We start from the raw sequence: 110,711 nt of genomic DNA on the forward strand, positions 1-110,711 counted from the left end.
GTCTGTTGCCCACCGCGCCCTTGCGTCGCTCCGAAATTCACCTGAGCCGCCAGATCTTCAACGGTCTGACCCGGCGAAACGAGGAAAATGGGGAAATCGAGGGGGATCTCGCCCATCACTGGGAGTGTCTGGCCCCCTGTCACTGGCGCTTCTATCTGCGCCCCGTGGTGCGCTTTCACCATGGCCGCGAACTGGTGGTGGAGGATGTGATGGAGAGCCTGCAGGCCTTGCGGGATCGCCCGCTTTTCGCTCATCTGGCACGGCTGGAGAGCCGCTGGCCGCGTACCCTGGACATCCATCTCGACAGCCCGGACCCTCTGCTGCCGCACCTGCTGGCCGAGCCGGTGGCGGCCATCCTGCCGCGGGAGCTCAAGGGGGAGGCGAATTTCGCCCTGCAGCCGGTGGGCACCGGCCCCTATCGGGTGAGCGCCAATGATCCCCTGCACCTGTGCCTCGAAGCATTCGACGACTACTTCGGGCTGCGGGCCCTGCTCGACGAGATCGACATCTGGATGCTGCCGGAGCTGGCGGAACGACTGGAGAGCCACGTCAGGCTGGGCAGCGACACCCCGGAGCTTGGCTCCATGCGCGGTGAGTCCGAACTGGAATCCGGTTGCTACTTCCTGCTGCAGGACGACAGATCGGCCCCCCTGCAGGACCCGGCCCTGCGCCAGTGGCTGAACCGGCTGCTCAACCCCATCGCCCTGATGGCCCGGGTGGCCCCCGAGCTGCAGCGGGGCTGGACCAGCGCATTGGGCCTCCTGCCCCACTGGCGCGAGAGCCTGCCTCTTCCCGAGCCCGGCCCGGTCAGCCTGCCAGCGCGGCTGGTACTGGCCTGCTTCAACCAGCATCTGGAGTTCAACGAGTGCGCCAGCGCCATGAGCAGCCTGCTGGCAGAGCAGGGGATCCAGCTCGAGGTGCGTACCCTGGACTACGGGCGCTGGGTGAGCGGGGAGGATGAAGATGTGGATCTCTGGTTCGGCACCCTCAACCTGGAGCATGAGCACGCCTTCGCCCCTTACGCCTGGCTTCAGGGCACCCCCTTGCTGCGCCGGGTGTGGGGCGGCCAGCAGGCCCTGTGGCAGGGATTGACGCAGTGGCGCGCCCATGGTGAAGAGCCCGGCCCCCGCGCCCTGCTGGCCGAGGTTCAGCGCCAGAGCTGGTTTGTGCCGCTGTTTCACCACTGGCTGGAGCTGGAGAGCCGGGTCGGCGTGCACGGCGTGCGCATGACGGCCCTCGGCTGGTTCGATTTTCGCTGCGCCTGGTTAAAGCCCGAGCAGGTGGCGCAGGAGCCGGAAACCGGCGGTGGCTCTCACCCCCAGGCAGGGACGCTTGAGTCGGGCGGGTTGGCGCGCTAGCCTGTGCGCGGTCCTACGACAAGGAGTCGACATCCATGCTGGAAATGCAGATCCAACCCCGTTTTCAAGAGACGGACGCCCTCGGCCACATCAACAACACGGTGCCGGCGGTCTGGTTTGAATCGGCCCGTGATCCCCTGTTTCGCCTCTTCTCGCCCGAGCTGGATGTGCATGACTGGCATCTGATCATCGCGGGCTACACGGTGCAATTCAAACGGGAGCTGTTCTATGGCCAGATGGTGTCGATCAAGACCGGCGTGCGGCGTATCGGCACCAGCTCCTTCACGCTCTGGCAGGAAGCCTGGCAGGGCGGCGAGCTGGCGGTGACCGCCGAGACGACCCTGATCCATTTTGACTACCGGACCCGGCAGTCCATCCCTTTGAGCGAGGCTCACCGGGAGGGACTGAGGGTCTGGCTGGTAGAGAGTTAATCCGGCCTTCGGGCCCACCACAGGACACTTATGCGCACAACCGCGATCGCCCTGAGCCTCGGCTTGGGACTGGGACTCTGCTCCCTGCCTTCATTTGCCGCCTCCCTGGCCGAGCAGTTCACCCTGATGGAGAAGGGGGCTGACAGCGCCCTCGATACCCGCTTGTTCAGCCACGATGGCGTTGACATCAAGGCCTGGGTCGACGGCACGCCCGTCATCATCGCCGTGTCCATCCTGAACGAGCAGGGCAAACAGGAAGGGGAGAGCCGTTACTACTTCAAGGGCGGCAAGCTGTTCGGGGTGAAGGAGCCCGCCGCTCAGTTCGCCTTCGATGACAGTGGCAAGCTGACCCAATGGCTGGACGACAAGGGGCAGCCTGCGGAGTTTGTCAGCAAGATGAGCATGCAGCAGCGGGAAGCCTGGCTGACCAGACGGGCGGCCGAGCTGGGCGGGTTGTTTGCACCGAGCACCGCCGAGGAGAAGGCTGACAAGGGGGGCGTCAAGCTCAAGGGGGCCGAGCTCGCCCAGTGGCTCTGCAATGGCAAGCTGATGGCGCTTGCCGGAGGTGACAAGGTGACCTTCGAGCCGGCCAAACTCAAGAGGAGTGCAGAGGGCATCAAGGGAGAAGTTTCCCTGCGCCAGGAGAAGGGGTGGCAGGATCTCTGCCTCACCTGCGAGGTGCAGGGCAACCGGGTGACTCGCCTCACCTGGCAGCCGCTGCCGGGGGCCAACAAGCCGCAGTAAGGGCGGCAGCGTCAAAGAATGGGGGCCCACTTGCGGGCCCCTTTTTCATGCCGGTTACTGCTCGCCCAGGGTGAGCCGGGTGAGGGCCTCCACCCGTCGCCACTGACCGGGCTCGAACCAGCGTGCCAGGATCTCCGGCTGCTGGCTGGCACGGGCCTCGGCAGGCAGGGGCCTGATCTCGGCCAGATAGCCGGCCAACTGCTGCTCGAACCCCTGCTGGCTCTCTGCCAGCTGGTGCAACCGGTCTGCCGCCTCCGGTCCCAACTGTTCGCGCAGTGCGGCGTCACGCCCTACTGCGGGGAGTTGCTCCAGAGCCTGCAGATCGCCGAGCAGGCGGCTGTTGGCCTCCGCCTCCCGAAACCACTGGGGCTGCTCCGCCAGCCAGAGCTCCAGCTCGCTCGCCAGCAGCGGCTTGTCGGCATCGCTGGACTCCGCCAGCGCCTTGCGGCGCAGGGTCCACTGCTCCATCAGCCTGTCCTCGGCAAACAGCTGCTCCTGCTCGACCGGGGTGAAACGCTGCCTGCGCAACTGTTCGCGCTCGTCGAACAGCTTCTGCAAGCTGGCGAGGCCCGGATCCGCCGGCACCGTCAGGCTGCCCTCGGCCCCGAGAAAGGCTTCATGGCGGGCCTGCAGCGAGGACTTATCCGACGGCGGTGCGGCCTGCCTGACCAGAGGGGAAGCGGGCCCTGCATGTTGCGGCGAAGGGGCGGTTGCGTCAGCGGAGGTCCAATACTGCCAGCCCCCCAGCAGCAGGGCCGCCCCCAGCGGAGCAGCCATCAGCCATGCCCTGTTCATAGTCCCAGCCTCTGCAAGCGGTTGGCGTGCTGGCGATAGAGGTTGACCGGGTCGGTCTCGAACAGGTGGCGAATGCCGAACGACTGGTTCACCTCGTCCAGATGGTTCATGCGGTAGTGGGTGCCGATCACCTTGCCGAGGTGGCTGCTGCATACTCCGACCAGGCCATCGTTGGGCTCCTTGAAGAAGCTGCCGGTCAGCGCCAGCGCCGGATCCACCGGATCCAGGATGTTGGTCATGGTGCCGCGTCCGCTCCAGGAGAAGTAGTAGACCCCGTTGGCGGCCTGCATGGGCCCTTCACCGCAATGCTGGCTCGGCAGCCCTTCCGGATAGCGCTGGTTGAAGCGCTGGGCGCCGGTGCTGGTGAGGGCGTCGAGGGCTGCGAGGGGATCCTGCGGCAGCTGGCTGCCCCCGGAGAGCAGCGAGATGACCCCGGACAGGGCCGAGGCGGCGGCCACCGCCAGACCTTCGGCCGCCGAGCCCGGCGTCACCTTGGCCCGCACCAGGTCGGCGATCTCCGAGCCATGGTTGACCCCGCCCACGCTGGTGGCGGAAGCGACCAACTCGGGGGCGACCGAAGCGACGTAGCGAATGGTGGGGCCACCGTGAGAGTGGCCGATGAGGTTCACCTTCTCCGCCCCCGTGATGGCGAGCACCTGCTGCACCTGCTTGAGCAGCTGTTCACCGCGCAGCTCCGAGCTCTGGGTGGCGGAGACCTGGGCCACGTAAACCTTGGCGCCATCCCGGGTCAGGGCCTGGGGGATGCCGTAGAAGTAATCGACTCCGAGCAGCTTGTCGAAACCGAACAGACCGTGCACCAGCACTATGGGGTAGCGGGTCTGGGTATAACCGGCCCCCTGACCCAGCATGGGCAGGGCGCACAACAGCATCAATAGCCATCTTTTCATCTTCACCGTCCTTGTGAAAAAACCGGCTGCACTCTGGTCGTCACCGGGGGTCGTCACCGGGCAGCCACCGGCCTCATGCCAGTACCGGCAGCATGGTGGCTGAACTCAAATGTATCTGTGGATGGGATCACTAAACCGGGGATTGCAGAAAAACCCTACCCATATGGGCAAAAAAGGCGGCACCAACTATTCCTTGTGTCTGCTCATCAAATAAGTTAAATAATAATTATTATCATTTGAGTGGTCGAGTCATGACGGGAACCTGGGTGAAGGGGTGGGTCGGTACCACCGGAGCGGACAGCAGCATGGCGCACTGGAAGGCGCAGACCCTGAGTGGCAACCGCCATTTCGATGCGGGGGAGTACGCCAGGGCGCTCGACTGCTATCAGCAGGCGCTGTGGCTTGCCCGCCAGCAGTTTGCCGAGTGGCACGATGCCGACGAAGCGGTGGCGGCCCTGGTGGTGGCCCATCACAACCTGGCGGATCTGCTGGTGGCCATGACCCTGCCGGATCGGGCCGCCGACCTGCTGTGTCACATCCATGATTGCCTGCTGGCCACCAGCCAGTCCCCCACCAGTTCCGCTGCCCTGCGGGAGGCGGCTGTTCGCCATGCCCGCAGCACCCGTACCGAGCTGCTCGCCTTTCTGGGCAAACACGGTCATCACGACGGCATCCAGCGCAGCCTGGGTCAATGTCTGTGTCAGACCGGCTCTGCCCATCAACTGCATTGAGCCCAACAGGAGAGACAATGAACATGAGCCATACCCTGCCAGCCCTTCCTTACGCTTATGACGCGCTGGAACCCCATATCGATGCAAAGACCATGGAGATCCATCACAGCCGTCACCATCAGACCTACATCAACAACCTCAATGCCGCCCTGGCCGATCTGCCGGAGCTGGCTGCCCTGCCGCTGGAGGCATTGCTTGCCCGTATCGACAGCCTGCCGGCCCAGGTGCAGGGGGCGGTGCGCAATCACGGCGGCGGTCACGCCAACCACAGCCTGTTCTGGCAGGTGATGAGTCCGCAGGGCGGCGGCGAGCCGGACGGCGAGCTGGCCGCAGCGATCGAGCGGGATCTGGGTGGGCTGGAATCCTTCAGACAGGCCTTTACCCAGGCGGCGTTGAGCCGTTTTGGCAGCGGCTGGGCCTGGCTGGTGGTCGATGGGCGCGGCAAGTTGCAGGTGGTGAGCAGCGCGAACCAGGACAGCCCCCTGATGGAGGGGCTCACCCCCATACTCGGGCTGGATGTGTGGGAGCATGCCTACTACCTCAAGTACCAGAACAAGCGTCCCGACTACATAGCCGCGTTTTACAACGTGATCGACTGGGACGAGGTGGCACGGCGTTACGTGGCGGCGCTGGCCTGACGCCCCATTTCACCTGATGAAAGAGACCCGCCTGTTGGCGGGTCTCTGCTATTGAGGGGTCGGCGCGCTGCTGGCAGCCGGATTATCCACGGGTGTTGCTTCGCTCGGCACGGCTGCGCTGGTGGCTGGTGCACCGCTGGTTGCAGCCGCCGCACTGGTGGCTGTTGCAGCGCTCACGGCCGTTGCCTGCTTGGCCTTCGGCTGATGAGGGGGCGGTGCAATGGGCAGGCAGGGCTGGCTCGCCCCTATGGTGCTCAACGCCTGGCAGGGGACCGGGCCGCCGATGACGATGGGCTCGCCGAGGAACTTGGGCCCCTTGTCCAGCACGTAGAGGTCCAGCAGCCCCATCAGGCGGGCGAACACCTCGCGCACCCGGGTCTTGATGCCCTGATAGGCGCTGGGATCCACGGCGTTGAAGCCGACCGCCTCGATGCCGAAATGGCGGGCGATGAAGATGGCGCGCTCGTTGTGAAAGGCCTGGGAGACCACGGTGAAGTGGGCCTGACCGAACACCTCCTTGGCACGCACGATGGAATCCAGGGTCCGAAACCCTGCGTAGTCGCTGTAGATGGCGCTGGCCGGGATGCCGGCCTGGATCAGGGCCCGCCGCATCTGGCGCGGTTCGTTGTACTGCACGGTGGCGTTGTCGCCGGAGACCAGGATGTAGTCCACCTTGCCGTTGTTGTAGAGCTCGGCGGCGGCCTTGATCCGGTATTTGAAGTAGTGGTTCGGGCTGCCGCCAATCAGGTATTTGGAGGTGCCGAGCACCAGGGCGACCCGGTTGTAGGGCACCGCATTGACGTCGTCGTAGGTGTAGTGACGGGCGTCCGAGACGGTCCACTCGCTGTAGCCAAGCAGGGCGGCGATGGAGGCCAGCAACAGGCAGAGGCAGGCGAGCAGGATCTTGGCAAACTTCTTCATGCGCGGTGCGGTTCGGGTCTGAAGTAAGAGAAGACAGGGGGCCATTCTATTACAAGTTGTTGTGGCGCGTCAGGTTTGATGGCGGCGCAGGGTCTCACTCGGGCAGAGGTTGTCGCAGCGCGCGCCAGGATCCCGGGCTTATCAAACGGCGCCATAAACAAGGGGCGACCATGGCCGCCCCTTGTCATAGCCGTCTCGTCCTCAGTGGGAGGAGTCGTTGGCCTTGCACTCGTCGGAGTCCTTGTTGGCTTCCCACCAGGGCAGCAGCTCGCGGCCGAGCCACTGCTGGTAGGCCTCGCTGTCATTGGCAATCAGCTGGTCCAGCTCGGCTTCGAAGGCGCTCATGGCCTGCTCTCGATCCGGGCCTCGCAGGGCCTGGGCCATGGCCAGCCAGCTGGCGCCGCGACCGGTCTCGTTCAGGAAGCGGTGTACCGTGTAGGACCAGGAGTAGACCATCTCGCCGCCCTTGTCGTAATCCAGGTGCAGGATGTCGGCCAGGGCCGGACGATCGCTGGCCGGACGGCCGGCGACGTTGTCCAGACCGCGGGCGAAGCACTGGCCGTGGGCGACGAACTCCGCCAGCCCTTCCGACCACCAGGTGGTGCGGTTGAGCGGGTAGTGGCCGAAGCTGCCGTACTGATTGAAGCGGCCGTCCAGGTAGTGCACATACTCGTGGCGCAGGTTCCACACCTGGAATGCAGGGCGCTTCCACTCCGCCTCATAGGCGAAGAAGCGGGCCTGGTTGCCGGGGCGAGCCGGATCCCCTTCGAGGTAGATGCCGCCGTTGTCGGTGGAGACGCCGCCAAACAGAGCACTGCCGTAGCGTTTCCAGTCGGCAGAGGAGTTGAAGACCACCAGTTCCAGCGCCTCGTTGTGATCATCCGCCACCGGCTGCCAGCCGGTCTCCATCTGCTGGTGGAACTGCTGCTCTTCGGCACCCAGTTCACGGCAGATCCCCTCGGCCTGGCTCATGGTCAGGTCCTGGGCCCGCAGGCGCAGGGTCGGTGAGCAGGTGTGCTCGAACGGCAGCACGTCCTCCACCAGGACAGGGGTGCAGAGCCCGGCGAAGTCACCGCTGATGCAGGCTTCGCTGGTGCGGTCCGTGTAGGTCAGGTAGTAGGTGGAGAGGGTCAGCGACATGTCTTCCAGCAGATCCTGGCTCTGCTGGCCACCGGGGATCAGGTCGTGGTGGCGAACCAGTGCGATGACGGAGTCATCCAGCAGGGTGCGATAGCCGTCGAGCTCGTCCTGTCGGGTGTAGCGGGCGACCCGGTAGAGGCGGGTGTAGGCATCCAGCACGTTGTTGAGCAGGAACAGATCGGCGCCATCCCTTCCTTGCCACAACGCGAGCTCGCTCATGCCGAGGGCGTGCAGCTGCTTGCGCAGCTCGCCATCCTGCTGGCGGAAGTCGTTGGCGAAGGGGTCGCTGTAGTCGCTGGCGAAGTCGAGGAAGTTGAGCAGATCGAACAGACCGGTTGCCCAGGCGTGCTGACCGTTGATCTCGCTGGCATGGCGGGTGCTGTAGGCCAGCATCTGGTTGAACTCGCCGAGCAGGGTGCCAAAACGGCTCTGCAATGCCGGGCTCTTGAACTGACCGTGCAGAGCGATGCTCCAGGCACTCATGACGGCGCCTACTTCGTCGCTGGCCTGCTCTGGGAAGAGCAGCGGATGGGCACCGAGTGCCGTCAATGCCTCAGCCAGCGCCTCGGCGGCGGCCGGGCCGTCTTCCTTGTGCTTGCCGTAGTTGTGGTAGTTGTGGGCACGCACGTATTCCAGCAGCAGCTTCATGGCCGGATGAGCCGGCTGATTGGCTGCCAGCAGGCGCTGGATGCCGCGCGACACGGCCAGCAGCTTGGTGTCATCGTGACCATAGTTCTCCTGCCAGACCGGGGCGGGCTGGCCACTGGCGTCCTGCACTATCTTGGCTGCGTCGGCGTCCAGCAGCTCGGTGCCCGGCAGATCCGGCTCGGAGCAGGCGCGGCCGTCGGCACGGCGACAGTCGAGCAGCTCTTCCTTGCTGGCCAGCACGATGGGGCGGTTGAGCACCCGGCTCTCCTGCCACTCGGTTGTCTCCGGCAGGGTCTGCCATTCGCTGCCCCCCACCGGGTATTGATAGCCGGTGTCCTTCAAGACCACCTGCACTTCGCTGCCAGCGGGCAGGGTTTGACGGCACACCCGGTAGCTGATGGTCTTGTCCCCTTCCTGACGCGTCTGGGGTTCATCGCACTCCTGCTGGGCCTTGATCTCGTCCAGCAACCAGGTGTACTGGCGCCAGACGTGCAGCTCGCTCACCTGCTTGGCGGCCTGGCTGCCCGCGATGGGCTGCAGGCGGAAGAAGATCTGCTCGAGGCGACCATCCCGTTCATTGGGGGTCTCTTCCAGCACCTTCAATTGCTGCCAGTTTTGCGGCTGGTACTGCCATGCCTGCTCGGCGCAGCGACCTTCGGCGTTGAGCTCACAGCGATCCAGCTCCTGCTCGCTGTGACCCAGGATGACCCGCTCAGCCAACGGCAGACGATCCTGACGCGGCGCGGTCGGGGTGCCCGCCAGCGGCTCCCAGCGGCCCTGCTTCATGCCGTAGCCATAGTCATAGCTGCTGGCCGGGACGGCCTTGCCGGCCGGTACCACCTCTTCACAGCTGAGGTAGCGGATCTGCCAGCCCTGCTCGATCTTGAGCTGCGGCTCGCCGCACAGCTGCTCGGCCAGGGCCGCCAGGTTGGCGTCGCGCCAGTCGAAGCGGCGATACACCCTCAGCTGCTGATAGGGGGCGCCGGCGTCGCGGGCGCTCAGCTCGTAGGTCACTTCGGTGAGGCGATCCCCCAGCTGGCGGCTGGCTTCGCCGTTGAGTTGATACTGTTGCCAGTCGGAGGGGGAGTAGTTGGCCAGCGCCGAAGTGGCGAGCAGGCCTGGGGCTGCCAGGAGCAGCAGCCGGGTACAGAGGTGCTTCATCATGATCCCTTTGGTGGATGGAGAGGCGTGGGGACCAGAGAGGTTATTGGGCTCCAAAGGAATATCAATTGGCCAGATGGCGCAGCGAAATGATGCATTCGGGAGCAAACAACATAAAAACAGCCCCAAAGGGGGCTGTATTGATAGCAAGGACTCCGCCCCATATGGGGGAGGCGTCACTCCTTTTGTCGCAAGCTGCGGGCGAGCAGGGTGCGGGAGGGTTTCAGATTACCGCCGAGATCCGGCCAGGGATGCCACTGGTCCGGCACCATGAAGCCGGGTAACGACAGCCTGATCCAGGCGGCCAGCTCGGCAGATGGTGCCGGTTCGCCGTGCCAGTCGATGAAGGCGGCGGGCCTATGCCCCCACTCGTCGCTTGGCACCGGCACCACCAGGGCCTGGGCCACGGCGGGGTGATCCACCAGCCGCTGCTCTATGATCTCGGGCTGGATGTTCTCCCCTCCCGAGATGAAGAGGTTGTCGAGCCGCCCCTCCACCACCAGATCGCCCCCCGGAGTGAGGCGGCCCTTGTCCCGGGTGTGGAACCAGCCCTCTTCATCGAGGGGGCGCACCAGCTCGCCCTCCCTGAAATAGCCGGCAAACAGGGTCTCACCGCGCACGCAGATCTCCCCCTGGCGGATGCAGACCTCCCGCCCCGACAGCGGGCGACCCACCACGCCGGCGGCGCAGGGTTGCCCGGTACAGACCTGGCTGCCCATCTCGGAGAGGCCATAGCTCACCTTGGGCTCCAGCCCCAGAGCGGTCAGCCGGTTGACCAGGGGCGCCGGGATGGCGGCGCCCCCGAGCAGCAGCTCTCGCACCCGGGTGCGGGATGGGTCGAACCCCTGTGCCAGCAGGCGCCAGAGCTGGGTCGGCACCAGCGAGAGGTGGGTGATGGGCTGATCCTCGAGCCGCGCCTTGAGGGGCCGGGTGCGATCGTCCAGCACCAGGGCGGCTCCCGCCAGGAAGACCCGAAACAGGATGGCGTAACCGCCGACGTGAAACAGTGGCAGGGAGAGCAGCCAGCCGCAGGCTTCGTCCAGGGGGATCAGGGTGGCGGAACCCCGGGCGGAGGCGAGGTGGTTGGCGAGGCGGTGGACCACCGCCTTGGGGGTACCGCTGGATCCCGAGGTGAGGATCATGTTGTTCGGCTGGTCGGGTACCAGCGGGGACTCCCCATCTGCGGCCAGCTCGCCCGTGAAGTCGAGGCTGAGGGCTTGCCAGTCGCCCGCCGGGATCTCGCCTGCCGACCAGAATGCCCGGGCCTCGAGCTGGCTCGCCAGTTCGCTGTGTCTGGTTGCCGGAAAGGCGGGATTGAGGGGGCAGAAGACGATGCCGCTGCGCACGCAGGCCCAGGCCAGCAACACATCCTCCAGAGCACCGCGCACCACGGCGGCGAGATGATCTCCCCGTTCCAGCCCGGCCCGGGCGAGCTGATTGCACAGGCTGTTGAGGCGCAGGTCGAGGCGCTGGTAGCTAAGAGGCTCCCCGCTGTGGATGGCAATGCGATGAGGGGCCAGTGTCGCCCAGCGTCGTACCGGGCAGGTTTCCTGCCGTGGGATCTGACGGGTCACCATGGGTCAGTCACGGTGAAACAGGGGGTCCATCCTGCCCGGATCGGGTTGCCCCTGCTTGTCCAGCAGATCCCTGGCCAGCCAGCGGCGGGTATCGAGGCCAGGGGCCTGATCCGGCGCCCACTCCCCTGCGAGGCGGGCGAGCTGGCCGAGGCCGAGACCGGACTCGAAACAGGAGGAGACGATCACCTTGAGTTTCAGTTCGCGAGCGCGGGCCACCAGGGCCTCGCTGTTGGCCAGGGCGCCGAGCAGGGTGGGCTTGAGCACCAGGGCGCGCAGTTGCGGGATGGGCTCCCAGGGCTTGCCCTGGGCCAGCAATTCGTCCAGCGCCACCGGCATGCCGGTGCGGCTGGCGACGAAGGCGATGTCCTCGAAGTCGGCGCACAGATCTTCGAGGTATTCGATGCGATTCGGATCCAGGTGGCCGCAGAAGGCCCAGGCCTCCTCGCGGGTCCAGCCCTGGTTGGCGTCCAGGACCAGTTTGAGATTGGGGCGCCGATCGAGCAGCAGCCGGATCAGCGCCAGCTCGTCGCGCATGGGGTAGCGGGCTACCTTCAGCTTGGCCTTGAGGGGGGTCTCGTGCAGCCACTGCTTCCAGTTCTTGAGCAGCTCCTGGGGGGAGCCCTGGATCAGCGGATAGGGCTCGGGCAGGGGGGCACCCTGCTCGGGCCAGCTACGACGGGCGCAGTCGAGCCCGAACTGCACCGAGGGCAGCTGTGGCGTCGGGGTCTGTCCCCGCGCCAGCTGCGCCAGACAGTCGAGGGCCTCGGCCTGGGCGTCGGCAAGGGTCTCTTTGGAAAATCCTGGCAGGGGGGCTATTTCCCCCCAGCCATCGTCGATGCGTACCAGCAGGCCCTCGCGCGCTACCTGCAACTGACCGTGAAAGGCCAGGGGCTGGGTAAAGGGCAGTTGGTAGCGGTAGAGGGCGAGTGTCATCAGGGATTCCGCTTGTATTTGGAGAAGTCGGGACGGCGTTTTTCGTTGAATGCGTTGCGCCCTTCCTGACCCTCTTCGGTCATGTAGAACAGCATGGTGGCATTGCCTGCCAGCTCCTGCAAACCGGCCTGGCCGTCGCAGTCGGCGTTGAGGGCCGCCTTCAGGCAGCGCAGGGCCATGGGGCTGTGTTGCAGCATCTCGCGGCACCAGCGCACGGTTTCACGCTCCAGCTCGGCCAGGGGCACGACGGTGTTGACCAGCCCCATGTCGAGGGCCTGTTTGGCGTCGTAGAGGCGGCAGAGGAACCAGATCTCCCGAGCCTTCTTCTGGCCGACGATGCGGGCCATGTAGGAGGCGCCCCAGCCGCCGTCGAAGGAGCCCACCTTGGGGCCGGTCTGGCCGAACTGGGCGTTGTCGGCGGCGATGGTCAGGTCGCACATCATGTGCAGCACGTGGCCGCCACCGACGGCGTAGCCAGCCACCATGGCCACCACGGGTTTGGGGCAGGTACGGATGTCACGCTGGAAGTCGAGCACGTTGAGGTGATGGGTGCCTTCATCGTCCTTGTAGCCACCGTAGTCGCCGCGGATCTTCTGGTCGCCGCCGGCGCAGAAGGCCTTCTCGCCGAAGCCGGTGAGGATGATGGAGCCGACCTTGTCGTCGTAGCGGGCATCGGCCAGGGCTTGCAGCATCTCTTTCACGGTACGGGGGCGGAAGGCGTTGCGCACCTGGGGACGGTTGATGGTGATCTTGGCAATGCCCTCTGGGGACTTGTGATAGAGGATGTCCTCGTAACCGGCGGAGCAGTCGTGCCACTCGACAGGGGCATAGAGCTCGGCTTCCGTCATCGCTTCAATCATGGATCTTCTCTTCTGGTTGGTGAGCCCACTCCCGCAGGAGCCGGGCAAAGGTATCGGGCTGGCTTGTGTGCAGATTGTGTCCGCCATCCAGAGCCAAGTGTTTGATATTGCAGCCTTGCTTTACCAACTGGCAAGCGAGGGCATGGAATTTGTGATCCCGGTTGCCGGAGACCCACTGCACCGGCAGCCGGGTATCCCGAAGCCAGGGGGCGAGATCCGGCTGCCGCCCCAGGGACGTGGCCCTCAGCATGGCGGCCACGGCCTTGCCGTCGTTGCCAAGGCGGCGTGCGGCCTGGCGGATGCGGGCATCGTCGTCCAGGTCGGCGAAGACGCCCTGGCGGTACCAGTCGGCAAGCACCCGGGTCAGGGGCTCGCACTCGAAACGCCGGGCCCAGGCTTCATCGTGAGCGATGCGGGCCGGACGCTCACCGGCAGGCAGCCCGGGGTGGCAGTTCTCCAGCAGCAGGGCCTGCAACCCCGCCGGGGTGTGGCTGGCGTGATGAAGCGCGAGCCGCCCCCCCAGCGAATACCCCACCAGCCGGTAGTGGGCGATATCCCGTGCGGCCAGCTCGTCGCAGAGCCAGCGATGGGCCTCGTCAAAGCCGCTCACCCGCAGTGCCCGGTTGCGGCCGTGGCCCGGCAGATCCAGGGCATGGCACGGGACGCCGGGCAGGGTCTGGATGACAGGTCGCCAGTCGTCGGCGTCCCCCAGCAGGCCGTGCAGCAGCACCAGCGGCGCGGCGGGATCAGAGACCACGGATAGCGGCTCCCAGTGCCTTGAGATCCTCGGCGACTTCACTGCTCGGTACCTTGATTTCAATCAGGGTTACCCCGTTTTTCAGGGCTGCGGCATAGTCCTGCTCAAATGCGTCGAGGGTGGTGGGGGCCCGGTAGTGCAGGCCGAACATGGCGGCGGCGTGCTCGAAGTGCAGGCCGTGGGGCAGGCAGTAGTAGGTCTCCAGCAGGGCGTCCTGGGTGGGCACAGGCAGCATGCGGAAGATGCTGCCGCCGTCGTTGTTGAGCAGGATCACCACCAGGGGGCGGCTCCCCTTGCCGAGCAGCGCCAGGCTGTTGAGATCGTGCAGGGCGCTGAGATCCCCGAGCAGCAGGGTGGTGGGCTCGCGACTGTCAGGCGGGACCGACTGTGCGAAGCCGTATGCGGTGGCGATAAGGCCATCGATGCCGGAGGCGCCGCGGTTGGTCATCACCCGGCTGGGGCCCTTGCCCACCTCGCCCAGCATGTCCATCAGCCGGGCCGGCATGCTGTTGCCGACGAACAACTGACCCTGGATGAGCTGATTCAGGCGATGGCACACCCCGAGCTCCGAGAAGCGATCACAGGCGGTGCGGATCTGCTGGCTGATGGCCTGCTGGCGCGCGGCCAACTGGTGCCAGGGCTGCTGCGAATGGGGGATTGGATGGGCGGCCGCAAAGGCGGCGGGGTCGCACACCAGGCGACGGCGCAGCCGGTAGTCGGGGTCGAGGCGTGCCGGCTGCGGGTCCACCAGCCAGTAATCTTGCCAGGGGTGTTGTTTGATGAACTGGCCGAGGCGCTTGGAGATGAGGCGGGCGCCGAATTGCAGCACTACCTCGGCGCGGGCCAGCTCGGCCACGAAGTCGCTGTGTTGCAGGGCGAGATCCGTGTGGACGAGGTTGCGATCATCGAAGCGGATCTGGCTTTGCAGATCCGCCAGCAGGGGCCAGCCGAGGCGGTCTGCCAGCTCGGCCACCGCTTTGCCTTGCACCGGATCCTGGATGAGCCCGGCGACGATGACACCGCGCTTGCCCTTCAGCTCCTCCCAGTCCGGCTGGGCGGGGCAGCCCGGCTCGCCCACCAGCCAGGGGCTCCAGGGCTTGGCCGAGTGCAGCCAGTCGCCGAGGGGCGCCAGGTAATCGGAAAAGTCCAGATAGTGGTCGCCGGGGTAGAGGGGCTCGGGGTACATGCAGTTGAAGTGCACCGGCCCCGGGGTGTGCGCCTGTCGGGCTAGGGCCTGATCCACCGAGCTCAACACGAAGGCCGCCGGAATGGTGGGAGTGGGGCTCGGCAGATTTTGCTGATAGACGGGGTAGCGACCGAAGATCCCCGGCTGATCGATGGCCTGGTTGGCCCCGTTGTCGATGAGCTCGGGTGGCCTGTCGGCAGAGAGAATGATGAGCGGGACCCCGGTGAGCTGGGCTTCCGCCACCGCGGGCCAGAGGTTGGCCACCGCGGTGCCCGAGGTCATGATCACCGCCACCGGGCGGCCGCTCCCCTTGGCCAGCCCCAACGCCATGAAGCCCAGACCCCGCTCGTCGAAGTGCAGATGGCGGCGAAAGCCCGGGTGGGCTGCGGCGGCCATGGTGAGCGGCGCCGAGCGGGAGCCGGAGGCCAGGGCGATGTCGCGTACGCCGAGGCGAAAGAGCTCTTCCAGCAAGAGGGAGGACCAGACATGGTTGAAGGTGGCGTGATGGCTGGCAAAGGCGTGATGCGCGGACACGTGGCTGGCGGACATGAAGCTCTCGCAGTGAGGAGTCGGTGAGAAACGCTATCCCAGCAGGGAGAGCACGTTGGCGATCTTGTTGTCGAGTTCGGCCCACTCGGCGGCGGGCTCCGATCCCGCCACTATGCCGGCACCGGCGAACAGGCTGATGCGTTGGCCCCTGATCCGGGCGCTGCGAATGGCGACGGAGAACTCCGAGGTCTCCCGGCTCAGCATGCCGCAGGCACCGGCATACCAGCCGCGATCATGGGGCTCGCATTCACGGATGAAGGCGAGCGCTGCCTCGCGGGGGGCGCCCCCCACGGCGGGAGTGGGGTGCAGGGCAGCCAGCAGTTGCCAGTCGCAGACGCCGGGTTTGAGCTCTGCCTCGATGTCGCACTTGAGGTGTTGCAGCAGCCGCAATTTCAGAATGCGCGGCTCGGTCAGGGTGGCATCGGTCGTGAGGGGGGCCAGGCGGCTGAGAATGTCGGCGTGAACCAGCCGGTTCTCCAGCCGGTTCTTGCTGTCGGCCAGCAGCTCGGCGGCCAGGACCGCGTCGGTTGTCTCATCCCCGGAACGGCGAATGGTGCCTGCCAGCGCCTCGGTAAAGAGGTGGCCCTTCTCCCGGCGGTAGAGGCGCTCGGGGGAGCAGGAGATGAAGCTCTGCTCGGGGGAGAATTGGAAGCCGAAGTGGAAGCACTCCTGGGCGTGGCGGGCCCACTGTGTCAGCAGGGACCAGGGGCAGAGGGGTGCATCGTGCGCCTCGCTCTGGAGCAGGCTCTCCCGGGACAGCACCACCTTGGGGGTGCGGGCCTGGAAGTCGGGGGCCGTGACCTGCTCCACCAGGGTCCGCCATTGGGCAGGGCCCGGCAGGTCCTGGCGCTGCCATGGCCGCTTTTGCAGGGCGGGCAGGGGGGCTTCGGGTTGCAGGGCATCGAGCGCCGCCTCGGCGGCGCAGAGTTCGGCTTCGAATGCGTGACCCTCTTCCCGAGCGGGCAGCCAGAGATTAAGGCAGAGGCTGGTGCACTCCCCCCGGCGTACCAGCTCGATACGGGGCAGCACGAAGCGGCAGGGGCCAAAACCCTGCCAGCCGGGCAGATCCGGGTCGAACGCCAGACCGCCGTAGTAGCGAGGGCTGTCTTCACTGGCCGTGCTGGCAAGGTCGCAGACCCGCTGGATATCCTCCGGCCGCGTCAGCTCGTGGATGGCGCCAAGCGCCACGTACTCCGGGCTCTGTTGCCCTCTGGCGTGCCAATAGATGCGGGGGTAGAGCGTCTGGGCCGCCAACCAGCCGGGAAAGACGTCGACGTGAGCGGCCACGCGCAGTCGCACGAAACCGCTGACAGTGCTGTGACGCAGGGCGTCCAGTTGTTGCTTGAGGTGGGTCTGAGCCAACATGGATGTCTAGTCTGAGCCGGATAATCGCGATCGCTCCGGGGGAGGATGGCGCAGGTTGATGCCAAAGGGCGACGATTTCCTATATATTATCTGCCCATTCGTCCATGTAAATTGCCCGGGGGAGCCGACGCCCCCGCGCAGCCAAGTATACCTAAATCCGGTTCGATAACCCTTAACACGATCAATATCTGATTGTTTGGCCATCACAATATGACAAATACCTTCTCTGTTTGGTTGCTGGCGGCGCGTTTGCGAACACTGCCCCTGGCGTGCTCCTCCATCTTGCTGGGCTCGGGGCTGGCAGCCAGCCGGGGAGCGTTCGACGGCACCATCATGGGACTCTCCCTGCTGACCGCCATCCTGCTGCAAATTCTCTCCAATCTGGCCAACGACTATGGCGATGCGGTCTCCGGTGCCGACAACGGGGAGCGGATCGGTCCCCAGCGCGCCGTGGTTTCCGGCCTCATCACCCGGCACCAGATGTGTGTGGCCATGGGGCTGACCGCCCTGGCGGCCGTGGTGAGCGGCCTCTCCCTGCTGGTCTGCGCCTTCGGGGAGGCGTGGCAGCAGATCCTGACGTTCATCCTGCTGGGGGGAGCGGCCATCGTCGCGGCCATCACCTACACGGTGGGCAAGAGCCCCTACGGCTATCGCGGCTTCGGGGACATCTCGGTATTCCTGTTCTTCGGCCTGCTGGGGGTGCTCGGTTCCTACTACCTCTTCACCCATCGCCTGGAGTGGGACCTGTTGCTGCCCGCCACCGCCTGCGGCCTGCTGGCGACTGCGGTGCTCAACATCAACAACGTGCGGGACATCGAGACCGATGCCGCCAGCGGCAAGATCACCCTGGCGGTGCGCCTTGGCCGCAACCGGGCCATCGCCTATCACTGGGTCTTGCTGGGGGCGGCGCTGCTGGCGACCATCGCCTTCCTGCTGACCCAGCCTGCGAGCCTCTGGCCCTGGATCTTCCTGCCCGCCATGAAGCCCCTCACCGATGCCGCCCGCACCCTGCGAGAGAGTTTCGATGGCGAGGTGCTGACCGGCGCCCTCAAGAAGACTGCCATCAGCGCATTTCTGTTCAGCCTGCTGCTCTCCGCCGGGTTGGCGCTCACCTGAGGCCGACGTGTTTGGCAATGAAAAGGGCTCCCGAACGGGAGCCCTTTTTGCTGATGTGTCGATGCGCTGTTGTTTCATCAGACCGATGTGATGATCGCCAGGGGAGGAGCATGCCGCCAGGCCAAGGATGATGCCAGGTGATGCAGACGACGAGGGCCCCCGACAGGGAGCCCTCGTGTGCATGAGGTGGGCTTGCCCCTGGGTCAGCTTGCCTGGGCCACGGCCGTGCGGCGAGAGAAGAAGAGACTGTCCAGCAGCCAGATGGCAACCATGGAGGCCCCCACCAGCGGGAAGCAGATCCCGAGCACGACCAGCACCGCGATGGCACCGCCCATGGGAGGCAACTTGGCGGGCAGGGGCGGGGCGGCGAGGCGACCACTGGGACGGCGGCTCCACCAGATCCAGAGCCCGCTCACCGAGCTTGCCAGAATCATCAGGCAGATGAGCAGCATGACGAGCTGGTGCGGCCAGCCGTAGAGCTTGCCCATGTGCAGCATGACGCCGGTTTCCACCGTCTTGGCGACCGGGCCGTAATCCTGCCAGCGCACGTCGACCAGCACCTTGCCGCTGTATTGGTCGATGTGCAGGGTGGCGTCGTTGCGGGGATCATCGGCAAAGATGGCGATGGTATAGACGCCGGTTTCACCGACCGGGGGGGTGATGCTGTAACCCGGGCTGACCCCCCGCTCGCTGGCGATGTCGACCACCTGTTGCAGCGGAATGCGATGGCTGGCCATGACCATGCCCTCGTGTCCGCCGCCATGGGTCATGGCGCTGTGATCATGGCTCTCTGCCGTGGGTTGGGAGCTCGGCATGGGCAGGGTCTCGGCCCCCCAGGAGACGGTCTGTTCGTGAGCCTGGTTGAGGCTGCGGGTGAGGGGGGCCGACTTGGGCACCTCGTTCCACATGGCCGCAGGGAAGCGGTTCCAGACGTCGGCGAACTGGCCGCCCCAGAAACCGGTCCAGGTCATGCCCGTCAGCAGCAGCAGCAGGAAACCTGCGCCCCAGAAGCCGACCACGGCGTGCAGATCACGCCACCAGAGACGGCCGCGCTGGTGCATTCTCGGCCAGAGGATGCCTCCCACACCCGGTCCCTTGCGGGGCCACCAGAGATAGAGTCCGCTGACGAGGAGCACGATTCCCCAGCCTGCGGCCAGCTCGATCAGGCGATCACCCGTGGTGCCAAGCATCAGCTCCGCATGGAGAGCACGCGCCACCGCCTGCAGGTTCCACTTGTTGTCCATGGTACCGAGCAGGGCGCCGTTCGCGGGATCCATGAAGAGGGTCAGCTCCTGCCCTTCACGCATCACGACTATCTGGGCGCTCGCGTCCGCTGCCACCGGGGGCAGGTATTTGCGCAGGCTGGCGTCCGGCATGGCGATGGTTGCCTTGGCCAGCAGCTGGTCGGCACTCAGGGTCTGGGTGGCGGGCGTCACCTTCATCAGCTGGGGGTAGAGCAGGTTGTCCAGCTGCGGCTTGAACAGGTAGACGATGCCGGTGAGGGAGAGCAGGATCAGGAAGGGGGCGACGAAGAGACCAGCATAGAAATGCCAGCGCCAGATCCGTTGGTAATAACTTGCGTCTTGTTGCTTCATCGTTGTTCCCTGGGTGAACGCCAAAAGGTTTCAGTAGGTGGAATGTTTTGAGTGGCGCGGATAATAGCAGCAACGTTTTGTTAACTGCAACAGAACATGTCGAAGAAATGTACATTCCGCCACCGGGGTAAAAACGGGGGTTGAATGGAGCTTTCCGTTCACAATGCGGGGAGCTTCATGGACTTTTCGGGGATAAATTCTTACTTTGTGGCAACACAGGGCATATCAGCCGCAGCGAAGGACTCAAGGCAGGAGGTGAACGTGCAAGCACACGGCCATTTTGAGATGCAGCGACAAGGGCAACTGCTGATCTGTCGGCCGAGCGGCCCTTTCAACCTGGCAGGCGCCATGGCCTATGAGGGCAAGTTCAGCCAGCAGATAAGCCGTTTGCAGGGAGCCCCCTGGGGCATCGTCGAGGTCGCGACCGAGTTCGAGGCCGCCGGCCCCGAGGTGTTGGCCCGTTTTCGTCGCCAGTTCAACTGGTGCGCCACCCATGGCTGTGCCTTTCTGGCAGTGGTCATGATCGGGGATTTCAAACGTTATCTGGCGGATCACGTCTTCAGCGAGCTTCCCTTTCAGGAGGTGCGCTATTTCGAGGAGGAAGCGCAGGCCATCCACTGGCTGACACAGCGCCTCGAGGGGCTGCAAGGCAAGGAGAACTACGTCAGCACGGGTTGAACTTCCCGTTCATTCCAGCCTGATGAACCACTTGTCCCGCTCGTCGAGGCAGTCGGGCTCCCCCATCTCGAATTCACGGCAGATAAGCGGCCGCACCTCGTAGATGCGACACATCATGGTGTTGCGGTCGAGGGCGGCGCACCAGCCATCTTCCAGTCTGTGCATCACGGGCACTTCTCCTTCCCGTTCCTCGATATAGCGGTCCGGCACGCCGGTGTCGGTGAAGAGCATCACCTCGAGGCGGCAGCAGCAGGCTTCGCAGTTCTGGCAGCTCACATCGCTCTGGATTGCTTGGGTCATGTCACCTGTCTTGCCGCATGGCGGCGAATGATATGAAACAGGCGCCTGTCAGGCGCCTGTGGTCTGGCTGGGGCGTGTGAAATACCTTAGCCCAGTTTGCGGGCACGGTAGCTGCGCCCCTTGATCTTGCCTTCCTGCAACCTCTTGAGGGCGGCGCTCGCCACCTGGCGCTTCACCGCCACGTAGGAGTACTGCTCGGAAATCTGGATTTTGCCCACATCGGCCCCGGCAATGCCGCCTTCGCCGGTCAGGGCGCCGAGGATGTCACCGGCACGCACCTTGCTCTTGCGGCCCGCATCGATGGAGAGGGTCACCATCTGCGGCGCGATCGGCTTGATGTCGCGGCCGATCCCGGCCAGGTCGCCCTGGGGAATGGGGGCCTGCTGGTACTCCTCGATGAAGTTGACGCGCTGGGCCTCGTTCGGCTGGTAGAGGCTCAGGGCCAGGCCCTGCTGGCCGGCGCGGCCGGTACGGCCGATGCGGTGCACATGCACCTCGGGGTCGTAGGTGAGCTCGTAGTTGATGACGGCGCCCAGCTCCTTGATGTCGAGGCCGCGGGCCGCCACGTCGGTGGCGACCAGTATGGTGGCGCTGCCGTTGGCGAAGCGCACCAGCACCTGATCCCGCTCACGCTGTTCCAGGTCACCGTTCAGCGCCAGCGCCGAGAAGCCCTTGGCGGCCAGGTGATCGGCCACGTCGTTGCAGGCGCGCTTGGTGTTGCAGAACACCACGCAGGAGCCCGGTTGGTAGTGGCTGAGCAGCCAGGTGAGGGCATCGAGGCGCTGGCCGGCCGGCACTTCATACAACTTCTGTTCGATGGCGCTCTCTTCGTGCAGGGACTCCACGCTCACCTCCACCGGGTTGCGTTGCACGCCGCGGCTCATCTGGGCGATCCCTTCCGGATAGGTGGCGGAGAACAGCAGGGTCTGGCGATCCCGCGGGGCATGGCTGATGACGCGGTTGATGTCTTCGCCAAAGCCCATGTCCAGCATGCGATCCGCTTCGTCCAGCACCAGCGTCTTGAGGTCGTCGAGCTCAAGGGTGCCCTGCTCCAGGTGTTTGAGGATCCGGCCCGGGGTGCCGACGGCGATGTGGGCGCCAAAGCCCAGGGTGGCGGATTGCGGTGCGGTCGGGGTGCCGCCGCACAGGGTCACCAGCTTGACGTTGGGCAGGGTGCGGGCAAGACGGCGGATCTCGGTGGCCACCTGATCCGCCAGCTCGCGGGTCGGACAGAGCACCAGCGCCTGCACGGCCAGCCGGTTGACGTCCAGCTTGGCCAGCAGACCCAGGCCGAAGGCCGCGGTCTTGCCGCTGCCGGTTTTCGCCTTGGCGATCAAATCTTTGCCGTCGAGCACCAGGGGCAGGCTCTGGGCCTGGATCGGGGTCATCTGCAGATAGCCCAGGCTGGCGAGGTTGTCCTGCAGGGCGGAGGAGAGGTTCAGGCTGCTAAATTCGCTGTTGTTCACAAAAGGACTCTATGTCGGAAAACCAGAAATGGGGGTGCGCGATGCGCAAGGGGGCGCATCATACCAGAATGTGCCGCCGGATGCGGTGAATATTTGAACGGTTGGTGTCATGGGTTGCCGATGGAGGCTTCTGTCTGCGTTGGCGGGCTTGCGGTATGTAAAAAGAGCACAATGGAACAGGGTGGTCATGGCCAGATCATGATGAATGGCGAGAAAACGTTTTTAATTAAACATGTCCTGGTGAAGATGAGTCATCGGAGGATGCCATATGGGGTATGGCCGTTATGAAATATATATACGAATGAGGAGTAAAATTAACGAAAGAGCATAACTTATTGTTTTTGATTTATTTTTAAACTTTCTCGGTGACGATTGATAATCGTGTGTCTTGGCAATTAATTTAAAAACGTTTGTATTATTTCGCATGCATATTTTTACCGCGGATTGTGATGATTCTCTGATTTTTAAATATGCAGTTCTTTATGATGGCGCCGGTCAAAAATAACAATTCAATGGGTGCTACTGGTATGGAATACGTTCATTTCGTGCTCGGACTCGTGATGGTCCTGGCATTGGCGTTGCTGGCAAACCGCCGCAACTGGAAACAGATCAAGCTGCGTTACATCGGCCAGCTGCTGGTGGTCGAGCTGGCGCTCGCCTGGTTCATGCTCAACTCCGAAGTGGGTCTGGCGGTGGTGGGTGGCTTTGCCGCCGGCTTCACCAAGCTGATGGAGTTTGCCAAGCAGGGGACCGACTTCGTGTTCGGCGGTCTGGTCAACGAAGGGGCCTTCTCCTTCTTCCTGATGGTGCTGATGCCCATCGTCTTCATCTCCGTGTTGATCGGCATTTTGCAGTACATCCGTCTGCTGCCCATCGTCATTCGTGGTATCGGCACCGTGCTGGCCAGGATCAACGGCATGGGCAAGCTGGAGTCCTTCAACGCCATCAGCTCCATGATCGTCGGTCAGTCCGAGAACTTCATCGCCCTCAAGAACATACTGCCGCACCTGAACGAGAAGCAGATGTACACCCTGGCGGCGACGGCCATGTCCACCGTCTCCATGTCCATCGTCGGTGCCTACATGCAGCTGATCGAGCCGCGCTACGTGGTGGCCGCGCTGGTACTCAACATGTTCAGCACCTTCGTGGTGCTCTCCCTCATCAACCCCTACGAGCCCGACAACACCGTGACCGATGCCAAGGCGCTGGCCGAGGGTGACGAGCACCACACGCCGAAGAAGGAGAACTTCTTCGAGATGCTGGGGGAGTACATCATGGCCGGTTTCACCGTGGCGGTGATCGTCGGTGCCATGCTGGTGGGCTTCATCGCCCTGATCGCCCTCATCAACTACCTGTTCGAGGCGGCGTTCGGCGTCAACTTCCAGCACGTCATGGGCTACATCTTCTATCCCGTTGCCTGGATCCTGGGCATCCCGGGCAGTGAAGCGCTGCAGGCCGGCTCCATCATGGCGACCAAGCTGGTGACCAACGAGTTCGTGGCTATGATGGATCTGGGCAAGATTGCCGCCGAGCTCTCCCCGCGCACCGTCGGCATCCTCTCCATCTTCATGGTGTCGTTCGCCAACTTCAGCTCCATCGGCATCATTGCCGGTGCGGTGAAGGCGCTCAACGAAGAGAAGGGCAACATGGTTTCCCGCTTCGGTTTGAAGCTGGTCTATGGATCCACCCTGGTGAGCCTGCTCTCCGCCGTTATCGCCGGTGTGATGATCTAGGTCTTCCCCCCGCGCTGATCATGACGACCCCCTGCCTTGGCAGGGGGTCTTTTTTTGGGCAGATGAGCGGGTGAACAGAGGAGGGGACTGGTCGGCAGCCCGGCCATCAAGCGCGGGGGTCTTCCACCTTGATGTTGGCGGGGACCCGCTTTTTGCCCAGCACCATGGCGCGGACCAAATCGCTGCGGGTGAGGCGATCGGTCAGGAGTACCACGGCCGCATGGATGCTAACGGCGGCCATCAGGGTGTTGGCGATGATGCCGTGCAGCTCCTCCAGCCACTCCTCGCCCCAGAAGGCATCCCAGGTGGTGAGCCAGCCGGTGACGACGGTCCCGACCAGGGACAGCAGCAGCAACCAGATCATCAGGGAGCCGACCGGATTGTGGCCGAGGTAGTAGGGGTGGCGCCCCTGGGCGAGCTGGCGCAGGTAGTAGCGGACCCGGGCAGGGGTTGGCCACCACTGGCCGAAGCGGGCGTAATGGGGGCCGACCAGTCCCCACAGCAGGCGGATGATGAGCAGGATGCCCACCGCGTAGCCAGCATATCTGTGGGGTTTGCTGCCCTCTTCCAGCACGAAGAAGTTGAGCAGGCAGAGGGTGACGGTCGCCCAGTGAAATACCCGGATGAGGGGATCCCAGACTTTCACTTCAGAGGCAGGTGTCATGGCAAGGCTCCATGGTGGGGGCCGGGGGAAGACCGGCCCGGGGCGGCGTTACTCGTCGATCTCTTCTTTCACCTTTTTCAGGTCAGTCGGGTCGAAGTAGATCTCAACCTTGCGCTTCTCCTTGTCCCAGCCGTAGATCTCGTAGCAGCCGGTCTTGGTGGCCTTGAACTTCTTGATGTCGTAGCCCATCGCCTTGATCTGCTGCTGGGCGTCGGCTTCGCTCATCCACTTGCTCTTGTCGGCCTGGGTGCATTGGGGGTCGGCCAGGGCTGCGCCGCTCAACAGGGGGATCAGTAACAACAGGGGGGTCAGTTTCATTGCTTGCTCCTTGCGGGTGGTTGGGTCAACAGTCGCAAGGCTAATCAAGGAGCATTAAGGAAGAATTAAGGGAAAAGGGAAATGAATGGCTCTCCCCGGCAGGGGGCCGGGGAGAGGGTGATCAGCTCAGCTTGCCCCTGACCAGCCACTTGTCCAGCGCATTGGCGAAGCGCTGCTTGTCGGCGGCGTTGAAGGGCGCAGGGCCACCGGTCTGGACGCCGGCAGAGCGCAGCTCCTCCATGAAGTTGCGCATCCCGAGCCGTGCCTGGATGGTCTCCCGGGTGTAGATCTCGCCCCGGGGATTGAGCGCCTCGCCCCCGGCGTCGATGACCCAGGAGGCGAGGGGAATGTCGCCGGTGATCACCAGGTCGCCGGGCTTGACCTGCTGGGCGATGACATGATCTGCCACATCGAAGCCCTTCTCCACCTGCTGGGTCTTGATGAAGGGGGAGGGGGGGACTCTGAGCCCCTGGTTGGCCACTAGCGTGGTCACCACCTGGGCGCGGTGAGCGGCGCGGTAGAGGATCTCCTTGACCGGGATGGGGCAGGCATCGGCATCAACCCAGATGGGCATGGCATGGCTTCCTGTGTCTGGAACGGGTGGCGCATCTTAGCATGGCTGGCGCGGGGCGGCTGCCCCGGGGCTGAGTCGTCCCCGCCTTTGGTGTAAGCTGGGGCCTGCACATGAAACGAGAAGGAGACGAGATGGATCGGGTGCCCGGTGACGTGATTTATGGCCTGACCCTGGACGGCAAGGGGGGCATGACCCCGCTGGCCGAAGGTAGCGAGATCCCCTGTGCCCAGCCCGGCTGGCTGCATCTGGACTACGGCAACCCGGAGTCGGCGCGCTGGCTGCTGCAGACGCCGCTGCTGGGGGAGGCGGCCCGGGAGGCCCTGCTCGGCCAGAGCAATCGTCCCAAGCTGGTGCGGATGGGAGAGACGGTGCTGCTGATCCTGCGCGGCATCAACCACAACAAGGATCACAGGCCTGAAGAAATGGTGGCCCTGCGGATCTTCATCACGCCGGATCTCATCATCAGTAGCCGACGTCGTCCGCTGCTCTCCGAGAAAGATGTGTTCGAGCAGCTGTCGTTGGGGGGCGGTGCCGACACACCCGCCGACTGGCTGGTGGAGATATGCGACGCCCTGACCGACCGGGCCGGGGAGTTCGTCGAGGAGCTGCACGACCAGATCCTGGATCTGGAGGAGATGGTGCTGATGCGCGACCTGCCCGCCAACGGTCGGCTTGCGCGCATCCGCAAGCAGCTCATCATGATCCGTCGCTACCTCTCCCCTCAGCGGGATCTGGTGGCGCGCCTGGCCAACGAGAAGATCAGCTGGCTGGACGAAGATGACAGGCGACGCCTGCTCGACATCGCCGACCGCTTGCGGCGCTGGCTCGACGATCTGGATGCCGGGGTGGCGCGCACCGCCGTGCTGGCGGACGAGATCAACAACCTGATGGCGGAGGCGACCAACCGCCGTGCCTACCAGATGTCGGTGATGGCGCTGCTGTTCCTGCCCGCCAGCTTCCTGACCGGCCTGTTCGGCATCAACCTGGGGGGGATCCCCGGGGCCGAGAGTCCGACCGCCTTCTGGGTGTTCTGTGGCTTCCTGCTGGTGCTGGCGACCGGACTGGCGGTCTGGCTCAAGCACAGGCGCTGGTGGTAAGGAGTGAACATGACGACATGGGAATCTTTTGGCGTGACCCTGCTGCTGTTGCTGGGGCACACCCTGGTGCGCGGCCTCATTCACAAGAGCCTGATGGCCCTTGGCCAGAGCCGGCAGGTGAGCGAGAACCGGGTACTCTACGTGGAGCACGTATTCCACTTCCTGCTGGGCTGCGCCACCCTGCTGATCCTGGCCGGGGTCTGGGGGCTCGACTTCTCCCGGCTGGTGGTGCTCGCCTCCTCCTTCTTCGCGGTACTGGGGGTCGCCATGGTGGCCCAGTGGTCGATCCTCTCCAACATCACCGCCAGCATTACCATCTTCTTCGCCTTCCCCTACAAGATTGGCGATCGCATCCGCATCCTCGACAAGGATGACTCCGTCACCGGCATCATCACCGAGATCGGCCTCTTCTACGTGCGGGTGCGGGATGACAACGGCGATCTGGTCACCTATCCGGCGAACCTTATTCTGCAAAAGCCGGTGAGGAGGCTGGAGGGAAAGGAGGCTGAGTCCACGCAGCCGGAATGAGAAAAGGCTCCCTCGGGAGCCTTTTTCGATGGGGGCTCAGCGTTCGAAGAAGCGGTAGAGGTGCTCGACCTGGACGGGGCAGTCGACCACCAGGTGGATGTGGTCCCGTGCCTCCTCGGTGGACGAGAAGCTCATGGGGCACCCCAGGGTGTCCGTCATCACGTAGAGGTGGCCGTCCTGCCCCCTGAACTCCACGATCCAGCCGGGGGAGACGATGTCGTGCATGATCTCCGCCTCCTTGAACCTGTGCTGCTGGTGAAGCGCGCGCAATTCACTGACTGTCATGACATCCTCCTATGACTCATGGCGCCACCCTCAAGTCTAGTTCTCCTTCCCGTTGGCGCCCGTCATCGGATCAGGGCGCCGTCGCCCCCTCACGGGGCGGTTGCAGGGCGATCAGCAGCTCCCCAGGCAGCGGCGTGACAGGGCCGGTGACCACCCTGGGTCTGGCCTTGGCATCCAGCACGAACAGAGGAATGGCGCCGGGATTGGCCTCCTGATACTGGTCCCAGTCGAAGGTGTCGCTCAGGCGGGTCGCCTTGATCTGCCCGCCCCGGCTCAGCAGGCCGCTCAGCCTGGCGAAGTTGATGTCGGCGCCGAACAGGTTCTGGCGGGCACGGAAGGTGGCGCTCTCCCGGTTGGCCTTGCCGTGCTGTTCGCTGGAACGCAGGGAGTGGACCTTCTCCTCCCCGTAGAGGTGGGCGAAGTGCAGTACCCCGAGGGCGTTGTTGTGGCGGCTGGGAGAGAGCGCCAGCACGGTGCTGATGCTGGTGAGGGGCAGGTGCCGCTCGGCGTGCTCCGACTGGGGGTTGCCGAAGTAGCAGGGCAGGCCGCTCATGCGGGCCAGCTTGCAGTGCTCCCAGGCAGGATCGGAGAGCTGCACCGGGATCCCCTGATCCGCCAGCGCCTTGCCGATGGCCCGGGCCACCGAGTTGGCGCCGATGAGCAGCCAGACATTGGGGGCGCTCTGGCGCATGTCGAGCAATCTGGCCAATGGCGTGGCCGTCAGGCTCTGCAGCACCACGGTGAAGATGATGACCGCAAACACCAGGGGCACCAGCTTGTCGGCATCCTCGATGCCGGCCTCGTGCATGCTGATGGCGAAGGAGGCGCTGACCGCCGCCGCCACTATGCCCCGGGGGGCTATCCAGGCGAGCAGGGCGCGGGCGCGCCAGGGCAGGTCCGACCCCCGGGTCGAGACCAGGATGCAGAGCGGGCGGGCCACGAACTGCACCACGCACAGCAGGGCCAGCACCATGGGGCCGAGCTGCCAGAGCTGGGCCAGATCGAGGCGGGCCGCCAGCAGGATGAAGAGGGAGGAGATGAGAATGACGGCGAGATCCTCCTTGAAGGCCAGCACCTCCTCCAGATCCAGCCCCTCCTGGTTGGCGAGCCAGATGCCGAACACCGTCACCGCCAGCAGGCCGGATTCGTGACTGAGCCAGTCAGACAGGGTGAAGGTCACCAGCACCAGCGCCAGTACCCCGAACTTGTGCAGGCTGACCGGCAGCCAGTCCTTGCGGATGAGCAGGGTGGTGAGCCAGCCGGCACCGACCCCGATGAGCGACCCCACTCCCACCGTCTTGGCCAGGGCCAGCAGGGTATGACCGACCAGATCCCCCTGGCTGCCGAGGCGCACCGCCTCGAACACCAGTACCGCGAACAGGGCGCCGATGGGGTCGATGACGATCCCCTCCCAGCGCAGGATCTTGTCCACCTCCCGGACCGGGCGGATCACGTTGAGCATGGGGGCGATCACCGTGGGGCCGGTCACCACCAGCACGGCGCCGAGCACCATGGCGACCCGCCAGTCCAGCCCAAGCAGGAAGTAGCTGGCGGCGCCGATGACGGCAAAGCTGGTCACCATGCCGGTGGAGCAGAGGTTGCGTACCACCTTGCCGATCCCCTTGAGTTCGGTCAGGTGCAGGGTCAGCGCCCCTTCAAACAGGATGATGGCGACCGAGAGGGAGACCAGGGGAAACAGCAGATCCCCCAGCAACTGATCGGGATCGAGCAGACCGGTCACCGGGCCGAGCAAGAGGCCGCTCAGCAGCAGGAACAAAATGGCGGGAACGCGCACGGACCAGGCAAGCCATTGGGCGAGCAGGGAGATGAGGGCTATTCCGGCGAGGGAGAGAGCAATCATGCCAACCTCGTACAGGTGATGGGGTTGGACCTAGTGTAGCGGGGAAGGGGGGCAAGATGACACCCGCCAGGCGTGCAGGGGAGAGCCGCTCAGATCAGATGGGGCTCTCTTTGTGGAGTTCGGTGACGCAATCGGTCACCGCCAGCACCAGGGCGGAGCGCACCATCTGATCGAGCCGGTTGAGCTGCATCTGGTAGAGGGGCCAGTCCTCCTCGTTGGCCGGGGGATCCTGCGGCATCATGCTGCCCTGCTGGATGGCATTCAGGCGCTCGAGCAGATCGCGGACCGGCTTGTCGCTGAAGCGGTAATCCTTGGGGTCGCGAACCAGAAAGTCGCGGATCTTCAGGTACGCCTCGAGATCCTGATAGCGCTCGAGGGAGATGAGGCCGAGGGCGAAGATGAGCTTGAGGCGCACCTCCAGCTGGCCGAGGGGTCCGCTCTGGTTGAGCAGGGGTTCGATGGCGTATTTGACGGCATACTCCTCCTGACGAAAGGCTCGCCGCATCAGGGAGTCGACCGCCTCTTCCAGGATGGTCACGACCTCGAGAAAGAAGCCGCGGGGGCCATCCTGCTCGTTCAGTCGCTCCAGTACTTCATCTTCCTGGTGTGTGGTCATAAGTGCTTCGGGTCCGGCTGACAGGGGGAGAGCAGGCCCTCCCCCGGTTTGTATCGTATGGGGTCCGTCACGTGCGGTGTGACGCCACCCCATCAGGTCACTTCAAGTTGTTGTAACGGGCGACGATGGTGCGTACCACATCGCTGTGCTCATCCAGGCCGGTGACGCGGGCCAGGGTCCGTGCCGGACCAAGTTCCGCCAGCATGGCCTGCAGCTCCACCGCCTGGGGATCGTCCTCATTGCGGTAATGCAGTGCGGCGGCGATGCCCTCCTGCAGGTGATCGCTCGGCAGGCCGTATTCCAGGGTGCCGAGCAGCGGCTTCACCAGTCTGTCCCCCGCCGCCAGCTTGCGCAGCGGCTGGCGACCGACCCTGTCAATCTCGTCCACCAGATAGGGGTTGGCGAAGCGGGAGAGGATCTTCTCGATGTAGGCGGCGTGCAGGCGCGGGTCGAAGCCGTAGCGTTTCACCAGCACGGCCCCGCTCTCCTCCATGGCGCGGCGCACCTTGCTGCGGATCAGCGGATCCTCGATCGCCTCGCGCACGGTGCGATAGCCCCTGAGCTTGCCGAGGTAGGCGGTGACGATGTGGCCGGTGTTGAGGGTGAACAGCTTGCGCTCGACGAAGGCCATCAGGTTGTCGGTGGGCTCCATGCCCGCCACCTGGGGCAGCTCCCCCTTGAACTGGGTCCGATCGACGATCCACTCGCTGAAGCTCTCCACCGTCACCTCCAGGGGATCGTCGTTCGCCGCGGCGGGCGGAACGATGCGATCCACCGCCGAGTCGACGAAGCCGACGCACTGCTCGAGGGTGGCATGATACGCGACCGGCAGGTACTTGAGTACCTCCTCCTTGAGGTGGCTGGTGCCGCGCACCATGTTCTCGCAGGCGATGACGTTGAGGGGAGTCAGGTTGCCGGCATCGAAGCGGGCCTGCAGCCCCTTGGCCAGGGTGCTGGCAATCTTGTCCAGGATGTTGGGGCCGACCGCCGTGGTGACCAGATCGGCGGTGATGATACGGGCGATGACCTCGTGTCCGGCCGAGCTGACGGCGGCAACGTTGCGCACCACGTCCAGCTTCTGATCCGTGCCCACCACGTGCACCTTGTACTCCTGGCGGTGGTTGAGCTGGTCGATCAGGGTCTCGTTGACGTCGGCGAAGGTGACCTGATGGCTGGCGTCAGCCAGCAGTTTGCCGATGAAGCCCCGACCGATGTTGCCGGCACCAAAATGCAATGTTTTCATGATATTAACCTCTACAACCAAAGACGATGACGGATGATTACGCGGCCTGCTCGGCCCCCAGCAGATCCAGGAACTCCTGGGGATCCTGGGTGCTGGCCAGACGGTCGACGAGACCGGGCTCATCCAGTGCATTGGTCAGGCGGGTTATGACCTGTATGTGTTCATCGTTGCGGGCGGCAATGCCGATGACCAGGCGCGCTACCTCATCGGCGCCCTCGCCGAAGGCGACTCCGGCCGGGTACTGGCAGATGACGATGCCGGTACGCTTCACGTGCTCCTTGGCGGCGATGGTGCCGTGGGGCACGGCGATGGATTCGCCGAGGTAGGTGGAGACCAGCTGTTCGCGCTCCAGCATGGCGTCGACATAGTCCGGTGCCACATAGCCGCGCTCGGCCAGCAACCTGCCGGCGGCCAGGATGGCGGCCTCCTTGTTGTCGGCCTTGAGGCCCAGATGCACGTCCTGCAGGCTCAGGGTGAAGACCTCGCTGGCTTGCGGCTCGTAGCTGTCGTCGTTGGCCGCCACCAGCAGCTGCGGGTTGGCCACGTCGTCGTTGGCCGCGTTGGCCAGGGTGAGGTTCTGCACCAACTCCTGATAGAGGGCATTGTCGAGGAAGTTGGAGAGGGAGATGTGACGGGCGTGCGGCGCGTGGCGACGGGCACGGTCGGTCAGATCCTTGTGGGTGATGACCAGATCCACCTGATCGTCCAGGTTGTTGATGGCACGGTTGGTGACGCTGATGTCGAGGCCGGCGGCCTGCACCCGCTTGCGCAGCATGCCGGCACCCATGGCGCTGGAACCCATGCCCGCATCGCAGGCAACGACGATGTTGCGCACCGCAGTGAGCTCGGCACCCGGCTTCTTGGCCGCGGTGGTCTCGGGCTTGGCACCCTTCATGGCCTTCATCTTGCGGGTGGCTTCACCCAGGGCATCGGCCTCGTCGGCTTCCGGCTGCTGGGCACGGACGAACACGGCGGCGACCAGGAAGGAGACGGTGGCGGCGGCGATGATGGAGAGCAGCACCCCGATGAGGGAGGCTTTCGGCGTCATCAGCAGCACGGCGAAGATGGAGCCCGGCGAGGCGGGGGAGACCAGACCGGCGTTGAACAGGGTCAGGGTGAAGACCCCGGTCATGCCGCCGGCGATCACCGCCAGGATGAGGCGCGGGTTCATCAGCACGTAGGGGAAGTAGATCTCGTGGATGCCGCCGAAGAAGTGGATGATGGAGGCACCGGCAGCGGACTGCTTGGCGGCGCCGCGACCGAACACCATGTAGGCCAGCAGCACGCCGAGGCCCGGGCCCGGGTTGGCTTCAATCAGGAAGAAGATGGAGCGGCCCTGTTCGGTGGCCTGCTGGATGCCCAGCGGCGAGAAGATACCGTGGTTGATGGCGTTGTTCAGGAACAGGATCTTGGCCGGTTCGACGAAGATGGAGGTGAGGGGCAGCATGTGGTTGTCCACCAGGAAGCCGACACCGCTCGCCAGCACGCCAGAGAGCACCTTGACGAAGGGACCGATCACGAAGAAGGCGAGGATGGCCAGCAACATACCGATGATGCCGGCGGAGAAGTTGTTGACCAGCATCTCGAAGCCGCTCTTGACGCGACCCTCCATCGCCTTGTCGAAGCGCTTGATGGCCCAGCCACCGAGCGGGCCGACCATCATGGCGCCCATGAACATGGGGATGTCGGTCCCCACGATGACGCCCATGGTGGTGATGGCTCCGACCACGGCACCCCGGTCACCCCCGATCAGCTTGCCGCCGGTGTAGCCGATGAGCAGGGGCAGCAGGTAGGTGATCATGGGGCCGACCAGCTTGGCCAGCGTCTCGTTCGGCAGCCAGCCGGTGGGGATGAAGAGGGCGGTGATGAAGCCCCAGGCGATGAAGGCGCCTATGTTGGGCATGACCATATTGGACAGGAAGCGTCCAAAATTCTGTATCTTGACTTTGGTATCCGGTGATAACATGTCGGGACCCCGTTTTAAGCCTGTGTGATTAAGGGTGGTAGTGGGGATGGTCGGTTTTGCAGAACCCCATCCCTGTCGTCTAAGCAACTTCAATCTACCAGCTTGTAATCAAATTAGGCTGAAAACGGGGGGTATTGTGACCCACATCTCAAATACCCTGGCCTACCCCCTCCATGCACAGTGATGCCGATCACAATCACTCGCCGTATTTCGGTTACATTTCGATCTCCTCGCCTTTTCTCTCCGATTTTTTGTGATGAGAATCTCTTTTTGTTGTTTGCGCAAACCATGTGTCAATGTGATTCTCGTCACATAATGGTGATTTGTACTCGATTGAGGCATGGCTTGTGTCATCCAATTGACAAGCTGCAACGATTAATCAGGCTCCATTACCCATTATTTATCGATGAATCAGTGATTCTGTAACCCACTTTCAGTTTTCGCCGCCGGGGGGGATCGCCTCCGGCATGACTCCTCCTGTTTCCTTCCTCTGTGCTTCCCGACGCTTCCCGTGGCTGCCATTCCCTTCCTGGCGGCATGGCAAAATGCGGGCGTTCGGCTGCGCCTTCCATCCCGGTGTGGTCCGCCTCTGCGGCGCGCCCATGAAAAAGCCCGCGGGAAGCGGGCTTTTTCGGGACAAGGCTGGCTGCGGGTTTATTCCGCCTTGGGGGCCTCGGCGGTCGGCGCCGCCTCTGCTTCGCTGGCCGATACCACCGGCGCCGGGCCCGGCACCAGATCCACCGCCGGCTTGGCGATGAGGGAGCGGGTCTCTTCCACCGCTTCGGTCAGCTTCACCTCGATGATCTGGCCGAGCTCGTAGACCACCTCGGTCTTGTCCAGATAGACGCGACCGTTGTCCCAGTTGCACTCCAGCCGATCCTTGTTGTCCAGGATATGGCGGGCGGGCATGAAGACCACGGCGCCGTTCTCCTGCAGGCGCAGCTTGAGGCCAGCGCGCATCACGTCGATGATCTCGGCGTTGAACACCTTGTCGGTGCCCGCATCGGCCTTGAGGTAGCGCACATAGAGCCAGTCGCCGATGTCGCGCTCCACCATGCGGTGCAGGCGGCGGCAGGCGGTCAAGTGCTCGGTCAGCTCCAGGCTGGGGCGCTCACCCGGGGTCTTGCCGGCGATGACCGCCTTGAGCAGGCGATGGTTGACCATGTCGCCGTATTTGCGGATGGGGGAGGTCCAGGTGGCGTAGGCATCCAGACCCAGGCCGTAGTGGGCACCCGGTTCGGCGGACATCAGGGCATAGCTCTGGAAGCGGCGGATCTTGCCGTCCAGCCAGCGGGTGTCCAGGTTGTCTATCCAGCGTCGCAGGGCGCAGAAGCCGGAGAGGCTGGCGATCTCTTCCTTCTCGAACGGGGCCTCGGCGGTCTTGAGCAGCTCGATGGCGCCGTCCAGGGACTCCTCGTCAAAGCCGGTGTGGACGTTGAAGATGCCGTAGCCGACCTCTTTGCCCAGCACGCGGCCGGCGCAGATGTTGGCGGCGATCATCGACTCTTCCACCATGCGGTTGGCGATGCGGCGCGGCTCCACGTGGATGGCCAGCACTTCGCCGTCTTCACCCAGCTCGAAGTCGTAGTCGGGTCTGTCCGGGAACACCAGGGCGTGCTCGGTGCGCCACTTGATGCGGGCCTCCGTCATCGCCTTCATCAGGGGCAGCTGGGCCAGGACGCCGGCGTCGATATCCAGCGCTTTGCCGTGCTCGGCCCAGTCGGAGACGTCGTCATAGCTGAGACGGGCATGGGAATTGATGCGGGCGGCGAAGAACTCGGTCTCCTCCAGCAGCAGGCCGTCCTCGGCGATGAGCAGACGGGCGCACAGGGTGTTGCGCTCCTCGCCCTCTTTCAGGGAGCAGAGCTCGTCGGAGAGGGTGCGCGGGATCATGGGTACGTTGCGCCCCGGCATGTAGACGGTGAAGGCGCGCTGGGCGGCCTCCTTGTCCAGCTCGCTCCCCTCGGCCACATAGGCGGTCGGGTCGGCGATGGCCACCAGCAGCTCCCAGCCGTTCTCCAGCTTGGTGATGGCCAGGGCATCGTCCATGTCCTTGGTCTTGGCACCGTCGATGGTGAAGAAGGGAACCTGGGTCAGATCCCGGCGGGGCAGCTCTTCCTCTTCGATCACCTTCCACTCCGGCAGGTCCGCCGGTTCAATCTGGGCCAGGTTGTGGCGCGCCAGCACCACCCACCAGGGCACGTTGTGATCTTCCTGGGTGGCGATGAGCTGGGTGATCTCGGCGGAGAAGTTGCCGTCCACCAGGGCATGGCGCTTGAGGGTGGCGACCACCCAGTCCCCTTCCTTGAAGGATTTCTCGTCCAGACCCTTCTTGGCGCGGGCCTTGATGGCGTCCTTGATGAGGGGGTGGTCGGGCACCACGTTGAGGCGGTCGCGGAACATCTTGACGCGGCCGACGAAGCGGGTGACGGCCTGCTCCAGCAGGGCATCCGGCTCGGCCACCTCTTTCTCTTTTTCAGTGCGGATCAGGGCGCTCACCCGGTCACCGTGCATCACCTTCTTCATGTAGGGAGGCGGCACGAAATAGCTGGTCTTCTCATCGACCTCCAGGAAGCCGAAGCCCCGATCGGAGGCGCGGATCACACCCTCTTTCTTGGGGATGTTTTCGCGGATTTGTTGCTTGAGCTGGGCCAGCAGCGGATTGTCTTGGAACATAAATGGGGAACCTGAGTGGAGACCTGATGGTTAATCGCCCAGCACTATACGTTTTTACCCCCCCAAAGCCAAGGTGAATGGCCCCCTCAACGGGGTTGCAGTGCCCGTCGCCCCTGCTGGATCAGGCGCTGGGATATCTGCTTGTGCAGCCCCCGCTCCAGCACCCAGCGGTGCCAGTAGAGCTGCTCGACCAGGTGGTGATCCGGGTTGAGATCGAGCAGGCGCCCCTCTTCCAGTTGCTGGCGGATCTGCAATTCCGGGATGAGGCAGCAGGCCAGCCCCTGCTCCGCCATGGCGACGAAGGCCTCGGAGGATCGCACCGTGTGGCAGGGGTAGCCACCGGGGGGGAGGGCGAAATGACGGGCCATGTAGCTGATGTGCATGTCGTCGCGCTGATCGAAGGCCACCGCCGGCGCCTTGGCCAGGGCCGCCGCCGTGAGGCCGTTCGGGAAGTGGCGGGCGACGAAGGCGGGGCTGGCGGTGAGCAGATAGCGCATCTCGCCGAGTTCGTCGACGCAGCAGCCCGCCAGCGGCTGGGGTTGCAGGCTGACGGCGCCGAACGCCTGCCCCTCGCGCACCCGGTCCAGGGTGCGGCTCTCGTCATCCACCAGCAGGTTCAGCTCGATGGGGTATTGCTCCAGCAGTGGTGCCAGGGCGGGCAGGAACCAGGTGGCCAGGCTGTCGGCATTGACGGCGATGCTGACCCGGATGGGGGCCCTGGGCTCGTCGGGGGAGAGCTCGCCGGCCAGCTCCAGCTCCAGCTGGCGCACCTGGCGATAGTGGGCCAGCAGCTTCTGGCCGAGCCCCGTGGCCTGCAGCGGCTGGCTGCGGATGATGAGCGGCTCCGCAAACTGCTGCTCCAGCTGCTTGATGCGCTGGGAGATGGCGGACTGGGTAATGTGCAGGCGCTGGGCGGCACGCTCGAAGTTTTGCTCCCGGATCACCGCGTCCAGGGCCAGCAGCAGCTTGTAGTCCAGCGTCTTCATCAGCATTCCTTATGAAAAAAGGGAGTTCAGCAAGAATGCTACTCAAGGGAGCGCCAGAGGACAACCTGACCGCCCCCATGGAGGGGGCCGGTGCCCGGGGCCGCCCCTGTGAGATGTGACAGTAGTCCTGACATGAGATTCATAAGATACTCACCCGGTCCGTTTTTGCATGGGGTGGAAACGGACCATAGCGAGCGTCTTGAATCCCGGGCCGGTCCCGGGACTTTTTTTGCTCAGATGACGGCGAGCAGAGCATCCCCCGCCGGCCGGTAATGGCCCTGCAGGGGGCGATGGACGGCGCGGTCGAAACGCTCGTCCAGGTGGAAGCGGATGCCGACCCCGCGCACGGCCCCCAGATCCACCGCCTGGCGATGGCCGAGGCGCTCGATGGGCAGGCCGAGGCGGCGGAAGATGCGCTCCACCGGCAGGCTGACCACGGCCACCAGCTCGCGGATCCCCTGCTCCCTGGCGAAGGCCAGCACCTCGCGGAAGATGACGCAGGTGAGTTCGCTGATGCCGTTCTCCAGGCGAGGGGCCCGGTCGGCGTCGATGGCGAGGCGGGTCAGCTCCCACACGTCGTTGCCGCGCGGCGGGGCTTCGCCAGCGAGGGCGGTGGGGAAGATGCTGGGCAGCATGTAATCCTGGGCGCAGCTGAGCAGGCGGATGCAGCCGCACAGCCCCTGCTTGTCTTCAATCAGCACCCAGTGGGTGTCGGGCTTGTCGAAGTTGTCCCGCTCCAGGCCACGGCGGGATTCCACGTCCCAACCGAGTCGATCGGAGAAGACGCGGTTGCGAAATCGGTAGAGCTCGTTTTCGACCTCCCATCTGGGGTGTTCTTTCAATTTTCCTTTGAAAACAAGCATTCATGTCTCTCCATTTCATGGTTAGGCGCTATAATCCAAGGCCTTGGCCAGGGGAGGCTTGCCCATGACACGCGACCAACTGCTTGAGTACCTGGAACATTTCACGCTGGTGACCGATGGCAACCGGTTGTCCGAGCTCATCGGCCGCTTCACCCTGGGAATGGGTTACGACTACTACCGCTTCGCCCTCATCCTGCCCATGTCGATGCAAAGGCCCAAGGTGGTGCTGTTCAACCAGTGCCCCGACTCCTGGGTACAGGCCTACACCCTGAACAACATGCTGGCCTGCGATCCCATCATCCAGCTCGCCCGCAGGCAGACCCTGCCCATCTACTGGAACCGGCTGGACGAGAAGGCGCGCTTCCTGCAAGAGGGGAGCATGGATGTGATGGGGCTGGCGGCGGAATTCGGGTTGCGCAACGGCATCTCGTTCCCGCTGCACGGGGCGGCGGGGGAGAACGGCATACTCTCTTTCATCACCCGGGAGCGGGCGTCGAGCGATCTGATGCTGGAGTCCTCGCCCATCCTCTCCTGGATGTCCAACTACATCTTCGAGGCGGCGATCCGGATCGTGCGCCAGAGCATGAGGGAGGACGATCCCCAGGAGCCCCTGACGGAGCGGGAGACCGAGTGCCTGTTCTGGGCCAGCGAAGGGAAGACATCGGGGGAGATCGCCTGCATCCTCGGCATCACGGAGCGCACCGTGAACTACCACCTCAATCAGGTCACCCGCAAGACGGGGTCGATGAACCGCTACCAGGCCATCGCCAAGGGGGTGAGCAGCGGCATCCTGCTGCCGAACCTGGAGCAGGTGGTGGTCACCAACTTCCCCTCCCTGCTGCAGTGAATACAGGCCCGGCGGCACCGGCTCGTCGCCTGGCATCCCCTCTGTCGCCATCACCGCTGTCCTGCGCCGTCCCATCCTGCCGCCGATTCTCGGGGCGGGGCTGTGACCCCACAATTGTCAGATCCTGCAATTGACAACCTTCTTTGTGTGGTTTCGGCCCGGTTTTCATCAGTTTTATGAATGCATCAGAAAATGAATGAATTTCTCTGATTACTCATGCCCCCTTATAGTGCGTTTCTCACTTTCACAGGAACGCATCTCCATGTTCGCCACCACCCTGCAAGGCTTTACCCTGGGCCTTGCCATGATCATCCGCATCGGGGCCCAGAATGCCTTCGTGCTGAGCCGGGGCATTCACCGCAATCACCACCTGCTGACGGCGACCCTCTGCTGCCTGTGCGACCTCGTGCTGATCGGCATCGGGGTGTTCGGCGGGGCCAACCTGCTGGCAGCCAGCCCGATCGGCCTGGCCCTGCTGACCTGGGGCGGCGTGCTCTTCCTCGGCTGGTTCGGTATCCGTTCCCTGCGCAGTGCCTGGCGCGGCCAGGAGGCGGCCCTGGCGGACTCGCCCCGGTTGATGGGGGTGAAGAGCGTGCTGGCCATGACCCTCGGAGTCACTCTGCTCAATCCCCACGTCTACCTGGATACCCTGATGTTGCTTGGCTCCTTCGGCAGCCAGTTTGCCGAGGAGCTCAGACCCGCCTTCGCGGCGGGGGCCATGCTGGCTTCTCTGGTCTGGTTCTACGGACTGGCGTTCGGGGCGGCGGCACTCTCTCCCTGGCTTGCCCGGGGCCGGGTGCAGCAAGCCATTGATCTTGTTGTAGGTCTCATCATGCTGGTGCTGGCGGCCAAGCTGGCATTGGGTGCCATACCGGCCTCATGAGGCTATTTTTGTGCCGGGCTTCATAAAAATGAGTCCCGGTGCCATCTGCTGACATATTCGTCTGTTAAATTCCCGGCGCTGGTAAAGCGTTACTCATAATAAAAGGGAAAAAACAGTGAATAACACCATGAAGCTGGGGGCTATTGCCGCCATCGTGCTGCTGTCTGCCTGCAGCAACGAGAATGACAGCAAGGCGCAGCCGGGGACCGTCTCCCTGCGCCTGATCCAGACCTCCGACATCCACTCCAACGTGCTGGGGTACGACTACTACCAGAACAAGGAGGATCGCAAGTTCGGCCTCTCCCGCACCGCCCTGCTGATCCGCGCCGCCCGCGCCGAGAACCCCAACAACCTGCTGCTCGACAATGGTGACCTCATTCAGGGCACGCCGCTGGCGGACTACATCTTCGAACAGTCCGGTGCCGGCTACCTCGAGAAGCAGGCGCACCCGGTGTTCAAGGCGATGAACGAGCTGGGCTACGACGCGGGCAACCTGGGCAACCACGAGTTCAACTACGGCCTGGACTACCTCGGCAAGGTGCTGGCGGGAGCCGACTTCCCCTATGTGAATGCCAACGTGTTCGAGGCGGGGGCCTTCAAGCGCGATGCCAAGGGACAGATTGACTGGAGCGGCAACAAGTTCACCCCCTATCTGCTGCTGGAGCGCGAGGTGACCGATGACAAGGGCCAGCGCCAGCGCGTCAAGGTGGGCATCCTGGGTCTGACCCCGCCCCAGGTGCTGCAGTGGGACAAGCGTCATCTGGAGGGCAAGGTGGTGGTGGCCGACATGGTCGAGACCGCCAATCACTATGTGCCCGAGCTGCGCGCCAAGGGCGCCGACATCGTGGTGGTGGTGGCTCACACCGGCATCAATGCCAGCAGCTACGAGGCCATGATGGAGAACTCCGCCTGGCATCTGGCCAAGGTGAAGGGGGTGGACGCCCTGATGCTGGGCCACGCCCACAAGAACTTCCCGGGTGACTTCCCGGATCTGCCGGAGGTGGACAACCAGGCCGGTACCCTGAGCGGCATTCCCACCGTGATGCCCGGCTACTGGGGCAACCACCTCGGCATCATCGACCTCAAGCTGGAGCAGGTGGACGGCAAGTGGCAGGTGAAGCAGAGCCAGGCCAGCCTGCGCAAGATAGACGCCAGCGAGGGCAGTGCGGTGGATCAGCGGGTGGTGGACCTGGTGCAGGCGGATCACGACGCCACCAACCAGTGGCTGGACGAGCCGCTCGGCAAGATCACCTCCCCCATCCACAGCTTCTTCGCCCTGGTGCAGGACGACCCCTCGGTGCAGCTGGTGAGCGATGCCCAGCGCCGCCACGCGGAGCAGTTGCAACAAGACGGCCTGCTCAAGGAGTCCTACCCGATCCTCTCGGTGGCGGCCCCCTTCCGTGGCGGTCGCAACGGCATCAACGACTTCACCTACGTGGCCCAGGGTGACATCTCCCTGCGCAACGTCTCCGACCTTTACATCTATCCGAACACCCTGCAGGTGGTCGAGGTGAACGGGGCCACCGTCAAGGAGTGGCTGGAGATGAGCGCTGGCCAGTTCAACCAGATCGACACCGGCAAGACAGAGGTGCAGTGGTTGGTGAACGAGAGCTTCCCCACCTACAACTTCGATGTGATTGACGGGGTCAACTACGAGGTGGACATCACCCAGCCGGCCCGCTACAGCAAGGACGGGGTCAAGGTGAGCGACGGCCAGCGCATCAGCGGCCTCACCTTCAACGGCCAGCCCGTGGACCCGGCCCAGAAGTTCTACGTGGTGACCAACAACTACCGCGCCAGCGGCGGCGGCCACTTCCCGGGCATCGACGGCAGCAACATCGTCCATGAAGATCCCTTCGAGACGCGGGAGATCATCGCCCAGTACCTGAAGGCCCAGTCTGCGGACAACCCGGCCGGCTTCAGCCCGGCGGCCAACAACAACTGGCACATGAAGGCCCTGCCCGCCAACGTGGACGTGCGCCTCTACTCCTCGCCGACCGACGAGGCCAAGGCCCTGGCGGGGGCGGATCTGTCGTACCAGTCCACCCTGCCGATGGATGACGCCAAGCACCCCGGCTACGCCATCTACCGCCTGATCCGCCAGTAAGGCAGACGCTGGCAGCCAACAAAAAAGCCCTCGCAGTGCGAGGGCTTTTTCGTGGGGGAGGGCTTAGTAGAAACCCGCATCCTCCGGATTGGGGCGGGTCTTGAAGCGGCGGTGCAGCCACATGTACTGCTCGGGGGCCTTGCGCACGGCGGCTTCAATCTCTCGGTTGGCGCGGGCGGCATCGACCAGGTCGTCGCCGCTCGGGTAGTCTTCCAGCGGCGCCCCGATATGCAGGGTGTAGCCCTCCTGGGTGCGGATGTTGTAGCAGGGCAGGGTGACGGTGTTCTTCACCCGGGCCAGGGTGGCGGTGCCGGTGATGGTGGCGGCCTGATCCACCGCGAAGTAGGGCACGAAGACGCTGGCGTGGCTGCCGTAGTCGTGATCCGGGGCGTACCAGAGGGCATCGCCGTTGCGCAGCGCCTTGATCATCCCCTTCACGTCCATGCGATCCACCAGGTATTTGTTAGAGGCGCAGCGACCGTGGTACTGGGCGTACTCCAGCACCGGATTGGTGTTGGGGCGATAGACGCCGACCCCGGGTCGCACCAGGCCGAAGCAGCGGGCATTGAGCTCCAGCGTCAGGAAGTGGCAGGAGAGCAGCAGCATCCCCTGGCCCTTCTCCATGGCGTTGATGACGTGCTCTTCCCCTTCCACCTTCATCAGGCGGCGCATCCGCCAGTCTGGCCAGAACCAGGCCATGCCCACCTCGAAGATGGCGCAGCCCACGCTCTCGAAGTTCTGCACCAGGAGGGCTTCGCGCTCATCCCGGCTGAGCTCGGGCATCGCCAGCTCCAGGTTGCGGCGGGCAATCTTGACGCGGGATTTCAGCAGCTTGCGGGCCAGGGTGCCGAGCTGGCGGCCCAGCCACATCTGATTGCGCCAGGGCAGCAACACCAGCAGCCAGAGCAGGGAGAGGCCCAGCCAGCTCCCCCAGTAACGGGGATGGAACAGACGGGGTTCGAGGCGGGGAGCGTGTTCTTGGGCCATGAAGAGTCTCTTGTTCGCAAAGGCAAAGGGGGGAGTCCGACCGAACCGGGGGGCCTGTGTGGGGTGGCCCGGCGCGGATGCGGTCACTCGCATGTGGAGGATTCTATCCGAAAAGCGGGGGCGGGCGCGAATCGCCGTCATCTGGTCAGAGGGGGCGTCAGGGGGCAGGGCCGTGCTTTTTTCACGCCCCGGAAAAGAGTGTGATAAAATCGGCCGCTGAATTTTTCAGGTTTTGAGAGCCGATACAGATGAAAATCACCCTGCCCGAGTTTGAAAAAGCCCGCATCCTGGTCGTTGGCGATGTCATGTTGGATCGCTACTGGCATGGCCCTACCGGCCGGATCTCCCCCGAGGCGCCGGTCCCCGTGGTCAAGGTCGAGCACATCGAGGAGCGTCCGGGTGGCGCCGCCAACGTGGCGCTCAACTCCGCCGCCCTCGGCGCCCAGGCCGTGCTGCTGGGCCTGACCGGTCAGGATGAAGCCGCCGATGCCCTCGCCAGCCAGATGGCCGGGGTCAAGGTGGCCTGTGATTTCGTGCGCCTGACCGACTATCCGACCATCACCAAGCTGCGAGTGCTGTCCCGCAACCAGCAGCTGCTGCGTCTCGACTTCGAAGAGGCCTTCCACGACGTGGATGCCAGCCTGCTGATGGGCAAGGTGGAGCAGGCGCTGCCCCAGGCGGACGTGATGATCCTCTCCGACTACGGCAAGGGCGCCCTCAACGACGTGCCCGGCATGATCCGGCGTGCCCGCGCCGCCGGCATTCCCGTGCTGGTCGACCCCAAGGGGACCGATTTCGAGAAGTACCGTGGTGCCACCCTGCTGACCCCCAACATGTCCGAGTTCGAGGCCGTGGTGGGCAAGGTGAAGGGGGAAGAAGATCTGGTCGCCAGGGGGCTGGAGCTGGTCAAGCGCTTCGAGCTGGACGCCCTGCTGGTCACCCGTTCCGAGAACGGCATGACCCTGATCCGCGAAGGGCAGCCCGAGCTGCACCTGCCGGCCCAGGCCCACGAGGTCTATGACGTCACCGGTGCCGGTGACACCGTCATCTCCACCCTGGCGACTTCCCTTGCCGCGGGCAAGAGTCTGGATGAGGCCTGCGCCCTGGCCAACACCGCCGCCGGCATCGTGGTCGGCAAGCTGGGGACCTCCACCGTGAGCCCGGTGGAGCTGGCCAACGCCCTCTACACCGAGCAGGAGACCGGCTTTGGCGTCATGTCCGAGGCCCAGCTCAAGGTGGCCGTCCAGGCCGCCCGTCTGCGCGGCGAGAAGGTGGTGATGACCAACGGCTGCTTCGACATTCTGCACGCGGGTCATGTCTCCTATCTGGCCAATGCGGGCAAGCTGGGGGATCGCCTGATCGTGGCGGTGAACACCGACGAGTCCGTGCGTCGCCTCAAGGGGCCGGGTCGCCCGGTCAACCCGACCGAGCGCCGTATGACTGTGCTGGCGGCCCTGGGTGCCGTGGACTGGGTGGTCCCCTTCAGCGAAGACACTCCCCAGCGTCTGATCGCCGAGATCCTGCCAGACCTCCTGGTCAAGGGGGGCGACTACAAGCCCGAAGAGATCGCCGGTTACGCCGAGGTGACCGCCAATGGCGGCGAGGTGCGAGTGCTGAACTTCGAGGACGGCTGCTCCACCACCGACATCATCAAGACCATCCGCGAACGCGGATAAGCGTAAAACCCGGCCAAGGCCGGGTTTTTTGATGGGGCTGCCGGGTCGGTGACATGGCCGCTGCCTGGCAGGCCCCGACCAACGCACTTCCAGCGGCGAACAGAGATGAAAAAGGCGACCCCGGGGTCGCCTTTTCTCATGGTGTGCGCCTGGCTCAGGACTTCTTGGTGACCTGGGCGGCGGGCATCAGACCCTGGTTCACCTCTTCCAGATCCTTCTGCTCCAGGATGCCGGCGGCCTGCTTGAGGGAGAGGATGCTGAGGATGTAGTTGTAGCGGGCCTCGGAGAGCTTCTGCTTGGCCTGATACAGCTTGCGGGTGGAGTCCAGCACGTCGACGATGGTGCGGGTGCCCACCTCGTAACCGGCCTCGGTCGCCTTCAGGGCGCTGTCGGCGGAGATGACGGACTGGCTGTAGGCGCGGACCGAGCCGATGCTGGCGTTCACGTTGTTGTAGGAGGAGCGGACCGTGCTCTGCACCGAGCGGAAGCTGCGCTCGAGCTGTTCGCTGGCGGCCACGTAGTTGAACTGCGCCTGCTTGACCTGGGAGGTGGTGGCCCCGCCGGTGTAGATGGGCAGCTTGAAGTTCAGGCCGATGTTGCCCTGATTGCTGTTGCTCTCGGGGTTGCGGATCTCGTCCTTGTAATCGTTGTAACCGGCGTTCAGGCCGGCGCCCAGATCCAGGGTCGGTTCATGACCGGTCTTGGCCAGATCGATCTGCTCCTTGGCGATGTCCTTGCCGATGCGGGCGCTGTGCAGCTCAAGGTTCTTGTCCAGGGCCAGTTCCAGCCACTTGTCGGAGTTGAACGCGGTCTTCTGCGGGCTGAAGCGATCGGTGTTGAGTACGTCCAGTTGACGGTGGTCGATACCGGTCAGCTCGCGCAGGCTCTCGTAGCTGTTGTCCAGGGTGTTCTCGGCATTGATCTCGTCCGCCAGCGCCTGATCGCGCTCGGCCTCGGCCTCGTGCACGTCGGTGATGGCGGTCAGGCCCACTTCGAAGCGCTGCTGGGTCTGTTCAAGCTGACGCTCGACCGCGGTCTTGTTGGCACGCACGAATTCCAGGGTATCCATGGCCTTGAGCACGTCGAAGTAGGCCTGGGCGGTACGCAGCATCAGGTTCTGGTACTCGAGGTTGTAGGCCACGTCGGACTGGGTGGCGCTCTTCTCGGTCAGATCCAGGTTGACCCAGTTGCTGCGACGGTAGATGGATTGATCCAGGGTCACGGAGCCGGTAGCGCCCGTGTTGGTCATGGTGTCGTTCTTGTTTTGCAGGTAGTTCAGGCCGGCGCCCAGGTTGATCTGGGGCAGCAGGGCTGCACGGGATTCGTTGATCTTCTCGAAGGCCTGGTCCCGCTTGGCCTTGGATTCCAGCAGCTGGGTGTCCTTGATCTGGGCCTGTTGGTAAATATCGAGCAGGTTTTCGGCATGAGCGGCGGCGCTCACACCCAGCATCACCATGACTGACAAGAGTGTTCTTTTCATATGATAGTTTTAACCTTTTGTATCAACCCAAAGCTGTCCGCTGGATGAAGGGGGGATTGTCACCGACCAAGCTTGATTTCAGCTTAACCACTCTACTATAAGCAGATTTCATTGCGAACTGTCTCTTTTCCAGCTGCGGAAACGTCAAGGTCCGGGGCGAGTTTTCTCGGCAACGCGCCTAGCCAAATGCCCTGTGGCTGCTAAAATCCTTCCCTCATCGTCGGCGAGAGCGAGTGAATGAATGTTCATTCATGCCCCCGAATATTATGGTCAAACCAAGCCAAGTCAAGCTGGCAGGAGTCTCGAATGTCACAGCAAGCCTTGCCTCAAACCTGCCACTACTCCAGCGATGATGTGAAAATCATAGAAAAATCAGCTGGATATAATGGCTTCTTCAAGGTGAATGTCTACCGCCTGCAACACAGGCTGTTTGCTGGTGGCTGGAACGCCCCCATCGTCCGGGAACTGTTCGAACGTGGCCATGCCGCCGCCCTGCTGCCTTATGATCCGGTGCGGGACGAGATCGTGCTGGTGGAGCAGTTTCGCATCGGCGCCATGGAGACCAGCGCCACCCCCTGGTTGCTGGAGCTGGTGGCCGGCATCATCGATGAAGGGGAGACCGCCGAGGCAGTGGTGCGGCGCGAAGCGGTGGAAGAGGCAGGGATCGAGGTGGGACGCTGCGAACACGCCATCAGCTATCTGGTGAGCCCGGGTGGCAGCACCGAGCGCATCGAGGTGTTCGTGGGCGAGGTGGATGCCAGTCAGGCCAAGGGGATCCACGGTCTGGCGGAAGAGGGGGAAGATATCCGGGTCCACGTGGTGAGCCGCGAGCAGGCCTATGCCTGGCTCAAAGAGGGGCGCATCGACAATGCCGCCTCCGTCATCGCCCTGCAGTGGCTGGCTCTGAACCACGGTGAGCTGCGGGCACGCTGGCTGGCGGGGCGCTGAGGTGATGCTCGTTCAGACCCGGGTCAGGTGCCCTGTGTCCGACTGGCACACTGTGCAGTGGGTCCACCCTTCATGGACCCTGATTGAGGGAGCCGCGACATGTCATTAGTCCAGAGCCCGATGAAGCGCTATGTGCCTGATTTGATGTCCTTGCAGCGTACCTGCGAGGTCAATTACATGGCGCTGATGAAACTGTTGCCGCCCGGCGGCAGCGTAGGTGCTGAGCGCCGCTATCAGGTCGGCAACGGCCTGCAGTTCCAGCTCACGGTGACCGAGGAGAGCCGCTTCACCAGCCGGGTGATCCTGGCCCAGCACAACCCCGAATTGCCGAGCTACTTGCAAGCCCGGATAGAGATTCGTTTGTATCATGATGTGCGAATGGCGGAAGTGTGTGCGGCGCAACAGATTTCAATGTTGCAACCACGTTATGATTATCCCAATCAAAAAATGCATCACAGGGATGAAAAGGAGCAGGTAAATCTATTCTTGGCCGATTGGTTGAGATTTTGTCTCAAACACGGCACCAGCCTGATTAACATCCTCTAGTCGAACCCATAAAAAAGAAGCGTGATTTTGGAAACAGAGCTACCTCAGGCGCCGGACGGCAGTGTGCGCCTGTTACAGATTACCGATACCCATCTCTTCGCCAGTGCCGAGGGGCGGCTGCTGGCCGTACCCACGGCGCAGAGCCTGGCCGCCGTGCTGGAGCGGGTGCAGGCCAACGAGCACCCGTTCGATCTCATTCTCGCCACCGGGGATCTCTCCCAGGATCACAGCCCGGAGTCCTACCAGCGCTTCGCCTCCATGATGGCCCCCCTGGCTCGCCCCATCTACTGGTTGCCCGGCAACCACGACGACGGCCCCCTGATGACCGAATACCTCCATGCGGCCGGCATCAGCGAGGCCAAGCAACTGGTAGGCGAGCACTGGCAGGTGATCCTGCTGGATACCCAGGTGCGCGGCAAACCCCACGGGGTGCTGGGGGATCACCAGCTGGCGGCCCTGGATCAGGCCCTGCGCCAGCATCCCGAGCGCCACGCCCTCATCGCCCTGCACCATCAGGCGGTGCCGGTGGGCTGCGCCTGGCTGGATCAGCACAACCTCAAGAATACCGACGACCTGTTCGCCGTGCTGGCCCGCCACCCGCAGCAGAAGACCATCCTGTTCGGCCACGTCCATCAGGAGTTTGACGAGGTGCATCACGGAGTGCGGCTCATCGCCAGCCCCTCTACCTGCATCCAGTTCAAGCCGCTCTCCGACGGTTTCGCACTGGACGAATCCGGCCCGGGCTGGCGCTATCTCACCCTGCACCCGGATGGCCGGGTGGCGAGCCAGGTGTGGCGCCTGCCGCTGGGGCAGTTCGTGCCCGACCCCAATGCCACAGGTTACTGAGGGGTTGCCATGAAGCCCGTACTCCTCTACCTGCACGGTTTCAATTCATCCCCCGGCTCTGCCAAGGCGCAGCAGATGGCGGCCTGGGTGGCAGAGAACAGGCCCGATATCGAGGTGGTGATCCCGGCCCAGCCCAACACCCCGGCGGCCGCCTGGGCTGCCATCGAGCAGGCCATCGCCGACCTGAAGGCCCGCCACGGCAGCGCCCTGCGACTGGGCGCCGTGGGCAGCTCCCTCGGTGGCTTTATGGCGACCCGGGTCAGCGAGCGATACGGTTGCCGAGCCGCCCTCATCAACCCGGCGGTGCGCCCCCACGAGCTGCTCTGCGACTACCTCGGCCCCCAGACCAACCCCTACAGCGGCGAACGCTATGAACTGTTGCCCGGACACATGGACGAGCTCAGAGCGCTGGCGGTGCCGGTGACTGCTCCCGAGCGGCTCTGGGTGCTGCAACAGCAGGAGGACGAGGTGCTCGACTATCGCAAGGCGCTGGACGAATACCGCTTTGCCCGTCTCTCCCTGGAGTGCGGCGGCGATCACGCCTTCACAGGCTTCGAGCGCTACCCCGCCCAGATCGTCCGTTTCCTCGGGTTCTAGCCGTGCAGCCGCCGTTGGCCGCCTTCCTCGAACAGGTGCTGGCCACGGCCCAGGCGGGGCTCACCTATTCCCGCGATCCCTTCGACATCGCCCGCTTCGAGGCGCTGCGAGCGGCCACGGTGACGCTCATCGCCAGCCAGAGCGAGCTGGCCCCCGACGCCATCGGCGACTGGATTGCCCTCGACAGCGGCTATCCCACCCCCAAGCTCGATGTGCGGGCCTTCATTCAGAACGATGCGGGCCATGTCCTGCTGGTGCAGGAGCGCAGCGACGGTTGCTGGACCCTGCCGGGGGGCTGGTGCGACATCGGCGATTCGCCTGCGGACGCCGTGGTGCGGGAAGTGAGCGAGGAGACCGGCCTCGCCTGTCGGGCGGTGCAACTGCTGGCCCTGTTCGACAAGCTCAAGCATCCCCATCCACCTCAGCTGCCCCACGCCCACAAGGCGTTCTTCCTGTGCGAGGTGACGGGGGGCGCTCTGCTTACCGACACCGATGAAACCAAAGGGGCGGGGTACTTCCCCATCGACGCCTTGCCCGAACTCTCCCGCCACCGGGTGGTGGCGTCCCAGCTACGCACCCTGCATGACCATCTTTTACAAGGGCGGCGGGATACCCTGTTCGATTAATCGGTTCGCAGCCTGACACTGCGGCAAGGAGGCAGCATGATCACACGCATCGGCAATACCCCCATCCAGAAGAAACACAAGGCGAGCTGCCACTGCGGCGCCGTGGTGCTGGAGCTGACCCTGCCGGATGGCGTGGTGGATCCGCGCCGCTGCGACTGCTCCTTCTGTCGGCGGCGTGGGGCCATCGTCGCCTCGGTGCCGCTCTCCGGCATCCGCATCCTGCAAGGGGAGGCGGCGCTTCGCTGCTACCAGTTCAACACCCGCACCGCGAAACACTACTTTTGCAGCGTCTGCGGCATCTACACCCATCACCAGCGCCGATCCAATCCGGCGGAATATGGCTACAACCTCGCCTGTCTGGAGGGGGTCAACCCGTTCGATCTGGGAGAGGTGCCGACCCGCGACGGGGTGCATCACCCAGCAGATACCGTAGCCGATTGAACGCGAGGTGACTGCCCCGACGGGTGGCGGAGAGGACGGGCGAGGCGTTGCCGCGCCACTCCCGTGACGACGCCTCAGGGGGTCATCTGCTGGTGTAGCCCCCGCAATGGCTGTGTTAACCTTGCCCTGTCCGTCTCCCGGCGGACCCCGGCCTCTCTCTTCATTCCATCTCTGCCAACAGGGGGCACACCCGTGACGACTGCTTCAGCGCTGCCGGATCTGATCCTCGGGGCCTCGCTCTACTTTCCGCCCCTGTTCAAGGCCGTGCTGCTCGGCCTGCTGGGCTGGCTGCCACTGCACCATCTGCTGCGGGACTGGCTCTACGGCGGCGAGGTGTGGCACCCCCTGCTGATGGATCTCTCCCTCTTCATCCTCGCCGTCAGCGGCGCCCTATGGATATTGCTACATGGCTAAATCACCCCTTGCGACCCTCAAATACTTCTCCACCCTGCTGGTCTTTGCCCTGGCGCTGGTGTCGCTCTGGTGGCTGTGGAACGACTACATGCAGGGTCCCTGGACCCGGGATGGCAAGGTGAGGGCCGAGCTGGTCAGCATCACGCCCCAGGTGTCGGGCAAGATCGTCAGGATAGGGGTCAAGGACAACCAGCTGGTGAAGGCGGGGGACCTGCTCTTCACTCTGGATCCCGAGCCCTATCGCATCGCGCTGGACAACGCCAGCGCGGCCCTGGCCAAGGCCAGGTCGGATCTCGACAAGGCGGAGCACGAGGCGAACCGTCGCCAGAGCCTCTCCCGCACCGTCATCTCCGCCGAGGCGGTGGATGAGTCCAGGCTCAATGCCCAGGCGATGAAGGCGGCCTATGAGGTGGCCCAAGCCAATCTGGAGCAGGCCAGATGGTCCCTTGCCCGGACCGAGGTCCACGCCGCGAGCGACGGCTACATCACCAATCTGCAGGCCAGGGTCGGCAACTACGCCACCGCCGGGGTGCCCCTGGTGGCCCTGATAGACACCCACTCCTTCTATGTGCAGGGCTATTTCGAAGAGACCAAGCTCAGGCACATCGCCCCCGGCAAACCGGCCGAGGTGGTGCTCTACAGCGGGGATCGGGTACTCAGGGGGGAGGTGGAAAGCATAGGGCGCGCCATTCATGATCAGAGCCTGGAAGGCAGCGAGGGGCTGCTGCTCGACGTCAAGCCGAACGTGCCCTGGGTGCGTCTGGCCCAGCGGGTGCCAGTGCGGATCAGGCTGCTGGCGATTCCCCCGGATCTGGTCTTGATCGCGGGCACGACCTGCACCATCACCATAGGGGACTAGAGTGATCCCCTCGCTCTGGCGCCAGACCCCCTGGGGCAAGGCCAACGGCGGCCAGTGGCGTTATGCCCTGCGCAATGCCCTTGCCATGTGCCTGTCGCTCTGGCTGGCGTTCGTGCTGCAACTCGACTCTCCCTACTGGGCCATGACCTCCGCCGCCGTGGTGAGCTTTCCCACCGTGGGGGGCGTCATCAGCAAGAGCCTGGGGCGGGTGGTGGGCAGCCTCATCGGCGCCATGGCGGCGGTGATGATCACCGGCCTTGGCATCGGTGATCCCTGGCTCTTCAGCCTGCTTATCGCCCTCTGGTTGGGGGGTTGCACCTACATCTCCAACCACCATCAGAACAACGTCTCCTACGGTTTCGCCCTGGCGGGCTATACCGCCGCCATCATCGCCTTCTCCTGCGTCAACCTGACCGACCCGCAGCATATCTTCGACATCGCCCAGGCCCGGGTGAGCGAGGTGATCGTCGGCATCCTCTGCGGCGGCCTGATGATGATGATCCTGCCGAGTTTCTCCGATGGCGAGACCCTGCTGGACTCCCTTGGCAAGAGCCAGACCCGGCTGCTGGAACATGCCCAGCTGCTCTGGCTCGGGGAGACGGGCGCCGATGTGCGCACCGCCCACGAGGGGGTGATCGGTCAGATCCTCACCCTGAACGTGCTGCGCATCCAGGCCGTCTGGAGCCACCACCGCCTGCGCCGCCACAACCAGTTGCTGAACTATCTGCTCCATCGCCAGCTGAGGATGGTCAGCCTCATCTCGGGGCTGCGCCGCATGCTGCAACACTGGCCAGAGGGCGCAGTCGACCCGGCCCCCATGCTGGCCGCCGTGCTGCGGGAGCTGGGACAGGGGGGCTGCGACAAGCTGCGCATCGCCCGCCTGATGGCGCCCTTCGTGGCCTGTTCGGGGGACGATTATCGCTGTCAGGCCTTCTGGCTGCGGCTACGCCATTTCTGCTGGAGCTACCTGGAGTGTCAGCGCTGGCTGGAAAGGCTGGCCCGCCACGATGGTCAGGAGTGGCCGGCGCCGCCGCGCCACAGCTCTCTGACCAGCCACACCGACGGTCTGGAGGCGGCCTACAACGGGGGGCGTACCTTCCTCTGCGTGATGCTGGGCTGCACCTTCTGGATCCACACCCAGTGGGATGCGGGCGCTGCGGCCCTGACCCTGCTCGCCATCTGCTGCGTGCTCTATTCCGCCACCCCGGCCCCGGCCAAGGGGGCCCAGACCATGCTCAAGGCCATCGTGCTGCTCAGCTTTATCTGCTTCGGGGTCAAGTTCGGGCTGATGATCCGCATCGACGACTTCTGGATCTTCTGCGCCCTGCTGTTCCCCGCTCTCATCACCCTGCAACTGCTGAAATTGCAGCGACCCCAGGGGGCGGCGCTCTGGGGCCAGCTCATCGTGCTGCTCGGCTCCTTCCTCGCCATCACCAATCCGCCGAGCTACGACTACCTCGCCTTCGTCAACAGCAGCCTCGCGCAGGCACTGGGGGTGATGAGCGCCGGACTGGCGTTCCAGCTCCTGAGGCCCAGCTCGGATCGGCGCAAGAGCCGCCGCCTGATGCATCGTCTGCGGCGGGATTTCGTGGACCAGCTGGCCCCGGCCCCGCATCAGAGCGAGGGGGAGTTTGAATCCCGGGTCTATCACGCGGTGAGCCAGCTCAGCCAGAGTCAGGATCAGGGGGCCCGGCTCTGGGTGCTGCGCTGGGGCGTGGTGCTGCTCAATTGCAGCCATATCGTCTGGCAGCTCAGGCTCTGGCGCAGCCGGGATCCGGCCCTCTATCTGGTGCGGGACGGCTGTCTGCGCTGCCTGAAAGGGATTCTGACCGAAGGGGGCGTGCAACACGAGACCCTGGGGCGCACCCTGGCGGAGCTGGACCGCATCAGCCTGGGGCTGGGGGAACATGCAGATCCGGCGGCCCGGGCTCTGGCGGGGCTGGTGTGGCGACTCCACTGCTCCCTCTCCCAGCTTGTGCAGGCCCTGCCCGGGGAACCCGCCTGATCCCGGGCGGGGAGGCCGGAGCCCCTCTGGATCACCCTTTGCGAGCGCCCCATTTGTCCCGGGCCCTCCCAGCGAGTAAGATTCCCCCCAAACGTCAATTCGCAAGGCCCTCCATGTCCACTCAATACAATGCGGATGCCATTGAGGTCCTCAATGGCCTTGAACCGGTGCGTCGCCGCCCCGGCATGTACACCGACACCACCCGGCCCAATCACCTCGGCCAGGAGGTCATCGACAACAGCGTCGACGAGGCGCTGGCGGGTCACGCCCGCAATCTGGAGGTGATCCTGCACGAGGATCAGTCCCTCGAGGTGATCGACGACGGTCGCGGCATGCCGGTGGACATCCACCCGGAGGAAGGGGTCTCCGGCGTGGAGCTGATCCTCTGCAAGCTGCACGCGGGGGGCAAGTTCTCCAACAAGAACTATCAGTTCTCCGGCGGCTTGCACGGGGTAGGGATCTCCGTGGTGAACGCCCTCTCCGATCGGGTCGAGGTGACGGTGCGCCGGGACGGCCAGGTCTATGACATCGCCTTCGAGCGGGGCGAGAAAGTGCAGGAGCTGACCATCACCGGCACCTGCGGCCGTCGCAACACCGGCACCCGGGTGCGCTTCTGGCCAGAGGCGCGCTACTTCGATTCGCCGCGCTTCTCGGTCTCCAAGCTCGAGCACCTGCTCAAAGCCAAGGCCGTGCTCTGCCCGGGCCTCACCATCAAGTTCCTCGACAAGAACACCGGCATCAAGTTGGAGTGGTGCTACGAAGACGGCCTCAAGGATTACCTTATCGATGCGGTCAAGCAGTTCACCTGCCTGCCGGAGCAGCCCTTCGTCGGCTCTTTCAGCTCCGAGCAGTCGGCGGTGGACTGGGCCCTGTGCTGGTTGCCGGAAGGGGGCGAGTGCCTCGCCGAATCCTATGTGAACCTCATTCCCACCGCGCTCGGTGGCACCCATGTCAACGGCCTGCGCCAGGGGCTGCTCGATGCCATGCGCGAGTTCTGCGAGTTCCGCAACCTCTTGCCCCGCGGGGTCAAGCTGACCCCGGAAGACATCTGGGATCGCTGCGCCTACATCCTCTCCATCAAGATGCAGGACCCGCAGTTTGCAGGGCAGACCAAGGAGCGACTGTCGTCCCGCCAGAGCTCGGCCTTCGTGTCGGGCGTGGTGAAGGATGCCTTCAGCCTTTACTTGAACAGCAACACCGAGCTGGCCGAACAGTTGGCGGAGCTCTGCATCTCCAGCGCCCAGCGCCGGATGCGCGCCGCCAAGACGGTGGTGCGCAAGAAGATAACGCAAGGCCCGGCCCTGCCCGGCAAACTGACCGACTGCGGCTGCGCCGATCCCATGCAAGGGGAGCTCTTCCTGGTGGAGGGTGACTCCGCGGGCGGCAGTGCCAAGCAGGCGCGCGACCGCGAATTCCAGGCCATCATGCCCCTGCGCGGCAAGATCCTGAACACCTGGGAGGTGGAGGCCGGTCAGGTGCTCGCCTCGCAAGAAGTGCACGACATCTCGGTGGCCATCGGGCTCGACCCCGACTCCGACGACCTCAGTGGCTTGCGCTACGGCAAGGTGTGCATCCTCGCGGATGCGGACTCGGACGGTCTGCACATCGCCACCCTGCTCTGCGCCCTCTTTGTGAAGCACTTCCGCGCCCTGGTGGAAAAGGGCCATGTCTATGTGGCCATGCCGCCCCTCTATCGTATCGACATCGGCAAGGAGGTCTTCTACGCCCTCGACGAGGACGAGAAGAACGGCGTGCTGCAACGGGTCGAAGCCGAGAAGAAGAAGGGCAAGGTGATGGTGACCCGATTCAAGGGGCTGGGTGAGATGAACCCCAAGCAGCTGCGGGAAACCACCATGGATCCCAACACCCGCCGCCTGGTGCAGCTCACCATGGGCGCGGAAGGGGGGGCAGAAGGGGAAGATGGGGACGAGACCCTGCAACTGATGGACATGCTGCTGGCCAAGAAGCGCGCCGGTGATCGTCGCGAATGGCTGGAAGAGAAGGGCAACCTCGCCATCATCTAAGCCGTCGGCTGGCCCGGACAGGGCCAGCAAGCATTTAGCCGGAGTCGCCCTGTGGCGGCTCCCGAACCGAAAGAGATAATCACATGAGTGATGCTATCGAGCTCAGTCTGGACGGGGTGGAGCGCCAGCCGATGCGCACCTTTACCGAACAGGCTTACTTGAACTACTCCATGTACGTCATCATGGATCGGGCCCTGCCGCATATCGGCGACGGCCTCAAGCCCGTGCAGCGGCGCATCATCTACGCCATGAGCGAGCTGGGGCTGTCGGCGCTGTCCAAGCACAAGAAGTCCGCCCGTACCGTGGGTGACGTGCTGGGCAAGTACCACCCCCACGGCGACAGCGCCTGTTACGAAGCCATGGTGCTGATGGCCCAGCCCTTCTCCTACCGCTACCCGCTGGTGGACGGTCAGGGCAACTGGGGGGCGCCGGACGATCCCAAATCCTTCGCCGCCATGCGTTATACCGAGGCGCGGCTGTCGCGCTTCTCCGAGCTGCTGCTCTCCGAGCTCGGCCAGGGCACGGTGGAGTGGACGCCCAACTTCGACGGCACCATGAAAGAGCCTGTGGTGCTGCCCGCCCGTCTGCCGCACATCCTGCTCAACGGGGTGACCGGTATCGCGGTGGGCATGGCGACCGATATCCCGCCCCACAACGCGCGGGAAGTGGCCCACGCCTGCGTGGCGCTACTCGATAATCCCAACGCCGGTTTGAACGATCTGATGGCCCATGTACAGGGGCCGGACTACCCGACCAACGCCGAGATCATCACGCCCCGCGACGACATCCGCAAAATCTACGAGACGGGCAAGGGCTCCATCAAGCAGCGGGCGGTGTGGAGCGAGGAGGATGGCGACATCGTCATCACCGCGCTGCCCCATCAGGCCTCAGGCGCCAAGATCATGGAGCAGATCGCCGCCCAGATGGTGGCCAAAAAGCTGCCCATGGTGACCGATCTGCGCGATGAATCGGACCACGAGAACCCGACCCGTCTGGTGATCGTGCCGCGCTCCAACCGGGTGGACGTGGAGGGGCTGATGGCCCACCTGTTCGCCACCACGGATCTGGAGAAGAACTACCGGGTCAACCTCAACATCCTGGGTCTGGACAACCGGCCCCAGGTGAAAGATCTCAAGACCATCCTCACCGAGTGGCTGAGCTTTCGCCGTGAGACGGTGCGCCGCCGCCTGCAGTATCGTCTCGACAAGGTGCTGGCCCGCCTGCACATCCTCGAAGGCTTGCTCATTGCCTACCTCAATATCGACGAGGTGATCGAGATCATCCGCACCGAGGAGGAGCCGGGCCGGGTGATGATGGAGCGCTTCAACATCAGCGAGACCCAGGCCGAGGCGATCCTCGAGCTCAAACTGCGCCACCTGGCCAAGCTCGAAGAGTTCAAGCTGCGCGCCGAGCAGAATGAACTGGCGGAAGAGCGCGACAAGCTGGAACTGATCCTGGGTTCCGAGCGCCGTCTCAGCACCCTGCTCAAGAAAGAGATCCTGGCGGATGCCGAGAAGTACGGTGACGATCGCCGCACTCCGCTGGTGGAGCGTGCCACCGCCGTGGCGCTGACCGAGAAGGAGCTCACCCCGAGCGAGCCGGTCACCGTGATCCTCTCCGACAAGGGGTGGGTGCGCGCCGCCAAGGGCCACGACGTGGATGTGGAAGGTCTCTCCTACAAGGCGGGGGACGGTTATCTGGCCCACGCCCATGGCCGCAGCAACCAGCAGGCGGTATTCCTCTCCACCCTGGGGAGAACCTACTCGCTGGAGGCCCACACTCTGCCCTCCGCCCGCAGTCAGGGCGAGCCGCTCACCGGCCGCTTCGCGCTGGGGGCCGGGGAAGAGGTACGCCATCTGGTGATGGGGAACGAGGGCGAGCCGTATCTCATTTGCTCTGACGCCGGTTACGGCTTCGTCTGCAAATATGACGACCTGATCGGTAAGAACAAGAACGGCAAGGCGCTGCTGACCGTGCCGGAAGGGGGCATCGTCATGGCGCCCCAGAGGATAGGCGCGCCGGACACCGATCTCTGCATGGCCATCTCCAACGAAGGGCGCATGCTGCTGTTCCCGCTCAATACCCTGCCGGTGCTCGGCAAGGGCAAGGGCAACAAGCTCATCAGCATCCCCTCTGCTCGGGTGAAGGCGCGGGAGGAGTTCGTGGTGATGGCCGCCGTGATCCCGCAGGGCCAGTCGGTCACCCTGTTTGCCGGCAAGCGCAAGCTGACCCTCAAACCGTCCGACCTCGACTACTACCGCGGCGAGCGCGGCCGCCGCGGCGCCAAGTTGCCCCGCGGTTTGCAGCGCGTCGATCGTATCGAGATTGAACCCGCTGCCGGTGCCGAACCGGCAGCCGGGGAAAATCAGGAAGGGTAATTAATAGAAAGGGCGCGAAAGCGCCCTTTCTGTTTATGAAGTGAATAAGTATCTATACGTATTTGTGTTTGCTTAGCTCAAGTTTTAGGCGCTCAATATATTGAGTGATTTCATCATGTGATCTTTTTATAAGATTTAAAGTGTCGAGTTCTGAGTTTTCAAATTTAAATTCCACCCACTCGAATTCACGGGATACCGGGATTGGTATTGCTATATTCCTCCGGATTTCCTCGGTAGACATATCTCCTGATATGACCGCTGGCTTCCCCCACCCCAATGGCATACCATTATAATTACAGTCTTTAAATGTTACTGTGCTGCTTGAATCCATACGAATCAGCCCTCCTATTTGAGTAACTGATTCTTTTGAATTCTCGCGCACCTGTCTTCCTAGTGAAATATGCTTATTGAAATTAGTTTGTCTGCATAATTCAATCAACCAGATGTTCCCACAGGCATGTGGTTGGATTGACTCTACTATATTATATAACTCTCGCTGTTCATGGAGCTTTGGAAGATTTCGTTTCACATTGGCTTTGAATAGCGCTTCAGTTTCACCATAGGGAAAAAATAATTTAGCTGAACAGTTGTTATATGATTCCCAAATATCTTGTGCGGAATACTCAAGTGCACTTCTTAGGTGCTCTAGGCACGTTTTCACTAATGGTCTGAGGATATCTTTTATCGATTCATCCCTCTTTGCTTTTTCATACTTTTCTTCAAGTCGAGTTATGTTGAAGTGAACCTCGGTTAATAACTCAACAATATCATTATATCGATTCATGATATTTCTTTATGAATAATGTTAACTTGTATAAGTTAACATTAAAAAAGTTTAAGGCATATAGGGCCGTAGGTTTGATTAGCGAAGCGTAATCAGACGATCGCGAAAACAGGTCGCCGTAATTCTGCTGGTGCTCCAGCTGATCTCTTCTCTATGTCTATAGCCACCGAGATTGCGGTGCGGACGATTACGCTTCGCTAATCGACCCTACTTCGGGAATTCAGATAATAAGTGCGACACTCATGGATGAATGGCGAGAGGTGGCCAACTGCTGATTGGTGGTACCCTTATGCTCGCCAAAGTAAAAGCAGTATCACCATGAGCTATCAGCAGTTGACCGAGGGGCAACGATACCAGTTATCGGTGCTTCGCGCACAGGGGATGTCCATCCTTGCCACCGCACGCGCCATTGGCGTTCATCGCTCCACCCTCTACCGGGAGCTGCGTCGTAACGCCGGGCCGCAGGGCTACCAGCCAGACAATGCGCATCAGCACGCCACCCACCGACGGGCCAGTGCGGCCAAATCTCGGCTATCTGCCGATGTCATCCAGTTTGTCGAGCTGACACTCGCCTGGTGGTGGAGCCCGGAGCAGATAAGCGCGGTGGGCAAGCAGATAGGCCTCATGGTGAGTCACGAGTGGATATACCGCCATGTGGCCGCCGACAAAGCCCGGGGTGGCCAGTTGTACCGCCATCTGCGCCAGGGCCACAAGCGCTACCGCAAGGGGGCGAGCAGCCTGCGTTCTCCCATCAAGGAAGCCCGCTCTATTGATGAACGGCCGGCTATCGTCGATAGCCGGGAGCGGCTCGGTGATTGGGAGGCGGACACGGTGCTGGGCAAGCAAGGCACAGGTGCACTGGTCACCCTGGTGGAGCGCAAGAGCCGGCTCTATCTGGTCAAGCGGGTCGCGAGCAAACAGGCTGGGGTGGTGCGGGATGCGATAATCGAGATGTTAACGCCCTACATCGAGCAGGTGCATACCATCACCTTTGACAACGGCGGCGAGTTTGCCGAACACAAGGCGATAGAGGAAGCGCTGGGTGCCGAGACTTACTTTGCGCACCCTTACTCTTCGTGGGAGCGCGGTCTGAACGAGAACAGCAATGGGCTGTTGAGGCAGTTTATCCCAAAGGGAACAGACCTGAGAGAGGTCACGGACGAGGATGTCAGGAGAGCGGAGCAGTGGCTCAACCTACGACCTCGGAAATGTCTCGGATTCAGGCAGCCTGTCAAGGTATTCGAAGAGTACCGTCAGGCGGCATAGGCGAGTGTCGCACTTCGAAGTTGAATTCGCGCTTCCCTCTGTTTTCTTTAACATTCTGCTGCTTGTCGATGGTTTGCTCCCCTCATCCCCGACCCTTCTCCCGCAAGGGGAGAAGGGAGCCCAGATCGCAGCAATTTTGGAATGTGTGACAGCTACACCGGTTGGCTGGCGGGATACGATCCCCTCTCCTCTTGGGAGAGGGTGAGGGGAGGCGCCGCTGGGTACAACAAGCCAGGGGAATGGCACCGCCGCCAATCAGTTGTCGAAGTTCCAGGCGATGGGCAGCTCAAAGTCGAAGACAAGCGCATCCCCGTCGAGGGTGAAGGCCACGCTGGTCTGGTGCTGGTCGTATTCGTCGATAAGGCGGCAGCTCTCGGAAAAGTTGGATTCGTAGCCAAGACGGGCAGTGCCGCCGGTGCGAGCCTCGTCGAGTTCCACCCCCAGCACCCGCAGGGGATCCTTCTGGCTGAGCTTGACCCGGCTGTCGCCCACATCCACCAGCCGCTCCAGCAGGGGGAAGAAGTCCTGCTTGTTGGCCTCGATGGCCCGGGCGATGGCCTGCTCCAGTTCGGTGGCGCTGGCAAGGGCGGGATCCAGCGTGTAGCGGGTCTGGATACTTTCCTGAGTCATATAGTGCTCCTTGGGGCAATGAACCTGCGTCGGCCATCAGCACGATAGGCGGTGAACAAGGTATGCCTAGCCATTAAATAAGGTGGTGATTCATTCTGGTGGATAAAACCATCACAAAAAACCGATGAAGGCAGCATATTGCTTTTCGTCAGGCGGGAATGCGGCCATTGCGCACCAGGGCCCGGCGGATATTTTTGCACATCTTGCCGAAGCGGTTGAGCTCGTCGAAGCTGGGCGGGATGCCGCGATCGATCTGATATTGCCAGTAGCAGAGGTCCGTATCCTCCAGCTCCATCAGCTTCTTGGGGCAGCCGATGCAGGTGTTGTCCGGCCCGCATTTGAAGGTATCCGGTTGATAGAGCGGAAATTCCGCCTTCACGGCGTCGATGATCTGCTGCATGGCGGTCATGCGGTCCGGCTTTCTGCTCACGGTCTGGCTCCCCGGCGGCTTGTATGGGGGAGTCATTATATCCCTGACAAAATGTGGGCCAATGACGCTTAGGAGGTAGTCCGCCTTGCGTGCACGCCACCGCGCCCCGGATCCTGCGCCTGCTTCCCCCCTGGTGGCCTCTTCTGTCTGGCGCCGTTTCGGGTCATGATGAAAGCCCCGAACGAACCACTTTTTGACTGACCCCTCTGGAGGTGTGATGAGACCCTGTGCCCTGCTGTTGCTTTTTCCCCTGGTGTGCCAGGCCGAGGCCAGCCCGAGTGAACCCGTGCAGGAAGGTACCCTGGCCAATCAGCAGTTGATCCGGGATGCCATGGTGGGGGTCGCATCCTGGGTGGCCACCAAGGGGTGTGACGCGCCGGAGCGCTTCGTGCCCGTGGTGTTGCACCTTCCCGAGGGGGAGCCGGGCAGTCGCCACTGGCAGGAGCGCTGGACGGTGACGGGCTGTGACAACGTCTATCCCGTGGTGATCGATTTTCGGGAGACCGGGATGCAGAGCGCCATGTGGACCATTGCCCGATAGGGTCGGCGCCGCCATCTGCGAGCTGCACAGATGACAACGCCCGGCAAGCCGGGCGTTGGAACAGAGTGAAGGGGAAAGCCCGTCATCAGAAGTCGTGGTAGAGGGGCCAGCCGAGCAATGGATGCTTGAGACCGGCGCGCATCTCCATGTTGTCGAGCTTCTCCGGCGAGGCGTCCTCTTTTTGCAACTGCTGGTACTGACGCACAAACCCCAGGGTATGCAGCAGGTTGGGCACAAAGCCCGGGCTCAGCTCCTGACGCAGGGCTGCGGCCATGTCGGCGGGCAACGCGCTCAGCATCAGGGTGAGCTGGGCGGCGAGGTAGTCGGTGTCGTACCAGCCCTCGTCGAGCTCAATCTCCCGCGCCAGCTTGCGCTTGAGATCCTGCTTCACCTTGAGGGGGGCGGCGCCACTGCCCTTGCCGCAGAGGATGCGGTAGAGCAGCGCCTCGGCCAGCTTGTCCTCCATGGTGGGGTGGTCGCTCTCGCAGGCGAAGAAGTGCTGGTCGATGAGCGCCATCAGGCGGCTCTTGTTGTGCTCGGTCAGCGCCTTCTCGTACTCCTGCCACCCTTGCCACTCCTCCACATCGGGGGGGCTGGAGATCTTGTCCAGCAGGCGCGCATCCACGTCACCGTATAGGCTGTTGCCAGCCTGCTTGGGGCTGACGGTGATGAGCATCGACCAGCCCTTCTGGAACGGCTTGATGGGGCCTTCCGGCGCCTGCAGCAGGGCCAGGGCCTTGGCCGGATCCCGTTGGGAGAGCTCCTGCAGACCGAGGCTCACCACGCCGATGACGTCGTGGGCGGCCTGCTCCAGCAGGTGCATCTTGTACTTGTTGTAGTACTTGTCGGCGAATTTGAGGCTCATCAGCACCGCCTTGCCCTTGATGGCGGCGAGCTGTTGCTCGGTCAAACGTTCATTGTCGCGGCCAAAGCGCAGCACCTGGGTCAGAAAGGGGCCCTGGTTGGCATCGCGAATGACTAACTGCATGAATGGGCTCCTTAATCCAGAAAGCTGAACATGTCGTCGACGTCACCGTACTCGTCTTCCTCGACCTTGTTCTTCTCTTTGGCCTGCATCACCAGCTCGGCGGCAAACTTGTTGATGATGCCGTCCCAGGTGGAGTGCTCGTTGCGCAGCAGCGACTTGATGGATTTTTCCACCTCGGGGGCCAGCTCGCGAATGAGCATCAAGAGGCTGCGCGGGTCGTCCAGCGCGTAGTCGTGGCTGTCTTCGGCCTGCTGGCGCTCGCTGTAGCGCAGGGACTCTTCGAGATCTTCCTCTTCGGCGTGCAGCACGTCGCGATAGCCCTCGTCCTCTTCATAGCGATCGCCGCGATAGAACTCGATAAAGGGGATGGCGAGGTAGAAGAGACCGGCCGGATCTTCGGCCACGCACTCGAGGATCTCCCGCTGCTTGGCTTCGCTCTCCTGGGTGCGGATCAGGTAGTTGAGGAAGTCGAAGGTGTGCTGTTGCAGCTCGTCGGCGTTGTTCTTGATCGCCTCTTCCCAGTAGAGGGGCTGCTGGCAGACGATGTCGCGGATCCGCTCCGGGGTCATCAGCTCGGAGATGATGGAGGGGAAGGAGATGTCGTGCTGGCCGTTGATCTGGGTCAGGGTAACGATATCAATGTTTTCAATCACTTCTGCCAGCTGGTCGTCAGACATGGTCTTGGCGATCAGCTCGAATTTCTCGCTGGCCTGCTTCGGCTCGATGACGGCCAGCTCTTTGATCTCGATGGCGGTAATTTCTATCAGACTGTTGCTCATGCCTTGCCCCAATTAGAAACGGACTTCGTCGTACATATCCTGATCGCCGTCGTCATCACCATAGCGGTCGCTACCGCCGTGGTAATCGGCGTCGGCATCTTCCCCGTCTTCCTCTTCATCGTCCCGCAGCTCATAGTCGTCATCGCCGCGGTGGCTGCCGCGGGGCAGCGGGTTGTCCAGCAGGAACAGCACGGCGCAGGCTTCCATCAGCTGATCTTCGCTCTGTGCCCGCACCGCCTTGACCAGCGGCAGGATGGCGTTGTTGAAGCCGACGCTCACCTTGAACTCGTCCCAGGAGGGCTGCTCGCCGCTGGCGAGCCACTTGTTCCACTGCGACTTGGCCTTGGCCGGGAACTGCACCCGGCCATAGAGGGCGAGCGGCAGGTATTCGGGCATGAACTCCAGCATGCTCATGTCGGCCAGCAGCAGGCTCTTCATCTGGTCGGTGAACTGCTCGAGCCCCTTGGGGTCATCCTGATCCCGGTAGGATTCGATGTTCTCGCTGGCATCGCTTTGCAGGGCTTTGAGCCGTGCCTGGTCCCATTTTTTTTGCATAGTCGCTCTTCTTGCCTGGTGGCTCAGGGGTAGAACTGGTCCCACATCTCCTGCATGGCAGCAGCGGGATCGGTCACGATGACGTTGTTGAAATCCTTGATAAAGGCGGCCCGCTGTTTCGGATCGGACAGCACTTCATAAGCCTGCTTTACCTGGTGCAGCCGGGCGGCTGCCTGCTCTTTCTCTTCTTCGCTCGCCCCGTGCAGCTTGTCGGGGTGGTACTGGTTCGACAGCCGTCGATAGGCTTTTTTGATGTCGTTTTCACTGGCGTTGGACTTGACGCCCAACACCCGGAAGTAGTTGTTCATGACGGATCCTGCCTCACTGGCATGGTGGAATTCATCCTGTGTCGACCTGGTGGCGCAACGTCGGCAAACCAGGCTCGGCAAAAACCGGAGATTTTAACGGAAAGCCGGCGCCTCTGCCATGAAAGTGCGGTCTTTCTGTACGAAAAGAGCGGGCGGTGCGAGATGGCGGCGGGGCTACACTGGCAGAGGGGGGCGGCAGGCCCCGGCGTTGCCCGGCCCCCTCTTGTCCGAACCATCCGGATTCTGCCGTCACAAGGAGTCATCGCCATGGTCAAGTCCGCGTTTTTCGTGCTCGCGCTGGCAGGCAGTGCCGCCTCTGCCAGCGACATATTGCCCACCTCGCCGCTGATGGGGGATGTCACCAGGGCCCAGTTCATGGCGCGGCAGGAGGCGCTCTTCTCTCGCCTGGACAAAAACGGTGACGGGGTGATCGGAGAGTCTGAGCGTCTCGACATCAAGGCCAATCTGGAGAAGCGGGCGATGGAGGCCGCCCAATAGGGCGGGTTGTCAGCCCTCTGATGAAAAAGAGCCCGGTAGCGATACCGGGCTCTTTGCATCTCTGGCATAGAAGGGGGCTACCAGCTTGCCCAGAGCAGCCGCAACCTGAGCCCCCAGGCGCTGCTCCAGCCGGTGGTGCTGCTCACCAGAGCCCCATCCTTGATGACGAGGAAGGTTGGCGTCACCCCCACCTGCCAGCGGGCGGCCAGATCCCCGGACTCGTCGTTGTGGGTGGGGAAGGTCAGCCCCTTCTTCGCCATCCCGGCGCGCAACGGCTCATCGCTGCCGGAGCGCAGGGCCACCGTCAGCACATTTTCACCCTCCTGCCAGAGCTGCTCCACCGTGGGAGTGGTGAAGCGGCACACCCCGCACCAGCTGGCCCAGTAGTAGACCAGCAGGGGCTTGCCGCGGCTCTGCTCGGCCAGAGTGGTGGTGGTGCCGTCCTGCAGGGTGAAGGGGGCCTCCATGGCCCCCGCCGGCAGGGTGGGGCTGCGCCACAGATCCACCAGGGTGGTGATGACGAGCACCATCAGCAGCAGCCAGAGCGCCTCCTTGCTCCAGCGGCGCCAGCGGGGGGCCTTTATGCCTGCATCCTCGGCCATGGCTTAGCTCCGCTTGGCCAGCTCGGCTTTCACCAGCTGCTCCAGCTCGTCATAGGGAATGGCACCTGGCACCAGCTGGTTGCCGATAAGGGTCGCCGGGGTGCCTTGCACGCCCAGCAGGGTGCCGATGCGCAGGCTGTTGCGCAGCTCTTCGGTGGCCTTGCCTGCGGGCTTGAGGGTCAGGTTGTCGGTGGCGGCCAGCGCCTTGTTGATGTCCGTCTCGGTCAGCATCCCCTGCTTGCTCATGAGCTTGTCGTGCAGGGGGAGGAAGCGGGCAGGATCCTGTTGCCACAGGGTCAGGCTGTACTGGGCCGCCTTGGCGGAGGTCTGCCCCTTGAACGGCAGCAACTTGATCACCAGCCCCAGATCGTCCGGATAGGCCGCGAGCAGCTTGGCGACCGCCGGGTCGAACTGCTTGCAGTAGGGGCAGTTGTAGTCGGTGAACAGCACCAGGGTCAGCTTGGGATGCTTGGCGCCGAGGCGCGGGCTGGTGGGGCTGTTGAACAGCACATCCTGGTTGCCCTTGATGAAGTCACCCATCTGGGCCTGCTGGGTCGCGGCGTTCTGTTTCTCCCAGGATTCGGCTGCCTCGTCGAGGATCCCGGGGTTGGCGATCAGGGTCTCGCGAATGAGCTCCTTGATGCGGGCCTCCTGCTCCGGGGTGAAGGGGGCGGCGTGCAGCGTGGGGGTGCCCAGGGTGGCGGCGACCAGGGCGGTGCAGAGGGTCAGGGTTCGCAGTCTCATGGCATTCTCCTTAGAAATGGGTGGCATCGGCCTGAACGAGGCCGGCCTTGTGCAAGCTGTCGAGCAAGTCGGCCTTGTCCAGCAGGGGAGAGAGGACCTCCCCTTCCGGCAGGCCGGGCCCGTAGAGCTGGTTGAAGGGAACGGCGGCGGCGCCACGCTGGCGCAGGAAGGCGGAGATGGCATCGCTCGGTCGGCTCCAGTCGCCGCGAAGGGCCACCACGTCCGGGGCCGACAGGGCGCGCTGCACCTCGTCACGCAGCAGCACGTTGTATTTGTTGGCCTTGCAGGTGACGCACCAGTCGGCGGTGACATCCACGAAGACCCGCTTGTTCTGGGCCAGGGCGTCGGCGATGGCCTGTTCGGAGAGCGGCTGCCAGGCGATGCGATCGACGCTGCCACTCCCTTTCACCGTGAGGGCGCCCCCCAGCAGCAGGGCGCCGCCGATGAGAGCCGAGAGGGAGAGGGCCAGCGTGAAACCGCGCAGGCCATAGCGCCAGAGGATGCCCATCAGCAGCGCCAGCACCATGGCGGCCATCAGCCAGCCGGTGGCCGTGGTGCCCAGATGGTTGCCAAGCAGGCTCGCCAGCCAGAGGCTGGAGCCCAACATCATCAGCCCGAGCAGGATGCGCAGTCGCCCCATCCAGCGCCCCGGTTTGGGCAGCCAGAGGGCAAGGCGTGGCAGGGCCGCCACCAGCAGCCAGGGCAGGCTCATGCCAAGGCCGAGGGCGGTGAAGATGAGCCAGAGCTGGCCGAGGGGCGCCGCCAGTGCAAAGGCCACCGCGGTGCCGAGGAAGGGGGCGGAGCAGGGGGTCGCGAGCAGGGTGGCGAAACTCCCTTGCAGGAAGTGGCCGCCGAGCCCCTTGCCGCCGCAGGTGGCGAGGCGAGTGCTGAGATTGCTGGGCAACCTTATCTCGAACAAGCCCAGCAGGTTGGCGCAAAACAGCAGGGTGACCAGCACCATGAAGCCGATGAAACCGGCGCTCTGGAACTGGATCCCCCAGCCGACCGCCCCTTGTGTGGCGCGCAGCAGGCTGCTCATGGCTGCCAGCACCCAGAAGGAGGTGATTATCCCGGCGCTGGCGGCGAGGAACTGCATGCGCACGCCTCCTTGTTCGCGCCCCTGCTGCTGCAACACGGAGCCGAGTTTCAGGGCCAGCACCGGCAGCACGCAGGGCATCAGGTTGAGGATGAGACCGCCGAGCAGCGCCGCCCCCAGCAGCCAGAGAAGTGGCTGCTCGGGGGCCGGCAGGGCGAGGGGCCCGGCGATGGTGGCGCGGGTCTGCCAGGCCTGCTCGCCGCTGGTGAGCAGCAGGCCGAGGGATTGACCACGCAAGTCAGGGGCATCACCCTGCCAGCCGTCGCTGACCGGCACCCGGGCAATCAGGGTGGTGCCGCTTACCTCGAGCGCGGGCTTGCCGAACTCGGCCCCCTCCAGCGCATCGATGAAGAGCGCAGGTTCCTGCCAGCCTTCTGCCCGCTCGGCCCGCAGTTGCAGCTGGTTATGCTGGTAGCCGAGCTCGACCCGGGTGTCGGCGGGCAGCGTCTGTGGCAGGGTGCTCATGGCCCGGGCCCAGGCGAAGTCAAAGCCGGCCGGCGCCTGCCCATCCGCCGCCAGGGTGAAGGGGTAGTCGGTCAGGATGCAGACATTGCTGCAGGTGGAGAGGCGCAAGGTGCCCTTGAGCGGCTGCCCGGCCGGGTAGCCCAGGCTCAGGGGGAAGCGTACCTGCTCCTGATAGCCCTGGGTGCTGAGCCCGGCCACCTCGAAGGGACGCGGCGTGGGCCAGTGCCACTGGAAGTCGCCGACCGGCTCATCCCACAGGATCTGGGGCGCTATGCCCCCTTCACCCGGGCTGTGCCAGTAGGTCTTCCAGCCTGACGCCAACTGGACATCGAGCAGGATGCGGGTCTGATCCGGGACGCTGCGGTCGGCTTGCAGCCTGACCTTGGCGTGACTGTTCTGGGGGCGGGTGAGCCACCCCGTATCGCTGGCCAATCCGCTGGATTGCCACAGCAGGCTGCCCAGTAGCAGGGCCGCCTTGAAGAGATTCGACATGTGTTGGGTCTCGCAAAAAAATGAGTGACAGCAGGCTGAAAAAGCGCGGCTGAACTCATTCCCGCCAGACGCAGAGGGTGAGGTGCAGTCGCCGCTCCGGCGGCGAGACATTGATGGGGGGAGGCAGTGCCGGCGCGCGCCGTGACAGGGGCACCAGCAGGGCAATCACGAAGGCGATGGCGAAGAAGAGTTGCTCCACGCACAGCAGACTGACGGCGCTCAGCCACTTGCCGTTGAGCTGGCAGCTGCTGGGCTGCACACTGGCGTGCGTGCCCTTGTCGGCCTGGTCGTCGGCTGAGGCGAACTGGGGCAGGGTCTGGCAACTCACGGCGTGATCGAGCAGGGCGAGGCGGGCCAGCGGCTGGGCCGCGCAATTGAGCACCAGCAGGCAGACCAGCAGCAGGAGTCGTGTCGCCGCGCGTTGTTGCAAAATCATGCTCGCCCCGTTCATCAAGATGGCCACATCCTAGCGGGCAATGGCGGGTGGGGCAAGCCGGGGTGGCCGGTGGCGTCCGGGGCTGGTCGGTTCTGTCTGGCGAACGCTTGTTCGCTAAAAGGGGGACCAGTATACTGCGCCGAGTCAAATTCCGAGGTGTTCGATGCTCAAACTTGCCCGTGTGCTGCTGCTGGCACTGCTGCTCGTCTTCTGGTTCCTGTTCGGCCTGTTGCTTTGTCTGGTGCGCCCGCGCCACCCGAACAACGTCTATGTCTTTGCCCGCATGTATCATGCGGTCTGCCCGCTGATCGGCCTCAAGGTCCGGGTGACGGTGGCCGACGAGGTCAAATCGGTGGGGCCGGCGGTCTACGTCTGCAATCACCAGAGCAACTACGACATCTTCACCGTGACCGGCGCCGTGCAGCCCGGCGTGGTGGCGGTGGGCAAGAAGAGCCTGCTGTGGCTCCCCTTCTTCGGTCTCATCTTCTGGCTCTCCGGCAACGTGCTGATCGACCGCTCCAACCGCTCCCGCGCCATCGGCACCATCGGCCAGGTGGTGGATCGCATCAAGCATCGCGGCACCTCCATCTGGATGTTCCCGGAGGGGACCCGCTCCCAGGGGCGTGGTCTGCTGCCGTTCAAGGCGGGGGCCTTCCACACTGCCGTCCAGGCCGAGGTGCCCGTGGTGCCCATCGTCTGCTCCAGCTACTTCGGTCAGGTCGATCTCAACCGCTGGGACAACGGCGAGGTGCTGCTGGAAGTGATGGCCCCGGTGTGCAGCAAGGAGCACGGCGCCGCCGGCATCCGCGAGCTCTCCGACACCTGCCGGGAGAAGATGGAAGCCAAGCTGGCGGAGCTGGATGGCAAGCTTGGCCATCGGCCGGCGGCCTGAGCACGGTTGCAGAGAAGAGAGGGAGCCGCTGGCTCCCTTTTTTATTGGTGAAAATCACCATCTTGTTGGTTTTTTTCACCACGCCGTATCCGTTGAACATCCATCGTTAACTTTCATCTAATTGTAAATAAAGGAAAAAAGCATTCTGGCACGGCTCTTGTAATGTCATGGGAAGAGAGTGACACCCCATCAACAAGGAGCCAGACCATGAGCGTATTCAGCCGCCTGACCGACGTGATCAATGCCAACCTGCACAGCCTGCTCGACAAGAGCGAAGAGCCGGAGAAGATGCTGCGCCTGATGATCGAGGAGATGGAGCAGGTCCAGGTCGAGATGAGAACCCAGGCCGCCCGCGTCATCGCCGAACAGAAACAGCTGGAGCGCCATCAGCAGGCGCTGCGCAACCAGATCCAGGAGTGGGCAGCCAAGGCCGAACTCGCCATCCAGAAGGGCCGCGAAGATCTGGCCCGTGCCGCCCTCACCGAGAAGCTGGCGGAGATGAAGCAGTGCGAGCGGCTGGAAGAGGACAAGGCGCGGGTGGCCGAAGTGCTGGCCCAGCTCACCGCCGACAGCGAGCGACTGGCGGCCAAGCTGACCGAGGCGCGGGAGAAGCAGAAGATGCTGACCCTGCGCGAGCAGACCGCCCACAGCCGCATCCGCGCCCGTGCCCAGGTGGACAACCAGCGCATGCACGAGCTGGTGGCCCGCTTCGACGGCTTCCAGAACCGGGTCGATCAGCTGGAGGCCCAGCTGGAGGCGGCGACCCTGGGGCAGAATCCGTCCCTTGAGGCCCAGTTCCGCGAGCTGGAGCTGAACGACGAGATTGAGCGGGAACTGGCCCGGCTCAAGGGTCAGAAGGTGGAGGCATAACATGACACCCTGGCCCAAGGATCTCGCCCATCGCAAGCTGACCGGGGTCTGCGCCGGTCTTGCCAGAGGGCTGGGGGTGTCCAGAGTGACGGTGCGGGTGGTGGCCCTGCTCGCCCTGATCCTGATGCCGCCGCTGGCCCTGGCGCTCTATCTGGTGGGGGTGCTCGTCATGCCTCCCCGCCGTGAACTTCAACGCTGGCTGGGGTGATCTCCGGATCGCCCCGTCGGCAAGTGCAAGCCCGTGAGGAGCACAACATGCTGGAATTTATCGTCTTGATCCTGGTGCTGATCGGCATGGCGCTGACCGGATTCACCGTGTTGGCCATGCTGCTGGTGAGCGGGGTCTTCGTGCTGTTTGGCGCCCTGGCCGGCATGTTTGCCCTCATCATCAAGCTGGCGCCCTGGTTGCTGCTGGTGCTGGTGGTGTGCTGGCTGCTTGGCAACAGGCGCAGGCAGTCGAACACCTACCGTTAAGCCTCCCTGATCTCGCATCCTTCCTTGGCCACTGCTTGCAGTGGCCCTTTTTATGGGCGCGACACGGGTTCGGTGTGCGGGGTGGCAAGCCAGGAAAGGCTCCAGTCGTGCCACAGCGCCGGCTCTTGCACCAGGCGCTCCTTGAACGCCTTGCTCTGCTGCTTGAGGCGGTACTCGAGGCGCAGCGCCTCGGGTTTGCCGGGAACCTCCTGCTGCCACGCCAGCGTCAGGGGCCCCTTGCCGCGCAGGGCTCTGGCCCCCTTGCCGCTCTGGTGCTGACGCAGGCGCCGCTCGGGATCCGTGCTGATCCCCGCATAGAGTGCCCCGGCGCCGGTGCGCACCAGATAGACAAACCAGGGGGAGGGCGTGCCGGTGGCGAGGGTCACGAGGTGCGCCACCTTGCCCGCCGACCCCCGAGCCGGTGCAGGGGCAGCAGGCTCACCAGCAGGCCGGCCCAGACGAAGGCGAAGCCAACGGATTTCACCGGATCCGGTATCTCGCCAAACCAGAAGAGGGCGAGCAGGAAGGCGAGGCTGGGCTCTATGTATTGCAACAGGCCCACGGTGCTCATGGGGGTGCGCGCCACCGCGTAGCAGAACAGCCCCACCGGCAGCAGGGTGGCGGGCGCACTGCCCATCAGCAGCAGCTTGTCGGCCCAGTCTCCTGCCATAAACTGGCTGGTGCCCTGCAAGGTCAGCCAGCCGATGACGAGCAGGGCGACGGGCAACTGCACCAGGGACTCCAGATAGAGGCTGGTGCCGGCGTCCAGTCTCACCTTCTTCTTGATGAGGCCGTAGAGGGCAAAGTTGGCCCCCATCACAAGGGAGAACCAGGGCAGCTCGCCGTAGGAGAAGAGCATGTAGGCGAGCCCCGCCAGGGCGAGCGCCACCGCCAGGTGTTTCTGCGGGGTGAGCCTCTCTTTCAGGAAGAGCACCGCAAAGGCGATGTTGAACAGCGGGGTCATGAAGAAGGCGAGGCTGGTGGCCAGCACCTGACCCGTGGTCAGGCACCAGGTGAACATGCACCAGCTGATGGACATCACGGGGCCCGCCAGCAGCACGAGACCGAGCTGCCGGGGATCGCCGCGCAGGGCCCCCCAGGGTACCCGGTGGCCGAGCAGCAGCAACAGGCCTCCCAGCAGCACCACGGACCAGAGCACCCGGTGGGAGAGCAGCTCCCACATGTTGACCTCGGGCATGAACTGGTAATAGAGGGGCAGCATGCCCCACAGCACGAATGAGAGGGCCGCGCTGCCGGTGCCCATCCAGTTCTTCATCGCTCTCCGTTTATTAAACTAAACAATGGCGGCTGCATGATAAGTATCCGCCGCCACTTTCACAAGCGGGAGCGGGGAGAAAACTCTGGTACTATCGGGTCCATGAACCGACTCGATATCCTGTTTGAACAGATCCGGGCCTGCCGCCTGTGCGAGGCCCACCTGCCGCTCGGCCCAAGGCCGGTGATCCGCGGCAACGAGCACGCCCGTCTGCTCATCATCGGCCAGGCGCCGGGGACCCGGGTACACGCCAGCGGCATCCCCTGGGACGACCCCTCCGGCGATCGGCTGCGCCAGTGGCTCGGGGTGGACAAGAGCGTCTTCTACGACGAATCCCACATCGCCATCATGCCCATGGGGCTCTGTTACCCGGGCCGGGGCAAGTCGGGGGATCTGCCCCCTAGGCCGGAGTGCGCCCCCACCTGGCACGACAAGGTGCTGATGCTGTTGCCCAACATCGAGCTGACCCTGCTCATCGGCCAGTACGCGCAAGCCTACTACCTGCGGGAGGCGGCGAAAGGATCCCTCACCGAGACGGTGCGACACTGGGCGGACTTTGGCCCGGCCTGGTTGCCGCTGCCGCACCCGTCACCGCGCAACACCCTCTGGCTCAGGAAGAACCCCTGGTTCGAGCAGGCCGTGATCCCCCATCTGCAGCAGAGGGTCGCCCCCCTGCTTGCCCCTGCCGGCTAGAGCGCCGGCTCGGCCTGGGGCTTGCTGCGGGCCATGGCGACCAGCGGCAGTATGATGCACAGGCACCCCAGCAGCAGCGGCAGCCCTGGCTGTTCGTCAAACAGCCAGACCCCGATGGCGACCGCCATCAGCAGCCCGGTGTACTCCGCCGAGGCGATCTTGCTCGCCTCCGCCTTGCGATAGGCCATCACGCACAGCCCCGCGTAGACCATGATGAGCGCCGAGGAGCCGAAGGCGGGCCACCACATCTGCCATTGCCACTCGCCCCCTTCCCACCAGGCCAGCGCCAGGATGAAGGGCATGCTCAGCACATTGGTGAAAAACAGGGTCTGGGCGATGGGCTGCTGGAGCGGGATGCGCTTGATCAGCAGGTTGTTGACCGCCAGGGAGAGCGCCACCCCGAGCGCCGCCAGGGCGGCCCAGTTAACTTCGGTCGGGCGCAGCACGATGAGTACCCCGACGAAGCCGAGCAGCGCCGTCAGCACCTTCTGGCGCGAGAGTGCCTCCCCCGCCAGCCAGACCGCGAGCGGCACCATCAGCAGCGGGGCGGCATAGAAGAGGGCGTTGGCGGTGGCGAGCGGCAGCCGGGTGAGGGCGACCACCATCAGGCAGACGCCGACGGCCCAGATGTGGGCCCGCAGCAGGTGCCACTTGAGGGCTACCGGCGGGTTGCGCCGCCAGGACCAGAGCAGCCAGGGGGCGAGCAGCAGGGCTGCGGAGAGCTGGCGGAAAAAGACAAACTGGAAAATGGGCTGGTCCGGCTCCAGCACCTTGACCAGGGCATCGGAGAAGACCGCCACCATGTTGCCGAGCACCAGATAGAGGATGCCTATTCCGACTGCATTCATACCACCTCCAGATTCAGATGAGGGGAGGGTAGCCCGCGGCCTGTTATCCAGTAAAATGATAAAAAATCATCACGCATGAGAAATTTGGATAATGAAGCTGCCCCCCCTGCGCGCCGTTCAATATTTCGAGGTGGTTGCCCGCCTGCTGAGTTTTTCCCGCGCCGCCCTGGAGCTCAATGTCAGCCAGAGTGCGGTCAGTCACCAGATCCGTCTGCTGGAGGATTTTCTGGGGGAGCGGCTGCTGCTGCGCCAGGGGCGGCTGCTCTCCCTGACGCCCCAGGGGGAGATCTATTTCGAGGGGATCGCCGCCGGGCTGGTCCAGATTGCCCAGAGCAGCGAGCAGTTGCGCGGTGGCGGCGAGATGCGGGTGCGGCTCGCGGTCTACAGCTCCTTTGCGGTGAAGTGGCTGATACCGCGCCTGGCCGGGCTGCGCCAGCTCTATCCCGAGCTGGATCTCAGCCTGGAGATGGTGGCGGAAGATCCCGAGCTCTCCGACAGGGTGGCGGACGGTTTCATCACCGTCTCCCCCGAAGGGCCGGGTTACATGCACGATCTGCTCTATCGGGAGCGGCTGATGCCGGTGTGCAGTCGGCGGATGTGGCAGCAGGTGGAAGGGGAGTGGCCCGCCACCCTGTGGCAGTTGCCGCTGCTCTCCATCCAGGCTATCTACCGCGAGAAGGGGGAAGATTGGCGGCGCTGGGCCGAAATGGGGGGACTGACCATTCCCCCCGAGGCGAGGGTGCACCATTTCAGCCATATCCTGCTCGCGCTGGAGGCGGCGAACTGGGACCAGGGAATGGCGCTCATCAATGACTACATGTTGCAGCCGGAGGATCCGCGTCTAGTGCGACTGCCCCTGCACGCCCTCGAGACCGGCGACAACTTCTATTTCGTCTTCAAACGCTCGCGCGCCCATGAACCCGCCATCAGCCGGTTGCGTCAGTGGCTGTGGCAGGAGTCGCAGGCGAGCCTGAGACCCGGGGAAAACGAGCCTCTCAGGCGCGTCTGAGCGGGCTGGGGGCCCTATGCAGAATGGACGGCGCAGCCCACGACGCAGGAGTCTGCTTCGGGGGGGCCTGATGGCACTGGCGAGACCAGGGCCATCAGGAGCGGGTCAGGTGCGCTTGAACTGGCTCAGTACAAAGAGGGTGGTGGCGCAGACTACGACCGAGGGACCGGCCGGGGTGTCTTGATACCAGGAGAGGGCAAGGCCCCCCAGCACGGCGAGACAGCCTGTCAGGGCGGCAAAGCCGGCCATCTGCTCCGGGGTCTGGCTGAAGCGGCGGGCGGTGGCGGCGGGAATGATCAGCAAGGAGGTGATGATGAGCGCCCCGACGAACTTCATGGCCACCGCGATGACCAGGCCTATCAGCAGCATCAGCACGCAGCGCAGCACATCCACCCGCACCCCTTCCACCCGGGCCAGCTCTTCCGAGATGGTCATGGAGAGCAGGGGGTCCCAGAGTCGCCACAGGGTGAGCAGCACCAGGGCGCCGCCGCCGTAGATCCAGAGCAGGTCCATGGGCTGCACCGAGAGCAGGTCGCCAAACAGGTAGGCCATCAGGTCCACCCGCACGTTGTCCATGAAGCTCAGGGTGACCAGACCCAGCGACAGGGCGCTGTGGGCCAGAATGCCGAGCAGGGTGTCGGTGGCCACCTGCTGGTTGCGGCTCATGATGACCAGCAGCATCGCCATGGCGAGGCAGCAGACCACGACCGCCAGGGTGAGGTCCACCTGCAGCAGGATGCCGAGGGCGATGCCGAAGAGGCAGGCATGGGAGAGGGTGTCGCCAAAATAGGCCATCTTGCGCCACACCACGAAGCTGCCAAGCGGCCCGGCCAGCAGGGCGATGCCGAGTCCGGCCGCGAGGGCGTATAACAGAAAGCTGTCCACGTGAAGATCCTAGTTGTTGCGAGAGGGCAGGCGGATGACGGGAGCCTGCGGTTCATGATGATGGTGTTCGCCATCGCAGTGGTGATGGTGGGTATAGACCGCCAGCACCTCCCGCTCCGGTCGCCCGAACAGGCGGGCAAATTCCGGGTGGCGGGCCACGCTCTGTGGCTCGCCGTGGCAGCAGACGTGGCGATTGAGGCAGATCACCTCGTGAGTGCTGGCCATCACCAGGTGCAGATCGTGGGAGACCATCAGCACGGCGCAGTGGAACTCGGCGGCCAGCTGGCTGATGAGGGCATAGAGCTCGATCTGGCCCGTGATATCTACCCCTTGCACCGGTTCGTCCAGCACCAGTAGCTCGGGCTTGACCAGCAGGGCGCGGGCCAGCAGTACCCGCTGCATCTCGCCACCGGAGAGCTTCTGCATCCGGTTGTCCAGCAGATCCTGGGCGCCGACCCGATTGAGGGCCTCCTCGATGGAGAGGCGGCTGTTCTTGCCAAGCTGCAGGAAGCGGCGCACCGTCAGGGGGAGGGTGGGGTCCAGATAGAGGCGCTGGGGTACATAGCCGACCCGCAGATCGCGGCGGCGGACGATGTCCCCCGAATCTGGGCTGAGCAAACCCAGCACCAGCTTGCTCAGAGTGCTCTTGCCTGCCCCGTTGGGGCCGACCAGGGTGGTGATTTTGCCTTTGTTCAGGGTAAAGGAGACCTTGTCGAGCACGAGTCGTCCGTCAAATGAGAGACAGACCTCTTTCAGCTCCACCAGTTGGGTCATGACAGCTCCGGGGTTTACAGCCTGTGAGAGTTATAATATAACAGCGACGTTGGTTTGTTATATTATCACACACATACTCCCTGACGAGACCTCTATGCGAATTCTTGCTCTGATCACTGCCCTGATGGCGGTGAGTCTGCCTGTCCGTGCCCTCGAGGTGCTGACCACCATCAAGCCCCTGGGCTTCATCGCGGCGGCGATCACCGATGGCGTGAGCGAGCCCGGGGTGCTGCTGCCCACCGGTGCGTCGCCCCACGATTTTTCCCTGCGCCCTTCCGACATGCGCAATATCAAGGAGGCCGATCTGGTGGTGTGGGTCGGTCCCGAGCTGGAAGGCTTCATGGCCAAACCCCTGGCCCAGCATCCTCATGTATTGACCCTGACCCAGGTTCCCGGCATGCCGCTGTACAACTATGCGACCCAGGGGGAACATGACGATCATCACCATGATGAGAAGGATCATGGCCATGCCGCCCACGACCACGGCTCGCACGACGAGGGCCATGAAGGGCACCACCACGAAGGGGTGGATCCCCACATCTGGCTGGGTCCAACCCAGGCCAAGGTGATTGCCAAGGCGATCGCGACCGAACTGGGCAAGCTGGATCCTGCCAACCAGGCGCACTATGCCGCCAATCTCGCGGCCTTCGAGGGCAAGGTTGACGCCCTGGACAAGGTGATCGCCGTGCAGATGAAGGCGGTGGATCAGAAGGGCTACTTCGTGTTCCACGAAGCCTATGGATACTGGGAGCGTCACTACGGCATGAGCTCCAAGGGACACTTCACCGTGAGCCCGGAGCGTCGCCCGGGAGCCAAGACGCTGATTGACATCCGCAAGGCGCTGGAAGAGAAAAAGGCGAGCTGCATCTACGCCGAGCCGCAGTTCTCCCCGGCGGTGATCGAGTCGGTTGCCCGCAATACCGGGGCCAAGGTGCTGCTGCTGGACGAAGTCGGCGAGCGGGTGCCGCTCGGTCCGGACGGTTATCCGCAATTCATGCAGCAGTTGGCGGATGCCTTCGCCCAGTGCCGCTAGGCCTTGCCCGACATTGACGATAGAGGCGGCGCGGCCAACTATACTGACCTCCAGCATCTGATATGGAGTGTCAGTCATGAAATGGTTGCTCATCTCTGCCTGCACGCTGACCCTGCTGGGATCCGGCATACAGGCATCCGGTCTTTCCGAACACATCGCCAGCCCGGAACTCAGGGCAAAAATGCAGGCGGTCTATGGCGCCAGAGCGATCCAGCGGTCCGAGGCCTTCTCTCGTCTGCTGACGCCAAGGGCCGGAACGACGGACCAGCAGAAGCTGGAGCTGGTGAACAACTACTTCAACAACCTGACCTACAGCGAGGATCCCAGACTGTGGGGGGATGATGATTATTGGGCCAATCCGCTGGAGTTCATCGGGGCGAGAGGGGGGGATTGCGAGGACTACAGCATCGCCAAGTACTACACCCTGATGGAGCTGGGGGTCGACGAGAAGAAGCTGCGGCTGGCCTATGTGAAGGCAATTCGTTACAACCAGTTCCACATGGTGACGTTGTACTTCCCGACCATCAAGTCAGATCCCCTGGTGCTGGACAACATCAATGGCCGCATCCTGCCGGGGAGCAAGCGCAATGATCTGCAGCCGGTTTACAGTTTCGATGCCAAAAGCATCTGGATCATGAAATCCCGCCGCGAGGGAACCCTGGCGGGGAGTGCCGATCGCCTGGCCCAGTGGACCTCGATGCAGAGCCGGTTCTCCAGCGAGCATCTGCGCTCCCCCCGTCGCCAGCTATAACTTGCCCGCCGCCTTCAACTCCTCGAAATATTTTCCCGCGCCCGGATGCTGTTCGACACTCAGCACCGGGCCTATTTTGTTGCGCGCCTTGTGAAACAGGTTCGCATAGCCATAGGTCTGTTCGTTGAAACTGGTTTGCTGGCTCAGCATGGCCCGGGTCAGCCGATAGACCTCGTCATCGGGAGTGGCGGCATTGGTCACCAGGGTGGCGGCGATGGCGAAGGTGGGGGTTGCCTTGAGGTTGCCCGGGTAGATGCGTGCCGGCACCTGGCTGCGCTGGTAATACCTGACCCCTTTGAGCAGCTGGTCCCTTACGGGCCCCTCGATCGCCAGGAAGCGCACGGCGCAGCGCTTGGCGGTGTCCAGCACGATGCGGTTGGGATGACCCATGACAAGGCCATAGGCATCGATCTGTTTATTGCACAACGCTTCGGAGAGATTGGCGACGCTCTTCAAATCGAGATCCTGCTCCTTTGCGCCCAGAACATTGAACAGGGCCAATGCCGTTTGACGAGTCCCTGAACTCTTCAGGCCCATGTCGATGGGGGCCAGCTTGAGCTGCTCCAGGGTGGTGATATCCCCATCGGCTCGCACCACTATGGTGAAAGGTTCGGCGTGGGTGGCAAAGAGCGCCCTCAGCTCGGGTTGTGGCTGGGCAGCGAAAGGCCCGGTGCCCTGGCTGGCCTGATAGAGCCAGTCGGACTGGACGAGCGCATAGGGTACCTCTCCCGTTTTCAGCTGGCGGAGATTTTCGATGGACCCGGAGCTGGCCTGTAGTTTGCAGGGCATCGTGGGGTCACTTTTTTTGGCCAGTCTGCAGAACTCCTTGATGACCTGGTAATAGATGCCTTGCTCCCCCCCTGTGCCTATGGTCATGGTGGTCGCGTGCAGGGTCGGTTGCCACAGCAGGGCGAGCAGCAGCAGCGGGATCCTCATGATGCATTCTCCTGAGTGGCATAACCATCGATGCCCCAACTGCGCAGCATGTCCACATCGCTTACGTCGCCGGCTTCCGCCAGCAAGGTGTAGCCGGAAGCATGGAGGCATTGGGAGAGCAGGTTCCAATAAAGGGGGGACTGGGTGAGCTGGCAACTGATGAAGACGGGTCTGATGGGGTCGAGCCTGGCCAGATTGTCGTTGTTCATCGGGATGTTGCTGAATGCCAGCTCAATCCCCTGGGACTGGAGTGCGGTCAGTCGTTCCTCGGCCAGGGGGGGAAGATCGCCAGATCCCAGCGCCAGTCCAGCGTCTTGCCACGAGCGCTGGTCAGCACGGGGGCAAACTGCGCCCAGTCTGGGTGGCCGAGCAGGCTGAGAGGCAGCTGGAGCCCTTCCGCCTTCTGGGTCAGCCAGTTGTTGAGCAGCCCCCGAATTTCATCCGGCGAACTGTCCGTGGTGGGGGGGTGCTTGGGTAGCAGGCGGCTGTAGAGCCTGATACTCCCCTGAGTGGAGAAGAAATGCTGCTGATAGGTGTTGCCATCGGTGTCGACCAGCCCAACGAGCTTCTGGTGGGTCGGGAGAGCGTCGTGCTTGCCAAGCTGGGTGATCTTGAGCCGCTGTTGCAGCAGGTCCCGCTTGCGTTCAGAGACCAGCTGGTTGATGGAGACAACGACTTCCTGCAATTCGCGAAGCCACGGGGTTGGCAGGTTGCCGCTGAACTGGCGTTTGCGGATCCGGGCCAGTTGCAGACTGATCTGTTCGAGGGGGCGCAGCAGGCGGCGGCACACCCAGGTGATCACCAGGCTGAACACCAGCAGGCCGGCGAGCAGCGCAAGTCCGGTACGACTGATGGCGTTCCACAGATGCTGGTAGGCGTAACCCTTGTGTCCCTCGAGCGTGAGGGTACCGAGAATGCGCCAGCCGTCGGTCAACTCCTGCTCAATCTTGACCGGTGGCATGTCGATAACTGAGGGGAGCCAGCCTGGAACATTTTGCTGTGCGGTGTGGAACACCTTCTGGAACAGCACCTGGCCATCCGGATCCAGCAGAACGACGGAGTTGACGAAGCCTCCGTCGAACATGGCGTTCACTATGGTCTCGGCAAGGACCTTGTCATCGTTGAGCAGAGTGCCCTGCAGCACCAGCCCCAGTGCGGTGATGGCGGTTTCAAGGTTGGCCGACATCTGGTCGAGAATAGACTGTCGTACCGTCGTGATCTCCAGCACGAGCAGCAGCGCGGCGCCGATGGTGAAGAGGATTAGGATGATTACATTTAACAATTTTGCCAATGACATACCCACTCCATGGAGATGTTTTTGCAACATTTTCTGGGCCGGAGAGCACCACAACCGGACTTGGTTCTTAAAAATAGAAAAAAATGGCTGAAAATGACGATCATTTCTGCCCATGCTGGAAGGTTATGCATAAAATGTGAGTTTCGTGCATGGAGCTATGAACTTTTTGTAAGTATTTAGGTCTAAAAGCCAGATATTCGGTTTTCATAATAAAAACTCATAAAAACAGATCCACAACCACCACCCTTAGATCTAATAACAGGATAGCGGATGAAACGTCTCCGTCCCTTGGTAGCCCAGGCTGCCAATTGGGAACCCCCGGTTCCCCGCAAGCATTTCTATGCCATGCTATTGCTCACGGCCATGACGCTGTCAGCGGTAGCCGTATTGCCAGCTCCCGGTGACATCCTGGAGCGGCCACTGCGTCTGGAGTTGCCGATCGCCACCACGGGCACCGCAACCAACGAAGACAACACCGACTTCAACGACATTCCGGATCACGAGCTGGTCGAGTCAGCCGCTCCCGAAGACGACATCCCGGCGGATGCCACGCCTCAATGGCAAGATTACCGGGTTCGCAATGGCGAGAACCTGACCACCATCTTCAACAACCTGGGGCTGTCCACCACCACCCTCTACAAGGTGCTGGATGCGGATGCCAAGAACAACCTGGCGCGTCTCAAACCCGGTCAGACCATCGAGTTGCTGATCGATCAGGACAACATTCTGCAGCAGTTGAAGATCCGCCTGAACATCAAGCAGACCCTGGTGCTGGAGCGTACCGACGACACCTATAGCGCCAACATGCTCAATGAAGAGGTAGAGTGGCAGCAGAAGAGCTATGACGGTGTCATCAACGGCAGCTTCTACGTCAGCGCCCGCAATGCCGGTATCCCGGCCAACCACATCCAGAAGATTGCCAACCTGTTCCAGTGGCGCCTCAACTTCGCCAAGGATTTGAAAAAAGGTGACAAGTTCAAGGTGCTGGTCCGTCAGGAGACGGTCGACGGTAAGAGTACGGGCAATACCCAGTTGCTGGGGGTCGAGGTGTTCAGCCAGGGCAAGGCCGTGTCAGCCTGGTTGTCGGAAGATGGCAACTATTATGACGGTCAGGCAAACAGCCTGGAGCGCGGCTTCCGCCGTTATCCGACTCACAGCCGTTACCGGGTCAGCTCCAGTTTCAACCCGAATCGCCGTCATCCCATTACCGGGCAGGTCCGGCCCCATGAGGGGACCGACTTTGCCCTGCCGGTAGGCACGCCCATCATGGCGACCGGTGATGGTGTGGTCCTCAAGGCAACCAGCCACCCGCTGGCAGGCACCTATGTTGTGATCAAGCACGGCCGTACCCTGATGACCCGTTATCTGCACCTGAGCAAGCTGCTGGTCAAGCCGGGTCAGAAGGTGAAGATGGGTGACAAGATTGCCCTCTCCGGCAACACGGGCCGCTCCACCGGTGCTCACCTGCACTACGAGGTGCGCATCAACAACCGCCCGGTGGATCCCATGAAGATCAAGCTGCCGATGGCGGAGCCGCTCTCCGGTAAGGACAAGCGTCAGTTCCTCGCCAAGGTGAAGAGCTACCGCAAAGAGATGGAGGCGGGCTGAACGGCTCCCTCCTGACGAAAAAGGCCCCGCAAACTGGCGGGGCCTTTTCATTGCAGAACGGCTTCAATAACCCTTGTCAAAGTCGATCCTGCCGTCCAGCTGCTGACCATCGATGAAGCGGATGTAGTTGCGGATGAAGATCTGGGCCACATCTTCCGGGAAGCTGTAGGCGCTGTTGTGGGGCGTCACGATGAGATTGGGCTGGTGCCAGAGCGGGCTGTCAGCGGGCAGGGGTTCCTGCTCGAACACATCGAGCACCGCCATGGCGGGCTTGCCGGCTTGCAGTGCCGCCAGCAGATCCCCCTCATGGACGGCATTGCCCCTGCCGACGTTGAAGAAGATGGCGCCCGGTTTGCAGTGGCCGAAGCGTTCGGCGGTGAAGAGATGGCGTGTCTCGCGGGTGGCGGGCAGCACGCTGACGATGACATCGGCCTGGGCCAGCATCTTGTTGAGTGCCGGCAATTGGTACACCTGATCGAACCCGGCACGCTCACGGCCACTGTGGCTGATGCCGAGCACCCTCATGCCAAAATGTTTGCCGGTGTGGGCGATATGCTGCCCTATGCTGCCGGTGCCGAGCAGCAGCAGCGTCTTTCCCTTCAAGCCCTGATAGGGATGGCTCTGCCAGACGCCCTGTTGCTGCTGCTCGCGATAGAGTGGCAACTGGCGGGTCAGGCTGAGCAGATGGCCGAACACATACTCGCTCATCAAGGGGCCGAAGATGCCGCGGACATTGGTGAGCAGGTAGTCGCGGCGGCAACTGGCGTCCAGCAGCACATCGACCCCGGCATAAGTCGACTGGAGCCAGCTGAGCTTGCCGGCCTTGGCCAGCAGCGGCTTGGCCCGGGCAGGCTCGGCCATCAGGATATGAGCGTCACCGATAAGCTGTTCGGCCTCGGCCTGATTGTCGGCCCGAAGAATGTGCAGATGGGGAAGATGGGCCGCCTTGAGCAGGCGTTCATAGTGGCTGTTGTCCTGACTCAACAGCAGCAGGGTACGTTGGCTCATACTCTTGTTCCTTATCGTGTTTATGGCAAGGCGAGAGGGATGCTGTCTCCATCTTACCCCAGTTGATCGGGCAAGATAGTCGAGCAGGGCGCTTTTTCATTTTTAGACGGGGCCCTCGTGGGCTACAATCTGCCCCACATTTTGCAAAGGATCCGACTCCAGTGTTTGGTGACAAGTTTTATAAGCGACTGGCCGAGCTGCAGCCCTGGCAGCAAACCGTCTATACCCTGGCGCTGGCAGAGCGCATGTACCCCAACTATGTGCTCTTTACCCAGGCCTCCGGTTTCGGGGATGCGAGGGCATTCCGTCACGCGCTGGATCAGATGTGGAACTACCTGACGGTCAAGGGATCCCGCGTCAATCTTGGTGCCATTCTGGAAGCGTTTGAAGTCTACATTCCCGATCCCCGCAAGTTTGAATCCTACGGCGCCTATCCGGCACTGGACGCCTGCGTGGCGCTGGGTTGTGCCTACAACTCGGTGATCTGTCGGGTGGGGGAAGAGGCCAACGACGCCAGCCATGCGTCTGTCGGCACGGTCGCCGGCTTCATCGAGATGCTGGAAGAGCGGGATCTCAGCGATGAGGAGCTCTATGAGCACGAGTACATGGAAGCGGAGCTGGAGTTCCAGGTCGAACTGCTCAAACGGGTGGCCCATGAACGGGACAGCGACCGCATCCTTGCCATCCGCGCCTTCGCGGCCCAGGACGGCGTCTCCAACATCGGCATCAGCCTGGAGGCGTAACGCCATCGCGTACTGCCCATAAAAAAAGCTCCCGGTCGGGAGCTTTTTTTATGGCTGCGGCTCAGGCCCGCTCTTCGGTCAGGGGGCTGACACTCAGCACGGGGGCGGCATCGATGCCGTCGGCATTCATCATGGCGGAGATGCGTTGCAGGGATGAGAGCAACAACCCCTGTTCCCAGTTCTCCAGCGCCTGAAAGCGTTGAATGAAACTCTCCTGCAAGGGGGTTGGAGCCTGGGCAAGCAGGGCGCGTCCCGCGTCAGTGAGCGTCGCATGCACCTTGCGTTTGTCGGTTTCGCTGCGAATGCGCTGCACCAGCTGGCGGCTCTCCAGCCGGTCCATGATGGTGGTGGCGGTGGCCTGGCTCATGTTGGTGTGATCCGCCAGCTGGCGCATGGAGATCTGGCCAAGCTCGTCGATCCCCTTGAGCAGCAGGAGCTGAGGCGAGGTCAGGCCGGCCTCCTTGATCAAGCGCTTGGAGTGCATGTCGATGGCACGGATGATCTGGCGCAGGGCGATCAGCACTTCATCATGTTTTTCCATGGGGTCTGGGTCATCGCAGGGCTGTGGAGAGGCGCGAAATTCTCCGCCTAATCCATAACAAGGTCAATATGGTTTTTGATGTAATGGTTTTAGCTCTAATGAACATTGTGTTAGGTTATCGGACAATTGCCCCATTCCAACCCGATATTTGAGGAGTGAAATCATGCATGACGACCTGGATATCAAGTCCCTGGTTGCCGACCTGCGTGTGGTCAGAGTTCGCTATGAACTGCCGGATACCGCGGCGTTTGTGCGTTATCAACCTGCCTATGACGAGGACCCCAACAACCTCAAGGTACACCACTACGATGGTGAGCTGCCGCTCTCTTGTAGCAACACAGGTTCTTTCAGTCTAAAGGAGTTGGTCAATGAGTTGCGCTATGCCTATGTGCTGGTTCACCTCTTCCCCGACGAGAGTGCCATGAACTTTTATCTGGCGGGTCTGGACAATGGGCTGGCACAGCTCGAGTTCATCGGTGGCTCCTATGACTTCAACCGCCTCTGGATCACCAGCGGTGTCTCCAATCTGGGGGTGCCGATGGCTATCTTCCTTGGCAAACGCCACGCAGTGAACGGTCAGCCGTCGGTGACCCTGGTGGATCACCGTGAGCAGGTGGCAGGTCGTCTGGCCTATCGCGCCATCGGCGGTGCCGGCGATCACGTGGGTGAAGACTTTTTCAACAACGACTAAGGAGGCCCGATGCGAGCAACCAAAGGGCTTTTGAAAGGCCTCAATCCCACCATGGCCATGACGGCCCTCACCGTCGTGACCCTCTTCCTGCTGTTCGGCGTCTTTGATCCGGATACCGCAGGCACCTGGTTTACCGGGGCCAAGGACACCATCATTGCTGGCTTCAAGTGGTATTACATCCTGGTGGTCGCCCTGTTCCTGTTCTTCGCCGTCTACCTGATGTTCAGCCGCTTTGGCAGCATCCGGCTGGGCGACGACGACCAGGTACCGGAGTTTGGCTACTTTGCCTGGTTCTCCATGCTGTTCAGCGCAGGCATGGGCATAGGCCTGGTGTTCTGGAGCATCGCCGAGCCCATGTATCACCTGCAGGGCAACCCCTTCATCACCGAAGGCATGACGCCGGAAGCGGCCCAGATCGCCATGCGCCTCACCTTCTTCCACTGGGGTCTGCACCCCTGGGCCATCTATGTGATCGTCGGCCTGTCGCTGGCCTTCTTCAGCTACCGGCGCAAGTTGCCGCTGGCCATCCGCTCCGTGCTCTACCCCATTCTTGGCGATCGCATCTACGGCTTCTGGGGCCATGCCGCCGACGTGCTGGCGGTGTTCGGTACCGTGTTCGGGGTGGCGACCTCCCTTGGGCTGGGCGTCTCCCAGATGAACACCGGCCTCAATCAGATGTTCGGCATGGGCGTGTCACAAGCGAACCAGCTCTGGCTCATCGGTGGCATCAGCCTGATTGCCACCCTGTCGGCCATCTCCGGCGTCGGGCGCGGGGTGAAGATCCTCTCCGAACTCAATATCTGGTTGAGCGTGTTCGTGCTGGGCCTCTTCCTGGTGCTGGGGCCGACCACCTACATCCTCAACGCCTATGTGCAGAACATCGGTGATTATCTGCAGAACATCGTCAAGCTGAGCTTCTGGACCAATACCGAAGCCAACGGCACCTCGGCCTGGCAGTCTAGCTGGACCGCGTTCTACTGGGGCTGGTGGATCGCGTGGGCACCCTTTGTCGGCATGTTCATCGCGCGCATCTCCAAGGGCCGCACGATCCGTGAATTCGTGCTCGGTGTTCTGCTGGTGCCCTCCCTGCTCGGCATGTTCTGGCTCACCGTGTTCGGCGGGACTGCCATGAACCTGGAGCTGTTCGGTGGCGGCGGCGTGGTGGAAGCGGTCAATCAGGATGTCACCATGGCGCTCTACAAGACGGTGGAACTGCTGCACTGGGAGACCTTCGGCTGGATTGCCAAGGGGGTGCTGACCCTGCTTATCTGCACCTACTTCATCACCTCCAGCGATTCGGGCACGCTAGTGATTACGACGCTGCTCTCCATCGGCGATCAGGATCCCCCGGTGCTGCACCGCGCCATCTGGGGACTGGGGCAGGGGCTGGTCGCGGCCATTCTGCTGGTCTCCGGCGGGCTTGCCGCCCTGCAGGCCGCCAGCATCATCGCCGCGCTGCCCTTCTCGGTCATCATGCTGGCCATGTGCTACTCCCTGATGCAGGGGCTCAAACAGGAGAGCCAGCACCAGTTCGAATACAGGCAGAAGCTCAAGCGCCATCCGGGGTCGGTCAATCTGAGCCTGATGGATCGCATCGGTCCGGGCTGATGACAGGTTCGGTCAAACGAAAGGGGAACCTCGCGGTTCCCCTTTTTCATGCCTGTTCGGCGGTCGGTAGCTACAGCATCTGCTTGAGTCGATAGAGCAGGTCAAGGGCCTGTCGCGGGGTCAGCTCGTCCGGGCGTACTGCTGCCAGCTCCTCCACCACAGGATGGGGTTGCGGGGCGAGAGTGACCGGAGCCGGACGGCTTTCGCCGGCGGCCACCGGAGTTGCACTCTCCAGCTCGTGCAGCTTGTGGCGGGCCTGGTGGATCACCGATTTCGGCACCCCGGCCAGCGCCGCTACCTGCAGGCCGTAGGAGCGGCTGGCCGCACCTTCCTGCACCGCGTGCATGAAGGCGATGGTGTCGCCGTGCTCCACCGCATCCAGGTGGACGTTGGCCAGCCCGCTCATCAGCTCGGGCAGGCGGGTCAGCTCAAAGTAGTGGGTGGCAAACAGGGTGTAGGCGCCAATCTTGCTTGCCAGCTGCTCGGCGCAGGCCCAGGCCAGGGAGAGGCCGTCGTAGGTGCTGGTGCCGCGGCCAATTTCGTCCATCAGCACCAGACTGCGGGCGGTGGCGTTGTTGAGGATATTGGCGGTTTCGGTCATCTCCACCATAAAGGTGGAGCGGCCGGAGGCGAGATCATCCGACGCTCCGATGCGGGTGAAGATGCGGTCGATGGGGCCGATGCGGGCGCTGTCGGCGGGCACGAATGCGCCGATATGGGCCAGCAGCACGATGAGTGCGGTCTGGCGCATGTAAGTGGATTTACCGCCCATGTTGGGGCCGGTGATGATCAGCATCCGCCGCTCCCGCTCCAGCCGTATCGGGTTGGCGATGAAGGGGTCGGTCATCACCTGCTCCACCACCGGATGGCGGCCCGCCTCGATGAGGATCTGATCCTCGTCGATGAGGGTGGGGCAGCGATAGTCGAGGGTCTCTGCCCGCTCGGCCAGGTTGGCCAGCACGTCCAGCTCCGCCAGTGCGGCAGCAGACTCCTGCAGATCGCCGAGGTGGGGCAGCAGGGCGTCGAGCAGCTCTTCGTAGAGACGTTTTTCCAGCGCCAGCGCCTGGGCCTGGGCGGTGAGCACCTTGTCCTCGTACTTCTTCAGCTCATCGATGATGTAGCGCTCGTTGTTTTTCAGCGTCTGGCGGCGGATGTAGTGGGCCGGCACCAGGTGGCTGTTGGCGCGGCTCACCTCGATATAGAAGCCGTGCACCTTGTTGTAGCCCACCTTGAGGGTGTTGATGCCGGTGAGCGCCTTCTCCCGCTCCTCGATGCGGGCCAGGCTGGCGGTGGCGCCATTGGCCAGATCCCGCAGCTCGTCCAGCTCCTGATTGAACCCTTCACGGATGACGCCGCCATCGCGGATGAGCACCGGCGGCACCTCCATCACGGCACGCTCCAGCAGGTCGAACAGCTCGGGGAAGGTGCTCGCCCGCTCGCGCAGCTGCTGCACCGCCTCGTGCTCGCTCTCCGCCAGCAGACGCTGCAACTCGGGCAGCTGAGCGAAAGCCTGCCGCAGCCGGGTCAGATCGCGCGGGCGGGCACTGCGCAGGGCGAGACGCGCCAGCACCCGCTCCACGTCGCCGACCTGGCGCAGCAGGCTCCCCAGCTCGTCATAGAGGTTCTGCTCGATGAGCTCCTTGATGGTGCTCTGGCGACCTTTGAGGATCACCCGATCGCGGATCGGCTGGTGGATCCAGCGCTTGAGCAGGCGGCTGCCCATCGGCGTGGCGGTGCAATCGAGCACGGCGGAGAGGGTGTTGTCGTGACCGCCGGCCAGATTCTGGGTCAGCTCCAGATTGCGGCGGGTGGCGGCATCCATGATGACCGCATGATCGGGCTGCTCCAGGCGCACGCTGCGAATGTGGGGCAGGGCGGTGCGCTGGGTGTCTTTCACGTACTGCATCAGGCAGCCGGCGGCGCACAGGGCGGTCTCGCTCTGCTCGACCCCAAAGCCCACCAGATCCTGGGTGCCGAACTGCTGGCACAAGAGCTTGCGGGCGGTGCCGAGCTCGAACTCCCACTCCGGGCGGCGGCGCAGACCGCGGCGACCCTCGACATGGTGCAGGAAGGCGAACGATTCGGGGTAGAGCAGCTCCGCCGGATTGGTGCGTTGCAGCTCCGCCAGCAGGGTCTCTTCTTCCTCGAACTGGTTGATGAAGAAGCGGCCGGAGCCGATGTCCATGGTGCCGTAACCGAAGCGGCGGCCATCGTGGTAGACGGCGGCGATCAGGTTGTCCTGCCGCTCGCTGAGCAGCGCCTCGTCGGAGACGGTACCTGGGGTGATGATGCGAATGACCTTGCGCTCCACCGGCCCCTTGCTGGTGGCGGGGTCCCCCACCTGCTCGCAGATGGCGGCCGATTCGCCGAGCTGTACCAGCTTGGCGAGATACCCCTCGATGGCGTGATAGGGCACCCCGGCCATCGGGATGGGGCTGCCGGCCGACTGGCCGCGCTTGGTCAGGGAGATGTCGAGCAGCTGGGAGGCCTTGCGGGCGTCGTCGTAGAAGAGCTCGTAGAAGTCGCCCATGCGATAAAACAGCAGGATCTCCGGGTTCTCGGCCTTGAGGGTCAGATACTGCTGCATCATAGGTGTGTGCTGGTGTAAATTTTCTATTGTTATCAATGTCTGTTCGCCATTAAGTTGCTGTTATTGCACTTATCTTTTTCATTGTTAAGGCTCAGCATGGTTCAGTTTGTCTCATCAAAGCTCACTAAATCTTGCTTTAAAGCGTAGGTTAAAGCGTAGGTTTATGTGATGATGAACGTGGTTGAAATGAAAACCTACGCTTTTGCTCTCATAAAAAACGATATGAAAGGATGTAAGTGATGGCCGCGCCCCAGAATAGCAAACCGCTTTCTTACAAGGCAATTGAGTCGATGAAGCCAGGAGACAAAGATAAAGTCGACGTCGGTGATTACCGAGGATTGCGAGTCGCGTGTGGAAAAACGGGAAAGAAAAGCTTTTACTATCGCTACAACGACCCTTTGAATCCGCGTAAGCAAAAGCAAGTCACCTTAGGTGTCTTTCCTGCCATGTCCTTGGAGGAGGCCAGGACCAAGTTCAAGGAATTGAAGCTCATGAGGCATCAAGGTGTCTGTCCGGCTACAGAGCTGAGCGCAGTTAAAGTCAAGCGCGACCAAGAATCTGAAGTCGTTGCACCGTTTACCATCACTGACATGATCGAGCTTTACCTGACTGAGCACATCGAAGATCGGCATGCCAAGGAAGGAGGAATTTTACTTGGAGCCCGTAAACCCAAAGGGCAAGCAGAAACACGAAGGACTCTCTATAACGATCCTGTGCGTGCATTCGGAGAGAGGTTAGCCACAGAGGTGCCAGCTAACGATATCGTGGCTTTGGTCATGGAGATTGTTGCGCGGGGAGCGAATGTGCAAGCTGGTAGTGTTCTGCGTGAGCTGTCAGCTGCTTTCGATTATGCAATTGGAACGGGCAAACTGGATGAGCACTTTGTAAACCCAGTTACGAACGCAAAGAAAAGATTAAAATTAGCGAAAGTGCGTTTAACATGTCAAAAAGGAACTCGAATTCTTAGTGATGAAGAGCTAAAAAAATTTCTTCTCTGGTTACCAAGTTCTGGTTTTACTATTCCACAGAAAAACGTGCTCAGAATGACGTTATGGACAGGATGTCGTACCGGAGAAATCTGTGGTGCTTATTGGCGAGATATTGATCTAAGTAATGGCACATTCCATTTAAAAGAAACGAAAACTGATACCGAGCGATATGTTCAGCTTCCAAGACAAGCTATCGACTTTCTTCATTCACTGAAATTAATTACAGGTGATTGTTTATTTCCATCGCTTTTGACTAAAAAGCCGATACCTCAAAAATTGTTAACTGAAACTGCGTGGCGACTGCGCAAAGACAATGTAATGATTGATATACCTTCGTGGACACCACATGACCTTCGGCGTACCGTTAGAACAGGGCTTGCAAAGCTGAAATGTCCAAGTGATATTGCAGAAGCAATATTAGGTCATGCCCCAAAGGGCATAGAAGGAACATACAACCTCCACAGATACAATGATGAGTGCAAAGAGTGGTTGCAAAAGTGGGCGGATCATTTAGACAGATTAACTGCGATATAGATGATTTTCCTCGATTAAATATAGTTTTCCGTGGGGGCGTAAGTGCCCCCATGTAACATGCAATTTTTATAGCTAGCTGAAACATTGATGCAACTACCCATCAGGATTGATGCTGCAGTACGCATCGTTAATTAGTTTTTCTATGACTGCATTTCTTTTTATTCCCTTTGCCTTTGTAATTTCTTTTAATTTTCTTTCAATGTCTACACTCATGATGAAATTATATTGTTTGCTGTCTGGATTGTTCTTTCTGTATTTTTTTTGGGTTAGGGATTTTTTAAGTCTATCAAATTTAACTATACAGTCACTTTCTTTAAATATGAAGAGTAAATCAAAGTAAGTTGTAATGGCTTCAGAAATATCATCATTGCTATTGCCGTCAATTATTTTTAAAAAAATGTCATCTTGATCTATCTGGTCTTTTATCCATAACAAATCTTCATTATCTAATCCTTTAAAGTTCAACCAGCTTTTAGGTTTTTGTTTTTTAATTATTTTACTCCAAAGCAATTCAATAAACTGAAGGTGTTTGGACTTTATAGCGATGCCATCGTCTAAGCGATCAAAATACTCAATCACCCTTTCTTTTTTTTGACGAGAGGTTTTGGCTCTTGGGTGGCTATTGGTAAAACGCATGTGACTTAATGATATTACATCTTCAAAAGAATTGCTTCTAAAATAAGCTGGCCCTGGTTGACTAAGATTTGGGAGGTTTTTTTTGTAAAGGTCACTATCTTTATCAAAAAAATAACTCCAATTATTGGTTATAGCGAATGCAAAATTACACACTCTTGGGTTCGTTACCTGTATCCAGCAAAAGTGCTCCATTTCTAGACAGTTTCTACTGAACTGTTTGAATAGAAATTCTGCGATTGCGTCAGTGTTCTCTAACTGGATGGCGTTATCTATTTTCCGAATGTAGTTTGCGATAACATAATCTTGTTTGGTTTTGAAATAGTCATTAAAAATTAATAAAATTGAGTCAGAATCAGTGTTGATGGTGTCAAAATGTAGTTGATACAGAATATATTCTGCAAATCTTCTCATTTCCTCCGTAGCTTTCAGTCTATTGAAGCGATCGCCCCATGGGTATTTAGAGTCATTTTTTATTGGTAGCCCATGGCTTGGTAATTTCATATAAATCCACTCGCGTTAAATATTGTTTAGGTTTGATACTAGTGTTTTTCTAGTGTCAGTCAAGTGTCATTATAGGGTTTTTCTAGTATGTAAATAGTGTTTTTTATGGGCTCCCAGCCCAGTTTTTTGTCGATTTTCATTGATATGTATGCATTTTTTATGAGTTAGAGAGTGTTGTGTGTAGCCTCTCGTCCCCCAGTGAAAAAATCAGGCGACAACTCCCCTGCCACTGGGGGCTCGTGATTGGTGTGAGTCTGTTCATCATTGTTTTTTACAGAGAGCTTGTATGTGAAGACCTGTAGTAGCATCGATGAGTCGTTGGTGATTTGGTATTGGCTGTGGATTATTGAGTATAAATGGTGGGGCAATGAAGCTGCTGTGATGATGGAGTCTGGGATATGTAAAAATGAACACAGAGCACCTTAGGTATGAAAAAACTTAAGGAGAGTAAAATGGGTCTCATTAAAATAAATGAATTGATCGCGATGACTAAGCTATCTCGCCCAACAATCTATCGGCTAATCAAGGCAGGGAAGTTCCCTTCACAACTCCAAACATCGCCAAAGACGGTAGCATGGGAAAAATCAGAAGTAGAAGACTGGATTCGCAAATTGGTAATGGAGCGAAAAAATCATAACTAATAATATCTTGGCTCCCTTTTTTGGGAGCTGTTTTTTAAGTTTAATGGTTTCATTATGGTCTATTTGGAGCCAGTAAATGAAGGCTGTCAATCTGCTGTGCAGATTAAGTTTATGGCATAGAATAATTGCTTGATCGTTGAGGCTAAGTTCAGAGTAAGTTTTTTATTCTAATGCTCGGTATTATCGAGACCTTATCGAAAATACCTACGATTCTTTTCGGTGATTTAGTCGGCTACTTAGTTCGGTAATAGTATTACATATACACACAAAGTGTATAACAAGGCAGAGGGGGCAGGAGATATATCGAGGGTGAGAGTGATACACCATCAGAGTGTATCACAGGGTATGTGAACGAGAACATGTGATATATACACTTCGTGTATACCAATCAGATGCACATCAGGCTTGTACATCAGATACAAGCCATTAGCTGTATAGATCTGCATAGCAAAGTATATGTAATGCACAGAGTGCTAAATGCAGATTGGTATATCAACCTAGTGGTTTGATAAGAGAGAACAGTATCAGTTGTCCGTAAAGTTTTACGTAGCAATCCTCATTAATGATGATAAGTGAAGTCACCTGAGTATCTAACCAACGGGTATAGGTATTCCATGCGAGCTATAGGAACTTATATGAAATCAAAAGTCGGGTATCATTTAATAGCCGACGAGCTAGAAAACTTACGAGGTGTGGCTGAGGCCAAGTATGGTTCAATATCCTTTGAGCAGTTGAAAACATCCGTGGAGGTAATCGCTAACTTCTTGAATAAACACCCACGAGTGTTTGCAGTGCGCGTTGACCTACGCTTCCCCCTGATATCCATCATGGATGATCCGGATATGCCGACAAGCTTCCCACCGGAGGTAGAGGAGGAAAAGGTTATTAAGCGCTTTATAGCTTCACTAAAAAGCCAAATACAGGCGGCACGTCACCGTAAGGGTAAGACGGGTAAACCATTCTTCTTTGGATTTATCTGGGTGAAGGAGCAAGTAACAAGCCAGTACCCTCATTATCACGTGGTGCTACTATTTAACAGAGATGATTACGGTCATCTTGGGGATTACTCTAATTTCGATGGAGATAACATGGCTACGCGTATCCGTAAAGCTTGGTGTAGTGCATTGAGGCTCGCATACCCTGATTATGCGTCTTTGGTGCATTTCCCTGACGATGCAGAGTATCGATTTGATCGCCGAGATGCTGACCTGCATAATGAGAAATTTTATAAATTCTTGGAGAGGACCGCGTATTTATTTAAGTTACGCACGAAAGTACGAGGTGAACGTAATTACGGGCGTAGTCAACTGATAAGGTAATGTTACACTTAATTCACTGGCCCTAGCGGGGACGCTCGGCCATTCAAATTCAATTCGGGAGTTTCTGCTCCCGGATCTGTTAAGCTAATCCCTCATTTGTTATCGCATCAGTTGGAGTAACCCATGGCAGCCTATTCCCCTCCCTTCACCCTGACCCACGCCATGTTGAGTCGGGTGGCGGAGATCGCCGAGTTGGTGGGGCAGTGGCGGTTTGCTCAGAGCTCCCAGGTGCCGATGCTGCGTCGAGAGAACCGGATCCGCACTATCCAAGCCTCCTTGGCGATTGAGCACAACACACTGAGTGTTGAACAGGTGACGGCAGTGATTGAGGGAAAGACGGTGCTTGGGCTTCCACGGGAAATCCAAGAAGTCGGTAATGCGTTTGCGGCCTATGAAGCAATGCCTGATTGGGATCCGGCTTCCGCTGATGATCTACTCGGTGCTCACATACTCCTGATGCGTGGACTCTGTGATGATGCGGGTCTCTGGCGTAGCGGTGGTGTAGGTATCTATCGAGGCGAGCAGTTGGTGCATATGGCTCCCCCTGCGAACCAGGTCCCTCGTCTGATGGGGCCTTGTTGATCAAATCCAAAGTCGGATACTCGCTCCCCAACCCGCCGGGCGGGCTTAGTTGACGGCCTGCCGAATGGGCATACCAAGCCCTATGACCTTGTTCATGACTTTTACCCCAGCCAGGATCTCACCCACCTGGGCGTTGTAGCTCCGCAGACTCAGTTTCGGACCGATGAGCTGCTTGAAGCGATACATGGCGGTCTCAGCTATCGAGCGCTGATGATAGCCAGAGTCCTTTTTCCATTGCTCCAGCTCTCCTGCCTTGAGCGCGGCAACCGCCTCGTTGCGTGGATAGCCTTTCTTCCAGAATGCCGCATTCTTTCTCGGCGGTATGGTGGCCTTGATGCCCTTCTTTTGCAGTAGGGTATAGCAGGCTCTGGTGTCATAGGCACCATCGGCGCTGACTTGTTCTATCTTGCGGCGCAAGGGGTTGAGCAGCGTGGGCAACACCTCGTTATCGCCCACCGTTTCCAGGCTGACTTCGGCTGCAACGATGGCATGGGTCGCCGCATCTACGGCCAGGTGAAGCTTGCGCCAGACGCGGCGTTTCTCCTTGCCGTGCTTGCGAATTTTCCATTCGCCTTCGCCATAGACCTTGAGTCCGGTGGCATCGATGACCAGGTGAGCCACTGGGCCATGGCTCGATAGGCGGTACTTGATTTCGACCGTCTTGGCGCGCTTGCTGATACAGCTAATGGGATGGTCGCCCCTCCTAAACTGGCAGCACCTGTGCCAACGTGTGGGACGATACATTCATCAATGTGAGCGGAGCGATCAACATGAACGTTAAAACTATCGGGATCGATTTGGCGAAAGCGATTTTCCAGATACACGGTGTGAACGAACACGGTAAGTGCCTGTTTAACAAGCAGCTCAAGCGGGCACAAATGATCAGCTTTTTTGCCAATCTGCCACCCTGTCTGGTTGGCATGGAAGCCTGTAGCAGCGCCCACTATTGGGCCAGAAAACTGCAAGGGCTAGGACATACCGTTAAACTGATGGCCCCGCAGTTTGTTAAACCCTACGTGAAGACCAACAAGAACGATGCGGCGGATGCTGAGGCGATCTGCGAAGCGGTGAGCCGGCCGAACATGCGGTTTGTGCCAATGAAGAGTAGTGAGCAGTTAGCCGTCCTAGCGCTGCACCGCGCCCGACAAGGCTTTGTTAAGGCGAGGACCGCACAGGCCAACCAGCTACGTGGTCTGCTGGCAGAACACGGGATCATCATCCCTAAAGGCATTGCCCACATTGGCAAGCATCTGCCCGAGATCCTAGAGGAGTACGAGGACGGGTTGCCAGGGACGTTTCGGCAATTGCTCGAGCGCCTGGGGGAGCATCTCAAGGCGCTCGACCGGCAGGTTCAGGAACTAGAGGTCCAACTCCAGAGCTGGCATCGTGAGAACGTCGCCAGCAAGAAGCTGGCGCAGATCCCGGGGATCGGCCCGCTCACCGCGAGTGCCTTGATCGCCTCCGTCGGAGACGCAAAAAGTTTCCTGATTACCCATGACCCTCAGCCAGCTTCAAGAGTCGATATGGCATCGGAGGGCTTGCCACGACTGCATGCCCCAATTCTACCAACATGCTATTGAGGTCAAAACGATGATTAAACCGGAAGCAGTATTCCGCAAGATGCCTTGGTAAATGCTTCGCTCCGAGCGTATGGCAACCGCGATTCTCACTATTCAAGCCAAATTAAATCTTTTTATGCGATACATACACGATTTCTACCTTCGTTTTTTGCATGATATAAAGCACTATCCGCTTCTAGTAGTAATGTTTCTTCAGTCTTTATATGTGAGGTATTATCTGAACAGGCAATACCAAAGCTCATGGTGACAGAAAAATTGCCTTCATTCCTTTCAAACTTTAGATCAGAAATTGCTTGACGGATACGCTCTATAATTAACAGAGCATCTGTGGCATTGGTTTCACCCAGTATAATTAAAAACTCCTCACCACCATAACGCCCAACACAATCATGACTCCTTAAGTGGTTAGTTAAACTTTTACTGACCTCCTTCAGCGCTGTATCACCAGCAACATGACCATATGTGTCGTTGACATGTTTGAAATGATCTATATCAGCAAGTATTACAGTAGTAGGCTGTTTTTTTCTTGTGTCTTTTTCGATGGTGTTTTTTAGGAATTCCATTATAGCGCCCCGATGAAAAACACCAGTAAGTGCATCCCGAGAAGACTGCTCTTTGAGTTGCGCCAATGCATTTACCAACTGATTGTTTATGTCATAGATGCGTTGATAAAGACGGCTTTTTTCGACTAAAAATGATATTTGCCTTGCAAGGTTAATAAATATTTTTTGGTGGGCATCAATGTATGTGTTTTTTTCTTTGCTAGAGAAGAAAATGAAACCGATAGGCTTACCATCTGCAATGAGCGGGCAGGTTAAACTTGATTGAATGCCTTCAGCAACTATTAATTTAGTTGATAATGAGTTAGGGTTTTCAGCTAAATATAGTTGCAGGTCGTTAAGAATGCGGGGTTGTTGCGAGGTTAGTATCCCCTCTAAACTACTACCACTTAAAAAAGCAGTATATCCATTTTTGATCATTACTTTTTCTGGGTAATTGCTTTTTGTCCAATGAGCGAAAACCCGCTCATAATCATCAGATATTAATGCGCAGCCGATCCTATCGTAAGGTATTATTTCATGAAATGTGTCATATATGCGATTTAAAACCTCATCAAGAACACTGCCTTTACTGATTTCAGTGGATATTTCTTGAATTTTATTAAACCCATCAAGTCGGGCATCAAGCCAGGCAGCCAACTGAACAAGATCAGATTCAAAATCGAGAATGGATTCTATGTTGGTATCCTTCGGGAAAGATAAGGAACATTTGCCTTGTTTAATTTTTTTTATGGCTTCTCTGTATGAAGCTAACCGTTGAACTGATAGTGTTACATCGTTCATATCTTGTCCTTATCGGTACTGCGTTGACTTTTTGTAGCATAACGTCTGTTTAATCGATGATGCGAATAATACCTTGAGATCGTGATCTCCATCTAGATCTCTATCGCAGCGTGACATAATGGGTCATCAAATCATCTTCGCCGACAGTAAATTCAGCAGCAAGCGCCATCAGACCCGTAAAGCGATTTTTGCCCCTTCATGATCCCAGAAAAAGATCGTGAATTTAATCAATTAGCTACCTGATTACCCATGACCCTCAGCCAGCTTCAAGAGCCGATATGGCATCGGAGGGCTTGCCACGACTGCATGCCCCAATTCTACCAACATGCTATTGAGGTCAAAACGATGATTAAACCGGAAGCAGTATTCCGCAAGATGCCTTGGTAAATGCTTCGCTCCGAGCGTATGGCAACTGCCCCGCAGCGAGTTTTTCACATTTCCTATCATCGTGTTTACCCAGTTGAATGCCGGATGATCCAGCCAGTCCAGGTTGCCCCCGGTGACAACTCCCAGGTGCTCACAATTGGCCTCCTTGACCGCTTTGAAACAGGCCAATCCATCGGATATCACCGCGCTACCACTGGCAATATGCCGTTTTGCCCAATCAGCAACGGACTTGGTTTTGAAACCATCGACCACCGTCATCCGCATCTTGATTGGATGTCCTTCCTTGTTCAGGGCCACTGCTGCCACAAACGGCGTCTTGCCTGCCGCGCCCCGACCCCGTTTGCCACCACGGCGCTCGCCACCCCAGTAGACATCATCGAGCTGAATGATGCCGCTGATGGGCTGCTTGTCATCGGACTCTTTCATGGCTTGCAGCAGCTTGTGCTTGAGCATCCAGGCGGTGTCATATTTGACGCCCAACTGGCGCTTTAGCTCCATCGCTGACAAGCCTGTTTTGGTTTGTGACAACAGGTGCATTGCCAGAAACCACTTGGTCAGTGGGAGCTTGGTGTTTGCGAAAATCGTGTTTCCAGTCAATGACATCTGGTGACGGCAGTGATTGCATTGCCACACACGTGGCCGCCTTCTCAGGCGACAACAGGTCTTGTTGGCACATTCAGGGCAGACAAAGCCGTTAGGAAAACGCCAAGTGAACAGCGCGTTTTCGCACTGAGCCTCAGTGCCATAGTCCTTGAGAAACTCAAACAGGCTGTAGCCTTTCTGGAATTGGATTTTGCTTTTGGCCATGATCTCGCACCTCGATAACTGTACGTAAGATCAGTATAGTTCGTGGTAACTGACTGCTAATCATGGGTAATCAGGAAGGGATAACCGATGGTAAAGTAAGTTATCCCTGTCGAGATACTGAAAAGCGTTATCCTCGTTTTTCCCAAAACTGTTTTGCCAGTTCGCTCAGAGCGCTAGTTAACTGAGCGACAGATTTCGCACTTTGCAAATTATTCTGCCCGGTCTGTACATTGGTATCAGCAGCATCGCGTATATTGTTAATACTGCGGTTGATGTCTTCACTTACTGCTCCCTGCTGCTCGACCGCAGTCGCTATTTGCGCGTTCATGTCGGTAATTTCGTTAACACGTTGGCCAATTCCATCAAGAGCTGTAGCTGCTTCCTCTGCGTGAGCTACACTCGTGTGCGCTTGCCGACCACTTTGCTCCATGACTGTAACAGCGGATTGCGCTCGCTCTTGTAGAGCGCTGATCATGCTTTGAATATCCGTTGTCGATTGCTGGGTGCGAGCAGCAAGACTGCGAACCTCATCGGCGACAACAGCAAAACCACGCCCCTGCTCACCAGCACGCGCGGCCTCAATTGCTGCGTTGAGTGCCAACAAATTCGTTTGATCGGCGATCCCTCGTATAACGTCAAGAATTTTTGATATCTCGTTACTTTGACCTTCAAGCTCATGAATAACCTGAGCGGCTTGCCTAATTTCACCTTCAAGGGCAGTGATTGACTGGCTTGTGTGGGCTACCAGACGCTGGCCAGATGCCGTCTCAGTGTCTGCTCTTCCGGCCGCATCTGCAGCATGCTGTGCATTGCTCGCAACCTCTTGAATGCTTGCAGTCATTTGGTTTACTGCCGTTGCTATTTGATCTGTCTCTGCCTGCTGCTCAACTGTAAGTACATTGCTTGACTCAATATCCTTTAGTAGGCCTCGGGTGTGTTCGCTAAGCCGATTTGATGCATCATCTATGCGACCTACTACGGCGCCTGTTTCAGCTTGCATCATTCGTAAAGCAAACTCTATTTGGCCAAACTCATCGGTGCGCCCAGTGTAGACGGATTGACTTAATGGGTTATTGGAAATATTCTTGGCTCTTTCAACCAGTCTTCCAAGAGGAGAGAGAATAGCCAAAACACTAACAGAGCTTAAGCTTCCTGACATTAAAGTAGCTAACAATAAGCTGTTTATTGATGTATCAGTAAGCATGCCGGCAGCCATTGCGCTTGATATAATACTACCCCATATGAGCAAGAGTATTTTCACGGAAAAGCTAGCAACCCATTTCGGCCTCGCGGCCTTCCCGCTTCTCAATTGAGCATATAATTTTTCCGCAGCCAAAACCTGCTCAGGTTCAGGCTTGGTCCTTACAGACTGGTATTCAACAATCGAACCATTCTTAGCTATTGGCGTTACATAAGCACTTACCCAATAGTGGTCGCCATTTTTACAGCGATTTTTTACTAGCCCCATCCATGAGCGGCCAGATTTTAATGTACTCCACATATGCTCAAATGCAGCAGGCGGCATATCTGGGTGTCTTACGATGTTGTGAGGCTGGCCTAATAGTTCTTCCTCAGTGAAACCACTGATTTTAATGAAGTCAGGATTAACGTACGTGATATGGCTTTGAGGGGAGGTAGTCGAAAGAATATTGGCATCTTTTGGGAGTTCTAAGTTTCGACCCGTCACTGGTAAATTCTGGCGCATAAGAGCCTCAAGAGTTGGCTGTTTTATTTTATTGTGTTCGGCATTAAGCCCAATTTCTTTAGCGTTACGATAAAGCTAGCATGGACACGATAGGTGCAGCAAGTTAAGGGTTGCATTGCGCATGTAAATCTAGGTTATACCCTAACTGGATGTCAGGCAAGGCCGCGCCGCTTCGTCAGAATAGAGTCATCTTTCGCATTTTTTGACACATGCCCGCGAAGGTCATAGATTTCAGCCTGACAGAAACGGGGTTTGAGGCACAACGGAACAGAAGGAGCACTTAAGCCGCCTTCAACCAAGGAGACATCGTGCAGGGGCACCGCATCGGCTACGTCCGGGTCAGCAGCTTCGACCAGAACCCGGAACGCCAGCTGGAACAGACCCAGGTGAGCAAGGTGTTCACCGACAAAGCCTCGGGCAAGGACACCCAGCGCCCCCAGCTCGAAGCGCTACTGAGCTTCGTCCGCGAGGGCGACACCGTGGTGGTGCACAGCATGGATCGTCTGGCCCGCAACCTCGACGACCTGCGCCGCCTTGTACAGAAGCTGACCCAGCGCGGCGTACGCATCGAGTTCTTGAAGGAGGGGCTGGTATTCACCGGCGAGGACTCGCCGATGGCCAACCTGATGCTGTCGGTGATGGGGGCCTTCGCCGAGTTCGAGCGTGCGCTGATCCGTGAGCAGCAGCGCTACCGGGCCAGCGGCCTCAACCTGGTGACGGCGGCTATCGTGCTGTGGAACACGGTGTACCTGGAGCGCGCCACCCAGGGGTTGGTCGAGGCCGGCAAGCCGAGGTTGCGGCTGCTGCCAGCCAATCCGGCGTTCGCGCCTATCGACCCTTGTATGAGTCTCTCCCTGGAGTTGTTCGGAGTGGTCACCCATGTGATTGGCAATCTGAGGCAGCGTGATGGCTATAGCGCTCGTTGATGTAAACAACTTCTACGCCAGCTGTGAGCGGCTGTTTCGCCCTGAGCTGCTAGGGCCGCGCTGGATCGTCAACTTTCCGACCAAACAGCACTGGCGCAATCCGGCACAGATGGCGTGGATCCAGGACGGTTTGCAGGATCTGCGGGCCTGGTTACAGGCGCAGCAGGTCTCCTCGATTGCCATTCCACCACTGGGGGCTGGCAACGGTGGTCTGCCTTGGCCGGAGGTCAAACAGGCGATCGAAACGGCACTGGGCGATCTGGATATCGATATCCTGCTCTATGAGCCCAGTAGCCAATACCAAAATGTGGCCAAGCGCGGCGGGGTGGCGGAGCTGACTCCGGCCCGGGCCCTGATTGCTGAACTGGTGCGTCGCTACTGGTTTTTAGGGATGGAGTGCAGCTTGCTGGAGATCCAGAAACTGGCCTGGTTTCTGGCTCGGGTCATTGGCCTTAACCCGCTGGGGGATCCGCTGCAGTTGCAGTTTAAGGCCCATCGTTATGGCCCTTATGCCAACAATCTGACCCATCTGCTCAATGCGATGGACGGCAGTTATCTGCAGTCCGACAAGCGCATCCCGGATAGCAAGCCGTTTGATGTCATCTGGTTTAATGAGGCTAAAAAACAAGAGCTTGCCGTTTATCTCAATACCGAGGCCAAAGCATTTTTACCGATACTGGAGCAGACGACCGCGTTAATCGATGGTTTTGAGTCGCCCTATGGCATGGAGTTATTGGCCACGGTGGACTGGCTGATGGTCGAAGAGGGCTGTGCGCCGACACTGAGCGCGCTGCGCGAGGGGTTGCACCGCTGGCCAGCGGGAACCCCGTGGGGTGATCGCAAGGCGCGGCTGTTTGATGATCGCAGCCTGCAGATCGCCTTGACCCGTTTGCAGCAGGGATTGGTGTAACGAAGTGGGTGTAACAAATAAGAGTGGCTGCGAGGTTGTCGCGGCGGCTTGAGAGAATAACAGGGATAGAGAGCATGATTTCAGTTGGCCAACGGGAGCGGGCAACCCAGAACCGCGTGATCAAGTTATTTCAAGCGGAGCTGGGCTATCGCTATCTGGGGGATTGGCATACACGGGAGAACAACCGCAATGTCGAGCCGGAGCTGCTGACCGCTTGGCTGGTGGGGCGGGGCGTGGACGCGGCGCTGATCCCCAAGGTACTCAGGCAACTGGATCGGGCGGCGAGCCTGGGCGAAGGGCGCCTCCTCTATGATGCCAACAAGGAGGTCTATCGCCTGCTGCGTTATGGCGTGAAGGAAAAAGTCGGGGCGGGCGAGCAGAACCAGACTGTCTGGCTTGTTGACTGGGCCAATCCGCAGGCCAACGACTTTGCCATTGCCGAAGAGGTGACGGTCAAAGGCGAGCATAAGAAACGGCCGGATCTGGTGCTCTATGTCAACGGCATTGCCCTTGGCGTCATTGAACTCAAGCGATCTACCGTCTCTGTCTCCGAAGGTATCCACCAGAACCTGGATAACCAGAAGAAGGATTTTATCCGTAACTTCTTCACCACCATGCAGCTGGTGATGGCGGGCAACGACACCCAAGGGGTGCGCTACGGCACTATCGAAACCCACGAGAAATACTATCTGGAGTGGAAAGAGCCAGCCGATCCAATCCATTCCGACCATGTCGATCTGCCGGGTGCCAATCTGCTGGACCAGCATCTGACGCAGTTGTGCAGTAAGGCGCGCTTTCTGGAGCTGATCCACGACTTTATCGTGTTTGATGCGGGCACCAAGAAAACCTGCCGCCATAACCAGTATTTCGGCATCCGTGCCGCCAAGGCTTATATCCGCCGCCGGGATGGCGGCATCATCTGGCACACCCAAGGCAGCGGCAAGAGCCTGACCATGGTCTGGCTAGCCAAGTGGATCCGCGAAAATGTGACCGACAGCCGTGTGCTTATCATCACCGACCGTACCGAACTCGATGAGCAGATCGAGAAGGTATTCAGTGGGGTGGAAGAGGAGATCCTGCGTACCAAGAGCGGTGCCGATCTGGTGACCCGTCTGCATGCCCATAATCCCTGGCTGATCTGCTCCCTAGTGCATAAGTTCGGTCGCACACCAGAAGGCGAGTCGGATGACGAAGATGACGGCAGCTCTGATGATTTTATTGCTGATATGCGCCGCAGCTTGCCCTCGGATTTCAGCCCCAAGGGCCAGCTGTTTGTGTTTGTCGATGAGTGCCACCGCACTCAGTCCGGCAAGCTGCATGGGGCTATGAAGAGCCTGTTGCCAGAGGCGCTGTTTATCGGTTTTACCGGCACACCGCTGATGAAGCAGGACAAAAAAAAGTCCATCGAGGTCTTTGGCCCCTACATTCACACCTACAAGTTCAACGAGGCGGTGAGTGATGGCGTGGTGCTGGATCTGCGCTACGAGGCGCGGGATATCGATCAGCGGGTCAAATCCCAGAAAAAAGTGGATGAGTGGTTCGATACCAAGACCAAGGATCTCTCGCGGCTGGGCAAGCAGCAGCTTAAACAGAAGTGGGCCTCAATGCAGAAGCTGCTCTCCAGTCGTTCGCGGCTGGAGCAGATAGTGGCCGATATTCTGCTCGACTTCGAGCGCAAGCCCCGGCTGGCCGATGGTCGTGGCAATGCCATGCTGGTCTGCGCCAGCGTCTATCAAGCCTGCAAAAGTTACGAGATGTTCAGCCAGGCCGGTTTTGCTGGCAAGTGCGCCATCGTCACCAGTTACCAACCCAATGCCAGCGAGATCAAGGGCGAGGAGACGGGCGAGGGGCTGACGGAGAAGCTGGCCAAGTACAACATCTATCGCAAGATGCTGGCCGACTATTTCGAGCAGCCGGAGGATGAGGCGGCTAAGCGGGTTGAAGAGTTTGAAAAACTGGTCAAGCAGCGTTTTATCAAAGAGCCGGGCCAGATGCGGCTGCTCATTGTCGTGGATAAGCTGCTGACCGGTTTTGATGCCCCCTCTGCCACCTACCTCTATATCGACAAGAAGATGGCTGATCACAACCTGTTCCAAGCCATCTGTCGGGTGAATCGGCTGGATGGTGACGACAAGGAGTACGGCTACATCATCGATTACAAAGACCTGTTCAAGTCGCTGGAGAAGACGGTCAACGACTATACGGCCGAGGCCTTCGCGGGTTATGACAAGGAGGATGTGGCCGGGCTGCTCAAGGATCGACTGGCGCAGGCCAAAGAGGATCTGGATAACGCTCTGGAAGCCGTCCGTGCATTGTGTGAGCCGGTGAAGGCGCCCAAGTCGCAACTCGATTATCAGCATTATTTCTGTTGTGAGCCGGGAGCCGATGAAGAGACGTTGAGCGAGAAAGAGGCATTGCGGCTGACCCTCTATCAGTTGGTGGCCAAGTTGATCCGCGCCTTTACCAATCTGGCGGGTGAGCTGGAGGAGGCGGGTTACAGCGCCTCGCAGGCCGCCTCGATCAAGCAGGAGGTCGAACACTTCGCCAAGGTCCGGGATGAGATCAAGCTGGCCAGTGGTGATCTGGTGGATATGAAGCAGTTCGAGCCGGGCATGCGCCAGATGCTGGATCTGTGGGTGGATGCCGACCCCAGCGAGACGCTGATGGACTTTGAGGAGCTGGGGCTGCTGGAGCTCATTATCCAGCGCGGCCCCGAGGCGCTGGATGGGTTGCCCAAGGAGATGCGCGACAATCAGGAGTCGATGGCCGAGGCGATTGAAAACAACGTGCGCCGGACCATCGTCGATGAGAACCCGGTCAACCCCAAATACTACGAGAGGATGTCGGTGCTGCTCGATGAGCTGATCGATCTGCGCCGCCAGCAGGCCATCTCCTATCAGGAGTATCTGGAAAAGGTCCGCGAGCTGGCCAAGCAGGTGAAATATCCACAGAGCCATAGCCAGAGCGCCTACCCAGAGAGCATAGACACGGCAGCCAAACGGGCACTCTATGACAATCTGGGCAAGGATGAGCTGCTGGTGGCCAGGATTGATACCGCTGTGCGTTATACCAAGAAGGCCGATTGGTATGGCGATCGCTTCAAGGAGCGGGAGATCGCGTTTGCCATTGCCGAAGAAACCAAGGGATACGATGTGACCGTTGCCGAGGTGATGGAGCTGGTGAAAGCGCAGCAGGAGTACCACTGATGCCCCTGATCACCATTGGTGAGCTCACGCTGGAGTTGCAGCATAAGGGGATCAAGAACCTGCACATCAATGTGCTGCCCCCTGATGGTCGCGTGCGCGTCTCGGCCCCGGCGTCGCTGTCACAGACGGCCATCAGAATGGCCGTGGTCAGACGCTTGCCGTGGATCCGGCAGCAACAGGCCCACTTTCAGGCGCAGCCACGTCAGAGCGAGCGCCAGATGTGCAGCGGCGAGACGCACTACCTTTGGGGACGGGGCTATCGATTGGAGGTGATCCCGGTTGAGGGAGCGCACAGCGTCAAGCTACAAGGGGGGTGGATCCGGATGCGGGTTCCCGCTCATTATGACGCCGCGAAGCGAGAAGCCTTGCTACTGGGCTGGTATCGCCAATTGCTACGCCAGCGGCTGCCGATATTGATGGCCAAGTGGCAGGCCTTGCTCAACGTCACCCCTTCGTTTGTCGGTATCAAACGGATGAAGACCATGTGGGGGAGCTGCAAAACAGATACATCCCGCATCTGGATCAACCTCGAATTAGTCAAGAAGCCCCCCGAATGCCTGGAATTTATTGTGGTGCACGAGCTGGTTCACCTGTTAGAGCGCAAACATAACCAGCGATTTATCACACTGATGGATACCCATCTGCCCAACTGGCGCGAGCATCGCGAGAAGCTCAACAAGATGCCGCTGGCATTTAATCGGTGGGGGTATTAGGGCTGGTTTAGCCACGATTTATTCTTCCAAAAAGTAATCTGAATCCAGGGTTTTAATGGTGAGGGTCTGGCGGGTAGTGACGCCGACGCCGTATTCGATCATCAGGGCGGCAAGACGGGCACCGTCGATCAGCACGATGCGCTTCTCAATCAGTCCGACATACTCCTGCGCCTCACGGCTAAAGCTGGAGGTGGTGATAAAGACCCCCTTGCGGGCCTTGTGCAGATCCAGCGCCCCCGCGAAGGACTGGATCTCGGGACGCCCCACGGTTTTGTCGGTGTAGCGCTTTGCCTGCAGGTAGATGGAGTCGAGCCCAACCGGTCTTCCTTGATGATGCCATCGATGCCGCCATCGCTTTGGTAACGGGTGGTGCGGGCGGCATCCTGCTGGCTGCCGCCATAGCCCATGGCCACCATCAGATCGACCACCAGCTGTTCAAAGAAACGAGGGGAAAGGCCCAAGATCTCGGCAAGCAGGTCATCGGCAAGGGAGCGATTGATGGCAGATAGTGCCTGCTCAATCTGCTCTTGAGGGGTGCTGGCCTGCTCTGGTGTTGGCGTGTCTGTCGGGATCGCCATGGCTTGTTGCGTATTGCCTGCGCTCTCACTGGAGGCCAGGGTAAACGCCACGAACTCGTTGAATTGGGCCAGATAGCGGTTGTCGATAGTATGTCCCGAGACTAGCGCCGCCTTACCCCGTTCGGTGATAAGGCAAATGCCCCGCTTGGGTTGCTCGATGAGTCCTGCCTTGACCAGATAGGTCTTGGCCCAGCCAACCCGGCTGCGCAGCGTGGTTTGGCGACCACTGGGCAAGGTGTCAGCCAACTGCTCCGGAGTAAAGGCGTAGTGCTGGCAAACCCGCTCGAATACCTCACGTAGAGAGCGGGCGACACCATCGGCCAATACCTTGAGCACGGCAGGCATCATGGCTTCATAGCTGGGCAGGGTTTCTTTCATCGGGCAACCAGATCGAGATAAAACAGGGGCTTATCTTGTCACAGCGACCTGCTTGGGGCCAGTTGGTATCGAAGTCACTGGGAGCAACCTCAAAAAAAACAGCGTCACCAAAAAAAGGGAAGGCCATGAATTGGCCTTCCCCAAGACCCACCCACTTATCACGGACGAGTAGGTTTAAAAATGTTACCACAAGCGGATGTGTGGTCACGCCTTGCGGTCAGGATTGGCGTCCATGCTCGCCGCAGGGTAAATACAGATATAGACATAGCCATGGCTTCCGAGGGTGTCGGCTTCGCAGGTAAAGCCGCCGTGCTGGATAGTGATGCAGTGCTGACGTTGAGCATCCAGCTCGCCGGTTATCAGCTTGGCTTCCAGAGCCTTGATGATCTCCGGGAAAGCCAGGTCGAGCTTGGCTATCTGCGTCTCACTCCATTCACCGATCAGACTGGCCCGATCGGATAGAAAATCGAGCCGGTAGCGACTCTGTATCAGACGAGCGCCAAAGCGTGGCGTCACGGTATGGGGCAAACCCCACTGTGCAAAAATCCGAGTGGGGTGGTCTGGCGCTACGGGGTGTTGGTTGTTGGTGTGGGTGGTTGTCGTGGTCATGATTAGCGATACCTCAGTTGAATGTCGATGCAGGTGCCGGGCACGTTGTGGCGCTGGCGTAGTCTGGTCAGGTGCTCAGGGAGTTCGGTCAGGTTTGTCAGCCGCCCCCGGTAGAGCCGAGAAAGATTGATGTAGTCGGGATGGCTCACGGTGATGGTCACCTGATGCCCAGGTTGCCAACGAGCAAACAGGCGGGCTTTGGCTTGCTTGATGGTGGTGATGCCGGGAGCGGGTAGTGTCTGACGGTTTCGCAGGTGCAGTTTGTTGAGCTCGGGGGCATAGCGATGCACCTCGAGTCCGGTGATAAGACGGGTCATGTTCGGTGACTCCAATGATGCAAGGGGCCAGCCTGTGAGGGCTGGCCCTTTATGTTGTTTGTTGATGAGCGATGAGATGGTCGCGGTGGCTAGCCGTTGTAAAACAGGATGTAGTTCACACCGGCCTGCTGGGCAGCAGTGAGCAAGGGTTGCAGTGCTGGCGGGATGGCATCGAGCTCCATGGCCAGGTTCAGGGTGAACTCATAGGCGGAGTCATCCTTCACGCCGACATGTTCATGGGAGGCCATACGCTTGACCCATTGCCATTCTGGTACCAGGTCAGCGTCATCGTAATCGCCGATGATGGAACTCATGGCGACATCCAGCATCTGCATTACCGAATGGCCTGCCAGTGAGTCAGGTGTTGCAGGGATGGTGTTGGTCATTACATCGCTCCTTGTTGTCTGGGCTGTGGGTTACAGCTGATTGATAACCGGCTTGCAATTAAGACGGTCCAGCAGATGCAGCGAACCGTACTGGGCTACCAGTCGGTCTATGGCCATCTGGGCGCAGGCCGTTCTGCTGGGTTTATTTTCAGGTATGGCGTAACGAGCAGTGAGCCAACCGCCGAGCAGCGCAATGCGGTAGCCACTCGGGATGTGGGTGAGGGACGTTCCTATTCCCCTCCCGTGAATGAGGAAGGGCACTGCCTGTCCGCCGATGCCGATATCGATGCGCTGACCCTTGAGCTCGAAGGTGGTGATCTCGCCGGTTTGCGGATGTTTGCCGGGCACCTTGATGGTGATGTTTTTCGCCATTTCACACCTCCGGCTTGCGTTCAAAGTGGTGGGTCACAACGCCCGCTTCCGGGTCGATGCTGATAAACGCCGGGGCTTGCGGGTGGTATTGGTAGAGCCGCGCCAGTTCGGCACGAAACGCCTCGACGTTCGGCGCAATTACATGACTGGTATCCCCCTCGGCGTAAGTAAAGGTCTCCAGCTTCTCGGTGTTAATCCAGATGCCAAAGTACCAGGCGTCTTCCTCGGTGTCGTATTGCTGCCAACCTTGAGCCAATAGCGTGCGGTCGTAGTAATAGCGGTCAGCCTGATGGCTCCCCCGGTCGATGCGGCAACCCGTCACGGTGAGCTCAAACTGGATACGCCCCGCTTGGTGAGCCTTCTTGACCCGGCGCAGCAGCTTGAGGGCCTTGGCTCTGCTACGGCCATTACCGAGCGGTTGCGGCTGCCTGGCCCGTAATGCCAGATGGGTCATTATCTTCGGCGCGGTGTTGTGGTTGAGCTGACCGATGGCAGTGGTGATCTGCCGAGCGGACAGAGTCTTGTAATCACGTAGGTCGTGCATGGTGGGGTTTCCTTCAAATGCAAACAGCCCCTCGGCGTGAGGGGCTGTGAGAGGTCTTGTGTGTGCTGGTGGCCGTGGCTCAGGTGTGACTACTCCAATCCGGCTTGTCATTACTACCATGGTTGACGTAGGCCCCGACAATTACCCGTTGCCACTCGCCGACCGGCTGACCCACTGCATTACAGGCGCAGCGAAAGCGGGCGAAGTTAATCTCTCGCGGCAGGTACTCGCGCATATCGCGGGGACTGACAAAGAGCGAGGTTTTGTGCAGCACCGGGTTGGGCGCAACCAGTGGCCCGCCAATACGTCGCCCCTCCACATCGTGGGCATAGGCAAAGCCCGGCAGCATCAACTGCTGACTGATGAGCTTGGCAAGCCCTGGATGGGCACACATGGCCTCTGCCACGGCGGCCTGGCTAAAGCTGTCGGTAAATTCAATCATGGGTGATTCTCCCTTTCAGCAGGTGAACGGTAGGCCGCTGCCAGCAGCGCAAACTGTTCGACCAGGTAACTGATGCTGATTCCCAGTTCATCACTGACCCCATCACCCAGACGATGATGCAGGTGTGCCATGTCATCGGCGATACGCTGGGCTATATGGGCCGTTGAGCTCGGTGGTGAGCTTGTCACTGTCAGAGTGATGGAAAGGTTCATCACATCTCTCCCCAAGTGGCTTGCTCCCACAGTGACAGTCGAGTCAGCACGTCTTGCGCCAGCGCTTGCTGTAACTGCTGTAGTACCTTCACAAGCCGAGGTGCCTGCTCAGGGCTCCCGCTCCATTCACTCGATTGGTACAGGGCGCAGCAGGTGAATTTGTAGAGGGCAACCAGCTCGCTATCGGTGAGTGGTGCCTGGTGGTAACTGTGGGCAGGTTTAATCTGTCCCAGCTTGGTCGAGCAGTGCTGGCGTGGTTCCTTCTGCTCTTGCTGGCGTCCTAACTGATAGCGATGCCAGACTGCCCGCCGGTTGGCGAGCATCATCAACCGTACCAGCCGGTCTACCCGCCACGTCCAGGTACTGGTGACATCCATTGGCGAGTTCCACCAGAGGGAGCGCAGCAGCTCAAGGGTGTAGTGCGGTGGCATGGGGGCATTGCAAAAACGGTGTAACTGAACGGCAAAGGCAAGGTAGTCCTTGCGATCGATCATGAAAGCAGACATGGGGATGACTCCTTGAAATGCAAAAGGCCACCTGTAGTGAGGTGGCCTTGTTGGGGGGATCGGAATATCCGGATCTTGGTGTTGGACCTAATGATCCGGGTTTGGGAATGCTGGCGTTATTCGTGCGCCTGCTCTGTGCTGGGGAGAGCCGCATCGAACAGGATGGCGTAGAGTGCACCATCAATGCCGTTGACGGCATCGTGATGCGGGTAATAGGGCGGCGTGTCTCGGGATCGCTCAAAGTAGTCACCAAAGCAGCTGAGACACTCGCGGATCTCGATGGTGGATCCCTGCAGCAAGGTCTCTTCAAAATGCTTGGCATAGGCCTCGTCATCATGTGCCTTGGTGACGGCCTTCTCCAGCAATGTCAGCGCATCCTCGTTGCAGGCGGCTGCTAGCCTATGGCGTAGCTTCTCGAGGGTTTCCTCAAGGGAATAGGGATTGGGTAATCGCATGGTGTTTATCCCTTCTTGGCTCGGTTAAGGGCGTAGCTGATGGAGCAGTGCATCAATGGCCTCGACACAATCGCTCTGGGTGAGCTGATAGCCGTTAGGCAGGTGAGCCACGATGGCAGGCTCGGCCTGCATCTCGACGTTGTCTGCAAGCCAGCCGCGCAGCTCGAGGAGGATGTCGAGGGTGGTGAGGTGTGACTTACCTAGGGTTAGAGTCATAGCTGACCTCTTTCGGCCAGCGAGACCACGCCCTCGGCACCGACCACCAGATGGTCGAGCAATCGCACATCGACCAGCGCCAAGGCCTCCTTGAGGGCTTGGGTAAAGACCCGGTCAGATTGGCTGGGTTCAGGGTCACCGCTTGGGTGATTGTGCACTGCGATGATGGCCCCGCAGTTGAGTATCAGGGCCCGCTTGACTACTTCCCGTGGGTAGATGCTGGCGCTGTCCAAGGTGCCGCGAAACAGTTCCTCAAAAGCCAGTACGCGGTGTTGGGAGTCAAGGAACAGTGCACCAAACACTTCATGCTCCCGGTCCTGTAGCAGGGTTTGCAGCCGCTCGGCGGCCTCGGTGGTGCTGGTAATGGCGGTGCCTTTGGCCAAGCGCTTACGGGCAATCTGGTTGGCGATACGCAGCAGGTCTTGTTCGGTCACGGGTTCAGTGACGACATAAGTGCCGGGGCATTCCCCGGCTTTCAGCTTGTGATAACGCATAGTGGAATTCTCCAAATAAACAAAACCCCGGCACGCATGAAGCATGTCGGGGTTAAAGGTAGAGCGGTTGTTGGTTCACTTTGAGGGTAGTTCAGTTGGTCTTGGTGGCGGCTTCTGCTCCTGCTCAGGCTGTAGGGGCACGCTTCACCGGCATCAGCAATCCGGGGACCTGCAGGGTGAGCGGCATAGCGAGCGCAACGCTCAGCCGTTCCGCCAGCTCATAGGCTTGGCCGATAGTGTCGTAGTCAGCTATCCAGGTAGCCAGCGCCAATCCACTGGCTTCTACCGCTCGCAAGTAAACGCCGTAGCCGTGCACGGGCAGGGCGCTGCCCCGAACCACTTGCGTCTCGC

The 110,711-nt window shown here is 61.0% G+C and carries 109 protein-coding genes and 7 pseudogenes (2 of these 116 only partly in view); 50 read left to right on the forward strand and 66 right to left on the reverse strand.

What is annotated here, in order from left to right:
* The 3 genes in view from sgrR to C3F36_RS12515 are tightly spaced (at most 35 nt apart) and all read left to right on the forward strand, a layout consistent with a single transcriptional unit that may run on beyond the window.
* Positions 1–1,358 carry the 3' portion of an HTH-type transcriptional regulator SgrR gene (gene sgrR / locus C3F36_RS12505; RefSeq protein WP_104455167.1) on the forward strand. It extends 397 nt beyond the left edge of the window, so only the last 1,358 of its 1,755 coding nucleotides appear in the window; its start codon lies off the left edge, out of view; its stop codon occupies positions 1,356–1,358.
* Between the two features lie 35 nt (positions 1,359–1,393).
* Complete coding sequence (locus tag C3F36_RS12510; protein ID WP_010672731.1) at positions 1,394–1,789, forward strand: acyl-CoA thioesterase; 396 nt, start codon at positions 1,394–1,396, stop codon at positions 1,787–1,789.
* Between the two features lie 30 nt (positions 1,790–1,819).
* Positions 1,820–2,533: a hypothetical protein gene (locus C3F36_RS12515; RefSeq protein WP_104455168.1), complete on the forward strand. Its 714-nt coding sequence runs from the start codon at positions 1,820–1,822 to the stop codon at positions 2,531–2,533.
* 54 nt (positions 2,534–2,587) lie between these two features.
* On the opposite strand, the gene C3F36_RS12520 is transcribed toward C3F36_RS12515, so the two are convergent.
* Positions 2,588–3,328: a lipase secretion chaperone gene (locus C3F36_RS12520; RefSeq protein WP_104455169.1), complete on the reverse strand. Its 741-nt coding sequence runs from the start codon at positions 3,326–3,328 to the stop codon at positions 2,588–2,590.
* Complete coding sequence (locus C3F36_RS12525; protein WP_199769585.1) at positions 3,325–4,236, reverse strand: esterase/lipase family protein; 912 nt, start codon at positions 4,234–4,236, stop codon at positions 3,325–3,327. Before C3F36_RS12525 ends, C3F36_RS12520 begins: the two co-directional genes overlap by 4 nt.
* Positions 4,237–4,541: 305 nt before the next feature.
* On the opposite strand from C3F36_RS12525, the gene C3F36_RS12530 reads away from it, so the two are divergent.
* Positions 4,542–4,967, forward strand: coding sequence for a hypothetical protein (locus C3F36_RS12530; RefSeq protein WP_104456048.1), 426 nt, complete (start codon positions 4,542–4,544; stop codon positions 4,965–4,967).
* Positions 4,968–4,990: 23 nt separating this feature from the next.
* The gene (locus C3F36_RS12535; protein WP_042880836.1) at positions 4,991–5,605 is read left to right on the forward strand and encodes a superoxide dismutase; all 615 of its coding nucleotides are present in this window, start codon (positions 4,991–4,993) and stop codon (positions 5,603–5,605) included.
* Between the two features lie 48 nt (positions 5,606–5,653).
* Here the strand turns inward: C3F36_RS12535 and C3F36_RS12540 are convergent, their stop codons facing one another.
* From C3F36_RS12540 to C3F36_RS12575, 8 genes are all read right to left on the reverse strand, one after another.
* Complete coding sequence (locus C3F36_RS12540) at positions 5,654–6,571, reverse strand: SanA/YdcF family protein (RefSeq protein WP_043154021.1); 918 nt, start codon at positions 6,569–6,571, stop codon at positions 5,654–5,656.
* A 156-nt stretch (positions 6,572–6,727) separates the two neighbouring features.
* Positions 6,728–9,475 (reverse strand): collagenase, encoded by a 2,748-nt coding sequence (locus tag C3F36_RS12545; RefSeq protein WP_104455171.1) that lies wholly within the window; start codon positions 9,473–9,475, stop codon positions 6,728–6,730.
* Positions 9,476–9,651: 176 nt separating this feature from the next.
* Positions 9,652–11,052 carry an o-succinylbenzoate--CoA ligase gene (gene menE / locus C3F36_RS12550; RefSeq protein WP_104455172.1) on the reverse strand — a complete coding sequence of 467 codons (1,401 nt, stop codon included), beginning with the start codon at positions 11,050–11,052 and terminating at the stop codon, positions 9,652–9,654.
* A 3-nt stretch (positions 11,053–11,055) separates the two neighbouring features.
* Positions 11,056–11,985 (reverse strand): o-succinylbenzoate synthase, encoded by a 930-nt coding sequence (menC, locus tag C3F36_RS12555; RefSeq protein ID WP_041212276.1) that lies wholly within the window; start codon positions 11,983–11,985, stop codon positions 11,056–11,058.
* Positions 11,985–12,845 (reverse strand): 1,4-dihydroxy-2-naphthoyl-CoA synthase, encoded by an 861-nt coding sequence (gene menB, locus C3F36_RS12560; RefSeq protein WP_039039779.1) that lies wholly within the window; start codon positions 12,843–12,845, stop codon positions 11,985–11,987. Before menB ends, menC begins: the two co-directional genes overlap by 1 nt.
* Positions 12,838–13,602: a 2-succinyl-6-hydroxy-2,4-cyclohexadiene-1-carboxylate synthase gene (gene menH / locus C3F36_RS12565; protein WP_104455173.1), complete on the reverse strand. Its 765-nt coding sequence runs from the start codon at positions 13,600–13,602 to the stop codon at positions 12,838–12,840. The genes menB and menH overlap by 8 nt, the downstream gene beginning before the upstream one ends.
* Positions 13,592–15,337, reverse strand: a complete 1,746-nt coding sequence (gene menD / locus C3F36_RS12570) for a 2-succinyl-5-enolpyruvyl-6-hydroxy-3-cyclohexene-1-carboxylic-acid synthase (RefSeq protein ID WP_199769587.1) — start codon at positions 15,335–15,337, stop codon at positions 13,592–13,594. Before menD ends, menH begins: the two co-directional genes overlap by 11 nt.
* A gap of 33 nt (positions 15,338–15,370) precedes the next feature.
* Positions 15,371–16,702 (reverse strand): isochorismate synthase, encoded by a 1,332-nt coding sequence (locus C3F36_RS12575; RefSeq protein WP_104455174.1) that lies wholly within the window; start codon positions 16,700–16,702, stop codon positions 15,371–15,373.
* 210 nt (positions 16,703–16,912) lie between these two features.
* Here C3F36_RS12575 and C3F36_RS12580 point away from each other — a divergent pair, with 210 nt between their 5' ends.
* On the forward strand, positions 16,913–17,818 hold the full coding sequence (locus tag C3F36_RS12580) for a 1,4-dihydroxy-2-naphthoate polyprenyltransferase (RefSeq protein ID WP_039039775.1): 906 nt from the start codon (positions 16,913–16,915) through the stop codon (positions 17,816–17,818).
* A gap of 203 nt (positions 17,819–18,021) precedes the next feature.
* On the opposite strand, the gene C3F36_RS12585 is transcribed toward C3F36_RS12580, so the two are convergent.
* A complete protein-coding gene (locus tag C3F36_RS12585; RefSeq protein WP_104455175.1) occupies positions 18,022–19,413 on the reverse strand; it encodes a PepSY-associated TM helix domain-containing protein in 1,392 nt (463 codons plus the stop codon).
* 285 nt (positions 19,414–19,698) lie between these two features.
* On the opposite strand from C3F36_RS12585, the gene C3F36_RS12590 reads away from it, so the two are divergent.
* The gene (locus C3F36_RS12590; RefSeq protein WP_124244423.1) at positions 19,699–20,091 is read left to right on the forward strand and encodes a hypothetical protein; all 393 of its coding nucleotides are present in this window, start codon (positions 19,699–19,701) and stop codon (positions 20,089–20,091) included.
* Between the two features lie 9 nt (positions 20,092–20,100).
* Here C3F36_RS12590 and C3F36_RS12595 read toward each other — a convergent pair whose 3' ends face one another.
* Together C3F36_RS12595 and dbpA are read right to left on the reverse strand one after the other, a co-directional pair.
* Positions 20,101–20,391, reverse strand: a complete 291-nt coding sequence (locus C3F36_RS12595) for a YkgJ family cysteine cluster protein (protein WP_039039772.1) — start codon at positions 20,389–20,391, stop codon at positions 20,101–20,103.
* Positions 20,392–20,477: 86 nt separating this feature from the next.
* Positions 20,478–21,857, reverse strand: a complete 1,380-nt coding sequence (gene dbpA, locus C3F36_RS12600; RefSeq protein WP_039039771.1) for an ATP-dependent RNA helicase DbpA — start codon at positions 21,855–21,857, stop codon at positions 20,478–20,480.
* A gap of 527 nt (positions 21,858–22,384) precedes the next feature.
* Here dbpA and C3F36_RS12605 point away from each other — a divergent pair.
* Complete coding sequence (locus C3F36_RS12605; RefSeq protein WP_041214374.1) at positions 22,385–23,590, forward strand: NupC/NupG family nucleoside CNT transporter; 1,206 nt, start codon at positions 22,385–22,387, stop codon at positions 23,588–23,590.
* Positions 23,591–23,696: 106 nt separating this feature from the next.
* On the opposite strand, the gene C3F36_RS12610 is transcribed toward C3F36_RS12605, so the two are convergent.
* From C3F36_RS12610 to C3F36_RS12620, 3 genes are all read right to left on the reverse strand, one after another.
* Positions 23,697–24,254: a cytochrome b/b6 domain-containing protein gene (locus C3F36_RS12610; RefSeq protein ID WP_041212284.1), complete on the reverse strand. Its 558-nt coding sequence runs from the start codon at positions 24,252–24,254 to the stop codon at positions 23,697–23,699.
* Between the two features lie 48 nt (positions 24,255–24,302).
* On the reverse strand, positions 24,303–24,572 hold the full coding sequence (locus C3F36_RS12615) for a PepSY domain-containing protein (RefSeq protein WP_010672753.1): 270 nt from the start codon (positions 24,570–24,572) through the stop codon (positions 24,303–24,305).
* A gap of 121 nt (positions 24,573–24,693) precedes the next feature.
* The gene (locus tag C3F36_RS12620) at positions 24,694–25,146 is read right to left on the reverse strand and encodes a YaiI/YqxD family protein (protein WP_039039769.1); all 453 of its coding nucleotides are present in this window, start codon (positions 25,144–25,146) and stop codon (positions 24,694–24,696) included.
* A 131-nt stretch (positions 25,147–25,277) separates the two neighbouring features.
* Here C3F36_RS12620 and zntB point away from each other — a divergent pair, with 131 nt between their 5' ends.
* Positions 25,278–26,243, forward strand: coding sequence for a zinc transporter ZntB (gene zntB / locus C3F36_RS12625; protein ID WP_174213885.1), 966 nt, complete (start codon positions 25,278–25,280; stop codon positions 26,241–26,243).
* Between the two features lie 9 nt (positions 26,244–26,252).
* Positions 26,253–26,771, forward strand: a complete 519-nt coding sequence (locus tag C3F36_RS12630) for a mechanosensitive ion channel domain-containing protein (protein ID WP_039039767.1) — start codon at positions 26,253–26,255, stop codon at positions 26,769–26,771.
* A gap of 36 nt (positions 26,772–26,807) precedes the next feature.
* Here C3F36_RS12630 and C3F36_RS12635 read toward each other — a convergent pair whose 3' ends face one another.
* From C3F36_RS12635 to C3F36_RS12670, 8 genes are all read right to left on the reverse strand, one after another.
* Entirely contained in the window at positions 26,808–27,056 is a 249-nt protein-coding gene (locus tag C3F36_RS12635; RefSeq protein ID WP_104455177.1) for a hypothetical protein, read from the reverse strand.
* Between the two features lie 70 nt (positions 27,057–27,126).
* A complete protein-coding gene (locus C3F36_RS12640; protein WP_042015426.1) occupies positions 27,127–28,917 on the reverse strand; it encodes a cation:proton antiporter in 1,791 nt (596 codons plus the stop codon).
* A gap of 94 nt (positions 28,918–29,011) precedes the next feature.
* A complete protein-coding gene (locus C3F36_RS12645) occupies positions 29,012–29,533 on the reverse strand; it encodes an MltR family transcriptional regulator (protein ID WP_010672759.1) in 522 nt (173 codons plus the stop codon).
* Between the two features lie 97 nt (positions 29,534–29,630).
* Positions 29,631–30,776, reverse strand: a complete 1,146-nt coding sequence (locus C3F36_RS12650) for a mannitol-1-phosphate 5-dehydrogenase (protein WP_052815685.1) — start codon at positions 30,774–30,776, stop codon at positions 29,631–29,633.
* Positions 30,777–30,813: 37 nt separating this feature from the next.
* Positions 30,814–32,742, reverse strand: coding sequence for a PTS mannitol transporter subunit IICBA (locus C3F36_RS12655; protein WP_104455179.1), 1,929 nt, complete (start codon positions 32,740–32,742; stop codon positions 30,814–30,816).
* A 654-nt stretch (positions 32,743–33,396) separates the two neighbouring features.
* Positions 33,397–35,418, reverse strand: coding sequence for an exoribonuclease II (locus C3F36_RS12660; RefSeq protein ID WP_104455180.1), 2,022 nt, complete (start codon positions 35,416–35,418; stop codon positions 33,397–33,399).
* Between the two features lie 86 nt (positions 35,419–35,504).
* On the reverse strand, positions 35,505–36,404 hold the full coding sequence (locus C3F36_RS12665) for a LysR family transcriptional regulator ArgP (protein WP_010672764.1): 900 nt from the start codon (positions 36,402–36,404) through the stop codon (positions 35,505–35,507).
* Positions 36,405–36,637: 233 nt separating this feature from the next.
* Positions 36,638–37,267: an acyl-homoserine-lactone synthase gene (locus C3F36_RS12670; protein ID WP_029313613.1), complete on the reverse strand. Its 630-nt coding sequence runs from the start codon at positions 37,265–37,267 to the stop codon at positions 36,638–36,640.
* 64 nt (positions 37,268–37,331) lie between these two features.
* Here C3F36_RS12670 and C3F36_RS12675 point away from each other — a divergent pair, with 64 nt between their 5' ends.
* The 3 genes from C3F36_RS12675 to C3F36_RS12685 all read left to right on the forward strand — a co-directional run bounded on the left by C3F36_RS12675 (position 37,332) and on the right by C3F36_RS12685 (position 41,104).
* Positions 37,332–38,114, forward strand: a complete 783-nt coding sequence (locus C3F36_RS12675; RefSeq protein WP_010672766.1) for a LuxR family transcriptional regulator — start codon at positions 37,332–37,334, stop codon at positions 38,112–38,114.
* Positions 38,115–38,376: 262 nt separating this feature from the next.
* Positions 38,377–38,997: an L-lysine exporter gene (gene lysE / locus C3F36_RS12680; RefSeq protein ID WP_104455181.1), complete on the forward strand. Its 621-nt coding sequence runs from the start codon at positions 38,377–38,379 to the stop codon at positions 38,995–38,997.
* Positions 38,998–39,124: 127 nt separating this feature from the next.
* Entirely contained in the window at positions 39,125–41,104 is a 1,980-nt protein-coding gene (locus C3F36_RS12685) for a bifunctional 2',3'-cyclic-nucleotide 2'-phosphodiesterase/3'-nucleotidase (protein WP_041214379.1), read from the forward strand.
* Positions 41,105–41,167: 63 nt separating this feature from the next.
* On the opposite strand, the gene lpxL is transcribed toward C3F36_RS12685, so the two are convergent.
* Positions 41,168–42,091: an LpxL/LpxP family Kdo(2)-lipid IV(A) lauroyl/palmitoleoyl acyltransferase gene (gene lpxL, locus C3F36_RS12690; RefSeq protein ID WP_104455182.1), complete on the reverse strand. Its 924-nt coding sequence runs from the start codon at positions 42,089–42,091 to the stop codon at positions 41,168–41,170.
* A gap of 248 nt (positions 42,092–42,339) precedes the next feature.
* On the opposite strand from lpxL, the gene hldE reads away from it, so the two are divergent.
* Positions 42,340–43,767 carry a bifunctional D-glycero-beta-D-manno-heptose-7-phosphate kinase/D-glycero-beta-D-manno-heptose 1-phosphate adenylyltransferase HldE gene (hldE, locus tag C3F36_RS12695; protein WP_039039759.1) on the forward strand — a complete coding sequence of 476 codons (1,428 nt, stop codon included), beginning with the start codon at positions 42,340–42,342 and terminating at the stop codon, positions 43,765–43,767.
* 154 nt (positions 43,768–43,921) lie between these two features.
* On the opposite strand, the gene tolC is transcribed toward hldE, so the two are convergent.
* A complete protein-coding gene (gene tolC / locus C3F36_RS12700) occupies positions 43,922–45,247 on the reverse strand; it encodes an outer membrane channel protein TolC (RefSeq protein WP_104455183.1) in 1,326 nt (441 codons plus the stop codon).
* A gap of 306 nt (positions 45,248–45,553) precedes the next feature.
* Between tolC and nudF the strand changes: the two genes are divergently transcribed.
* From nudF to parC, 11 genes are all read left to right on the forward strand, one after another.
* Entirely contained in the window at positions 45,554–46,195 is a 642-nt protein-coding gene (nudF, locus tag C3F36_RS12705) for an ADP-ribose diphosphatase (protein WP_010672772.1), read from the forward strand.
* A gap of 99 nt (positions 46,196–46,294) precedes the next feature.
* Complete coding sequence (locus C3F36_RS12710) at positions 46,295–46,741, forward strand: DUF1249 domain-containing protein (RefSeq protein WP_104455184.1); 447 nt, start codon at positions 46,295–46,297, stop codon at positions 46,739–46,741.
* Between the two features lie 27 nt (positions 46,742–46,768).
* Positions 46,769–47,587, forward strand: a complete 819-nt coding sequence (cpdA, locus tag C3F36_RS12715; protein ID WP_104455185.1) for a 3',5'-cyclic-AMP phosphodiesterase — start codon at positions 46,769–46,771, stop codon at positions 47,585–47,587.
* A 9-nt stretch (positions 47,588–47,596) separates the two neighbouring features.
* Complete coding sequence (locus tag C3F36_RS12720; protein WP_104455186.1) at positions 47,597–48,184, forward strand: YqiA/YcfP family alpha/beta fold hydrolase; 588 nt, start codon at positions 47,597–47,599, stop codon at positions 48,182–48,184.
* 2 nt (positions 48,185–48,186) lie between these two features.
* Positions 48,187–48,810: an NUDIX hydrolase gene (locus C3F36_RS12725; RefSeq protein ID WP_104455187.1), complete on the forward strand. Its 624-nt coding sequence runs from the start codon at positions 48,187–48,189 to the stop codon at positions 48,808–48,810.
* 36 nt (positions 48,811–48,846) lie between these two features.
* Positions 48,847–49,251, forward strand: coding sequence for a GFA family protein (locus C3F36_RS12730; protein WP_039039754.1), 405 nt, complete (start codon positions 48,847–48,849; stop codon positions 49,249–49,251).
* A 171-nt stretch (positions 49,252–49,422) separates the two neighbouring features.
* The gene (locus tag C3F36_RS12735; protein WP_039039819.1) at positions 49,423–49,665 is read left to right on the forward strand and encodes a DUF1656 domain-containing protein; all 243 of its coding nucleotides are present in this window, start codon (positions 49,423–49,425) and stop codon (positions 49,663–49,665) included.
* The gene (locus C3F36_RS12740; protein ID WP_039039753.1) at positions 49,658–50,524 is read left to right on the forward strand and encodes an efflux RND transporter periplasmic adaptor subunit; all 867 of its coding nucleotides are present in this window, start codon (positions 49,658–49,660) and stop codon (positions 50,522–50,524) included. Before C3F36_RS12735 ends, C3F36_RS12740 begins: the two co-directional genes overlap by 8 nt.
* A gap of 1 nt (position 50,525) precedes the next feature.
* Entirely contained in the window at positions 50,526–52,529 is a 2,004-nt protein-coding gene (locus tag C3F36_RS12745; RefSeq protein WP_104455188.1) for an FUSC family protein, read from the forward strand.
* Positions 52,530–52,642: 113 nt separating this feature from the next.
* Positions 52,643–54,553 carry a DNA topoisomerase IV subunit B gene (gene parE, locus C3F36_RS12750; protein ID WP_039039751.1) on the forward strand — a complete coding sequence of 637 codons (1,911 nt, stop codon included), beginning with the start codon at positions 52,643–52,645 and terminating at the stop codon, positions 54,551–54,553.
* An 83-nt stretch (positions 54,554–54,636) separates the two neighbouring features.
* A complete protein-coding gene (parC, locus tag C3F36_RS12755; RefSeq protein ID WP_104455189.1) occupies positions 54,637–56,931 on the forward strand; it encodes a DNA topoisomerase IV subunit A in 2,295 nt (764 codons plus the stop codon).
* 52 nt (positions 56,932–56,983) lie between these two features.
* Here the strand turns inward: parC and C3F36_RS23310 are convergent, their stop codons facing one another.
* Positions 56,984–57,715: a hypothetical protein gene (locus tag C3F36_RS23310; protein WP_158656109.1), complete on the reverse strand. Its 732-nt coding sequence runs from the start codon at positions 57,713–57,715 to the stop codon at positions 56,984–56,986.
* Positions 57,716–58,033: 318 nt separating this feature from the next.
* On the opposite strand from C3F36_RS23310, the gene C3F36_RS12760 reads away from it, so the two are divergent.
* A complete protein-coding gene (locus C3F36_RS12760) occupies positions 58,034–58,981 on the forward strand; it encodes an IS30-like element ISAs2 family transposase (protein ID WP_019706001.1) in 948 nt (315 codons plus the stop codon).
* A gap of 255 nt (positions 58,982–59,236) precedes the next feature.
* On the opposite strand, the gene C3F36_RS12765 is transcribed toward C3F36_RS12760, so the two are convergent.
* Positions 59,237–59,611, reverse strand: a complete 375-nt coding sequence (locus C3F36_RS12765) for a hypothetical protein (RefSeq protein ID WP_104455190.1) — start codon at positions 59,609–59,611, stop codon at positions 59,237–59,239.
* Between the two features lie 148 nt (positions 59,612–59,759).
* Positions 59,760–60,011, reverse strand: a complete 252-nt coding sequence (locus C3F36_RS12770) for a hypothetical protein (protein ID WP_199769717.1) — start codon at positions 60,009–60,011, stop codon at positions 59,760–59,762.
* 247 nt (positions 60,012–60,258) lie between these two features.
* On the opposite strand from C3F36_RS12770, the gene C3F36_RS12775 reads away from it, so the two are divergent.
* Positions 60,259–60,582 (forward strand): hypothetical protein, encoded by a 324-nt coding sequence (locus C3F36_RS12775; RefSeq protein ID WP_104455191.1) that lies wholly within the window; start codon positions 60,259–60,261, stop codon positions 60,580–60,582.
* A gap of 85 nt (positions 60,583–60,667) precedes the next feature.
* Here C3F36_RS12775 and atcC read toward each other — a convergent pair whose 3' ends face one another.
* From atcC to atcJ, 4 genes are read right to left on the reverse strand one after another with little or no spacing between them, the layout of a single operon-like run.
* A complete protein-coding gene (gene atcC / locus C3F36_RS12780) occupies positions 60,668–61,570 on the reverse strand; it encodes a cold adaptation protein AtcC (RefSeq protein ID WP_104455192.1) in 903 nt (300 codons plus the stop codon).
* Positions 61,571–61,581: 11 nt separating this feature from the next.
* On the reverse strand, positions 61,582–62,349 hold the full coding sequence (gene atcB, locus C3F36_RS12785) for a cold adaptation protein AtcB (RefSeq protein ID WP_010672787.1): 768 nt from the start codon (positions 62,347–62,349) through the stop codon (positions 61,582–61,584).
* A gap of 12 nt (positions 62,350–62,361) precedes the next feature.
* Positions 62,362–62,904, reverse strand: coding sequence for a cold adaptation protein AtcA (gene atcA, locus C3F36_RS12790; protein WP_104455193.1), 543 nt, complete (start codon positions 62,902–62,904; stop codon positions 62,362–62,364).
* A gap of 23 nt (positions 62,905–62,927) precedes the next feature.
* Entirely contained in the window at positions 62,928–63,212 is a 285-nt protein-coding gene (gene atcJ / locus C3F36_RS12795; protein ID WP_024943298.1) for a cold adaptation protein ActJcold adaptation protein ActJ, read from the reverse strand.
* A gap of 267 nt (positions 63,213–63,479) precedes the next feature.
* Between atcJ and C3F36_RS12800 the strand changes: the two genes are divergently transcribed.
* Positions 63,480–63,710, forward strand: coding sequence for a hypothetical protein (locus tag C3F36_RS12800; RefSeq protein WP_104455194.1), 231 nt, complete (start codon positions 63,480–63,482; stop codon positions 63,708–63,710).
* A 77-nt stretch (positions 63,711–63,787) separates the two neighbouring features.
* On the opposite strand, the gene C3F36_RS12805 is transcribed toward C3F36_RS12800, so the two are convergent.
* Genes C3F36_RS12805 through C3F36_RS12820 form a run of 4 tightly spaced genes read right to left on the reverse strand, consistent with a single transcriptional unit; the run spans position 63,788 to position 67,545 of the window.
* The gene (locus tag C3F36_RS12805; protein ID WP_104455195.1) at positions 63,788–64,312 is read right to left on the reverse strand and encodes a protein disulfide oxidoreductase; all 525 of its coding nucleotides are present in this window, start codon (positions 64,310–64,312) and stop codon (positions 63,788–63,790) included.
* Positions 64,313–64,315: 3 nt separating this feature from the next.
* Entirely contained in the window at positions 64,316–65,056 is a 741-nt protein-coding gene (locus tag C3F36_RS12810; RefSeq protein ID WP_010672791.1) for a DsbA family protein, read from the reverse strand.
* A gap of 10 nt (positions 65,057–65,066) precedes the next feature.
* Positions 65,067–67,109, reverse strand: coding sequence for a protein-disulfide reductase DsbD family protein (locus C3F36_RS12815; RefSeq protein WP_199769588.1), 2,043 nt, complete (start codon positions 67,107–67,109; stop codon positions 65,067–65,069).
* A 55-nt stretch (positions 67,110–67,164) separates the two neighbouring features.
* The gene (locus C3F36_RS12820; protein ID WP_104456051.1) at positions 67,165–67,545 is read right to left on the reverse strand and encodes a hypothetical protein; all 381 of its coding nucleotides are present in this window, start codon (positions 67,543–67,545) and stop codon (positions 67,165–67,167) included.
* A 163-nt stretch (positions 67,546–67,708) separates the two neighbouring features.
* On the opposite strand from C3F36_RS12820, the gene C3F36_RS12825 reads away from it, so the two are divergent.
* The 4 genes from C3F36_RS12825 (at position 67,709) to pspG (ending at position 69,781) form a co-directional block, all read left to right on the forward strand.
* Positions 67,709–68,437 (forward strand): 1-acylglycerol-3-phosphate O-acyltransferase, encoded by a 729-nt coding sequence (locus tag C3F36_RS12825; RefSeq protein ID WP_039039739.1) that lies wholly within the window; start codon positions 67,709–67,711, stop codon positions 68,435–68,437.
* A gap of 207 nt (positions 68,438–68,644) precedes the next feature.
* Entirely contained in the window at positions 68,645–69,307 is a 663-nt protein-coding gene (pspA, locus tag C3F36_RS12830) for a phage shock protein PspA (RefSeq protein WP_010672795.1), read from the forward strand.
* Position 69,308: 1 nt separating this feature from the next.
* Positions 69,309–69,515, forward strand: coding sequence for a PspC domain-containing protein (locus tag C3F36_RS12835; RefSeq protein ID WP_010672796.1), 207 nt, complete (start codon positions 69,309–69,311; stop codon positions 69,513–69,515).
* A 47-nt stretch (positions 69,516–69,562) separates the two neighbouring features.
* Positions 69,563–69,781, forward strand: a complete 219-nt coding sequence (gene pspG, locus C3F36_RS12840; protein WP_042079384.1) for an envelope stress response protein PspG — start codon at positions 69,563–69,565, stop codon at positions 69,779–69,781.
* 50 nt (positions 69,782–69,831) lie between these two features.
* Here the strand turns inward: pspG and C3F36_RS12845 are convergent, their stop codons facing one another.
* Both C3F36_RS12845 and rarD read right to left on the reverse strand, forming a co-directional pair.
* Positions 69,832–70,167 (reverse strand): GIY-YIG nuclease family protein, encoded by a 336-nt coding sequence (locus C3F36_RS12845; RefSeq protein WP_104455197.1) that lies wholly within the window; start codon positions 70,165–70,167, stop codon positions 69,832–69,834.
* Complete coding sequence (gene rarD, locus C3F36_RS12850; RefSeq protein WP_104455198.1) at positions 70,164–71,057, reverse strand: EamA family transporter RarD; 894 nt, start codon at positions 71,055–71,057, stop codon at positions 70,164–70,166. Before rarD ends, C3F36_RS12845 begins: the two co-directional genes overlap by 4 nt.
* 102 nt (positions 71,058–71,159) lie before the next feature.
* Between rarD and C3F36_RS12855 the strand changes: the two genes are divergently transcribed.
* Positions 71,160–71,750 carry a uracil-DNA glycosylase family protein gene (locus C3F36_RS12855; protein ID WP_104455199.1) on the forward strand — a complete coding sequence of 197 codons (591 nt, stop codon included), beginning with the start codon at positions 71,160–71,162 and terminating at the stop codon, positions 71,748–71,750.
* Here the strand turns inward: C3F36_RS12855 and C3F36_RS12860 are convergent.
* Positions 71,747–72,598, reverse strand: a complete 852-nt coding sequence (locus C3F36_RS12860) for a DMT family transporter (RefSeq protein ID WP_104455200.1) — start codon at positions 72,596–72,598, stop codon at positions 71,747–71,749. The genes C3F36_RS12855 and C3F36_RS12860 overlap by 4 nt on opposite strands.
* Positions 72,599–72,689: 91 nt before the next feature.
* Here C3F36_RS12860 and C3F36_RS12865 point away from each other — a divergent pair, with 91 nt between their 5' ends.
* Positions 72,690–73,607, forward strand: a complete 918-nt coding sequence (locus C3F36_RS12865) for a LysR substrate-binding domain-containing protein (RefSeq protein ID WP_042014956.1) — start codon at positions 72,690–72,692, stop codon at positions 73,605–73,607.
* A 105-nt stretch (positions 73,608–73,712) separates the two neighbouring features.
* Here C3F36_RS12865 and znuB read toward each other — a convergent pair whose 3' ends face one another.
* Together znuB and znuC are read right to left on the reverse strand one after the other, a co-directional pair.
* Entirely contained in the window at positions 73,713–74,492 is a 780-nt protein-coding gene (gene znuB, locus C3F36_RS12870; protein WP_010672803.1) for a zinc ABC transporter permease subunit ZnuB, read from the reverse strand.
* 9 nt (positions 74,493–74,501) lie between these two features.
* Positions 74,502–75,266 carry a zinc ABC transporter ATP-binding protein ZnuC gene (gene znuC / locus C3F36_RS12875; protein ID WP_039039733.1) on the reverse strand — a complete coding sequence of 255 codons (765 nt, stop codon included), beginning with the start codon at positions 75,264–75,266 and terminating at the stop codon, positions 74,502–74,504.
* Positions 75,267–75,360: 94 nt separating this feature from the next.
* Between znuC and znuA the strand changes: the two genes are divergently transcribed.
* Positions 75,361–76,299: a zinc ABC transporter substrate-binding protein ZnuA gene (znuA, locus tag C3F36_RS12880; RefSeq protein WP_104455201.1), complete on the forward strand. Its 939-nt coding sequence runs from the start codon at positions 75,361–75,363 to the stop codon at positions 76,297–76,299.
* Between the two features lie 76 nt (positions 76,300–76,375).
* Positions 76,376–77,050 (forward strand): transglutaminase-like cysteine peptidase, encoded by a 675-nt coding sequence (locus C3F36_RS12885; protein ID WP_104455202.1) that lies wholly within the window; start codon positions 76,376–76,378, stop codon positions 77,048–77,050.
* On the opposite strand, the gene C3F36_RS12890 is transcribed toward C3F36_RS12885, so the two are convergent.
* Positions 77,045–77,986, reverse strand: coding sequence for a TAXI family TRAP transporter solute-binding subunit (locus C3F36_RS12890; RefSeq protein ID WP_042014953.1), 942 nt, complete (start codon positions 77,984–77,986; stop codon positions 77,045–77,047). The genes C3F36_RS12885 and C3F36_RS12890 overlap by 6 nt on opposite strands.
* Positions 77,983–79,283: pseudogene (locus C3F36_RS12895) on the reverse strand (LapD/MoxY N-terminal periplasmic domain-containing protein). Before C3F36_RS12895 ends, C3F36_RS12890 begins: the two are co-directional and overlap by 4 nt.
* A 270-nt stretch (positions 79,284–79,553) precedes the next feature.
* Here C3F36_RS12895 and mepM point away from each other — a divergent pair.
* The gene (gene mepM / locus C3F36_RS12900) at positions 79,554–80,891 is read left to right on the forward strand and encodes a murein DD-endopeptidase MepM (RefSeq protein ID WP_041212320.1); all 1,338 of its coding nucleotides are present in this window, start codon (positions 79,554–79,556) and stop codon (positions 80,889–80,891) included.
* A 63-nt stretch (positions 80,892–80,954) separates the two neighbouring features.
* Here the strand turns inward: mepM and C3F36_RS12905 are convergent, their stop codons facing one another.
* Positions 80,955–81,899 carry a D-2-hydroxyacid dehydrogenase gene (locus tag C3F36_RS12905; RefSeq protein ID WP_043152907.1) on the reverse strand — a complete coding sequence of 315 codons (945 nt, stop codon included), beginning with the start codon at positions 81,897–81,899 and terminating at the stop codon, positions 80,955–80,957.
* 161 nt (positions 81,900–82,060) lie between these two features.
* On the opposite strand from C3F36_RS12905, the gene C3F36_RS12910 reads away from it, so the two are divergent.
* On the forward strand, positions 82,061–82,642 hold the full coding sequence (locus C3F36_RS12910; protein ID WP_042864483.1) for a YjaG family protein: 582 nt from the start codon (positions 82,061–82,063) through the stop codon (positions 82,640–82,642).
* Positions 82,643–82,703: 61 nt separating this feature from the next.
* On the opposite strand, the gene C3F36_RS12915 is transcribed toward C3F36_RS12910, so the two are convergent.
* Positions 82,704–83,183 carry a MarR family winged helix-turn-helix transcriptional regulator gene (locus C3F36_RS12915; protein ID WP_010672813.1) on the reverse strand — a complete coding sequence of 160 codons (480 nt, stop codon included), beginning with the start codon at positions 83,181–83,183 and terminating at the stop codon, positions 82,704–82,706.
* 163 nt (positions 83,184–83,346) lie between these two features.
* Between C3F36_RS12915 and C3F36_RS12920 the strand changes: the two genes are divergently transcribed.
* The gene (locus C3F36_RS12920; RefSeq protein ID WP_010672814.1) at positions 83,347–83,874 is read left to right on the forward strand and encodes a hypothetical protein; all 528 of its coding nucleotides are present in this window, start codon (positions 83,347–83,349) and stop codon (positions 83,872–83,874) included.
* A 9-nt stretch (positions 83,875–83,883) separates the two neighbouring features.
* Entirely contained in the window at positions 83,884–85,482 is a 1,599-nt protein-coding gene (locus tag C3F36_RS12925) for a BCCT family transporter (protein ID WP_049636524.1), read from the forward strand.
* Positions 85,483–85,552: 70 nt separating this feature from the next.
* Here the strand turns inward: C3F36_RS12925 and mutS are convergent, their stop codons facing one another.
* Positions 85,553–88,108: a DNA mismatch repair protein MutS gene (mutS, locus tag C3F36_RS12930; RefSeq protein ID WP_104455203.1), complete on the reverse strand. Its 2,556-nt coding sequence runs from the start codon at positions 88,106–88,108 to the stop codon at positions 85,553–85,555.
* Between the two features lie 203 nt (positions 88,109–88,311).
* Between mutS and C3F36_RS12935 the strand changes: the two genes are divergently transcribed.
* Entirely contained in the window at positions 88,312–89,595 is a 1,284-nt protein-coding gene (locus C3F36_RS12935) for a tyrosine-type recombinase/integrase (protein ID WP_042081336.1), read from the forward strand.
* 93 nt (positions 89,596–89,688) lie between these two features.
* Here the strand turns inward: C3F36_RS12935 and C3F36_RS23315 are convergent, their stop codons facing one another.
* Complete coding sequence (locus C3F36_RS23315) at positions 89,689–90,732, reverse strand: hypothetical protein (RefSeq protein ID WP_133295844.1); 1,044 nt, start codon at positions 90,730–90,732, stop codon at positions 89,689–89,691.
* A gap of 452 nt (positions 90,733–91,184) precedes the next feature.
* Between C3F36_RS23315 and C3F36_RS24165 the strand changes: the two genes are divergently transcribed.
* The 3 genes from C3F36_RS24165 to C3F36_RS12955 all read left to right on the forward strand — a co-directional run bounded on the left by C3F36_RS24165 (position 91,185) and on the right by C3F36_RS12955 (position 93,274).
* Positions 91,185–91,373, forward strand: a complete 189-nt coding sequence (locus tag C3F36_RS24165) for a helix-turn-helix transcriptional regulator (RefSeq protein WP_042081333.1) — start codon at positions 91,185–91,187, stop codon at positions 91,371–91,373.
* 635 nt (positions 91,374–92,008) lie between these two features.
* Positions 92,009–92,692 carry an inovirus Gp2 family protein gene (locus tag C3F36_RS12950; protein WP_043851559.1) on the forward strand — a complete coding sequence of 228 codons (684 nt, stop codon included), beginning with the start codon at positions 92,009–92,011 and terminating at the stop codon, positions 92,690–92,692.
* Between the two features lie 123 nt (positions 92,693–92,815).
* Positions 92,816–93,274 carry a Fic family protein gene (locus C3F36_RS12955; protein WP_233759650.1) on the forward strand — a complete coding sequence of 153 codons (459 nt, stop codon included), beginning with the start codon at positions 92,816–92,818 and terminating at the stop codon, positions 93,272–93,274.
* A gap of 45 nt (positions 93,275–93,319) precedes the next feature.
* On the opposite strand, the pseudogene C3F36_RS12960 reads toward C3F36_RS12955, so the two are convergent.
* Positions 93,320–93,958, reverse strand: a pseudogene (locus tag C3F36_RS12960) (IS5 family transposase); the annotation flags it as partial.
* A gap of 86 nt (positions 93,959–94,044) precedes the next feature.
* On the opposite strand from C3F36_RS12960, the pseudogene C3F36_RS12965 reads away from it, so the two are divergent.
* A pseudogene (locus tag C3F36_RS12965) lies at positions 94,045–94,758 on the forward strand (IS110 family transposase); the annotation flags it as partial.
* A gap of 4 nt (positions 94,759–94,762) precedes the next feature.
* Here the strand turns inward: C3F36_RS12965 and C3F36_RS12970 are convergent.
* The 4 genes and pseudogenes from C3F36_RS12970 to C3F36_RS12985 all read right to left on the reverse strand — a co-directional run.
* Positions 94,763–94,930 (reverse strand): annotated as a pseudogene (locus C3F36_RS12970) (IS1595 family transposase); the annotation flags it as partial.
* Between the two features lie 37 nt (positions 94,931–94,967).
* Positions 94,968–96,197: a sensor domain-containing diguanylate cyclase gene (locus tag C3F36_RS12975; RefSeq protein WP_005344802.1), complete on the reverse strand. Its 1,230-nt coding sequence runs from the start codon at positions 96,195–96,197 to the stop codon at positions 94,968–94,970.
* 243 nt (positions 96,198–96,440) lie between these two features.
* Positions 96,441–97,391 carry an IS1595-like element ISKpn3 family transposase gene (locus C3F36_RS12980; RefSeq protein WP_043851557.1) on the reverse strand — a complete coding sequence of 317 codons (951 nt, stop codon included), beginning with the start codon at positions 97,389–97,391 and terminating at the stop codon, positions 96,441–96,443.
* Positions 97,392–97,518: 127 nt separating this feature from the next.
* Positions 97,519–99,096 carry a methyl-accepting chemotaxis protein gene (locus tag C3F36_RS12985; protein WP_024946372.1) on the reverse strand — a complete coding sequence of 526 codons (1,578 nt, stop codon included), beginning with the start codon at positions 99,094–99,096 and terminating at the stop codon, positions 97,519–97,521.
* Between the two features lie 308 nt (positions 99,097–99,404).
* On the opposite strand from C3F36_RS12985, the pseudogene C3F36_RS23320 reads away from it, so the two are divergent.
* From C3F36_RS23320 to C3F36_RS13005, 5 genes and pseudogenes are all read left to right on the forward strand, one after another.
* A pseudogene (locus tag C3F36_RS23320) lies at positions 99,405–99,773 on the forward strand (recombinase family protein); the annotation flags it as partial.
* A pseudogene (locus C3F36_RS24170) lies at positions 99,774–99,881 on the forward strand (Tn3 family transposase); the annotation flags it as partial.
* Positions 99,882–100,002: 121 nt separating this feature from the next.
* Positions 100,003–100,932 carry a type II toxin-antitoxin system antitoxin DNA ADP-ribosyl glycohydrolase DarG gene (darG, locus tag C3F36_RS12995; RefSeq protein WP_199769590.1) on the forward strand — a complete coding sequence of 310 codons (930 nt, stop codon included), beginning with the start codon at positions 100,003–100,005 and terminating at the stop codon, positions 100,930–100,932.
* A 74-nt stretch (positions 100,933–101,006) separates the two neighbouring features.
* The gene (locus C3F36_RS13000; protein WP_104455204.1) at positions 101,007–104,138 is read left to right on the forward strand and encodes a type I restriction endonuclease subunit R; all 3,132 of its coding nucleotides are present in this window, start codon (positions 101,007–101,009) and stop codon (positions 104,136–104,138) included.
* Positions 104,138–104,851: a M48 family metallopeptidase gene (locus C3F36_RS13005; protein WP_005331303.1), complete on the forward strand. Its 714-nt coding sequence runs from the start codon at positions 104,138–104,140 to the stop codon at positions 104,849–104,851. The genes C3F36_RS13000 and C3F36_RS13005 overlap by 1 nt, the downstream gene beginning before the upstream one ends.
* A 147-nt stretch (positions 104,852–104,998) precedes the next feature.
* Here the strand turns inward: C3F36_RS13005 and C3F36_RS13010 are convergent.
* The 13 genes and pseudogenes from C3F36_RS13010 to C3F36_RS13070 all read right to left on the reverse strand — a co-directional run.
* Positions 104,999–105,807, reverse strand: a pseudogene (locus C3F36_RS13010) (restriction endonuclease); the annotation flags it as partial.
* A 204-nt stretch (positions 105,808–106,011) separates the two neighbouring features.
* Positions 106,012–106,416 (reverse strand): type IV toxin-antitoxin system YeeU family antitoxin, encoded by a 405-nt coding sequence (locus tag C3F36_RS13015; RefSeq protein ID WP_024945030.1) that lies wholly within the window; start codon positions 106,414–106,416, stop codon positions 106,012–106,014.
* Positions 106,417–106,418: 2 nt separating this feature from the next.
* Positions 106,419–106,733 carry a hypothetical protein gene (locus C3F36_RS13020; RefSeq protein WP_021137999.1) on the reverse strand — a complete coding sequence of 105 codons (315 nt, stop codon included), beginning with the start codon at positions 106,731–106,733 and terminating at the stop codon, positions 106,419–106,421.
* Positions 106,734–106,822: 89 nt separating this feature from the next.
* Positions 106,823–107,119 (reverse strand): hypothetical protein, encoded by a 297-nt coding sequence (locus C3F36_RS13025; protein ID WP_024945029.1) that lies wholly within the window; start codon positions 107,117–107,119, stop codon positions 106,823–106,825.
* 30 nt (positions 107,120–107,149) lie between these two features.
* The gene (locus C3F36_RS13030) at positions 107,150–107,491 is read right to left on the reverse strand and encodes a hypothetical protein (protein ID WP_024945028.1); all 342 of its coding nucleotides are present in this window, start codon (positions 107,489–107,491) and stop codon (positions 107,150–107,152) included.
* Between the two features lies 1 nt (position 107,492).
* The gene (locus tag C3F36_RS13035) at positions 107,493–108,035 is read right to left on the reverse strand and encodes a hypothetical protein (RefSeq protein WP_024945027.1); all 543 of its coding nucleotides are present in this window, start codon (positions 108,033–108,035) and stop codon (positions 107,493–107,495) included.
* A 79-nt stretch (positions 108,036–108,114) separates the two neighbouring features.
* Positions 108,115–108,477: a hypothetical protein gene (locus tag C3F36_RS13040; RefSeq protein ID WP_024945026.1), complete on the reverse strand. Its 363-nt coding sequence runs from the start codon at positions 108,475–108,477 to the stop codon at positions 108,115–108,117.
* Positions 108,474–108,689 carry a hypothetical protein gene (locus C3F36_RS13045; RefSeq protein WP_043851135.1) on the reverse strand — a complete coding sequence of 72 codons (216 nt, stop codon included), beginning with the start codon at positions 108,687–108,689 and terminating at the stop codon, positions 108,474–108,476. The genes C3F36_RS13040 and C3F36_RS13045 overlap by 4 nt, the downstream gene beginning before the upstream one ends.
* On the reverse strand, positions 108,689–109,195 hold the full coding sequence (locus tag C3F36_RS13050; RefSeq protein ID WP_024945025.1) for a hypothetical protein: 507 nt from the start codon (positions 109,193–109,195) through the stop codon (positions 108,689–108,691). The genes C3F36_RS13045 and C3F36_RS13050 overlap by 1 nt, the downstream gene beginning before the upstream one ends.
* A gap of 116 nt (positions 109,196–109,311) precedes the next feature.
* Positions 109,312–109,650 carry a hypothetical protein gene (locus C3F36_RS13055; protein ID WP_024945024.1) on the reverse strand — a complete coding sequence of 113 codons (339 nt, stop codon included), beginning with the start codon at positions 109,648–109,650 and terminating at the stop codon, positions 109,312–109,314.
* A 24-nt stretch (positions 109,651–109,674) separates the two neighbouring features.
* Entirely contained in the window at positions 109,675–109,866 is a 192-nt protein-coding gene (locus tag C3F36_RS13060) for a hypothetical protein (RefSeq protein ID WP_024945023.1), read from the reverse strand.
* Entirely contained in the window at positions 109,863–110,360 is a 498-nt protein-coding gene (radC, locus tag C3F36_RS13065; RefSeq protein WP_024945022.1) for a RadC family protein, read from the reverse strand. Before radC ends, C3F36_RS13060 begins: the two co-directional genes overlap by 4 nt.
* A 124-nt stretch (positions 110,361–110,484) precedes the next feature.
* On the reverse strand, positions 110,485–110,711 hold the 3' portion of the coding sequence (locus C3F36_RS13070) for a hypothetical protein (protein ID WP_042048606.1). The gene runs 49 nt beyond the window's last position; the window shows 227 of its 276 coding nt (coding positions 50–276); its start codon lies beyond the right edge, outside the window; its stop codon occupies positions 110,485–110,487.

The organism is Aeromonas sp. ASNIH2, from assembly GCF_002934795.1.
In the GTDB taxonomy this organism is placed as follows: Bacteria; Pseudomonadota; Gammaproteobacteria; order Enterobacterales; family Aeromonadaceae; genus Aeromonas; species Aeromonas caviae.

Coding starts and splice junctions, on each gene's coding strand:
- C3F36_RS12510 (WP_010672731.1), top strand. CDS start 1,394: ATGCTGGAAATGCAGATCCAACCCCGTTTTCAAGAGACGGACGCCCTC.
- C3F36_RS12515 (WP_104455168.1), top strand. CDS start 1,820: ATGCGCACAACCGCGATCGCCCTGAGCCTCGGCTTGGGACTGGGACTC.
- C3F36_RS12520 (WP_104455169.1), bottom strand. CDS start 3,328: ATGAACAGGGCATGGCTGATGGCTGCTCCGCTGGGGGCGGCCCTGCTG.
- C3F36_RS12525 (WP_199769585.1), bottom strand. CDS start 4,236: ATGAAAAGATGGCTATTGATGCTGTTGTGCGCCCTGCCCATGCTGGGT.
- C3F36_RS12530 (WP_104456048.1), top strand. CDS start 4,542: ATGGCGCACTGGAAGGCGCAGACCCTGAGTGGCAACCGCCATTTCGAT.
- C3F36_RS12535 (WP_042880836.1), top strand. CDS start 4,991: ATGAGCCATACCCTGCCAGCCCTTCCTTACGCTTATGACGCGCTGGAA.
- C3F36_RS12540 (WP_043154021.1), bottom strand. CDS start 6,571: ATGGCCCCCTGTCTTCTCTTACTTCAGACCCGAACCGCACCGCGCATG.
- C3F36_RS12545 (WP_104455171.1), bottom strand. CDS start 9,475: ATGAAGCACCTCTGTACCCGGCTGCTGCTCCTGGCAGCCCCAGGCCTG.
- menE (WP_104455172.1), bottom strand. CDS start 11,052: ATGGTGACCCGTCAGATCCCACGGCAGGAAACCTGCCCGGTACGACGC.
- menC (WP_041212276.1), bottom strand. CDS start 11,985: ATGACACTCGCCCTCTACCGCTACCAACTGCCCTTTACCCAGCCCCTG.
- menB (WP_039039779.1), bottom strand. CDS start 12,845: ATGATTGAAGCGATGACGGAAGCCGAGCTCTATGCCCCTGTCGAGTGG.
- menD (WP_199769587.1), bottom strand. CDS start 15,337: ATGTCCGCCAGCCACGTGTCCGCGCATCACGCCTTTGCCAGCCATCAC.
- C3F36_RS12575 (WP_104455174.1), bottom strand. CDS start 16,702: ATGTTGGCTCAGACCCACCTCAAGCAACAACTGGACGCCCTGCGTCAC.
- C3F36_RS12580 (WP_039039775.1), top strand. CDS start 16,913: ATGACAAATACCTTCTCTGTTTGGTTGCTGGCGGCGCGTTTGCGAACA.
- C3F36_RS12585 (WP_104455175.1), bottom strand. CDS start 19,413: ATGAAGCAACAAGACGCAAGTTATTACCAACGGATCTGGCGCTGGCAT.
- C3F36_RS12590 (WP_124244423.1), top strand. CDS start 19,699: ATGCAGCGACAAGGGCAACTGCTGATCTGTCGGCCGAGCGGCCCTTTC.
- C3F36_RS12595 (WP_039039772.1), bottom strand. CDS start 20,391: ATGACCCAAGCAATCCAGAGCGATGTGAGCTGCCAGAACTGCGAAGCC.
- C3F36_RS12605 (WP_041214374.1), top strand. CDS start 22,385: ATGGAATACGTTCATTTCGTGCTCGGACTCGTGATGGTCCTGGCATTG.
- C3F36_RS12610 (WP_041212284.1), bottom strand. CDS start 24,254: ATGACACCTGCCTCTGAAGTGAAAGTCTGGGATCCCCTCATCCGGGTA.
- C3F36_RS12615 (WP_010672753.1), bottom strand. CDS start 24,572: ATGAAACTGACCCCCCTGTTGTTACTGATCCCCCTGTTGAGCGGCGCA.
- C3F36_RS12620 (WP_039039769.1), bottom strand. CDS start 25,146: ATGCCCATCTGGGTTGATGCCGATGCCTGCCCCATCCCGGTCAAGGAG.
- zntB (WP_174213885.1), top strand. CDS start 25,278: ATGGATCGGGTGCCCGGTGACGTGATTTATGGCCTGACCCTGGACGGC.
- C3F36_RS12630 (WP_039039767.1), top strand. CDS start 26,253: ATGACGACATGGGAATCTTTTGGCGTGACCCTGCTGCTGTTGCTGGGG.
- C3F36_RS12635 (WP_104455177.1), bottom strand. CDS start 27,056: ATGACAGTCAGTGAATTGCGCGCGCTTCACCAGCAGCACAGGTTCAAG.
- C3F36_RS12640 (WP_042015426.1), bottom strand. CDS start 28,917: ATGATTGCTCTCTCCCTCGCCGGAATAGCCCTCATCTCCCTGCTCGCC.
- C3F36_RS12645 (WP_010672759.1), bottom strand. CDS start 29,533: ATGACCACACACCAGGAAGATGAAGTACTGGAGCGACTGAACGAGCAG.
- C3F36_RS12650 (WP_052815685.1), bottom strand. CDS start 30,776: ATGAAAACATTGCATTTTGGTGCCGGCAACATCGGTCGGGGCTTCATC.
- C3F36_RS12655 (WP_104455179.1), bottom strand. CDS start 32,742: ATGTTATCACCGGATACCAAAGTCAAGATACAGAATTTTGGACGCTTC.
- C3F36_RS12660 (WP_104455180.1), bottom strand. CDS start 35,418: ATGTTCCAAGACAATCCGCTGCTGGCCCAGCTCAAGCAACAAATCCGC.
- C3F36_RS12665 (WP_010672764.1), bottom strand. CDS start 36,404: ATGAAGACGCTGGACTACAAGCTGCTGCTGGCCCTGGACGCGGTGATC.
- C3F36_RS12670 (WP_029313613.1), bottom strand. CDS start 37,267: ATGCTTGTTTTCAAAGGAAAATTGAAAGAACACCCCAGATGGGAGGTC.
- C3F36_RS12675 (WP_010672766.1), top strand. CDS start 37,332: ATGACACGCGACCAACTGCTTGAGTACCTGGAACATTTCACGCTGGTG.
- lysE (WP_104455181.1), top strand. CDS start 38,377: ATGTTCGCCACCACCCTGCAAGGCTTTACCCTGGGCCTTGCCATGATC.
- C3F36_RS12685 (WP_041214379.1), top strand. CDS start 39,125: ATGAAGCTGGGGGCTATTGCCGCCATCGTGCTGCTGTCTGCCTGCAGC.
- lpxL (WP_104455182.1), bottom strand. CDS start 42,091: ATGGCCCAAGAACACGCTCCCCGCCTCGAACCCCGTCTGTTCCATCCC.
- hldE (WP_039039759.1), top strand. CDS start 42,340: ATGAAAATCACCCTGCCCGAGTTTGAAAAAGCCCGCATCCTGGTCGTT.
- tolC (WP_104455183.1), bottom strand. CDS start 45,247: ATGAAAAGAACACTCTTGTCAGTCATGGTGATGCTGGGTGTGAGCGCC.
- nudF (WP_010672772.1), top strand. CDS start 45,554: ATGTCACAGCAAGCCTTGCCTCAAACCTGCCACTACTCCAGCGATGAT.
- C3F36_RS12710 (WP_104455184.1), top strand. CDS start 46,295: ATGTCATTAGTCCAGAGCCCGATGAAGCGCTATGTGCCTGATTTGATG.
- C3F36_RS12720 (WP_104455186.1), top strand. CDS start 47,597: ATGAAGCCCGTACTCCTCTACCTGCACGGTTTCAATTCATCCCCCGGC.
- C3F36_RS12730 (WP_039039754.1), top strand. CDS start 48,847: ATGATCACACGCATCGGCAATACCCCCATCCAGAAGAAACACAAGGCG.
- C3F36_RS12740 (WP_039039753.1), top strand. CDS start 49,658: ATGGCTAAATCACCCCTTGCGACCCTCAAATACTTCTCCACCCTGCTG.
- parE (WP_039039751.1), top strand. CDS start 52,643: ATGTCCACTCAATACAATGCGGATGCCATTGAGGTCCTCAATGGCCTT.
- parC (WP_104455189.1), top strand. CDS start 54,637: ATGAGTGATGCTATCGAGCTCAGTCTGGACGGGGTGGAGCGCCAGCCG.
- C3F36_RS23310 (WP_158656109.1), bottom strand. CDS start 57,715: ATGAATCGATATAATGATATTGTTGAGTTATTAACCGAGGTTCACTTC.
- C3F36_RS12760 (WP_019706001.1), top strand. CDS start 58,034: ATGAGCTATCAGCAGTTGACCGAGGGGCAACGATACCAGTTATCGGTG.
- C3F36_RS12765 (WP_104455190.1), bottom strand. CDS start 59,611: ATGACTCAGGAAAGTATCCAGACCCGCTACACGCTGGATCCCGCCCTT.
- C3F36_RS12770 (WP_199769717.1), bottom strand. CDS start 60,011: ATGCAGCAGATCATCGACGCCGTGAAGGCGGAATTTCCGCTCTATCAA.
- C3F36_RS12775 (WP_104455191.1), top strand. CDS start 60,259: ATGAGACCCTGTGCCCTGCTGTTGCTTTTTCCCCTGGTGTGCCAGGCC.
- atcC (WP_104455192.1), bottom strand. CDS start 61,570: ATGCAGTTAGTCATTCGCGATGCCAACCAGGGCCCCTTTCTGACCCAG.
- atcB (WP_010672787.1), bottom strand. CDS start 62,349: ATGAGCAACAGTCTGATAGAAATTACCGCCATCGAGATCAAAGAGCTG.
- atcA (WP_104455193.1), bottom strand. CDS start 62,904: ATGCAAAAAAAATGGGACCAGGCACGGCTCAAAGCCCTGCAAAGCGAT.
- atcJ (WP_024943298.1), bottom strand. CDS start 63,212: ATGAACAACTACTTCCGGGTGTTGGGCGTCAAGTCCAACGCCAGTGAA.
- C3F36_RS12800 (WP_104455194.1), top strand. CDS start 63,480: ATGGTCAAGTCCGCGTTTTTCGTGCTCGCGCTGGCAGGCAGTGCCGCC.
- C3F36_RS12805 (WP_104455195.1), bottom strand. CDS start 64,312: ATGGCCGAGGATGCAGGCATAAAGGCCCCCCGCTGGCGCCGCTGGAGC.
- C3F36_RS12810 (WP_010672791.1), bottom strand. CDS start 65,056: ATGAGACTGCGAACCCTGACCCTCTGCACCGCCCTGGTCGCCGCCACC.
- C3F36_RS12815 (WP_199769588.1), bottom strand. CDS start 67,109: ATGTCGAATCTCTTCAAGGCGGCCCTGCTACTGGGCAGCCTGCTGTGG.
- C3F36_RS12820 (WP_104456051.1), bottom strand. CDS start 67,545: ATGATTTTGCAACAACGCGCGGCGACACGACTCCTGCTGCTGGTCTGC.
- C3F36_RS12825 (WP_039039739.1), top strand. CDS start 67,709: ATGCTCAAACTTGCCCGTGTGCTGCTGCTGGCACTGCTGCTCGTCTTC.
- pspA (WP_010672795.1), top strand. CDS start 68,645: ATGAGCGTATTCAGCCGCCTGACCGACGTGATCAATGCCAACCTGCAC.
- C3F36_RS12835 (WP_010672796.1), top strand. CDS start 69,309: ATGACACCCTGGCCCAAGGATCTCGCCCATCGCAAGCTGACCGGGGTC.
- pspG (WP_042079384.1), top strand. CDS start 69,563: ATGCTGGAATTTATCGTCTTGATCCTGGTGCTGATCGGCATGGCGCTG.
- rarD (WP_104455198.1), bottom strand. CDS start 71,057: ATGAAGAACTGGATGGGCACCGGCAGCGCGGCCCTCTCATTCGTGCTG.
- C3F36_RS12855 (WP_104455199.1), top strand. CDS start 71,160: ATGAACCGACTCGATATCCTGTTTGAACAGATCCGGGCCTGCCGCCTG.
- C3F36_RS12860 (WP_104455200.1), bottom strand. CDS start 72,598: ATGAATGCAGTCGGAATAGGCATCCTCTATCTGGTGCTCGGCAACATG.
- C3F36_RS12865 (WP_042014956.1), top strand. CDS start 72,690: ATGAAGCTGCCCCCCCTGCGCGCCGTTCAATATTTCGAGGTGGTTGCC.
- znuC (WP_039039733.1), bottom strand. CDS start 75,266: ATGACCCAACTGGTGGAGCTGAAAGAGGTCTGTCTCTCATTTGACGGA.
- znuA (WP_104455201.1), top strand. CDS start 75,361: ATGCGAATTCTTGCTCTGATCACTGCCCTGATGGCGGTGAGTCTGCCT.
- C3F36_RS12885 (WP_104455202.1), top strand. CDS start 76,376: ATGAAATGGTTGCTCATCTCTGCCTGCACGCTGACCCTGCTGGGATCC.
- C3F36_RS12890 (WP_042014953.1), bottom strand. CDS start 77,986: ATGAGGATCCCGCTGCTGCTGCTCGCCCTGCTGTGGCAACCGACCCTG.
- mepM (WP_041212320.1), top strand. CDS start 79,554: ATGAAACGTCTCCGTCCCTTGGTAGCCCAGGCTGCCAATTGGGAACCC.
- C3F36_RS12905 (WP_043152907.1), bottom strand. CDS start 81,899: ATGAGCCAACGTACCCTGCTGCTGTTGAGTCAGGACAACAGCCACTAT.
- C3F36_RS12915 (WP_010672813.1), bottom strand. CDS start 83,183: ATGGAAAAACATGATGAAGTGCTGATCGCCCTGCGCCAGATCATCCGT.
- C3F36_RS12920 (WP_010672814.1), top strand. CDS start 83,347: ATGCATGACGACCTGGATATCAAGTCCCTGGTTGCCGACCTGCGTGTG.
- C3F36_RS12925 (WP_049636524.1), top strand. CDS start 83,884: ATGCGAGCAACCAAAGGGCTTTTGAAAGGCCTCAATCCCACCATGGCC.
- C3F36_RS12935 (WP_042081336.1), top strand. CDS start 88,312: ATGGCCGCGCCCCAGAATAGCAAACCGCTTTCTTACAAGGCAATTGAG.
- C3F36_RS23315 (WP_133295844.1), bottom strand. CDS start 90,732: ATGAAATTACCAAGCCATGGGCTACCAATAAAAAATGACTCTAAATAC.
- C3F36_RS24165 (WP_042081333.1), top strand. CDS start 91,185: ATGGGTCTCATTAAAATAAATGAATTGATCGCGATGACTAAGCTATCT.
- C3F36_RS12950 (WP_043851559.1), top strand. CDS start 92,009: ATGAAATCAAAAGTCGGGTATCATTTAATAGCCGACGAGCTAGAAAAC.
- C3F36_RS12955 (WP_233759650.1), top strand. CDS start 92,816: ATGGCAGCCTATTCCCCTCCCTTCACCCTGACCCACGCCATGTTGAGT.
- C3F36_RS12975 (WP_005344802.1), bottom strand. CDS start 96,197: ATGAACGATGTAACACTATCAGTTCAACGGTTAGCTTCATACAGAGAA.
- C3F36_RS12980 (WP_043851557.1), bottom strand. CDS start 97,391: ATGGCCAAAAGCAAAATCCAATTCCAGAAAGGCTACAGCCTGTTTGAG.
- C3F36_RS12985 (WP_024946372.1), bottom strand. CDS start 99,096: ATGCGCCAGAATTTACCAGTGACGGGTCGAAACTTAGAACTCCCAAAA.
- darG (WP_199769590.1), top strand. CDS start 100,003: ATGGCTATAGCGCTCGTTGATGTAAACAACTTCTACGCCAGCTGTGAG.
- C3F36_RS13000 (WP_104455204.1), top strand. CDS start 101,007: ATGATTTCAGTTGGCCAACGGGAGCGGGCAACCCAGAACCGCGTGATC.
- C3F36_RS13005 (WP_005331303.1), top strand. CDS start 104,138: ATGCCCCTGATCACCATTGGTGAGCTCACGCTGGAGTTGCAGCATAAG.
- C3F36_RS13015 (WP_024945030.1), bottom strand. CDS start 106,416: ATGACCACGACAACCACCCACACCAACAACCAACACCCCGTAGCGCCA.
- C3F36_RS13020 (WP_021137999.1), bottom strand. CDS start 106,733: ATGACCCGTCTTATCACCGGACTCGAGGTGCATCGCTATGCCCCCGAG.
- C3F36_RS13025 (WP_024945029.1), bottom strand. CDS start 107,119: ATGACCAACACCATCCCTGCAACACCTGACTCACTGGCAGGCCATTCG.
- C3F36_RS13030 (WP_024945028.1), bottom strand. CDS start 107,491: ATGGCGAAAAACATCACCATCAAGGTGCCCGGCAAACATCCGCAAACC.
- C3F36_RS13035 (WP_024945027.1), bottom strand. CDS start 108,035: ATGCACGACCTACGTGATTACAAGACTCTGTCCGCTCGGCAGATCACC.
- C3F36_RS13040 (WP_024945026.1), bottom strand. CDS start 108,477: ATGATTGAATTTACCGACAGCTTTAGCCAGGCCGCCGTGGCAGAGGCC.
- C3F36_RS13045 (WP_043851135.1), bottom strand. CDS start 108,689: ATGAACCTTTCCATCACTCTGACAGTGACAAGCTCACCACCGAGCTCA.
- C3F36_RS13050 (WP_024945025.1), bottom strand. CDS start 109,195: ATGTCTGCTTTCATGATCGATCGCAAGGACTACCTTGCCTTTGCCGTT.
- C3F36_RS13055 (WP_024945024.1), bottom strand. CDS start 109,650: ATGCGATTACCCAATCCCTATTCCCTTGAGGAAACCCTCGAGAAGCTA.
- C3F36_RS13060 (WP_024945023.1), bottom strand. CDS start 109,866: ATGACTCTAACCCTAGGTAAGTCACACCTCACCACCCTCGACATCCTC.
- radC (WP_024945022.1), bottom strand. CDS start 110,360: ATGCGTTATCACAAGCTGAAAGCCGGGGAATGCCCCGGCACTTATGTC.